This is a genomic window from Ralstonia sp. TCR112 (assembly GCF_007997035.1).
Taxonomy (GTDB): Bacteria; Pseudomonadota; Gammaproteobacteria; order Burkholderiales; family Burkholderiaceae; genus Ralstonia; species Ralstonia edaphi.
In genome coordinates this window covers 1-94,495 of record NZ_VOSS01000096.1, presented here as the reverse complement: position 1 = coordinate 94,495, position 94,495 = coordinate 1, and the positions used below count along the sequence as shown (strand labels likewise).

Sequence of the window (94,495 nt, the reverse complement as noted above, 5' to 3'; positions counted from 1 at the left end):
TTTGCTTACTTTCTTTGGCAAGACAAAGAAGCTGAGTCACCCCGGCAGGGGATGAAACAAGGGATCGACCAATAGCAAAAGTCACAAGTCAGTCCGCAACTTCCAAAGCTCCGGAAACAACACCACATCCAGCATCTTCCGCAGGTAGCCGACACCTTCGGTGCCGCCCGTGCCACGCTTGAAGCCAATCACGCGCTCCACCGTGGTCACATGCCGGAAGCGCCATTGCCGGAACGCGTCTTCCAGATCGACGAACTTCTCGGCCAGTTCGTACAGCTCCCAGTGGTGCGTCGGGTCCCGATAGACCTCGAGCCACGCCGCTTCCACCGAGGCGTTGTAAGTCACCGGCCGCGACCAGTCACGCTCGATGCAATCCGCGTCGAATGCAAAGCCGTGACGCGCCATGTAGCGCACCGCCTCGTCATACAGCGACGGCGTTTCCAGCGCAGCCTTGACCTGTTCGTAATGCTCGGTGCGATGCGCATGCGGCTTGAGCATCGCCGCGTTCTTGTTGCCGAGGATGAACTCGATCTCGCGGTACTGATACGACTGGAAGCCCGACGATTGCCCCAGGTGCGGACGCATGGCGGAATATTCCGGCGGCGTCATCGTGGCGAGCACGTTCCACGCCTGCACCAGCTGATCCATGATGCGCGACACACGCGCCAGCATCTTGAACGCAGGCGGCAGGTTGTCATTGCGCACGCAATCCCGCGCGGCGCGCAGTTCGTGCAGCATCAGCTTCATCCACAGCTCGGTGGTCTGATGCTGGACGATGAACAGCATCTCGTTGTGATCCGGCGAGCGAGGGTGTTGCGCGTTCAGGATCTGATCGAGCGCGAGGTAGTCGCCATAGCTCATCGATTTCGAAAAATCGAGCTGGGCGTCGTGCCAGCCTTCGCCCGGGGCGGCATGCATCGGGCAGCCCGATGCCGCGGGCTTGGTCGGTTCAATCGGGTTCGACATCTCAGGTCACCAGCGTACGTTCGTTGAATTGGGCCGATTGCCATGCGCCGGTTTCCAGCACATCGCGCAGAATTTCCACGGCATCCCACACATCGGCAAAGCTCGTGTAGAGCGGCGTGAAGCCGAAGCGCATGATGCGCGGCTCGCGGTAGTCGCCAATCACGCCGCGCGCAATCAGTGCCTGCACCACCGCATAGCCGTTGGGGTGTTCGTAGCTGACGTGGCTGCCGCGGATGGCGTGGTCGCGCGGCGTGACGAGCGTGAGCGGAAAGCCTGCACAGCGCGTTTCCACCAGCGTGATGAAGAGGTCGGTGAGCGCGAGCGACTTGGCACGCAGCGCAGCCATCGACGTCTGCGCGAAGATGTCGAGCCCGCATTCCACCATTGCCATCGACGTGATCGGCTGCGTGCCGCACAGGAAGCGGCCGATGCCGGCGTCGGCGTCGTAGCGCGACTCCATCGCGAACGGCCGCGCGTGGCCCCACCAGCCCGACAGCGGCTGCCAGAAGCGCTCGCGAAGCGCGGGCGCCACCCACACGAAGGCCGGCGAGCCCGGACCGCCGTTCAGGTATTTGTAGGTGCAGCCGATGGCGTAATCCGCGCCGCCAGCGTGCAGGTCGACGGGCACGGCGCCGGCCGAATGTGCCAGATCCCAGATGGCCAGCGCTCCGTGCTTGTGCGCCAGCGCCGAGACGGCGGCCATGTCGTACATGTGCCCGCTCTTGTAGTTCACGTGCGTCAGCATCGTGACGGCGACGTCGTCGCCCAGCGCGCCTTCCAGTTCTTCCGGCGAGTCAATCAGGCGCAGTTTGTAGCCGTCGCGCAGCAGGTCGGCCAGTCCTTCAGCGATGTACAGATCGGTCGGAAAGTTATGCGTTTCCGACACGATGATCTTGCGGGCGGGCGCGTCTTCACGCTGCACGCGAATCGCCGCGGCCAGCACCTTGAAGAGATTGATCGACGTGGTGTCGGTGACGACGACTTCGTCTTCGCGTGCACCAATCAGCGGGGCAAGCTTGTTGCCCAGACGGCGCGGCAGCTCGAACCAGCCAGCCTGGTTCCAGCTGCGGATCAGGCCATCGCCCCATTCGTCGGCGACGACTTCCTGCGCCCGGGCGAGCGCGGCTTTCGGACGGGCGCCCAGCGAGTTGCCGTCGAGATAAATCACGCCGTCGGGCAGCGCAAAGGCGTCGCGCAGCGGAGCGATCGGATCGGTCGCGTCGCGTTCGAGGCAGGAGTTGCGGGTGATGGTCATGTGAATGCCGGGTGAAAAAGGGTGGGTGTTCTGTCGTTTGTGTCGATCAGGGGAGGCTGCGCAGCACGGCGCGCACGGGGCTCGCATCGAGGGTGGCGAACTTGAGTGGCAGCGCGATCAATTCGTAATCGCCGGCGGGCACGTCGTCGAGCACGAGCCCTTCGAGGATGGCGAGGCCGTGTTCGCCCACGGCGTGGTGCGCGTCCATGGTCTTGGAGGTCTGCGGGTCGAGCGAGGCGGTGTCGACGCCGATGAGCTTGACGCCGTGCGCGGCCAGCAACGCGATCGTCTCGGGAGCGACGGCGGCAAAGTCGTCGTCCCATGCGGTCTGCGGCATTTGTGCGTACGTGCGCAGCAACACGCGCGGCGGTGCGTTGGTCAATGCATCGCGCACGTGTTCCGGTTCGACGCGCGCTACACCTATGCAGTGGATGACACGGCACGGGCCCAGGTAGGCGTCCAGCGAGACCTGGCCGATGGCAGCGCCGTCGGCGCGGTAGTGCAGCGGCGCATCGGCATGGGCCCCCGTGTGCGGCGAGAGCGTGATGCGCCCGACGTTGACCGGGCAGTCACCTTCGAGCTTCCACGCAATTTCCTGCGAAAACGGCGTGTCGCCCGGCCACGTCGGTGTGGCAGGCGAAAGGGCGGGGCTGATATCCCACAAAGTGCGTTCCAAGGCGGCTCCAGGGCAGAAATTCGGTGAATCCGTGCCGAAATGATAGGGAAAACCACGCGCAATGGGTTTGCATAATCGTGCGCGCTATCTAAATGAATTCGAATAAAATGCGACGTATCAAAGAAATCACGCAAAGAACAACGACAGATGCAACTCGATACCACCGATCTGCGCATTCTCCAGGTTTTGCAGGAAGACGGCCGAATCAGCAACCAGGATTTGGCCGAGCGCGTGGCGCTATCGCCGTCGGCCTGCCTGCGGCGTGTGCGGATGCTCGAGGAGGGCGGGGCCATCACGGGGTATCGGGCGCAACTGGGCCGGGCGGCGCTCGGGCTGGAGCTGGAAGCGATCGTGCAGGTGTCGATGCGCCAAGACGTGACGGGTTGGCACGAGACGTTCATGGCTGCCGTGCAGAGTTGGCCGGAGATCGTGTCCGCCTACATCATCACCGGGGATTGCAACTACATCCTGCGCGTGCAGGCGCCCAACCTTCAGCACTACTCCGAATTCATCATCGAGCGGCTGTACAAGACGCCCGGCGTGATGGATATCCGCTCGAATATCGTCCTGCGCACCATCAAGGACCGCGACGGCGGCTTGGCGCTGCTGATGGAAGCGCGTGGCGTGCGCCCGCTCGAAGGCGCGGCGACCGGCAAGCGTGCGAAAGCAAAGTAGAAAATAGCGCCGGACTTTCTGACGAGAATCAATTCCCTACAGAAAGCATGCGCGGATAGTGGCCCCATGTTGTCGACCGGAGCGGGCCATGGCCAAGAAGTTTCCGCTGCATCCTGTGCACCCCGAGCGCATCTGCTGGGGCTGCGACAAGTATTGCTCTACCGACGCCCTGGGCTGCGGCAACGGCTCGGGCCGCACGCAGCACCCCGCCGAGCTGCTCGGTGACGACTGGTATGAATTCGGGGATTGGGGGATCGACGCGGAAGCACCGCAGAAGCCCGGCGCGGCCGCGTGAGATGGCCGACTGTCAGTCGCCGATGTGCGTGAGCGACGAGAACGCACCGCGATGGAAGACCAGCGGCGCGCCATCCGCGTCGATCACGCCGCAGCGCTCGACTTCACCGACGAAGATGACGTGATCGCCCTCGTCATATCGGCTGCGGTTGTGGCACTCGAACCAGGCCAATGATTGCGCGAGGATCGGCAGGCCAGTGGGGCTCAGGCGGTAGTCGATATTGGCAAAGCGGTCGCCCTTGAGGGTGGCGAAGCGCTTGCACAGGTCCAGCTGCTCGGCGGCCAGGATATTGATGACGTAGTGCGAGCCGGCGTGGAACAGCGGAAATGAATTCGCTTGCGTGCCCAGGCTCCACAGCACCAGGGGCGGATCCAGCGACACCGAATTGAACGAGCTGGCCGTCACCCCGACGAACGCCGGTGTACCCGGCCGGCCTTCGGAGCGTGTGGTGACCACCGTCACGCCAGTGGCAAACTGGGACAGCGCGTGCCGGAAATGCGCGGCGTCGAAATCGGGCGGGGTGGCGCGGCCATGTGGGCGTCGATGTGCCGACGCCTCGCGCGCCGGAGATTCCGGGGCGCGCGCATCCATGGGAATGGCTCCGTGTTGGTCCATGAAAACTACCGAAAGTAATGCGCAATTGTAACGGACGCCTGATAGGCCGCGCCGGGGTAGGGCTTTGCGTGATTCTGCAGCCACTTGGTGGCGCCTGTGTCAGGATGGGTGTCTTCGGCCGACCAATGGCAGCCCAATCAATTGCAGGAGAATCCGAATGACTGAACAACGCGCCCTTGAAACCGCCGTCCTGGGCGGAGGCTGCTTCTGGTGCCTGGAGGCCGTCTTCCAGCAGGTGCAAGGCGTGCAGAGCGTGGTGTCCGGCTATGCCGGCGGCCATGTCGATCGCCCGAGTTACCGCGCCGTTTGCAACGGCAATACCGGTCACGCTGAAGTCGTGGCGGTGAAATTCGACCCGGCCGTGATTCCGTATCGCGAGATTCTGGACATCTTCTTCGCCATTCACGACCCGACCACCGTCGATCGCCAGGGCAACGATGTCGGCCCGCAATACCGCTCGGCCATCTTTGCGCAAACGCCCGAGCAGTTGGCGACGGCGCGCACGGCCATTGCCGAACTGGGCGCCAGCGACATTTTTGAAGCGCCCATCGTGACGGAGCTGGTGGATGCCGCTGACGGCAAGGTGACGTTCTGGCGCGCCGAGGACGAGCACCAGAACTACTTCCGCGATCACCCGGCCCAGGGCTATTGCGCGTTCGTCATCTCGCCCAAGGTGGCGAAGTTCCGCAAGCAGTTCGCGCACCGCTTGCAGGGCTAGGAGAGTGCGCTGGGGCTATGCTGCGTCCGCCGGCAGGCGCGCGGCAATGGCCTCGGCCAGCTTGATGCACGACAGCGGGGACGATCCTTCCGCCTTGTTGCTCACCAGGATCGTCACCTTGCGCCCGGCTGCCAGCGCGGCGACGGCCATGTCGGCCAGCGTCTCGCGCGAGAACGGGTCTTCATCGACGAGCTTGTTGAACGGTTTGTACGCCGCTTCGGCCTGCGCGTAGCGATAGCGGCTGTTGAGGTTCCAGCGCACCACCAGCGGGCCGCCCGCGCCTTCATCCAGCAACGCAACGGCCGCGGCTTGCCGGTCCACGGCCGGCATCCGCTCATGCAGGCCGACGCAATAACGCACGCCTGCGGCGCGCAGCATCTTGATGAAGCGCGGCGTGAGCAGCGTGGCGTCGCGCAATTCCACCGTGTAGACGGCGTCGGGATTGCGTTGCGGATCGAGTGGCGGCAACGCGGCCAGGAACGCCTCAAGCCGTTCCACAAAGCCAGCCGCATCTTCGGCCAGCGCGCCCAGTGGCGAGAGTTGAAACACCAGCGGCCCGCACCGCGTTCCCAGCCCCCGAGTCGCCGGCTCGACAAAATCGCGAATCGCAAATTCAGCATTCAGGAAGGCGGGATTGGCCATGCGGCCGCGCCCGTCCGATTCCCGAATCCACGCGTCGCATACCGCCGAGATCGCCTTGACCGCAAAGCGGAAGTCTTCCGGCACGCTGGCCGCATAGGCGACGTAGTCCGCCAGTGGGATCGGCGAATAGAAACCGCGATCGATGCTGACCGTGCGCAGCAGCGGGTGCTGGGCATACGCCGCCAGGCCTTTGCGCGCGAGCATCGAATCGGAGTACTCGCCCGCATACACGAGCCCGTCCCACCCCGGATACGACCACGACGAAGTGCCGATGCGCAGGGCGCGCGGCAACCGCTGCGCGAGTGCCGCCACATCGGGCGCAATCACGGCCGGCTGCACGCCCTGTCGGGCGGGCGAGCGTTTGGGTTTCGGAGCGGAGGTGCCGGGTTCGGCGGCCGCGTTGTCGCTTGGGGCGGGCGGCGCGCCGAACAGATCGTCGATGGGGAAACTGGCGGTCAAATGGTTACGCGTAGATATAGCGGCGCGACCACGGGATCGACGTCGCCGACTTGCCGGCCTTCTGCAGCACGGTCTGGAAGATGGAGATTTCGTCGGCGTCGAAAGCGTGTGCGCAGCCGGCCAGGTAGACGCGCCAGATGCGGTATTTCTTCTCGCCCACCATCGCGCGGATGGTATCGCCGTTGGTCTCGAAACGCTCGGCCCAGTGCTCAAGCGTGCGCGCATAGTGGCGGCGCAGGCTTTCGACGTCAAGCGCTTCCAGGCCGCCAACCTGCGCGGCGCTCAGTGCCAGCGAGATGTGCGGCAGCTCGCCTTGCGGAAAGACGTAGCGGTCGATGAAATCGCCGCCGCCCATCGAGCTTTCGCCGCCGGCCGGATCGGACGACGTAATGCCGTGGTTCATGGCGATGCCGTCGTCGGCCAGCAGGTCGTGCATGCGGCGGAAATACCCCGGCAGGTTCTTGCGACCGACGTGCTCGAACATGCCGACGCTCGTGATGCGATCGAACTTGCCGGTGAGGTCGCGGTAGTCCTGGATACGGATTTCGATCTGGTCTTGCAGGCCGGCCGCACGCACGCGTTCGGTGGCGAGGTCGTATTGGTTTTGCGACAGCGTCACGCCCAGGCAGCGCGCGCCGTACTTTTGCGCGGCGCGCAGCACCAGCGCGCCCCAGCCGCAACCGATATCGAGCAGCGTTTGCCCGGGCTGCAGGCGGATCTTCGTGAGAATGTGGTCGATCTTCTTGAGCTGCGCCTCGTCGAGCGTTTCATCGCCGTTTTCGAAGTAGGCGCAGGAGTAGACCATGTTCTGGTCCAGCCACAGCTTGTAGAAGTCGTTGGAAACGTCGTAGTGGTACTGGATCGATTCCTTGTCGCCTTCCTTGGTGTGGGCAAAGTGGCGCACCACGCGGGCCAGCGCATTGCCGCTGCTGACCGCAGCAGCAGAAGCGAGGCTGTAGCCCACGTTGATGATGTCGGCCAGCTTGCCGTCCAGGTCGATCTTCTCCTGAACGTAGGCTTCGCCGAGATTGTTGAGGGTCGGGGAAAGCAGCAGCGGCAGGGCGCTCGCTTCGCGCACGGTGAGCGTGACGCGGGGCTGCTCGAAACGGCCCAGTTCGTATTGGTCACCGTTCCATAACCGCAGGCGTACAGGAAGGTTGGCAGACTCGCGGATGTCGTGGATCCACTGCTCGAGTTTGCGGTCAATCGCCTGTTGGAAAAACATGTCGACGCCTCCCTGATCAGCAAAAGTTCGGGACGGCCATCGGATTGCGGCCCGAACGGATCACATTAGCTTACGACAAACTTTCCCATTGTGCTGTGCGGGTCTTAGGGGGCGCGTGCCGGGCCGATCCTTTGGCAGCAAGCGCCGTGCCGGCATGACGCGATGCGCAATAACGTATTGCGCATCCGCCCTCTACGGGGCGAGTCGGACGATCGTCCAGCTGCCGTCAGCCTGTTTCCGGTACTCCAGCCGGTCGTGCAGGCGCGAGGGGCGGCCTTGCCAGAATTCCAGCCGCTCGGGCAGCAGACGGTAGCCGCCCCAGTGGGGCGGGCGCGGCGGAGCGTCGCCAAAGCGCTGGCGATATTCGGCTTCGCGGGCCTCCAGCGTGGCGCGGTCGGGCACTTCGCTGCTTTGTTCCGATGCCCACGCCCCCAGGCGGGAGCCCAGCGGGCGCGAGTGGTAATAGGCGTCGCTCTCTGCGTCGCTCACTTTTTCGACGATGCCCTGGACGCGCACTTGCCGCTCCAGCCCGATCCAGTGAAACAGCAGCGCCGCGCGGGGGTTGGCGGCCAGTTCTTCGCCCTTGTGGCTGGCGTAGTTCGTGAAGAAGGTGAAGCCGCGTTCGTCCAGGTTCTTGAGCAGAACGATGCGGGCCGAGGGCTGGCCATGCAGGTCGACGGTGGCGAGCGTCATGGCGTTGACTTCGGCCACCTCTGCCTTCAGGGCCTCGTCGAACCAGCGGCGGAACTGGCGCAGGGGGTTGGCGTCGACGTCGGCGAGGTCGAGCGAAGCGCGGGCGTAATCGGTGCGGATATCGGCAATGGAGGTCATGAGCGTGGCGATGCGGCGTGCGAACGGGCCGAGTATAGACAAACACCGCCCGCCGTTATTTGCTTGCGCGCAAAGGGGGCTGGCACGGTTTGCGCTTGAGGCGGGGTGCTGGCGATCTGTCGTGCGCCGCCTATATTGGCTAGTCAAGGGCGTCAGGCTGGCGGCGCCTCCCCCCTTCCTCACAAAAATTTCAACAGGATGTCGAAATGGTCCCCCGTTCCCATTTTCCCGACACCACCGCCGGCCTGACGCGTCGCCAGTGGCTGCAGGGCGCGTTGGCGCTGGCTGCGGCCGGGCTGGCGGGCTCGCAGGTGCTGCGCGCGGTGGCCCAGGCGCCCACTGAATCGCTCGATGCATTCATGGCGTTGTCACAGGCGCTGACGGCACGGCCGGCGCTCGATCGCGGCGTCGGCACGCGGTTGCTGGCGGCACTGGGCAAATCCAGCGCCGACTTTGCCTCGCAATTGCGGCCGCTTGCGCAGGCATTGGCGGCCGGCTCGCTGTCCGACGCACAGCAGAAGACGGCGCTGCAGATTCTGGAAGCGTGGTACCTGGGTGTGGTCGACGGCAATGTCGTCACGTACGAGCAGGCGCTGATGTACGGCGTGGTCTCCGACACGCTTGTCATCCGCACGTATTGCCCGAACCAGCCCGGCTTCTGGGCCGAGCCCCCTGTCGAGAGGCAAGCCTGATGGCCGATACCCAACAAGCCGATATCGTGGTCGTGGGCTCCGGCGTGGCCGGGGCGCTGGTGGCGTACGAACTTGCGCGCGCTGGCAAGTCGGTGCTGATGCTCGAAGCCGGCCCGCGCCTGCCGCGCTGGGAGATCGTCGAGCGCTTTCGAAACCAGGCCGACAAGATGGATTTCATGGCGCCATATCCGTCGACGCCATGGGCGCCGCATCCGGAATATGGCCCGCCCAACAACTACCTCGTGCTCAAGGGCGAGCATCAGTTCAACTCGCAATACATTCGCGCGGTAGGCGGCACGACTTGGCACTGGGCCGCATCGACGTGGCGCTTTTTGCCGAATGATTTCAAGCTGCGCAGCGTGTACGGCATCGCGCGCGACTGGCCGATCCAGTATCAGGATCTTGAGCGCTATTACGGCCTGGCTGAAGAGGCCCTGGGCGTGTGGGGCCCGAACGACGAAGACCTCGGCTCGCCGCGCAGCCAGCCGTATCCCATGGCGCCGCTTCCGCTCTCGTTCAATGAGCGCACGATCAAGGATGCACTCAACGCGCACGACGCGAGCTTCCACGTGGTGACCGAGCCGGTGGCGCGCAACAGCCGCCCGTACGACGGCCGCCCGACCTGCTGCGGCAACAACAACTGCATGCCGATCTGCCCGATCGGTGCGATGTACAACGGCATCGTGCACGTGGAGAAAGCCGAGCAGGCCGGCGCGCGGCTGATCGAGAACGCCGTGGTCTTCAAGCTCGAGGTCGGCCCCAACAAGCGCATCGTGGCGGCGCGCTACAAAGACGCGAAAGGCGCCGAGCACCGCGTGGAAGGCAAGTGGTTCGTGCTGGCCGCCAACGGCATCGAAACGCCCAAGCTGATGCTGATGTCGACTAGCCAGGATTTTCCGAAGGGCGTCGGCAACAGTTCGGACATGGTCGGGCGCAACCTGATGGACCACCCGGGCACCGGCGTGAGCTTCTACGCCGACCGTAAATTGTGGCCGGGGCGCGGGCCGCAGGAAATGACCTCGCTGATCGGCTTTCGTGACGGCCCGTTCCGCGCCACGCAGGCCGGCAAGAAGCTGCACCTGTCCAACATCTCGCGCATCGAGCAGGAGACGCAGCGCATCTTCAAGGAAGGTAAGCTGATCAAGCCCGCAGAACTGGATGCGCGCATCCGGGACCAAGCCGCGCGCTATGTGCAGTTCGACAGTTTCCACGAGATCCTGCCGCTGCCGGAAAACCGCATCGTGCCGAGCGCGACGGAGGTTGACGCCATCGGCATTCCGCGCCCGGAGATCACGTACCACATCGACGACTACGTCAAACGCAGCGCCGTGCATACACGCGAGGTCTATGCGACGGCAGCGCAGGTGATGGGCGGCACCAATGTCGAATTTCACGACGACTTCGCGCCCAACAATCACATCACCGGCGCAACGATCATGGGTGCCGATCCGAAAGATTCCGTGGTCGACAAGGATTGCCGGACGTTTGACCACCCGAACCTGTTCATCAGCAGCAGTTCGACCATGCCGACGGTGGGCACCGTCAACGTGACGCTGACCATTGCGGCGCTGGCGTTGCGGATCGCCGATCAACTGAAGAAGGAGGCGTGAGATGAAAACGATCGCTTCTTTCTCGCTGCTGTTGCTGACCGGTCTGGTAGCCAATGCCTGGGCGAAGGACACCCCGGCCGACACCGCGCAGATCAAACGCGGCGAATACCTCGCCATTGCGGCGGACTGCGCGGCCTGCCACACGGCGCCCGGCGGCAAGCCGTTTGCCGGCGGCTTGCCGATGCAGATTCCGATGCTGGGCACCATTTACAGCAGCAACATCACGCCCGATGAGAAAACCGGCATCGGCAAATGGACCTACGAAGAATTCGAGCGTGCCGTGCGCAAGGGCGTGGACGACGACGGCAACAACCTGTATCCGGCCATGCCGTATCCGTCGTACGCAAAGATCAGCGATGCGGACATGCGCGATCTTTATGCGTACTTCCGCAACGGTGTGACGGCCGTTCAGAACGACCCGCCACAAAGCACGATCCGCTGGCCGTTGAACATGCGCTGGCCGCTCAAGCTGTGGAACCTCATCTTCCTCAAGAGCGAGCCGTACGTTCCGAAGGCCGACAAGTCGCCGACATGGAATCGCGGTGCGTACCTCACGCAGGGCCTGGCGCACTGCGGCACGTGCCATACACCGCGCGGTTTTGCCATGCAGGAGAAGGCGCTGGACGAGCGCGGCAGCGGCTATCTGGCGGGCTCGACGCTCGCGGGCTGGACGGCGTTCAACATCACTTCGGACCCGACGAGCGGCATCGGCGCATGGAAGCCCGAACAGCTCGTGCAATACCTGCGCACCGGCAGCGTGCCCGGCGTTGCACAGGCTGCGGGCCCGATGGGCGAAGCGGTGCAGCACAGCTTTTCGAAGATGACGATGCAGGACGTCCAGGCCATCGCCGAATATCTACGGACGGTGCCTGCCGTGAGCAACAACCTCGAGCGCGCACGGCAGGATTGGGGCAAGCCCGCCACCGATGTGACGACGCTGCGCGGCAAGCCCATCGAGACCACCATCGACGCTGCGCGCCTGTATCTCGGCAATTGCGCCACCTGTCACCAGGCCGATGGACGTGGCACGCCCGATGGTTACTATCCGCCGCTGCTGCACAACTCCACGGTTGGCACGCGGGACACGACCAATCTCGTGCAGGTCATTCTGTTTGGCATTGAGCGCAAAGCGGGCGACCGGCACATCGGCATGCCGGCATTTGGACGCGAGCTATCGAACGAACAGCTGGCTGCGCTAACGAACTACGTCACGCGCCAGTTTGGCGACCCCGCCACACCGGCGGTGACCGCGGAAGCCATCGCCAAGCGGCGCTCCGCCAAGTAGCGCCACGATGCCGGCGGCTGGTCAGCCGCCGGTGGTCAGCGGATCGCGCGACGTGGGTGCGGCGGGGCGGGCGGCAGGACGCTGGGGCGCCGCCGTCTTGCCCGCGTCGGGTTGTGTCGATTTCAGCTCGCCTTCGGGCGTGCGCCCCGGCTTCTTGCTGCGATACGTCTGGCCTGGCGGCGCGCAGTGGGGCGTTGGCGAACATCGGCAAGCAGCCTGCCGCAAGCGCTCTCCGGTGCAGGTTTGAGTTCCAGCACCGGCAGTACCGCCGCCACCGGCGCCGTCAGAGCCAGGGCCACCGCTCCGCCTGCCCGCAGCGCCACGACCGCCGGATTGACTGACACATCCGGGTGCTTGTACGTGCCCCTCACATACAGCGGCGTGCGCAGCGAAAACACGCGGAGCCCCTTCGAATCGGGATGGATGGTGAAGTCCAGCGCTTCCTGCTTGAAGCTCGTTGCGCCGGTCACATCGATGACGGCATCCTGCGTATCCACCACGAACGTGCGCGCCTGCGCCAGGCCGTTGCTCACGGCAAAGTCCCCGGCCGCGCAGTTGATCGTGACCTGCTTGTCGCCGAAGAGCTTGGTCAGGATCACGTTGCCGACGTTCAGCCCCATGGCCTCCAGGATGAACTTGCTGATGGTGCCTTGTTCCACCAGGATTTTCACCTCGCCGTTGGACGAACCGAGCAGCGCCGCCACCGAGTTGCCCGTGGCCGAGAGCCGGGCATCGCCGTTGATCTCACCCACGCTTGCGCGCACCGATTCGATCTTCGGAAACAGTTGCTTGATCTTGAAGTGTCGTGCCGCCAATGCCGCGCGGGCCTGCATCGGCGTGGCGTGTCCGTCGAGCTGGATGTTGGACGTGAGCGTGCCGCCCGCAATCCCAAAATTGAGCGGATCGAGCGTGAGCACTGCGTCCTGCAGCTTGATGTGCGTGACGAGGTGGTTGATCGGCAGTTCGGCGGTCTGGACGATGCGCTCGCCGGTGAACTTCACGTCCGCGTCGATGGCGTTCCAGCGATCGGTGCGGAAGGGCTCGACCGGCAAGACCTTGTCGGCGGGCTGGCGCACGGTTTTGCTGTCATCGGGATCGGCGCTCGGGTCGGCCCGCTTGGCCTTGCTGGCGTTGGAGTCGGCACCGATGATGGGCGCCAGGTCAGCAAACAGCAATTGATGCGAGACCAGTTCGCCCGTCAATTGCGGACGCGGCTCGCGCATCGCATAAGTGAGCGTGCCGCCCAGATCGGAGCCGCCCACCCGTCCCGTGAATTTCTCGTAGCGCCACGTCGAGCCTTGCTTGCGCAGTTCGCCGATCAGGCGGCCCCGCGTGTCAAACGGCGGCGTATCGGGCAGCACCACGCCGGTCAGCGGATACAACTGGGCCATGCTCGCGCCCGACAGGTGCAAGCGCAAATCGAGCGCCGTCAGGCTGGCGGGGTTGGTGAGCGTGCCAGCCAGGTCGATGCGAGTCTTGCCGACTGTCACATCGGCCTGCAGAGGGTAGGGCCGTTGTGCATCCTGCAGCCGCAGCACGCCGCCGGCTTTGCCGCTGCCGGCAATGGCGGCGTTGTTGTAGGTGCCCTTGACCGTCCATGCGATGCCGTAAGGCTGCTGGGGGTCCGGCGCCACCGGTGTTTGCGCTGCGGTGTCGGAAGCGGCTGCGCCCGAAGCAGCCGGCACCTTGGCGGGCTGGTCCGCGCTTTTGACGAGGGTGCCGTTGGCCGCGGTGTACAGCGCCTGATTGTCGACGGTGTCAATGGTTGCGGTCAGGTGGATGCGCTTGATGTCGTCGTCCAGCGCCAGCGAGCCCTTGCTGAATGCAATCTCCCGCAAATCCAGTTTCCAATCCGAAGGTTTGTTGTCGTCGCTCTCGCTGCCCGCCAGCTTGAATGTCCAGTTGTTGCGGTTCTGCTTGTCGCGCTCCAGCGCAATGGCGGGCGTGTCCAGTGTCACGCTCGGGATGACGATGCGATGTGCCAGCAGCGGCAGCGCCTCCAGCACAAACGTGAGCTGGCGGATGGTGGCCACGTGCGGTTGCTTGGCCCAGTCCGGATTGCCGACGGTGATGTCGTTGGCGATCAATCGCGGCCACGGCACATACGCGCGCCAGCCGGATTCGCCCTGAGGCTTCTTCCACGTGAGGATCAGATCGCCGTTGATGGCAAAGGGGCGCCCGATGGCTTGCGAGACGCGGTCATTCAGATAGGGCCTCGCGCGGTTCCAGTCGAACGTCAGCACAAAGATGACCGCCGCTGCCACGATGACGACGGGTGTGATGACCAGTCCGAGGGCGAGTTTGCCGGATGTACGCATCGTGTTTTTGTTGGTATTGGCACAAAAATGCGACCGCACGCGTTGATATATAGTTCGGCGCAACCACGATTCAATTGTGTCATGAGCCAAGTAGCAATCAGCGCGCCCGCGCACCCGCCCCTCCTCGATGACGAATACGCACGCCGGTTTGGCGGTGTCGCCCGGCTGTATGGTCCGCAGGCGCTTGAGCGCTTTGCGGCGGCGCACGTGTGCGTGATCGGCATCGGCGGTGTCGGATCGTGGGTGGCTGAGGCGGTGGCGCGCTGCGGTGTCGGCAAGTTCACGCTGATCGACCTCGATCACATTGCCGTGTCGAACACCAACCGCCAGATCCATGCGTTGGGTGACGCGTATGGCATGGCCAAGGTCGACGCCATGGCCGAGCGCATCCTCCAGATCAATCCGCGCGCCGAAATCAGCCGCATCGACGATTTCGTGACCGTCGAAAACGTCGAGGCATTGCTTGGCCACCCGTTCGACTACGTGATCGACGCCATCGACGCAGTGAAGGTGAAGACGGCGATCATCGCGTTCTGCAAACGCACCGGCAAACGCGTCGTGACATGCGGCGCTGCCGGTGGTCAGCTGGACCCGACGCGCATTCGCGTGACCGACCTCTCGCGCACGATTCAAGACCCGCTGCTGGCCAAGGTGCGCGGCAACCTGCGTCGCCAGCACGGCTTTTCGAAGAACCCGAAGTCGCGTTTCGGTATCGACGCGGTGTTCTCCGACGAGCCGCTGCGCTATCCCGAACCTGAGCAGCAGGCGTGCGCTGTCGAGTTGCCGGTCGAGTCGAGCCACGCCGGCATCGACGACCTTGCAGCGGCGGGCGACATTGCCGTGGTCAACGCGCCGCCCGCGCCACAGCCTGCGCAGGGGCCGCAGGGCTTGGCATGCGCGGGGTTTGGTTCGTCCGTATGCGTGACGGCGGTGTTCGGGATGGTGGCCGCATCAACGGCGCTGCGCGCGATCGCCGGCGTGTGACAGCGTGCTGCCTTATCGCGGGATGACCTGATCCAGCTTCTCGCGGATGGTGTCGGCGTGTACGCCCGACCATCCGTCTCGCGGCTGGCTGTTGGCAAAGACCACAAAACCAGGCATGACCGACACGCCGTATCGATCGGCGGTGTGCTGGTTTTCGTCGAAGTCCATGGTGACGAAGGTGGCGCGTCCTGCGTAGCTCGATTCCATCTGTTCAAGGCTGGCCACGGCGGACTGGCTCGGGTGGCTCCACTCCGCGGCAAAGCACACCACCACCGGGTTGCGTTGCGAGGCGTCGATCACATCGGATTGAAACGAGGCATCGTTGACGGTCTTCATGGGCGCTCCCAGGGTGGAGTGGACGCCCGCGCAACGAAGGCCTGCGGGCAGGGCCACTTCGACTCTAGCCAGCGGACCGCCGGTCCACAACCCGCGTTCAGTCGACGTGCTCGATGTTGCGCATTGGGTTGCCCGTTTGCGCCAGATACGTCGTCATCATGCGGTCCATCACGTCGACATGCTGGGCGAACCACTCAGGCAATTCCGCCACCAGGCGGCGGCCCAGCTCCATTTCCCCTGCAGCGGCGCGCTTGCGCACTTCGCGGCACAGCGCGAGCACATTGTCGTGTTCGCCGCGGTGGCAGTGGCGCGGGGGAAAATCCGATTCGTCCATCCATGCATTCTCTTCGCCGAAATGATGCTCGGTGTGGTCGATGAATGCATCGAGCGCGGGGATGAATTCGGCGTCCGAAGCATCGGCAACGGCGTTCAGCAACGCACAGAATTCGGCGTGGTTGGCGTCGGTGGCGGCGTCCCCGAGTTGGAGCGCTTCCGACCATTCGATCACGGGCATGGCGGGCTGGGAAATTGGATGGGCGAAGCGATCAGCTTAAGCGAGGCACACCGCGCCGCAGTTTGACGACGGGCAAACCTGTTAGCCGGCGTCCGGGGCGGGATGCTGCTGCAGCACTTCCACCGCCCGCGCATAGAGCGCCACCGATGGCGCGTAGCCACGCCCGATCTGGTACAGCGTGCCGCCTTGCTCGGCCAGCAGGCTGGGGAAGCCGTTGATGCCCCAACGGCGGGAGAGGCGGAAGTCTTCGCGTGTTTCGTTGCGCAGCGCATCCGTGTCGAATACGGCATCGAAGTGGTCCGCCTCGACGCCATTGGCGAGCGCAACGTCGCGCAGTACGTCGGCTTGTGTGGTGTCGCGGCCGGCGGCATAGAAGGCGTGCTGGATCGCGTGAAAGACGGTCAGCACGCGTTCATCGTCCTCGGCCCAGTGTTCGCGCGCCATGACGACGGCGCGGCAGGCGGGCTCGGTGTCGTAGACGAAGCCTTCGCGGCGCATGGCCACTTCGGGCGACTGATCGAACGGCATGCCGCTGCGCTCGGCCACGGCATGCCAGTGGTGGAGGATTTCGTCGCGCTTGTCGGCCGCCATCGGCTCGCGCTGGCCCGGCCGCAGGCCGCCGGTGATGAGCGTGACGGGCACTTGCGCGCCCAGCGTGTCGGCCAGCCGCTTGCGCAGGTCGGCCAATTGCGGGCCGAAGCCGTAGCACCAGGAACACATCGGATCGGCTACGTAGATCAGTCGCATGACTGCTCCTCAATTCAGTTTGGACGCCAGTTGCCTGCGCCAGTGCGATACCGCCTGCGGCGCGTCGCGCATCATGTCGAATACCGAGACCATCGTCTTGCGTGCAACGTCGTCACGGAACGAGCGATCGCGCTCGACGATGGCGAGCAGTTGCTCCAGCGCCGCTTCGTAATCCTGGCCCGCGATGTACTGCTGCGCCAGATCGAGCCGCGCCTGCAGGTTGTCCGGCTCCGCATCCACGAGAGCGCGAAGGGCGCCGGCATCGGGCAGCGTATCGGCGCGTTCTGTGGCGCTCAGACGCGTTTGCAGCGGAGCAAAACGTTCGTCTTGCGGCGCCTTGGGAGAGAGCAGCGCGAACTCCTGCTGCGCGGTCTGCACGTCGCCGCTGTCGAGCAGCAGGTTCACCAGCGCAAAGCGCGCGGCGTCGAAGCCGGGGTCGAAGGCCAGGGCGTTCTGGAACGCTTCGCGCGCGTGGGTGGTTTCGCCCGCCTGGCTTGCGGCCAGCCCTTCGCGATAGGCGACTTCTGCGGGTTGCGGAATCACCCGGTCGAGGAACGCGCGCAATTGTGGTTCGGGCAGGACGCAGACGAACTGGTCGACCGGCTTGCCGTCCACGAATGCCACCACGTACGGGATGCTGCGGACATGGAACTGGGCGGACAGCTCGGGGTTTTCGTCCGAGTTGATCTTGGCGAGCTTCCATTTACCGGCGTATTCGGCCTCCAGCTTTTCCAGCATCGGGCCCAATGTGCGGCATGGGCCGCACCATGGTGCCCAGAAATCGACCAATACCGGGATCTGGCGAGAGGTTTCGATCACTTCCTGCGCGAAATTCTGCGAGGTGATGTCGCTCATCGTCGGGGCTCTCCTGAGGGGGCAGATGGCGCCGGCACATCCGCCGGCGAGAGGTATCAGGCATTTTACTTGTGGGTGGGGCGGGCCGTTTCGAAGCGGTCTGCTGTCCGCCCGCCAGCTGCAAATAACGTATGTCAGAGCAACGGTTGAAAATAGAACGATCGTTCGGATACCATCCGGTAAAAACAACACACAGATTCATGGAGACATGGCATGACACGACCGCACTTCCAGTTCTGGCCCCGCCGTTTGCCGCACAACATCAGCTCGCCGCAAACGAGCCTTTGGTACAACCTGGAAGTGTCCGCCCGACGCTATCCGGACAAGGATGCCGTCATCTTCTACGGTCGGCACACGACATTCCAGGAACTGCATGACGATGCAGTCGCCGTGGCGGGCTGGCTGCAGCAGGTGGCGGGCGTGCAGAAGGGCGACCGGGTGCTGCTGTACATGCAGAACTGTCCGCAGTTCATGGCCGCGTACTACGGCATCCTGCGCGCCGACGCGGTGGTCGTGCCGGTCAACCCGATGAACCGGCCCGAAGAGTTCAAGCACTACATCACGGATGCAGGCGCTGCCACGGTCATCTGCAGCGCAGATCTGGCAGTCAACGTGACCGCGGCCAACGCCGATCTGCCGGAAGCGCAACGCACCAGGCACCTGCTGGTCACGTCGTACGCCGATGCGCTGCCGGCCACCTACGAATATCCCGAAGACGCGCCCCCCGCGTGGATCACCGCGCAGCATCCGGCGCAGCCCGGCGCGGTTGCGTGGAACGACGCACTCGCGCAGCGCCTCGTGCCGGGCCCGCACACCGCTGGACCCGACGACCTGGCCGTGATGCCATACACGTCGGGCACGACGGGTTTCCCGAAGGGCTGCATGCACCCGCACCGCACGGTGATGCACAACATCGTCGGCGGTTCGATGTGGTCGAACGGGACGAAGGAGGGCGTGAGCCTGTCGATCATCCCGTTGTTCCATGTGACCGGCATGCAGTACGGCATGAATGCGCCGATCTACATGGGTTCCACGGTCGTGATGCTGCCGCGCTGGGATCGTGAGGTGGCGGGGCGGCTGATCTCGCGCTACAAAGTCACGCATTGGACGAACATCCCGACCATGGTGATCGACTTCCTGGCGAGCCCCCAACTGGCGGAGTTCGACCTGTCGAGCCTTGCCTACATCGGCGGCGGCGGCGCCGCGATGCCCCAGGCTGTGGCCGAGCGCCTGCTGAAGGATTTCAACCTCGCGTACCAGGAAGGCTACGGCCTCTCGGAAACCATCGCGCCGACGCACAGCAATCCGGCCGATCGCGCCAAGCAGCAGTGCCTCGGCATTCCCGTGTTCAACACCGATGCGCGCATCGTCGATCCGCAGACGCTCAAGGAGTTGCCCCCGGGCGAGGTGGGCGAAATCATTGTCAGCGGCCCGCAGGTGTTCCTCGGCTACTGGGGCAAGCCTCAGGCGACTGCCGAGGTCTTCATCGAATTCGAAGGCAAGAAGTTCTTCCGCACGGGCGACCTCGGCAAGATGGACGAAGAGGGCTATTTCTTCCTCACCGACCGGCTGAAACGCATGATCAACGCGTCGGGCTTCAAGGTGTGGCCGGCCGAGGTGGAGAGCCTGCTGTACAAGCATCCCGACGTGCAGGAGGCCTGCATCATCGGCACGCGCGACGCGTATCGCGGCGAGTCGGTCAAGGCCGTGGTGGTGCTCAAGGCCCATGCCAAGGGCAAGACCACCGAAGACGACATCATCAACTGGGCGCGCGACAACATGGCGGCCTACAAGTACCCGCGCGTGGTCGAGTTTGTGGATGCGCTGCCCAAGTCCGGCACGGGCAAGGTGATGTGGCGCACGCTGCAGGAGCAGGAAAACGCAAGGAATGAAGCAGCCGAGAAACCGGCCGCTGCTTAAAGAACGCAGCAAGAGAAAGGGGCCTGAGTGGCCCCTTTTTCAATGCCCGCGCGCCTTGAAGAGCAGTGCGCCGATGCCGTGGAAACCCCGCTGACGCGCATGCCGCATCGGCGTGACGCCACCGCGGTCGGCCAGGTTCGGGTCCGCTCCGCCGTCGAGCAGCAGCTGCACGGTCTTCTCGTATTTGTCGCTGCCGTCGCCCAGGGCCACGGCTTCGATCAGCGCGGTCAGGCCCAGGTTGTTGGTGGCATCGGGCGGTACGCCGGCCTTCACGAGTTCATTGACGACTTCGACATAGCCACGGCGCGCGGCCGGGATCAGCGCCGTGTCGCCGTCAGCGTTGGTGGCGCGCAGGTTGGCGCCGTGCGAGAGCGCCAGGCGCACCGTTTCCGCATCGCCCTGGCTGGCAGCGAGCAGGAAGGCGCTGTTCTGCGTGTTGTCCTGCACGTTGACGTCGGCGCCGGCCTGGATGAGCAGGCGTGCCGCCGCACCCATGTGCGCCATGACGGCGGCGATGAGTGCCGTGCGGCCATCGGCGTCGCGCGCCTTGAGGCTGGCGCCTTCAGCCAGCAACGCCTGGATGGCCATCGTGTTGCCGGCCTGTGCGGCGAGGATCAGGTCGCGGTCACGCGTGGCAGGGTCGCTGCGGCGGACGGGGCGTGCGTCGGGCGTGCGTGCCGTGCCGGGGGCCACCTTGGCGCTGGCCGCGACATGCAGGATCGGCAGATGCTGCTCCTGCCACGCATTGGCCATGTCGCCCACAGCCAGTGCCATCCCCAGCATGACGCCGATGAGCTGGTTGAGCGCGGGATGCGGAGCGATGAGCATGGCGGGCGGGTTCAGGCGCTGAGATAGGGATCGGGCAGCGGCGCGGTGTCGGTTGCGTCCGTTGCGTCTGTTGCGTTGGTTGTGACGGAGGGGGCGTTTGCCGCGTCGGTCGCCTGAAGGCGCGACCACAGGCGGTCCAGATACGGGTCGTGCAGCCCGTTGCTGGCCAGGCCGATCAGCGTGCGCTGCAGGTATTCACGTGCCGGGCCGTACAGCCCGACCGCGTTCCGCAGGCAGCCGACCACGCGCTCGTCGGGCAGGCGGCCGGCATAGGCTTCGTGCGCTCGGTTCATGACGAAGGCGAGCGCCAGGACGCGTTTGCCGTTGATTTCGGTCGGCAGCCACCGAGGGAGGTACGCGCCGGTCAGCATTTCGCGGCGCCAGAGCACGCGGAATTCATGCTCGGCATGGTCGCGCGGTACGCGGAAGGCGACCCCACGGCAGCTGCCGCCACGGTCGAGGCCGAGTACGAGCCCCGGGTTGTCCCAGGTGCCGCGGTTGATGCGGGAGTAGAGATAGAAGCCGCGGTGATAGCCGTGCACCGTGGCGCGTGCGGCCTCGGTGTGAAAGATCATCGGGTTCCAGATGAGGGAGCCGTAGCCGAACACCCAGGCGTCCTGGCAATCGCCGGGCGCGGCCGACAACCGCGCGAGCGTCGATGCAAGCGACGCTTCCAGCGCAGCCTCGGTCAGCAACGACGACGCGACGGGCGAATCACCCAGGGCGGCGCGCAACCGGTTCTGTTCGAGATCCTCTCGGGTGACGGCCATGTCGCAAGCATAGAGCAATCGTTACGAGTGGTCACGCGGGTGGACGGCCGATGGCCCGGAAACAGGGCGTTGCGAGGCTTGGGGGGCGTCTGACTATGGCGCGGCCGCAACGGTGAAGCATGCGGAGCCGAAAAACTGGAGGCGGGGGATCGGAATTGAACCGTCTTATACGGCTTTGCAAGCCGCAGCATTGACCACTCTGCCACCCCGCCTGGGGAGGCGGCTGCGATGCGCCGGGTGACGCATCGCAAGCCGGGGCGGATTCTAGCGCAGGATCAGACTTCCAGCAGGTCGACTTCAAAAAGCAACGTTGCGTTCGGGGGGATCACGCCGCCCGCGCCGCGTGCGCCGTAGCCGAGGGCTGCCGGGATGATCAGCTTGCGCGTGCCGCCGACCTTCATGCCTTGCACGCCTTCGTCCCAGCCCTTGATGACCATGCCGCCGCCCAGGTGGAAGGCGAAGGGGTCGTTACGGTCTTTGCTGGAATCGAACTTCTTGCCGGCCTGGCCGTTTTCATAGAGCCAGCCGGTGTAGTGCACGGTGACGTACTGGCCGGCTGTGGCTTGCGCGCCGTCGCCGACGACGACATCTTCGTATTGCAAGCCGCTTGCGGTGGTTTCGATGGTCATGGTGAGCCTCGTGGAGTGGCGTGGGGGAAGACAGACTCAGGCAGCGTCTGCGGCCTTGAGCGTTTCAAGCTGGACGTGGACGTTGTCCGCGTCGTTGGCGATCCAGATGTCGCCGTCCTGGATGGTGACCTGCAGACGCATGGTGCGTTCCACCATGGCGGCCAGCGCAGCCACGGTGTCCGCCGCGACTTCGTACACCGACACGTTGGCAAAGCGCGTGATCTTGCTTTCGGTCTGCTGCCACCACACGCGGCTGGCGTTGCCGCTATATGTATAGACGGCGACCTGCTCCGCGCGGTTGCTCGCCTTGCGGATGCGCGTGTCGTCGGGGTTGCCGAGGTCGATCCACAGCTCGATGGCGTCGGTCAGATCGCGCTGCCAGAGTTCGGGCTCGTCGGGCTCCGACAGACCGCGCGTGAAAACGAGTGTTTCGCTGGCGTGGCGGGCGAAGGCGAGCACGCGCACCATCATGCGTTCGTCGTTCTCGCTCGGGTGGCGGGCAACGGTCAGCGCGTGGTTGGCGTAGTAGTGGCGATCCATGTCGGCGATCTGCAGATCGACCTTGTAGATCGTGGATTTCAGGGCCATGCGGGTGGTCGGCGGATGGGCCGTTTTTGGCAAAGCGCGCATTGTCGCACGGGCCGATGAAGCTGACGGCATCGGCCGGGCGCATTCCCAACGGCGGCTGTTTGCGGTATACGAGCGGTGCGTGCGCTAGTCGGCGCATGTTTTTCCTATCCAAACCAGGACAATCAGAACGATGCGTTGGATATTCGGAATCGTGGGGCTGTTGCTCGGGGGCCTGTCGGGGGGCGTCGTCGGGGCGTTCTTTGGGGCGTTGATCGGTCTGGGACTGGCATCGCTGATCTTGTACATGGACAAGCGGGCCAGTGCGCAGTGGGCCAGTCCGCCCGACGCGCCGGGTGCGACCGGCGCTGCGCAAAGTCATGCGCCCGCGCAGGCTGCCATGCCGCCGCAGCCGGCCACGCTGCAGGAACGGGTGGCGCAGCTTGAGCACGAGGTTTCGCTGCTGCGCCGGCAGATGGCTGAAATCAAAGGCGGAACCTTCATCGCGCCTGCCGATGTGGAGCAGGCAACCGCAGAGGTGCCACCGGCCGTGGCCGAGGCATTGCCGCCCGTGGAGGCGCCTGCGGTGTCCGTGCCCGTGTCCGCGCCTGCGCCGCAGGTTGCGGTTCCGCAGCCGATGCCTCAACCTGCTGCGCAACCCGCGCCCGTCTTGGCACCGCATGAGCCCGATTGGGTCGAGCGCGCCGTCGGCGCTGCGCGCGACTGGCTGCTGGGCGGCAACAGCGTGGTGCGGGTCGGCATCCTGATCCTGTTCTTCGGCGTGGCATTCCTGCTCAAGTACGCGGCGGACAACAGCCTGCTGCCGGTTGAATTCCGGCTGGCGGGTGTGGCGGTCGGGGCGATCGCGTTGCTGGGCATCGGCTGGCGCCTGCGCGAGAAGCGCCCGGGCTATGCGCTGGTGCTTCAGGGTGGTGGGGTCGGCGTGCTGTACCTCACGGTCTTTGCCGCGACGCGCGTGGTGCCGCTGCTCAGCCCGGGGATGGCGTTTCCGCTGCTGGTGCTGATTTGCGCGCTGGCCGCCGGGCTGGCCGTCAAGCAGAACGCGCCGGCGCTGGCTTTTACGGGCAGTGCAGGCGGCTTCCTCCCGCCGATTCTGATTTCGACGGGCCAAGGCAGCCACGTGGCGCTGTTCAGCTATTACGCGCTGCTCAACGCCGGCATCTTCGCCATTGCGTGGTTCCGGGCGTGGCGGGCGCTGAATCTGCTCGGCTTCGTCTTTACGTTTGGCATTGCCACGGCGTGGGGCGTGCTGCGCTATCAGCCGTCGTTGCTGGCGAGCACCGAGCCGTTCCTGATCGTCTTCTTCCTGATGTATGTGGGCATTGCGCTGCTGACGGCGCTGCGCCGCCATATCAGCCTCACCAACTACGTTGACGGCACGCTGGTGTTCGGCACGCCGCTGGTGGCGATGGGGTTGCAGGCGGGGCTGGTGCACCACATTCCGTTTGCGATGGCGTGGAGCGCGACCGCACTGGCCGCCTTCTATCTGGCGATTGCGGGCTGGCTGGCGCCCCGGCGCGCGAATCTCGGCCTGCTGTATGAGGCGATGTTCGCGCTGGGCGTGATCTTCATCACGCTGGCGATTCCGCTGGCTTTCGATGGACGCACGACCAGCGCGGTGTGGGCCCTGGAAGGCGCTGCCGTGGTGTGGCTTGGCGTGCGCCAGCAGCGGCGGCTCGCGCTGGCGGCGGGCCTGCTTCTGCAGCTCGCTGCGGGCGCCGCATTTGCCGTGGACGCCGTATTCGACTGGGCCCCGCAGCACAGCTGGGCCGTGCTCAACAGCCGCTATATCGGCGGGGTGTTGATTGCGCTGGCGGGCGTCTTCAGCGGCTGGCGCCTGCACGGCAAGGCGGAGGCGCGTGCGTGGCTGAAGGCGGCGCCGGTGCTCGGCATTGCTGCGTCGGTGTGGGGCTTGCTGTGGTGGCTCGGCAGCGGCAGCAACGAGATTGATCGCTGGGCCTGGCGCATCGCCACCAAGACCGTCGACCGGCCGGACATTCCGCTGTACGCCGCCTTTGCCGTGCTGACGGCGTGGGCTGCACACGGCCTGCGCCGCAAGCTCGATTGGGCACTGGCCGAGTGGCCCGCGCTGGCGTTGTCGCCGGTACTGGCGCTGATTTCACTGGCTGCGATCGAACATTGGGTGCCGTCACCGCTCGCCGGCTGGGGCGGGCTGGTGTGGATTGCCGCCGTGGTGCTCGCCTTCGTGCTGCTGCGCCGCCAGGAACGCGAGGTGAAAGACAACCTCCTCGCGCCGCTGCATACCGTGCTGTTCTGGCTGATCTGCGGCGTACTGGCCACGGAAGGCTACTGGCGCCTCGACGCCTACGTGCCTGAGGGCACGTGGAGCTTCGCCGCCTGGGCCTATGCCTACGGCGCGTTGCTTGCCCTGCTGGCAGGCGCAGGCTGGCGCATCCGCTGGCCGATCGCCCGTTTCGAGCGCGCCTACCTGCTGTGGGGCGCCGCACCACTGGCGGCCCTGCTGTGGCTGTGGAGCCTGGCGAGCGCCGCCAGCGACGGCAATGCCGCGCCGCTGTTCTACCTGCCGATTCTCAACCCGCTGGACGTGGCGCAACTGCTGGTGTTCCTTGCCATCGCGCTGTGGATGCGTCGCGTGGCTCTGCAGAAGCTCGTGCCCGAGCCGATGGTGATCGGCTACGCCGTCGGCGCGACGCTCTTTATCTGGGCCAACGCGGTGCTGCTGCGCACGCTGCACCATTGGGCGCATGTGCCATACACGCTCGACGATCTCGGTGCCTCGATGCTGGTGCAGGCGTCGCTGTCGATGTTCTGGACGGTGCTGGCGTTGGCGGTGATGGTGTTTGCCACGCGGCGTGCCAGCCGCGCGCTGTGGTTTACCGGCGGGGCATTGCTGGGCGTGACGGTGGTCAAGCTGTTCCTGTTCGACCTGTCACGCGTCACGGGTGTCGAGCGCATCGTGTCGTTTATCGGGATTGGCGTGCTGCTGTTGTTGATCGGCTATCTGTCGCCGTTGCCGCCAAAGCCCAAAACCAGCGCCCAAGCTGAAACCGGGGAGGTTCTGTGAAGAAGGTTGCTTTTGCGATGGCCGTGGCGTCGCTGTTGTCTGCACCGGCCTGGGCCGAGCGCTTTGCGTTGACCGGCACGCCCGGCGCCCCGTACTACGCCGTCACGCTCAGCGAAGACGTCTATGCCCATGCGCACGAGGCCAATCTGGCCGACCTGCGCATCCTCAATGGCGACGGCGAGCCCGTGCCGTTCACCGTCGACATCCCGCGTGATCCCGCGCCGCAGGCGCGCACGCTGCACGACGTGCACTGGTTTGCCACGCCCATCGATGATGCGCAGACGCCCGGCGCCGCCGGTGTCGTGCTCGGCACCGACGGCGTGCTGCGTGCAACCGGCGTGCAGCCATCACAGGCGTCTGTACGCGCATGGGTGGTCGACCTCAGCCAGCTTCGTGACACGGTGACCGCGCTGGTCGTGGCGCTGCCCGCTGCGGAATTCCAGAGCGGCGTGAGCGTGCAGGCGAGCGATGACTTGCAGCACTGGAGCCCGGTCGCCCAGGCCACGCTGTTCCGCCTCTCCAACCAGGGCAGCACGCTGGTGCAGGATCGCATCGAGTTCACCGGGCTGCGGGCGAAATACCTGCGCCTGACGTGGCAGGGCAAACCGCCCGCGCCGGACGCCGTCCGTGCGGAGGTGGCCGCCGGCGCGCCGGTCGCGTTGGCGGACAGCGCCATTCAGTGGCGCTCCGGCCTGACGCCGGTGCAGACGCCCACTGCCGGCGATTACCAGTTTGATACCGGCGGCGTGTTCCCGGTCGAACGCGTGAAGATCCATCTGCCGCAGGCCAACACCGTCGCGCAGGCCACGCTGTACGCGCGTGCCGATGCCCAGGCGACGTGGCGGCCCGTGACGTCTGCGCGCCTGTTCCGGCTGGCTGGGGCGGACGGGAAGGGCGAGCAGGAGAACGCGGCCATCACCGTGCCGGCCACGGGCGAGCGCTACTGGCGCCTGCAGGTCGACACGCGCAGCGGTGGCCTGGGTGCCGGCGCGCCGCAGTTGGCGATTGGCTGGCGTCCGGCCACGGTCACCTATGCGGCGCGCGGCAATGTGCCGTTCATGCTGGCGGTGGCGGAAGTGGCGCGCGGCAATCCGATCGCACGCGCGGATTTGCTGGCGGGTGCGTCGCCCGCCATTGCGCAGGCACAGATCGGCGCGATGAGCGATTCGCCTGCCGACGCGCTCACGGCGGAGCCGCCGGGTGGCCGCAAGCGGCAGTGGGTGCTGTGGGGCGCGCTGTTGGCCGCGGTGGCAGTGCTGGGCGGCATGGCCTGGCGGTTGTTCCGCGCGCCGGCCGTGCCGCCGGATGCGTCAACGTAATCCCCATCGCTCAAAGAAAACGGCGCCACCTGGGCGCCGTTTTTTTTGGGTGGGCAGAGCGTCCGCTCAGTGCACGAAGGCCGGTTGGACAAACAGCGCAACGCACAGGGCAAAGCCTGCAAACCACATCAGTGAACGCAGCGGCGCCCAGCTGGCGAGATAGCACACCGTGTACAGCACGCGCACCACGATAAATGCGATGGCCAGCAGGTTGATGCGGTCGATCACGCCGCCGCCCAGGATGGCCACCAGCACGGCCACCGCAAAGAACGGGAACGCTTCAAAGTGGTTCTGCTGTGCGGCTGCGGCACGGCCCGCGACGCCGGTTTGCTCCGCGAGCCACGCGCGCGGATTGCGATTGTCGTACCGCGGGCCTTTGGCCTTGGCGATGCCGACGCACACGATCGGCAACACTGCAGCCACCAGAACGCACCAGAGGGCGATCGGCATGGTCAGTCTCCTGGATGGGAATGGGTGTGAAGGTGCCGCACCGTAGCACAAGGTGCGTTTTCAAACACCTGAGGCGTGAGTCGATGGGTTAGTCGATTCCGTGCACGGCAATGCGCACATCACCGAGCATGACCACCTGGCCCGCGCGAATCTTGGCGGTCTTGCGCAGTTCCGGCTGGCCGTCGACCGTGACCGCTCCGTCGGCGACAACGGCCTTGCCGGCGCCGCCGCTGTCGACCACGCCCGTGAGCTTGAGCAGCTTGTGCAGCTCGATGTATTCGGTGGTCAGGGCGAAATCGATATTGGGCATGAATGGATTGCGGGGTGATTGCGAGTTTATTGAGGCGTGGCTTCCACGCTGATGTCGATATCGACGCGGTCGCCCACATCGGGCAGGAAGCGCGTCATGCCGAAGGCGCTGCGGGCAATGGCGAGGTGGAAATCACCGCCGCAGACGTGGCGCGTGCTGCCGGGCATCTTTTCGTCGCCGCAACTGAAGCGGCGTACGTCCAGCCGCACAGGCTGCGTTACGCCATGCAGCGTCAGATTGGCCTCAATGGCGACGAGCTTGCCGCCTTCCACGACAAAGCGGTCGCTGCGCAGGCGGATGACCGGAAACTTCGCAGCGTCGAGAAACTGTTCGGATTTCAGCACGCCGTCCAGCACGCGCAGGCGCGTGTTGATGGAGTCGGCGTCGACGGTGAAATCGAAGCCGCCCTGGCGGGTGCTTTCATCGAAGTTGATGGCGCCGTCGATCTTGTCGAAACGGCCGCGCATCGTGCTGCGATCGAAATGCGATGCGCCGAAGGTGACCGACGTGTGCGCCAGGTCCGGCGCGAATGAGGCGGCGAAGGCGGGAGCACAAAGCAGCCCCGCCAGCAATAGGATCCACGCACGCATGATGCCTCCGTTGTCAGAGGCCCATGGCGTGCATGGGCCCGTGCTTACTTGCCCCAGCTGTCCTTCAGGCCGACCACGCGGTTGAACACGGGCTTGCCCGGTTGCGAGTCGATGCGGTCTGCCACGAAGTAGCCATGGCGCTCGAACTGGAAGCGGTCTTCCGCCTTGGCCGTTGCGAGCGTCGGCTCCAGGTAGGCCGTGACGATCTTCTTGGAGTGCGGGTTGAGCGCATCCAGGAAGTTCTTGTCGCCCGAATCCGGCTGCGGGTCGCTGAAGAGGCGGTCGTACAGGCGCACTTCGGCTTCCAACGCATGTGCGGCGCTCACCCAATGGATGTTGCCCTTCACCTTGACGCTGTCAGCACCCGGCGTGCCACTCTTCGTGTCCGGAATGATGTTGGCGTGCACGGCGGTGATGTTGCCGGCGGCATCCTTGTCGCAACCGGTGCATTCGATCACATAGCCGTAGCGCAGGCGCACCTTGTTGCCCGGGAAGAGGCGGAAGTAGCCCTTGGGCGGCGTCTCGGTAAAGTCCTCGCGCTCGATCCACAGCTCGCGCGTGAGGGGGAATTCGCGGCGGCCGAGTTCAGGCTGCTTGGGGTGCACGGGCGCCGAGCACGGCTCGTTGAAATCGGCCGGCACGTTGTCGAGCACCAGCTTGACCGGGTCCAGCACGGCCACCGAACGCGGCGCACGCGCATCGAGGTCGTCGCGCACGGCGCCTTCCAGGATGCTCATGTCGATCCAGCTGTCGGCCTTGGACACGCCCACGCGCTCGCAGAAGAGCTGGATCGATTCCGGCGTATAGCCGCGGCGGCGGATGCCAACGAGCGTCGGCATGCGCGGGTCGTCCCAGCCGTCGACGCGCTTTTCCGTCACGAGCTGCAGCAGCTTGCGCTTGCTGGTGATGGCGTAGGTCAGGTGCAGACGTGCGAATTCGTATTGATGCGGCAGGGGGGCAGATAGCACGCCGGCGTCGCGCAGGTGGTCGAGCACCCAGTCGTACAGCGGGCGGTTGTTTTCGAACTCCAGCGTGCAGAGCGAATGCGTGATGTTCTCCAACGCATCGGAAATGCAATGCGTGAAGTCGTACATCGGGTAGATGCACCATGCGTCGCCGGTGCGATGGTGATGCGCATGGCGGATGCGGTACAGCACCGGGTCGCGCATCACGATGTTCGGCGCGGCCATGTCGATCTTGGCGCGCAGCACGTGCTCGCCGTCCTTGTACTTGCCGGCGCGCATGTCGCGGAACAGCGTGAGGTTCTCGTCGACCGAGCGGTCACGGAACGGCGACGGCGTGCCCGGCCTGGTGAAATCGCCCCGGTTGGCGGCGATCTGCTCGGCGCTCTGGCTGTCGACGTAGGCCACGCCGCGCTGGATCAGCACCTCGGCAAAGCCGTAGAGTTGCTCGAAGTAGTCGCTGGCGTAGTACAGATGTTCGCCGCTGGCATCGCTCCACGAATAGCCGAGCCAGTGCACCGCGTCGATGATGGAATCGACGTACTCGGTGTCTTCCTTGACCGGGTTCGTGTCGTCAAAACGCAGGTGGCAGCGGCCGTTGTAATCCTTGGCCATGCCGAAGTTCACCCAGATGCTCTTGGCGTGACCAATGTGCAGGTAGCCGTTGGGCTCCGGCGGAAAGCGGGTGACCACCGGCGGGATCGGCTGGCCGGTGGCGTCCTTGCGATTGGCGTAGGTGCCTTGCGTGAGGTCGCCGTCAATGATCTGGCGCAGGAAATTGGACGTGGGGGCGGCAGCGGTCGACCCGTTGGCGTTGGCGTTGTCTTGGCTCATGGGAGTGCGTGATTCGGCAATCCCGCGATTTTACCGTGCCGGGCGGTTTACGCCCCCGGACGCTATTTGCGCTGGGCCAGACCGTCGAGCGCCTGTGCGCGCAACAGCTCATTCGAGGCGGTGAAGGTCTGCTGACGCAGTTGCGCGATTTGGGCTGCCCGATCGGCCTCCGACAGGCCGGCAAAGGCGTTGATGCGATCGCGTTCACGGGTGTAGGCGTCGTAGCGGTTGCGCCAGTCGGCTTCTTCGCGGTTGCCCTGGATCAGGCGGTCGGCCACGAGGCTGTCCACGCCGCGGGCGGACAGGCGCTGGCGCATCTCGGTTTCGCTCATGCCCTGCTTGGTCCATGTTTCCATGTCGCTGGCGAGCTTGAGCGGGGCGGAGGCGTCGCGGCGCGCCTGCTGTACCGATGGCGGGAGATTGGCGTCGATGGCGGCGATCCTGGCAGCGCGCTGTTCCGGCGTGAGCGACGGGTCGGCCATCACAGCGAGGCGGTCGAGCGCGGCGGCGTCCATGGCGTCGTCATCGCCATACCAGGCTTGGGCGACGTCCGCGCCAAGGTATTGGCGGCGCAGCGCGGTACGGTCGCTCAACTGCTGGCGCAGCGTGGCGATCAACTCGGGGCGCTGCTGGACCTGTTCGAGGCTCGGCTTGTTGCGGGTGGCTGTTCCGTTCGCAGCCGCTGCCTTGCGATAGGCCAGGTAGTGCTGCAGCAGCGATTGCGCCTCCGCCAGCGCCGGCGTGATCAGCTTGGCGCGCAAATGGGCCTCGGCCATCGACACACGCTGCGCCTCGGGCAACGAGGCGGGCACGTCGAGGAAGTAGTCGAACACTGCGCGATTGGCGGCTTCGACGATGAGGTGGCCGCGCGCATCCACATGCAGGCCGTCCGGCGCCTGGGTATCGGTCAGCTCCGGTGCAGGCGCGGCCTGTGCCGAAGGTTCGGCGCCGACACTGCCGATGAAGGCGCCCTTGGCCGCCTGCGGCTGCGCCATGGGCGCGTCAGGCGCGTCCGACGCATGCCACCAGTAGACCCCGCCCGCGACCGACACCGCCACCAGCACGGCGACAACAAACGTCATGGGTTGTATCGATGGCGATTGGCGCTTCATGGTGGCGAATGCCTTGGGTGGTCGGGTGGTCGGGTGGTCGAATGGCCGGATGGTCAGAGACCGGCCGTCTTCAGTCGATTGGCCTGCGTGCGGATCACCGCGACCGGGTCGGCCGCGCCCCAGCCGATCAGGCCGAGCAGCTGGTTGACCTCATCCAGGTGATTCCATGCGTAGTCCGTCGACAAGACCTGCCCGAACTTCGCGCTGCACACGGAGACGAGCCCGTCGTTGGTTCCCGAGCCGCGCGCCTGCATGACGCCGCCGCTGAAAACGAGCACCGGATCGAACAGGTCGAGCACGTTGGTGGCGGTGGAGCGGCCCGTCCACGAATACAGCTTCTGCACGTTGCCGTTGCGCACGTCGGTGGCGCTGCCGGTGTTGCATCCGCTGGCGAGGCCCGCGCTGGGGAACGCCTTGTTGAAATCGGCCGCGCCCGACGTCGACAGGATATGCAGCGCCGCAAAACCATTCTGCGGATTGCTGTTGCCGTTGAACCAGCCGAGCACCGAGCCGAATACATCAGCGCCGAGGTTCACGAGCGCTTGAAACGGGGCCGGTGTCGACTCCACGAAATCCGCAAACTCCGAACCCTTGTGGGGTGTGCCGATGGTCGTGACGGAGGCCACGAGGTTTGGCACGACGGCCGCGGCGTAGCGCGAGGTCAGTCCGCCCTGGCTGTGCCCGATCAGATTGACCTTGGCCGCGCCCGTGGTGGCGAGCACGCTGCGGATCTGGCTGACGAGCTGTTCGCCGCGAACCGTTTCATCGTTGAAGGCCGACACGTCGGCCACGTAGACATTGGCGCCATTGGCGCGCAGGTCTTCAGGGATCTGGTACCAGTAGTCGACCACGCCGAGGAACTTGCTGGTGCCGGACAGGCCATGCACCAGCACGATCGGGTACTTCGTTGCGGCATAGGTACTGGCGGCTTGGGCGGGTGCGGCGGCACCCAAAGTGAGCATGGATGTGGCCAAGACGGCGGCCGCAGCGTGTGTGCGCAGAAAGCTGCGCGCTGATCCATACAGGGCATGGAGCAGGGAAGTCTGTGTCATTCGGTTGTCTCCTGGACATTGGATAGGTGGTCGACCTCTTTGGGCCGATCGCCCTCCGTTATCCGAAGCGCCGTGTCCGACGTCAACTGAAGTGGAGGTTTGGCTCTAATGCTGCGCTGCCGCGTGCGCAAACAAAAACCGGAGGGCGAGCCTCCGGTTGAGTAGGGTGCGATGCAGCAACGTCGCCGTTCTTGTTCCTATTCCTCTTGAAACGCTTCCTCGCGTTTTCTGTTGATGGCGGGCAGCGCCACCAGCAAGACGAGGATGCCTGCCGCAATCAGCAGCCCCAGCGACAGCGGTCGCGTCACAAACGTAGAGAAATCCCCGCGCGAGAGCAGCAGCGCGCGGCGGAAGTTCTCTTCCATCATCGGCCCGAGCACGAAGCCGAGCAGCATGGGCGCCGGTTCGCAGCGAAGCTTGACGAACATGTAGCCGATCAAGCCGAAGAGCGCCGTCTGGAAGATATCGAACGTCGTGTTCGACACCGAATACACGCCGATGCAGCAGAACACCAGAATGGCCGGATACAGGAAACGATACGGCACCTTCAGCAGGCGCACCCACACGCCGATCATCGGCAGGTTCAGCACGATCAGCATCAGGTTGCCGATCCACATCGAGGCGATGAGGCCCCAGAACAGCGCGGGGTTGCTGGTCATTACCTGCGGGCCGGGCTGGATATTGTGGATGGTCATCGCACCGACCATCAGCGCCATCACCGCGTTGGGCGGAATGCCGAGCGTGAGCAGCGGAATGAACGACGTCTGCGCCGCCGCGTTGTTGGCCGATTCGGGGCCGGCCACGCCCTCGATGGCGCCCTTGCCGAATTCGCTCGAATACTTCGAGGTCTTCTTCTCCAGCGAGTACGACGCGAACGACGCCAGCGTCGCGCCGCCGCCCGGCAGGATGCCCAGCACCGAGCCGAGCGCCGTGCCGCGCAGCACCGCCGGGATCATCCGCTTGAAGTCTTCGCGGCTGGGCCACAGGTTGCGGACGTGCTCGACGAAGGTTTCGCGGTGTTCCTTCTGTTCGAGGTTGGCGATGATCTCGGCAAAGCCGAACACGCCCATCGCCACCGACACGAAGTTCAGCCCGTCAGCCAGCTCCGGCACGTCGAACGAATACCGCGCGGTGCCCGAGTTCACATCGGTGCCGACGAGGCCGAGCAGCAGGCCCAGCACGATCATCGCAATCGCCTTGACGAGCGAGCCCGACGCCAGCACGACCGCGCCGATCAGCCCCAGCACCATCAGCGAAAAGTATTCCGCCGGCCCGAAGTTGAACGCGAATTCGGACAGCGGCGTGGCAAATGCCGCCAGCACCAGCGTGGCCACGCAGCCCGCGAAGAACGAGCCCAGGCCGGCCGTTGCCAGCGCCACGCCCGCGCGTCCGCGCCGCGCCATCTGGTAGCCGTCGATGGTGGTCACTACCGATGACGATTCGCCCGGCAGGTTGACGAGGATGGCTGTGGTGGAGCCGCCGTACTGCGCGCCGTAGTAAATGCCGGCCAGCATGATGAGCGCGGCCACCGGCGGCAGCGCGTACGTGGCCGGCAGCAGCATCGCAATCGTGGCGATGGGGCCCAGGCCCGGCAACACGCCGATCAACGTACCGAGCACGCAGCCGATGAACGCGTAGATCAGGTTCTGGATGGAAAGCGCGGTGGAGAAACCGAGCGCGAGATTGGCGAAGAGGTCCATGATGTCGTGTGCCTCTCGCTCAATTGCCGATGAAGGCCGGCCACACCGGGAACTGCAGCTTGAGCCCGTAGACGAACGCCGCGAGGCTCATCACGACCATGGCGAGGGCGGTCCCGGCGGCGCCCTTGAGGGTGAATTCGTGGCTCGCCATGCTGGAGACCAGCACGAGCACCACAATCGATAAGACGAGCCCAAGCGGTTGCAGCAACAGCCCGAACAGCACCACGGAGCCGAGAATCCACAGCAGCGTCTTGACGTCCCAGCGCGGAATGCGATCGATCACGCCTTTGCGCGACAGCGATTGCACAAGCACCACCACGCCCAGCAGTACGAGCACCACGCCCAGCCAGAACGGGAAGTAGCCCGGCCCCATGCTGCCCGCCGTACCCATGCGGTAGCTGCGCGCCAGAATGGCAAACGCCGCACCGGCCACGATGAACATGATGCCGGATGCAAAGTCCTGGTGACTGCGGATCACCGGACGACCTTGTGGATCGTTCTGCAAGTCTGGTCTCCTCGGGGTGGCGTGCCGCGCCGGGTGTGGCAGGCCGCCTGTGCCTTGTAAGGCGACCAAGTTTGCACGCTAAGCAGACCGGCTTTCAAGCACCTTGCGGAGGGGAGGGCGGGCCTTGTCATGGCCCCGCGCGGCGCCTGGGCAAACGATTCAGGGTTTGTCCCTAGGGCTGCGCTGAGAAAATTCGGGGCCGCAGAACACGATTGCCTGGCCCCCTGCAATCACATGCCGATACCGCGCGCCATCAGCACGGCCGCCAGTGGAATGAAGATGATCAGGTGCGACTCGATCATGACCCAGCGGCGCGTCTTGGCAATTTCCGACGGCGTTGGCACGAAGTCGGGCAGGGTCTTGCCTTGCTTCTTCCAGCGCAGGATGTTGATGGTCGGAACGATCGACATCAGACCCACGAGGATGAACAGGCCAACCTTGAGGTGGAATACCGGGTTGTGAACGTAGAAGGCGTAGCCCTTCGCTCCGTAGACGACGCGGAGCACGCCGGTGACAACCACCGCCACCGCAGCGGCGCCGTACACGGCGTCATAGCGCGCCAGGCGCTTGCGGATCTCGGGCGTCATGTCGGGCCGCAGTACAACGGCTTCGGCGGTGATGAAGACGATCAGCGTGAAGATCGAGATGTAATGCAGGTAAGCCAGCAACGCATCAAGCCACATGTTGACCTCGTCAGGGTAGGAAAGGGTTAGCGTAAATTGCCGGGCTCAGATCACGCCGCGCGTGCGCAGCGTTTCGATCTGCTCCGTGTTCAGGTTCAGCACGTCGCGCAGCACGGCCTCGGTGTGCTCGCCCAGCAGCGGCGGATGGCTTGCGGCCTTGGGCGGCGTGGCGCTCATCTTGACGGGGCTGCCGACCAGCTTGACGGTGCCGGCGCTCGGATGAGGAAGATCGACGCGCAGGCCGCGCGCCTGCACCTGCTCGTTGCCGAACACCTCGTCGAGCGAGTTGATCGGGCCGCACGGCACGCCGGCGGTTTCGAGCTTGTCGATCCATTCGCCTTTGCTCAGGCGCTTGACCATCTCCGCCAGGATCGGCACCAGCACGTCGCGGTTGGCCACGCGCTGCGGGTTGGTGGCAAAGCGCGGGTCGTCGGCCAGCTCGGGTATGCCGCCCGCATCCACAAAGCGCCGGAACTGGCCGTCGTTGCCGACCGCCACGATGATCCAGCCGTTTGCTGCCTGGAACGTCTGGTACGGCACGATGTTTGGATGCGCGTTGCCCCAGCGCTTGGGCGCTTGGCCGCTGGCCAGGTAGTTGGTGTTCATGTTGGCCAGCATCGCGACCTGCACGTCGAGCAGCGCCATGTCGATGTACTGGCCCTCGCCGGTGCGGTCACGGTGGGCGAGCGCGGCCAGCACGGCCACAGTGGCATACATGCCGGTCATCAAATCGGAGATGGCCACGCCGGCCTTTTGCGGGCCGCCGCCGGGCAGATCGTCGCGCTCGCCGGTCAGGCTCATGAAGCCGCCCATGCCTTGCACGATGAAGTCGTAGCCGGCTCGGGCGGCGTAAGGGCCGGTCTGGCCGAAGCCCGTGATGGAGCAATAGACGAGGTCCGGCTTGACGGCCTTGAGCGAGGCGTAGTCGAGGCCGTATTTCTTGAGCTGGCCGACCTTGTAGTTCTCGAGCACCACGTCGGCATGCGCTGCAAGCTTGCGGACGATGTCCTGGCCCTCGGGCGTGCTGATGTCGACGGTGATGGAGCGCTTGTTGCGGTTGGCAGCCAGGTAGTACGCAGCTTCGGCGGTGTCCTGGCCGGCTTCGTCCTTGAGCCAGGGCGGGCCCCAGGTGCGGGTGTCGTCGCCGGCGCCGGGGCGCTCCACCTTGATGACGTCGGCGCCAAAATCGGCGAGGTTTTGCGCGCACCAGGGGCCGGCAAGCACGCGGGTCAGGTCGAGAACACGAAGATGGCTCAGAGCGCCCATAGGTTGACAAATCGGCACGATTGGAACGGGTGCACTCTACACCACGCCCCGGCGAGGCCCCAGGCCCATGCGACCGACCGGGGAAAATGCGGCGCAGAATGGACGCGACCCGGGCGCGAACCCCGTATAATCAACGGTTTGCACTAATCCAAGGCGCTCAGGAGCGGGATGCTCCAAGGCGCAATGCTGACTCCGGCACCCCGCGACATGAAAGCCTCCGATATCCGCCAAAAATTCCTGACGTTCTTCGAGACGAAGGGCCACACCGTGGTGCGCTCCTCGCCGCTGGTGCCGGGCAACGACCCGACGCTGCTGTTCACCAACTCCGGCATGGTGCAGTTCAAGGACGTCTTCCTCGGCACCGACAAGCGCCCGTACGTGCGCGCGGCCTCCGTGCAGCGCTGCCTGCGCGCCGGCGGCAAGCACAACGACCTGGAAAACGTTGGTTACACCGCGCGTCACCACACGTTCTTCGAAATGCTCGGCAACTGGTCGTTCGGCGACTACTTCAAGCGCGACGCACTCGTGTGGGCGTGGGAGCTGCTGACGCAGGAATACAAGCTGCCGGCCGAGAAGCTTTGGGCCACCGTCTATCAGACCGATGACGAGGCCTACGACATCTGGACCAAGGTCATCGGCCTGCCGCCCGAGCGCGTCGTGCGCATCGGCGACAACAAGGGCGCGCCGTACGCCTCCGACAATTTTTGGCAGATGGCCGAAACCGGCCCGTGCGGCCCGTGCTCGGAAATCTTCTACGACCACGGCCCGGACGTGTGGGGCGGCCCCCCGGGAAGCCCGGAAGCCGACGGCGACCGCTACATCGAAATCTGGAACAACGTGTTCATGCAGTTCGATCGCCAGCTCGATCCGGCGACCGGCGAATACACGCTGACCCCGCTGCCCGCACCGTGCGTCGACACCGGCATGGGCATGGAGCGTCTGGCTGCGATCCTGCAGCACGTGCACAGCAACTACGAGATCGACCTGTTCCAGGCGCTCATCGCCGCCGCCGCGCGCGAGACCAACACCAAGGATCTGGCCAACAACTCGCTGCGCGTGATTGCCGACCACATCCGCGCATGCTCGTTCCTGATCGTCGACGGCGTGATCCCGGGCAATGAAGGCCGCGGCTACGTGCTGCGCCGGATCATCCGCCGCGCCATCCGCCACGGTTACAAGCTCGGCTGCCGCGCAGCGTTCTTCCACAAGCTCGTGGACGACCTCGTCGCGCAGATGGGCGAAGCCTATCCGGAATTGCGCGAGGCGCGCGACCGCGTGGTCGAAGTGCTGCGTACGGAAGAAGCCCGCTTCTTCGAGACCATCGAGCACGGCATGTCGATCCTCGACGCCGCGCTGGGAGAGCTGAAGACCTCCGGCGCCAAGATGCTCGACGGCGAACTGGCCTTCAAGCTGCACGACACCTACGGTTTCCCGCTGGACCTGACGCAAGACGTCTGTCGGGAGAACGACGTGATCGTCGACGAAGCCGCCTTTGATGCCGCCATGACTCGCCAGCGCGAACAGGCACGCGCCGCCGGCAAGTTCAAGATGGCCGCCGGCACGCTCGACTACACCGGCGACAAGACCACCTTCCACGGCTACGAGCAGCTCGTGCGCGAAACCGCGCGGGTGACGGCGCTGTTTGTGGATGGCGCATCGGTGCAGGAAATGCATCCGGGCCAGACCGGCGTGGTGGTGCTGGACCACACACCGTTCTATGCGGAATCGGGCGGCCAGGTTGGCGACCAGGGCACGCTGAAGGCCGCGACCGTCTGGTTTGACGTGGTCGACACGCTGAAGGTGCAGCCGGAAGTGTTCGGTCACCACGGCGAGCTGCGCACCGGCGTGCTGAAGGTTGGCGATGCCGTGGCGGCGGAAGTGGACGCAGTGCGCCGCGCGCGCACCATGCGCAACCACTCGGCAACGCACCTGATGCACAAGGCGCTGCGCGAAGTGCTGGGCAGCCACGTGCAGCAGAAGGGCTCGCTGGTCGATGCGGAAAAGACGCGCTTCGATTTCTCACACAACGCACCGATGACGCCGCTGCAGATTCGCGAAGTGGAAGCGCGCGTCAACGCAGAAATTTTTGCCAACGCTGCCACCAGCGCGCAGCTGATGGGCTTTGACGACGCGGTCAAGAATGGCGCGATGGCGCTGTTCGGCGAGAAGTACGGCGACGAAGTGCGCGTGCTGTCGATCGGTTCGTCGAAGGAACTGTGTGGCGGCACGCACGTGGCGCGCACGGGCGACATCGGCCTGTTCAAGATCGTGAGCGAGTCGGGCGTGGCAGCGGGCATCCGCCGTGTGGAAGCCATCACCGGCGACAACGTGCTGCACTACCTGCAGACGCTCGATACGCGCATCAACGAAGCGGCCGCCGCGCTGCGTGCGCAGCCGTCGGAACTGACGCAGCGCATCGTGCAGGTGCAGGACCAGGTCAAGACGCTCGAGAAGGAACTGGAGCGCCTGAAGTCGAAGCTGGCCGCAAGCCAGGGCGACGAACTCGTGAGCCAGGCCGTGGACGTGGCCGGCATCAAGGTGCTGGCTGCCAAGCTGGACGGCGCCGATGCCAAGACGCTGCGCGAGACCATGGACAAGCTCAAGGACAAGCTGCAGACCGCGGCCATCGTGCTGGGCAGCGTGAGCGACGGCAAGGTCGCGCTGATTGCCGGCGTGACGGCCGACGCCACGGCCAAGGTCAAGGCCGGCGAGCTGGTCAACTTTGTCGCCCAGCAGGTCGGCGGCAAGGGCGGCGGCCGCCCGGACATGGCACAGGCTGGCGGCACGGAGCCGGACAACCTGCCGCAGGCGCTGGCCGGTGTGGCAGCGTGGGTCCAGCAGAAGGTCTGATGTAACGCCTTCGCACCGCATGCGCTGAACGGCGCGCGTTCCCGGCAACGGGGCGCGCGCCGTTTTGCTTTGGGCGATCAGCGAGGGGGTGTGGTTTCCAGCGGGAAGATGCGCAGGCGCTTATCCGCCGCCACGCCCTCAAAGATGCCGAACGTAGTGGCCTCGGCCTGCTTCCCCGGGTCGTGGCGGACGGTGCTGGGTCGCAAGGCACCGGCGATCGGCGTGACGCGGAACCATTTGCGCAACGCATCAACGGATTTCCGTAGGGCGGTAGCCTGAATTTCAGGGCAAGGCGCGCCCCGCTGTGGGGCTTGTCTGCGCCGTAAGAACAAGCTCCGGAACGGTGCCCAGCTGGAGACAGGCGCCGCCATGGCCTATACCGGAACACGTTGCCGATTGCGTAGAGATTGTGTGCCGCCTGGCAGACAACTTGCATCGGTGGCGCGCGCTGTTCCCCACAGCGCGGGTTGATCCCATCCCTATCCCCAAAATCCGAGGAGAACCATGAGCGTCCTATCTGAGAAGGTCGACGCCCCGCCGCCGCAGCCGCCGCACCGGCTGCTCGGGCGCAAAGGCAAACGATTGGCGCGTGCCGTCGCGGTTGGTGCGTTGCTGGCGGCAGGCGTTGGCGCATCGACGCAGCCGGGTGCGCAACTTGCGCCGGAGTCGCACGCGCGCAAGGTCAAGGTGCTGATCATCAGCATGTTCGCGCCCGAGGCGCAGCCTTGGATCGACAAGCTCGGCCTCACGCAGGACGTGCCGGTGCCGGGCCTGTCCATCGACTATCCGAACGTGCATTGCAACGCCAGCGACGTCTGCCAGCTCACCACCGGCATGGGCAAGGCGAATGCCGCGTCGTCGGTGTCGGCGCTGATCTACAGCGGCAAGTTCGATCTGCAGCGCACGTACTTCCTCGTGGCGGGCATTGCGGGGATCGACCCGTCGCAGGGCACGCTCGGCAGCGCCGCGTGGGCGCGCTTCCTGGTCGACAGCGACATCGCGTGGGAGATCGACGCGCGCGAGGTGCCCGCCAGCTGGCCGAACGGTTTCATCGGCATCAACACGCAAGGCCCCGGGCAGAAGCCGCCGCTGGATTACAAGACCGAAGTCTTTCGCGTGAACGAGGCGCTGCTGCAGAAGGCGCTGGCCCTGTCCAAGGGCGCGGTGCTGGACGACAACGCCACCGCGCGGGCCTATCGCGCCAACTACCCGAGCGCACCGGCCAACCAGCCGCCCTCTGTCGTGCAATGCGACACCGCTGCCGGCAACACGTACTGGCACGGCGCCAAGCTGGGCGAGCGTGAAGCTGCGTGGGTCAAGCTGCTGACGGACGGGCAGGGCACCTACTGCACCACGCAGCAGGAAGACAACGCCACGTTCGAGGCGCTCACACGCGGTGCGAAGGCGGGTTTGCTCGACCTGCAGCGTGTGGCCGTGCTGCGCACCGCGTCCAACTTCGATCGGCCGTATCCGGGGCAGACGCCGTACGACTCGCTGGTCAACAGCAACTCGGGCGGGTTCGTGCCGTCGCTCAACAACCTGTACCTGGCGGGCGGTCCGCTGGTCAACGAGATCGTCACGCGCTGGAGCGTGTGGAAACACGGAGTGCCCTCGCCATGATCGATTCCCGACTCAAGATGCCCATGCCGCGTTTGCGTACGATCGCGAAGCTCTGCGCCGTCGGTGCCGCAGCGCTGACCTTGAACAGCTGCGCGTATGACGGAGTGAAGGTCATCGTCATCAATATGTTCCAGGGCGAAGCCCAACCCTTTATCGACCGCTACGACCTGAAGGAGAAGGTCTATATCTCCGGCCTGTCGCCCGATGCGCCGAACATGCTATGCAACTACGACGGCATCTGTCAGGTCACCACGGGCATGGGCTACGCCAATGCCGCGTCGACGATTTCCGCGTTGCTCTATCGCAGCAAGCTGGACCTCTCGCACACGTATTTTGTGATTGCCGGCATTGCGGGCATCGATCCGGGGCAGGGGACGGTAGGCTCTGCGGCGTGGGCGCGGTATGCGGTCGATTACGGCCTTTCGCACGAGATCGATGCGCGCGAGATGCCGGCCGGCTGGCCGTACGGCTACTTCGGCATTGGCACCAAGGGCCCCGGCGAGAAGCCGCCGATGGACTATCGCACGGAGGTGTTCCAGCTCAACGAGACGCTGCTGCAGAAGGCGTACACGCTGTCGAAATCGGCGACGCTGGAAGACAGCCCCGAGGCCATCGCCTTCCGCAAGAACTACGCATATGCGCCGGCCAACCAGCCGCCTGCCGTCATCCAGTGCGACGTGGCTTCCGCCGATACATGGTGGGCCGGCCGCAACCTCGGACAGCGCGCACGTGACTGGGTGAAGACGATGACCGACAACAAGGGCACCTACTGCACGACGGCGCAGGAAGACAACGCCACGCTGGAAGTGCTGACGCGCGGCGCCCGTGCCGGCAAGGTCGACTTCAGCCGCGTGGCACTGCTGCGCGCCGGGTCCGACTTCGACCGTCCGTACGACGGCCAGACCGCCTCCGACGGGCTCATCAACTACGCGCAGCAGGGCGGTTTCGTGCCGGCCACGCACAATCTCGTCAATGCGGCCAAGCCGTTGTTGGACGACATCGTGCAGCACTGGCCCCAGTGGAAGCAGGGGGTGCCGGCGAATTAACAGTTGCTGACATCACATTTCAATCTATATAATGCGAATCATTCTCATTTGATGGAAGGCCACGGGCGAATGCCGACCCGCTGACCATCGCTCCAGCCGGGCGAGCCAGCGGGTTTCCACCTGCCAGCCAACAGATCGACGCGCCGCGTGATGTTTTGCGGCGCGTTTTCTCTTCTCTCAGCGCATTGCTGCGCGTCCGGTTTCGCCAAATCCTGATCGACCCTGTTGCCTGCGATGAACCGTCATCTCACGGCCCGCGCTTTTTCCTGCGCGCTTGCCGCCATTCCTCTTGCCGTTTCCACATTGGCGCATGCCGAAGCAGGCCAGCCGGCCGCGGTTGGTGCGACGGTCGACCTCAACGAAACGACCGTCACGGCAGGCAGCCAGCGGGGCTTTGCGGCCAGCACGGCGCAGGTTGGGGCGTTCCGCGGCATGGCGTTGCGCGACATTCCTGCGACGGTGAACGTAGTTACGCGCGAGGCGCTCGACGCGCAGCAAGACACGTCGCTGTACGACGCGCTGCGCAATACGGCCGGCGTGACGCGCCAGCAGCTGTCGGGCGAAACGTTCGACAACCTCGCCATCCGCGGCGTGACGCTGGAAAACCGCACCAATTTCCGCTTCAACGGCTCGATGCCGATTCCGGCGCTCACGGCGATCCCGCTGGAAGACAAGGAACGCGTGGAGGTGCTGAAAGGCGTGTCGGCGCTGTATTACGGCTACACGACGCCGGGTGGCGTGGTGAATCTCGTGACCAAGCGGGCGGGCAACACGTCGGTCACCACGCTGGGCATGCAGTTCGACAGCAACGGCACCGCTGTCGGCACGCTCGACGTCGGCCGGCGCTTCGGTGAAGACAATCAGTACGGCATTCGCTTCAACGCCGCGGGCGGCTCGTTGCAGTCGCCTACCAGCGGCATTGACGGCACGCGCCAGCTTGCCGCCGTGGCCTTCGACTGGAAGGTCAACAGCCGCCTGAGCCTGAAGGCCGACGTGGAATATTCGCGCAAGGTCATCACCGAGCAGTCGGTGGTGACGCTGCCCGCCGCCAAAAACGGCGTCATCACCTTGCCGGCCATGCCCGACCCGAGCAAACGCATTTCGCCGGGCTGGGCCGACTTTGATGGCAACAACACCAACGCGCTGCTGCGTGCCGATTACGCGCTCGCCGATGCGTGGCTGCTGACGGTGGAGGGCGGCATCTCGGAGACGGCGCGCACGCGGGCGTTTTCCGAATTCAAGCTGACCAACGCGCTGACGGGCGCCGGCACGCTGTCCGGCCAGCGCCAGAGCGGTCGCTGGAATACAAGCCACGTGCGGGCCGACGTTTCCGGTACCGAGAAGACGGGTTGGATCACGCACGACCTGACCTTCGGCATTGCGCGTTCCGACATGCGTCAGGCGGCGGTGTACTCCGACCGCTTTTCTGGCACGCAGAATCTGTACAACCCCGTCGACCTCGGCTGGCTGCCCACCACCGGCACCGGCTTTACGGCCGAGCAGCGCGCGGTTGATACCGGCGTCTACGCGCTCGATCGCGTGACGCTATCGGAGCACTGGCAAGTCATCGCCGGCTTGCGCTACACGCGCTACACCAGCGAGCAGGCGCCCAACCGCTATGAGGCCAGCAAGACCACGCCGCTGGGTGCCGTCATCTACAAGTTCACGCCGCGCTGTCGGCGTATGCGTCGTACGCGCAGGGCTTGGAAGCCGGCGCGCGGGCACCGAACACGGCCGCCAACGCCAACGTGGCCATGCCGCCTGCGCTGTCGGAACAGAAGGAAGTAGGCGTGCGCTACGAGACGCCGGCCGGCACGCAACTCGCCGCCGCTGTGTACGACATCGACCGGGCGGCGAGCTACACCAACGACGCAAACATCTTCGTGCAGGACGCCGCGAGCGGATTCGGGGTATCGAACTGACCGCGCAGGGGCGCGTCACCAAGGACTTGTCGCTGCTGGCCTCCGCCGGCTGGACGGACGCGAAGTTCCGCGGCGTTGGCAACGGCCTCGACGGAAAAACGCCGGAAAACACGCCGCGCAGCACCGCCAGCGTTTTTGCCGAATACACGTTGCCGATGCTGCCTTCCGTCTCGTTCAACGCGGGCGCCTACTATCTCGGCCCGCGCCCCGTGAACGACGCCAACCAGGCAGAGCTGGGCGGCACGACGCTCTTTAGCGCCGGCGTGCGCTACGTGACGCGCATTTCGGGCAAGCGCGCAACGCTGCAATTCAACGTCGACAACCTGACCGACAAGCGCTACTGGGCGGGCGCCGGCAACAATCGTCTGTCGATGGGGGCGCCGCGGCTCTTCAAACTCGGCATGAAGATTGACCTGTGAGATCGGTCAGCTGAGGGCGGTGCAGTCTCGATCTCTGCTTTCCCATCAGGCTGCAACGGCCTCGCGCGCAGAGGCCTTTGCCGTCGGTTGCGGCTCGCTCAGCAGTTGCACCAGCGCCTGCAGGGCGGGGCCAGCCATGTCGCGGTGCCAGGCAAGCAGCGTGTCGACACGGCCCGGCTTGCCGAGCGAGTGGATGCTGATTTCCGGCGCATTCGTATACAGCTCGAGCACCGAGCGCGGCACCAGCGCCACGCCAATCCCGGCCGCCGCGCACGCGATGATGGCGTGGTACGAGCCAAGCTCCAGCACCCGCGACGGCACCACACTGTCTGCTGAAAACCAGTCTTCGATCAGTTGCCGATAGGCGCAGCCGGGTTCGAATGCGAGCAGGCCCGTGGTCTGCACATCCGAAGCTCGACGGATGGGCGGATGGGCGCGGTGTGCAATCAGTATCAGCTCTTCCGCAAAGGCCGGCAGCGTCGTCATGGCGGCGCGCGTGTTGTTCAGGCACGCGGTTTCGGCAACGAACGCGCAATCGACTTCAAAGTTCGACAACGCCTGAAGGGACTGGCGCGTGGTCATCGTCACCAGTTCAAGCTGCACGCGCGGCCAGCGCTGATGCAGCGTGGCGAGCAGGGCCGGCAGGCGGCTGGCCGCCGTGCTTTCCATCGAGGCAATCCGCAGGCGCCCGTGTGGCTCGCGCGGCTGCACGGCCTGGCGCGCTTCGGCGGCCAGGCGGAGGATGTCGTCGGCGTAGGTCAACAAGGTCTGCCCGGCCGGCGTCAGCACCATGCGCTTGCTTTCGCGCACAAACAGCTGCACGCCGAGCGATGCCTCGAGCTGGCGGATGCGGGTCGTCACATTCGACTGCACGCGATTCAGCTGCTGGGCCGCCCGCGTGACACCGCCTTCGCGCACGACCGTCCGGAAGATCTCGAGCGAGGACAGATCCATGATGTATCTCAAATGCTAATGGGTTTGTTCAATATAATTCATTTTTCAGGATGAGCGGCCTTGCGTACGATGAAGTGCCGATCTCCTCATCCAGGCCTTTCCATGGAGCACATCCTGTCGTCCACCTCCGCCGCGTCCGCCGCGCATTCCCAGCGGGCCACCGCCTGGCGCGTGGCAATTGCAGGCATGGTCGCGCTGTCGGTGGCAATGGGCATCGGCCGCTTCGCCTTCACGCCGATCCTGCCGATGATGCTGCACGACGGCAGCCTGACGCTGGCGCAGGGCAGCTGGCTGGCCACCGGCAATTACCTTGGTTATTTCGTGGGCGCCCTGGCCTGCATGGCGGTGCGTGGCGACGCGGCGCGGCTTATCCGCACCGGCCTGGTTGCGACGGTGCTGCTGACGGCCGGAATGGGCGTGCTGCAAGGGCAGCCTGCGTGGCTTGTGCTGCGCTTTGCGGCAGGCATGGCCAGCGCGCTCGTGTTCGTCTTTACGGCGGGCTGGTGCCTGCATCGGCTGACCGAGCTTGGGCATGCGGCGCTTGGCGGCATCATCTTCTGCGGGCCCGGCTTGGGCATCGCTATTCCGGGGCTGGCTGCCAGCGGCATGGTGGCGCTGGGTTGGCACGCCACGTCGGCATGGCTGGCGTTTGGCGTGCTCTCAGCGCTGCTCTCTGCGGCGGTGTGGTCGACCATTCGGCCGGAAGCTCATGCGCATGCTGCGCCGGCGCCGGCGGCTTCCGGCGCGGCACCCGGCCTGGATGGGCCTACCAGCGCGCTCACGATTGCCTACGGCCTGGCCGGCTTCGGTTACATCATCACCGCCACATTTCTGCCCGTGATAGCGCGCAAGGTCCTCCCGGCCGGTTCCGTCTGGCCGGATCTGTTCTGGCCGATGTTTGGCGTGGGCGTCGCCCTCGGCGCATTCCTTTCGACCCGGATCAGTTTGGCGCGCGACAACCGCTCGCTGCTCGCCACGGCATACGCAATGCAAGCGGTTGCCGTGGCGATCAGCATCGTGTGGCCCACGGTGGCGGGATTGGCGCTGTCCAGCACGCTGCTCGGCCTGCCGTTCACCGCGATCACGCTGTTCGCCATGCGCGAGGCGCGTCGGCTCTGGCCGCATGCTGCGCCCCGTCTGATGGGGCTCATGACGGCCGCGTATGGCATTGGCCAGATCGCGGGGCCGCCGCTGGCGAACCGGCTGTTTGCTGCCACGGGCGGCTTCAATGCATCGCTGGCGGTGGCGGCGGTGTCGCTGGTGGCGGGCGTGGTGATCTTCGTTGCGGTCAGGCGCGCGTCGCCCGCGCGTGCGTAAGGCGCGACATGTGAGGGCGCGCACCACGCGGTCGACGCGCCCGTTCTAGAATGCCTCCTCCATTGGAGGAGCCTCATGTCTTTTGCCTTGCGCCCCGATGCCGTTGTGCCCGGCGGCGAGATCAGCCAGGCCGAGCGCGCCGTGCGGGTCGACCTTGCGGCCGCGTACCGACTGGCCGCGCTCAACGGTTGGGACGACCTTGTCTACACCCATCTGTCGGCCACCGTGCCGGGCGAGCCCGATCACTTCCTGATCAACGCGTTCGGCCTCGCGTTCGACGAGATCACCGCATCCAACCTGGTCAAGATCAATGGCTGCGGCCAACTCGTCGGCGATTGGCCCGATGCAGCGGCGCGTCCGTCCGTCAACGTGACGGGTTTTGCGTTGCACGCTGCCGTGCATGCCGCGCGGCCCGACGCGCAGTGTGTGATCCATCTGCATAACACGGCGGGCATTGCCGTGTCCGCGCAGAAGCACGGGCTGCTGCCGCTGTCTCAGCATGCGCTGCGGTTTCACCGGCGCATCGCCTATCACGATTACGAAGGACTTGCCTTTACGCCGGAAGAGGGCGCGCGGCTGACCGCGTCGCTCGGCCATCATTTCGCCATGCTGCTGCGCAATCACGGCACACTCACCATCGGCCGGACCGTGGCCGAGGCACACGTGCTGATGGCCACGCTCATCAAGGCATGCGAGATCCAGATTCAGGCGCTTGCCGGCGGCGAGGTCGTCTCGCCCGCGCCGGAAGTGGCAGACCGCGCGGCAGAGCAGCTCGAAGATGGCGGCGCCATCGAAGGCGTGATCGAGTGGCCGGCGCTGCTGCGCAAACTGGATAAAATCGACGCTTCATATCGTGACTGACGCGACTGTCAAAGCGACCCACTAAACAGGAGACACCATGCCGACTTTCCATATCGAGATGTTCGAGGGCCGCAGCGTTGAGCAGAAGAGGAAGCTCGTCGAAGAAGTGACGCGCGTCACGTGCGAATCGCTCGGCTGCGCGCCGGCTGCCGTCGACATCATCATCACCGACATCAAGCGCGAAAACTGGGCCACCGGCGGCGTGCTGTGGTCCGAACAGAAGTAACCCGTCCTCCACTCTCATTTGCCGGTCCGCCATGCAGCCCATGCAGCATTTCGCCTCAGACAACTACGCGGGCTTCTGCCCGGAGTCGCTGAAGTATTTCCTGGAGGCCAACGGCAGCGGCCATGAGCCGGCCTATGGCGACGATTCCTGGACGCAGCGCGTGTGCGACCGCATCCGCGACCTGTTCGAGACCGACTGCGAAGTCTTCTTTGTCTTCAACGGCACGGCGGCCAATTCGCTGGCGCTGTCGTCGCTGTGCCAGTCGTATCACTCCGTGATCTGCCACGAGCTGGCGCACATCGAAACCGACGAATGCGGCGGCCCGGAGTTTTTCTCCAACGGCTCCAAGCTGCTGACCGCCAAAGGCGAAAACGGCAAGCTGACGCCGGATGCGGTCGAAGCGCTCGTCACGCGGCGCTCCGATATCCACTACCCGAAGCCGAAGGTGGTTTCGCTGACGCAGTCGACGGAAGTCGGCACCGTCTACACCGTCGACGAGGTGCGCGCGATTGCCGCGATTGCCAAGCGTCGGCAGTTGCGGGTGCACATGGACGGCGCGCGTTTTGCGAATGCGGTGGCGTCGCTGGGCGTGCATCCGTCGGAGATCACCTGGCGCGCCGGCGTGGATGTGCTGTGCTTTGGCGGCACGAAGAACGGTCTGCCGGTCGGCGAGGCCGTGGTCTTCTTCGACCGCCGCCTGGCCGAGGACTTCGCCTATCGCGTGAAGCAGGCCGGGCAGCTTGCATCGAAGATGCGCTTCATCTCGGCGCCGTGGCTGGGTCTGCTCGAGAACGATGTGTGGCTGCGCAACGCGCGTCACGGCAACGCGATGGCGCAGCTGCTGCACGCGCGCATTGCCGACGTGCCGGGCGTGCGCATCATGTTCCCGACCGAATCGAACGCCGTGTTCGCCGAGCTGCCGCTGCCCGCCATCGAGACGCTGCGCGCGCGCGGCTGGCGCTTCTACACGTTCATTGGTGCGGGCGGTTGCCGCCTGATGTGCTCGTGGGACGTGCAGCCCGAGACGGTGGAAGCCTTCGCCGCCGATATTCGCGCAGCCTGCGCGCAGGCCGTTCAATCGATCTGATTGCCATGAGCTTCGACTACCGTTTCTGTCCGCAATGCGCCACGCCGCTGGTCGAGCAGCACAACGCCGGGCGCTTGCGCATCGCGTGCCCGGCGCAGGACTGCGGCTTCGTGCACTGGAACAATCCGCTGCCCGTCCTGGCGGCGGTTGTCGAATATCGCGGGCAGATGTTCCTGGCGCGCAACGCATTGTGGCCCGAGGGCATGTTCGCGCTCGTCACGGGCTTTCTCGAACGCGACGAGACGCCCGAAGAGGGCATCGCGCGCGAGCTGAAGGAAGAGACGAACCTCGACGCACAATCGATCTCGCTGATCGGCGTGTATGAGTTCATCCGCAAGAACGAACTGATCATCGCGTACCACGTGGTGGCCGATGGCGAGATCGCGTTGTCGGAAGAGTTGGTCGAATACCGCTTGAAGCCGTTTGAGAAAGTCCGTCCGTGGACGGCCGGCACCGGCTATGCCGTCGCCGATTTCCTGACCGCGCGCGGCCTGCCGGTCAATTACATCGACATCCGTACCGGCGAACCAGCCGAGCCGCCGCCGCGCCAGTGGCAACCCACGCGGCTCGTTACAATCCCGGAATGACTGATGCGAGCGGTACTGCGCCGCTTGCCCGTACCACTGAGGAAGACATGGAGTTTCAAAAGGAAATCGACGCGCGCGGCCTGAATTGCCCGCTGCCCATCCTGCGCACGAAGAAGGCGCTTGCCGACATGCAAAGCGGCGATGTGCTCAAGATTCTTGCCACCGACCCCGGCGCTACGCGGGACTTTCAGGCATTCGCCAAGCAGACCGGCAATGAGCTGCTGGAGCACAGCGAGCAGGACAAGGTGTTCACGTTCTATATGCGCCGTCGCTGATCTGGCAGCGCGTTCAAAAAAACGGGGCGATCCGGTTTGGCTGGATCGCCCCGTTTTCATCTGGCGGCAGATATTTTTATCGACTATGTGTGGCTACTTGCGCGCTTCCATCGCCATGCGCAGCGCCAGGCTGGTCAGCACGGTGCCCATCAGGTAGCGCTGGACCGACAGCCAGCTCGGCTTGCGCGAGAGAAACGCGGCGATGCTGCCCGCCGTCGCCGCGATCATCGAATTGACCGTCACGCTCACGCAGATTTGCGTGACCCCCAGGCAGACCGACTGCACCAGCACGCTGCCGTGCGCCGGCTCGATGAACTGCGGCAACAGCGACAGATACAGCACCGCCACCTTCGGGTTGAGCAGGCTGGTCAGCAAGCCCATCGTGTAGAGCTTGCGCGGGCTGTCCATCGGCAGTTCGCGCACCTGGAACGGCGCCCGGCCGCCCGGCCGCACTGCCTGCCAGGCGAGGTACAGCAGATAGATGGCCCCGCCAAAGCGCAGCGCATCGTAGGCAAACGGCACGGCCATCAGCAAGGCGGTGATGCCGAATGCGGCGCACAGCATGTAGAAGACAAAGCCTGTGGCGATGCCCGCCAGCGACACCAGCCCCGCGTTGCGCCCTTGGCAGATCGAGCGCGAGATCAGGTAGATCATATTCGGGCCTGGCGTCAGCACCATGCCGAGCGCAACCAAGGCAAAGGTCAGCAGATTGGTGAGGGTGGGCATGGCAGATGTGCAATCGGCGGCAAAGGTGAGGAGCTTGCAGGCTAGCACCCGGTGTCGATGGCCCGACAGGTACAGAAAATCACAAAAACTGGCAATTCTGTATTGGTCCACTGACGGCTCAGGCGGCGCACGCGGCACTCGAAAATCCACTGTTACATCCTTAACGTGCTTCGTCACAGCCTGGAGCGGAGGGGCGGCATAGAGTGGAAACAAGGTCCGGCATGTCCGGACGCTTCAAGGAGCCAATCCATGCAAAAGACCAAGTTACTGATGTCGTTGATGCTGGCCGTCTCTGCGCTTGCACCGCTGGCCAGCCATGCGCAAGAGCGCGACCACCGCTGGGACCGCGACCGCCACGAAGAACGTGTCGATATGGACCGTCGAGCCGATCGCGAGATGGCTCACCGGTGGCACCGCGGTGAGCGCATTCCACCCGAATACCGTGATCGCCAATACATCATTGACGACTGGCGCGAGCATCGTCTTTCACCCCCGCCGCGCGGTTACCACTGGGTCGGTGTAGATGGCGGCTACTACCTCGTGAGGCCCGATGGCCTTGTCTTCAATGTGACGATCGGCGGCTGATAAGCGATCCGTTGCATAAAAAACCCGCGACTGCGAAAGCGTCGCGGGTTTTTCATTTTTTGGTGAGGGCGGGCTGCCTGGATGGCTCGGCTTACAGAATGCTGAACGACCGGCGACGGCGCGCCATGCGTGCGTCATCGGCGTTGTTGAAGGTATGCCGAAACCATTTCTCCCCCCATCCCCTGATCCCCATGCGCCTGCATTTCCTCCTTCCCGTCGTGCTGTTCGCGGCGTTGCCTGCTCGTGCCGAGCTTCTTATCAGCGAGTACGTCGAAGGCAGTTCGAACAACAAAGCCATCGAAATCTACAACCCGGACGGCACCGAGGCCGATCTGTCGGTCTACAAGATCGAGCAGTACAACAATGGCGCCAGCACGCCCACCGCTTCGTTTTCGCTCTCGGGCAAGCTGGCGCCCGGGGCCGTTCACGTGATGGCCCACAGCACGCTGGCAAGCGCGCTCGGCACGCGCGTCAACCAGACCACGGCGTTCTCGTTCAACGGCGACGACGCGCTCACGCTGACACGCTCCGGCGTCGTTGTCGATCGCATCGGCCAAGTCGGCTATCAGCCGCCGTCCGGCTTTTGGGGCACAGCCAGCGCTGGTACGAAGGACCACACGCTGCGCCGCAAAGGCACGGTGAAGACGGGCGACACGAACATCACGGCGGCCTTCGATCCATCCGTCCAATGGGACGCGTTCAACATCGACGACTTTTCCGATCTTGGCCTGTACAACGGGCAGGGCACGGTCACGCCGCCATCGCCGGTCGTTGCCGTGTGCGGCGCGCCGGCAACACACCTTGCGGATGTGCAGGGCGCGGGCGCGACTTCGCCGCTGGCCGGTCAGAACGTCGAGATCGAAGCGGTCGTGACCGCCGACTACAGCGGCACCAACGGTTTCAACGGCTTCTTCGTGCAACAACCGGACGCACAGCGCCGCAGGTTGCCCGGCGTGTCGGAAGGGCTGTTCGTCTATGCGCCCGGCGTTAGCGCCCGCGCTGGCGACCTCGTCCACCTCGTCGGCCAGGTCGAGGAAAAGTACGGCCAAACGCAACTGACGCTGGCCACGAATGGCATCGCAAGCTGCGCCAGCGGCCACAGCGTGACGCCCGTCGATGTGACGTTGCCCGTGGCGGATGCCAAGGCGCTGTCGGCATATGAAGGGATGCTCGTGCGCCTGCCGCAAACGCTGACGGTGAGCGAAACGTACGAGCTGGGGCGCTATGGCAGCGTCCTGCTCAGCAACGGGCGCCTGCCGCTGCCCACAAACGTGGCGCCTCCCGGGAATGGGGCGGCAGCGCAGGCGGCGGCCAATGCGCTGAACCGCATCGTGCTCGACGACGGCTCCAATCAGCAGAATCCTGGCACCGTTCGCTATCCGGCGCCGGGCTTGTCGGCCGCGAACCCCGTGCGCGCCGGCTATACGGTGAGCGGCGTGCAGGGCGCGCTGGAAATGCGCTACAACGCCTGGCGCCTGCAGCCCGTGCCGGGCGCGGCTGCACCGGCTTTCAATGCCGCCCCGAACCCGCGTGCTGGCGCACCGGCTCGCCACGCCCAGGCCGATGTGCGCGTGGCGTCGTTCAACGTGCTGAACTACTTCAACGGTGACGGCAAAGGCGCCGGCTTCGATGATCCGGCTAATCGAGGGGCCAAGACACCGGCGGAGTTCGAACGCCAGGAGGCCAAGATCGTCGCCGCCATCCGCGCCATCGACGCTGACGTGGTCGGCCTGATGGAAATCGAGAACGACGGCTACGGCAGCCTCAGCGCCATCCGCCGGCTGACGAGCCAGCTTGGTGCCGACTGGCGCTACGTCGATCCGGGCGTGCCGAAGCTCGGCAGCGATGCGATCACGGTGGCGATCCTCTACAACAGCCGCACCGTGGAACCGGTTGGCGTGCCGGCCACCCTGGCCATCGACGACAAGAACCGCCAGCCGCTGGCGCGCAGCTTCCGGCGCATCGGCGGCACGCAGAACTTCACGGTGGTCGTCAATCATCTGAAGTCGAAGGGCTGCTCCGGCGCGACCGGCAAAGATGCCGACCAGCGCGATGGCCAAAGCTGCTGGAACCCCACCCGCGTCCGCGCTGCAGGCTTGATCGCCGATTGGTTGGCGACCTCGCCGACTGGCGTGGCGGATGTCGGCAAGCTCCTGATCGGCGACCTCAATAGCTATGCCAAGGAGGACCCCATCCTGGTGTTCGCCGACAAGGGCTACGCCGACATGGTGGCGAAGTTTGTCGGCAAAGATGCGTACAGCTACGTCTATGGCGGCGAAGCCGGGTATATCGACCATGCGCTGGCCACGGCGGGCCTTGCCGAGCGTGTGCGCGCCGTGCACGAATGGCACATCAACGCCGATGAGCCGATTGCGCTGGAATATTCGTTCGCCTACAAGAGCGCCGAGCAGCAGCAGACGTTCTACGCGCCGGACGCGTACCGCTCGTCGGACCACGATCCGGTGCTGGTCGACCTCGCGCTCACTACGCAAGCCGCAGGTGGCGGCACGAATCCGGAAGGCGATGCGGCGGCGGGCGGTGCCCCAGGCAGCGCAGGGGAGGGAGGTGCCGGTGCGGTGGACCCGATCGTCGGGCTCGCGCTGGCCGCCGCTGCAGTAGCCCTGGCGCGGCGTCGCGCGTGTCGGTCTTGAGCGTCCGCGCTCTTCCTCGGGCGACGAGCGACAGCACCGTCCCGGTCGAATCGCATCCGTGCGTTCGCTGACCCTTCTACACGGCCTGAGGGCAGTTTCCGGCCATCTGGCTCGGGACTGAATTAAGCTTGTGGAATGGCAGCTCGGCAACGTCGCAAACGCGACGCGCTGATGCAATCGATTCCGATATGGCGACTGGGGATGCTGTGAATAATGTAGCGGCGATGGTGCGCGCGCTGATCCTGGGCGGTTGGCTTGGCTTGACGTCCGCGGGCAGCCACGCGGTAGCGACCTCGCTATTCACGCCGGAAGAACATGCGTGGATTGCGGCGCATCCGGTGGTGCGTACCTGTGTCAACGCGCACTGGCGTCCGTTCGAGTTTGTCGAAGGCGGCAAGGTGGTTGGCATCGTTCCGTCGTTTCTCGAGGCGGTTGCGGAGTTGAGCGGGTTGCGCTTCGAATATGTCGACGGCGCGTGCTGGAAAGGCTCCGTCGCAGCGTTGAAATCGGGCAGCATCGACATGTTGCCGGACTGGGGCAAGAACTACGACGCGGCACCCCAACGAGACGGGTTCACTGCAAGTACGCCGTACTACGTCGGCACAATCGCAATCGTCACGGCCGAGCGGGAAAACCTGTTTGCCGGCTTCCCGCAACTGGCCGGGAAGCGGGTTGCAATCAAAGGCGGTGGCGGGCTCGAACTTGCCATTCGCCACAGCGATGTACCCGTTACGTTGCTGACGTTTCAGGATGAGTCCGATGCGCTGGAGGCCGTCGCAAACGAAGAGGCGGACGCCGCCCTCGGGACCGACGCGTCTCTCCTTCCGCAATTGAATCGCCAGTTCAAGGGCCGGCTTTTTCTCTCAGGCAGCATCTGGGATCGTCCGTATGCGCTGACGATGGTCACGCGCGAGGACAACACCGTGCTCGCGTCGATTCTCGACAAGTCGCTCACCGCCATTCCGGCCTCAGAGGCCGATGCCATCCGGCACCGATGGCAGGAAACCACCGACTACGGCGCACCGTCGCTTTCGTCGATCCTCCATTACCGATGGTGGCAGGTTGCGCTGGTTGGTGGTGTTGTGCTGGCCTTCGCGATCCTGGCGTACGTGCTGTGGCGCGCGCGCGTTGCGGCCGTACGTAGTGAGCGCGACAAGGCGATGTTCCTCGCCTTCATCAGCCACGAAATCCGCACGCCGATGCACACCATCCTTGCGTCGCTGGAGCTGCTCCAGCGCTCGCAGCTGACCGGCGAACAGGCGAGCCGCGCGAATGCAGCGGTCTCGGCATCGGAAACACTCCTCGCGCTGCTCGACGATGTTCTCGAATACTCGCGCCTCGAATCGCGCAGCGTGACGCTCGCGCTGCAGCGAACCGAGATCGGGCCATGGGCCGAGCAGACGCTCGACATGGTGCGTTGGCGCTCGGAGGAGAAGAAGCTGGCGTTGTTCCTCGATCTAGCGTGCGCGCCAGATTTCAGCGTGGAAATCGACCCCATGCGCGTGCGGCAGATCGTTCTGAACCTGTTGGTGAATGCGATCAAGTTCACCGAGGCCGGCAAGGTGGTTCTGCGCGTCGACTACCTGCCCGGAAAGCGCCGGGGGACTGGCACGCTTGTGCTTGAAATCCGGGACACCGGCATGGGCATCCCCCCGGACCGCCAACGGCATATCTTCGAGCCCTACGCGCGAGTGGAAAGCCCAGGCAACCGCGGTGCCAGCGGCAGCGGGCTGGGCCTGTCGATCTGCCGCGAGTTGGTCGACCTGATGAAAGGCGTGATCACGGTCAGCAGCAGGCCCGAGATCGGCACGGTGTTCACCGTCATGTTGCCGGTGCGCGAACCTGGCGCGGAGTCGGTATCACAGCAGGCCCCCGTGGATTCGTCGCTTGGCGCGCAAGCGGCATCGCCGGCTCCGCCCATCAAACCGCTGTTGTCGGGATCGAACGATGGACCGCTAGTCCTGATCGTCGATGATCACGAGGCCGTGCAACACGCGATCCAGCATCAACTTGATGCGCTGGCTTGCCGATCAACCGTCGCAGGCACCGGCGAGGCGGCGCTCGAACAATTCGCGTCGACAGCGTTTGACATGGTGCTGCTCGACTGCAACTTGCCGGGCATCGACGGCTATACCGTCGCGCAGCGCATGCGCGAGATCGAACACCGGCGCGGGAGCGAACGCACGCCCATTGTGGCGATCTCCGCCGCGGCTGACGATGCTCATCGCACACGGTGCTTCGACAGCGGCATGGACGGCGTTCTGAGCAAGCCGCTGCGCCTTGCCGCATTACGGGAACTGCTCGAACTCTGGTGCGGCCATGGCGATTCGACTTCCAACGCAGAGCCTGCAGAAGATCATCTGCAGCCTGCGAGGGACGTGCATGCAATCTATCGGCAGACGATGAAGGCCGATCTCGAGATGCTCACCCAGGGCGTCGCAGATCGGAATATCGAGCAGGCACGTCGAGCGGCGCATCGAATTGTCGGTGCAGCTGCTGTTGTGGACGACCTGCGAACGCGCCAAGTGGCAAGCGAATTGGAGCGGCACCTTTCGCAGCCCTCCGGGGGCATCACGGCAGACGCTCATACGCTTCTGGCGGAACTCCAATCGTTGCACCCGACGGACGGCGCCACTACCTGAATTTGCCTACGGAGCGAACGTCGCTCCGATTCCGCATCCCCCCACATATGCCGTGTACGCCTTGCCTGAGGCGGCACGGAGCCTTGTGCTGCACCGATTCCCGGGTTCTGCAGCATGCGTAGCGAGCCGCCTCTTTCGTGACGAGAAAGTCTCCGCGCCCCCAGTGCCTAAAGCGTCGGCATACGAGCAGAACGCAAGAATCCCTCCGCTTTTTCAGAACAGTCTGATATGGCGCAGCCGCCACGCTTGGAATACTTGCGCCTGCCTTCTTCGATAGGCATTTGTTCTCGACCAAATCCAGCACGTTCGTGCCGCGGATTCAATCTAAGGGTAAGTCAATGAAAGCAAAACTGTTCCTGGCTGGCGTCGCCATGTCTACGCTGTCGGCCGCCGCAATGGCCCAAACGACGCCCACGTCGGTGGATGGCGTCATCAATTTCCAAGGCACGATCCTGAGCGACACCTGCAAGGTGTCTTCGCTGACGGGCGATGCAGGCACGATCAACGTGGACATGGGCACCATCGCTGCCGATGACATCGGTACGGTCGCAGCGCCCAAGCGTCTGACCAGCGGCGCTGGCGCTGCAAACATTGACGTGGTCTGCAAGACCGGCGCCAAGGTCAGCATGAAGTTCGCCGGCAAGGCGGCTGACCTGAGCGCAGACAAGAAGACGCTGCGCGTGAACAACGGCAACACTGCTGCCGGCTTCGCGCAAGGCGTCGGCATTGCTGTGTACGAAGGTACCGGCGCTGGCGCAAACGCGTTCGACCTCAGCGCCGGCGACCTGCTGGCACAGACCACGGTGCCCGCAACCGGTGGTGCCGTCAATGTGCGTTTCGCCGCAGCCTACGTGGCTGCAGACCCGACCAAGATCAAGCCGGGTATCGCGAACGCCAGCTTGCCGTTCACGCTCACTTACGAGTAAGCGTAAGACAAGCGCCAGCCACGCGGCTGGCTTCAATCGGCAGCGGTCATTACCCCGCTGCCGCCTATTTCTTCACAGGCAATTCCGGATATGAAAGCAAAACGATGCGCCGCTGGCGCGGCGTTGGCGTGCGCGTTGGCTGCGTCCGCGAGTCACGCCAACATTTCCCTCAGCACCACGCGGTTGATCTTTGACGGCAAGAACAAGGAAACCTCCGTGGTTGTCAACAACGACGGTGGCGATGCATTGATCCAAGCGTGGCTTGACCCGCTTGATGAAGGCGCGCACGGTCAACTGCCGTTTGCCATTACCCCGCCGCTGGCGAAGCTGGCAGCAAAGCAGCAGCAATTGCTGCGCGTGCTGTACGAAGGCGTGGGTATGCCGACAGATCGTGAGTCGGCCTTCTGGTTGAACGTACAAGAGGTTCCGCAGACAGCTCCCAACGACAACGTATTGCAACTGGCTGTCCGCCAGCGCATCAAGGTGTTCTATCGGCCGGCTGGTTTGACCGCAGACCCCCAGAAGGCTCCGGCCAGCCTGCAATGGCAGCTCAACCAGGATGGTGGCAAGGCGATGCTGCGTTTGAGCAACCCGAGTCTCTACCACGTGACCGTGGTGGACGCAAAGGTACACAGCGGCAGTGCAGAAGAACCAGTCATCGACGCGAAGATGGTTGCCCCCGGCGCCACGGTGGCATTGCCCGTGAAGTTGCCGGCCAACACCGCCGTACCTGAGCTGCGCTACGACGTCATCAATGACTACGGCGGCCGCCAAAGCTACCGCGTCACCTTGCACGGCAGTCAGCCGAGCACGCCGGTTTCTACCGGCAACTGATCGAGCCGGCCGCCCGCCGGTTCGATGGCGCAGCCCGCCTGGGCTGGATTAGCCCGCGCCAACCGTAGCGGAGCTTGCCTATGTGACAGCCCCCCCCGATTCACAAAGCCAGAAGCGAGCATTGCGATGTCTAGATGCCGGACTCCCAAAGCGTTCTCCAGAAAGACCCACGGAAAAGCGATCGCTGCACGCCCGAGCGCGACGCCGCTGTATCTGGCAGTGTGTCTGGCGATGATGAACAGCGCACGCGCCGCCGAAGGGGAGACGCTCGTTGCGCAGGCAGATCCAATGCTCCTTGCGTACAACACGAGCTTTTTGCACGGCCAAGGACGTCCGGCGGACCTGAGCGCCGTGCTCAGTTCTGGCAGCAGCGTTCCGCCCGGCACCTATCGGGTCGAGGTGGAGGTCAACGGCAATCTGGTTGGCCGCCGCGACATCGATTTCTACCAAGACAGCGACAAAGCCAAGCTGCGGCCGTGCCTGACCGCCAAGATGCTGCAGGATTTCGGCGTCAACCTCAGCGCCATCACACCGCCGCTGGACATCAACAGCCACGCGTGCCTTGATCTGCCGCACCTGTTGGACCAGGCTTCGGTTGATTTCGATGCTGCCCGCCTGCAGCTCAATCTCAGCATTCCGCAGGCATTTCTTTCCCGCGCGGCACGCGGCTATGTTGACCCTGCGCTGTGGGATGAAGGCGTTACCGCTGGCTACGTCAACTACCAGTTCAGCGGCAACTACGGTCACGGCCGCGTCGGCACCGACAGCAGCAGTTATTTCATCGGCCTGCAGAACGGCGTGAATATTGGCCGTTGGCGGTTGCGAAACGAGTCCACGGTCAGCGGCAGCAACAGCGGCCAGACCCGCTTCAAGAGCAACCGCACGCTCGTGCAGCGCGATGTCGATGCCATCAAGGGCCAGCTCACGCTTGGCGAGCAGTATTCCGATTCCACACTGTTTGACAGTGTGCGATTTCGCGGTGTGCAAGTCGGCTCGGATGATGCCATGCTGCCCGACAGCGAACGCGGCTACGCGCCGGTCGTGCGCGGGCTGGCAGCCACCAACGCGGTGGTCGAGGTGCGCCAGAGTGGCTATGTGCTCTATCGGGCCAATGTTCCGCCTGGCCCGTTCCAACTGACCGACATTTTCCCGTCCGGCTCCAACGGCGATCTCGAGATCACCGTCATCGAAGCCGACGGCACCAAGCGCGTCACGCATCAGGCGTTCTCAAGCCTGCCGCTGATGCTGCGAAAAGGGCGGCTCAAGTACAACTTCGCGGCAGGCAAGTACGATGGCAATCAAGGGCCGTCGCCCAATCTGGTGAGTGGCTCGCTCGTCTACGGCCTGACCGACAACAGCACGGTGGCTGGTGGTCTGCAGATCTCGAAGGACTTCCAGGCGGTGAACGTGGGCGTCGGTACCAACACGCCCATCGGCGCGCTCTCCGTTGATCTGACCCAATCCAGCAGTCGCGCGCGCGGCAAACGGGATACCGGGCAGAGTGTGCGGATTCTGTACGCCAAGACGTTCACGAGCACCAACACCAACTTCACGCTGGCTGCCTATCGCTATTCGACGTCCGGTTACCGCACCTTCAATGACCACGTCAACGACCTGAGCAACAACCAAAGCGATGGCTGGCTCAACGGCATGGGTTTCCAGTCCGGCCGGAGCCGCTCGCGCATCGACCTGACAACCAGCCAGGACCTTGGCGGCACAGACCGCCGATACGGCAGCGTCTACCTGAACGTCAGCCAGCAGACGTTCTGGAATCAGCCGGGCTCGAGCCGCAGCTTCAGTGTCGGCTACGGCAGCAACTGGAAACAGCTGAGCTATAACCTCAGCCTGAGCCAGACCAAGGACACGCGATTCAGTGGAAGCGGCAACAGCACACAGATCATGCTGACAATGTCGATTCCGCTGGGTGGCAAGCTGCGGTCAGGGCGTGCCTATACCAACATCAGCAACAGCAACAACGGCGGCACCAATGTTCAAAGCGGCCTGAGCGGCTTCGTCAACGAGAACACGTCGTATGCCATGCAAGCGGGCTACACCGGCAGCGGACGTGGTGCCACGGGCGGGGCAAGCATCACGCGCGACACCGATGTGGGCCAGCTCAACGCCAACGTGAACGTTGCGCGCGATTACCAATCGGCCAGCGTTGGCGCCACAGGTTCGGTGGTGGTGCATCGTGGTGGCGTCAACTTGAGCCGCGCTGTGGGCGATACCTTCGCGCTGATGAGGGTGGAAGGGCTCAAGGGCGTGGACGTAAAGACCGATGCTGGCACCTCGGTGGGCCGCAATGGTTACGCCGTGGTCACGTACGCGCAGCCGTATCGATTGAATGCGCTCAGCCCCGACACCCATAACCTGGGGGCGGACGTGGAACTCGAAGACACCGTCAAGCAGGTGGTGCCGCGGCGCGGCGCAATTGTGCAGGCCACGTTCAAGGGTTACAGCGGCCAGCGCGCCCAGTTTGCGCTTCAACAGGCCAATGGCACGCCGGTGCCGTTCGGGGCCAGTGTGGAGGACGCACAAACAGGCAGGCACTTAGGCATAGCAGACCCGAACGGCAACGCATTTGTGCTCCTCAATCAGGACCAGGGCACTTTGACGGTGAAGTGGAAAGACAACCAGTGTCAGGCGCCTTATGCCCTGCGCCAGGCTGAGCCTGGCCGCAACTATCAGCGGCAGACGCTGCGCTGCCGATAAGCGTTGGCAAGGCCAGCGTCTCGCCTGGCTTTCGTCATCAGTCGCCGTGTTCTGGGGTGGGCAAAAAGCGCACCGCTAAAACGCGTCGCACTTTTCCTGCCACGACGCGGCGATTCTGCATAAGTGCGGTATCAGCGCATTTGCACGGTACGCAAATCAGGCATGGGCGCCGCTCAGAGGAAAGACGTGTAAAGAGCGGACCTGCTTTCATCATTTGGAAAAAATGCCGGTAGATCGCAGGCAAAACTGGAGCGAAATATATGAAAGAAACATACGTAAACCCCATACCCACACGCCTACTCGGTGGGCTGCGATTCATGGCGATGCTTTCTTTTGGGCTCTTTACCACGGCATCAGCATACGGCGCGGTATGTTCATTTGATCCCAACAATTGGACAGCAACGATGACATATACGATACCGGCGAACTTGAACGTGCCGCGCGATGCTGCGAATGGTACGGTGATCTGGAAATCCGAGCCGAAAGGACTGCTAGGCATGCACAGTTGGTCATGCACGGCAGCCTTTAAATACGGGATGACCAATTCGGTTGGGGTCTCGGCTAGTTCTACCGCGAAAAATACGCTTCCCATCGGAGACACTGGTCTGGCATGGAGTTGGGGGTATAACGACATCCTTTATGGTCCTGAGTTGCCCGCTGGGAAAGGGTATTACTTTAACGACGTAAAAGTGGCCCTCAGCTTGATAAAGATCGGGCCAGTCAAGGCGGGTGCAAGTGTTCCGGTAGGAATTCTTGGTCATTTGAACGCGAATAATGAAATCAATATCTTCACGATCAAGACTAGCAACAAGTCCTCCGTCGCAACGCTTTCCTGCAAGACACCCGATGTCATCGTCAAGATGGGCGACCAGAACTATGTGGGAAGCTTCAAGGGTGTTGGCACATCACTGGCACCCGTGAACTTCTCAATCGCCTTGAAGGAGTGCCCCGAGGGCATCAACAAGGTGTCATATCAACTGAATCCCAACACGCCCATCGTTGATGCGACGCGTTCGGTCGTCGCTCTCGATGCGGAATCGACCGCCAAGGGTGTGGGCTTGCAGTTGCTCGATAGCCTAGGCAATCCGGTGGCGCTGAAAACTAAGCTCCAATACAGCGACTACGACAAGCTGGGCGGTAACTTCAACATTCCGTTGAAGGCGGCTTATCACCAAACTGGCTCTGAGATTGTGCCCGGTACGGCCAATAGCTCGGTCACGTTTGTGATGAGCTATGACTGACGCGGCGTGAGGCGGCTCGACCGGCTCGTCTGCCATGCATGTCTTGCAGTGAGTCGATGCGTCTAGGTTGATCCCTCGGGGGCAGGTTCCCGCGGGCGCATATGCTGAGAAGAAAAAAAACCCCAACCGAGAACGGTTGGGGTTTCGTATTTGGTGGAGCCGGCGGGAATCGAACCCGCGTCCGCAAGCCCTCCACAGAGAGTTCTACATACTTAGTTCTGTCATTTGATTTAACCGCCGCATCGCGGACGAACACGCTCTACGACGGCGATTCACTAAGTTTTCGTCTCTAGGCCCGTGACTCACCTAGAGCTTATCTGACGTAGATGACCTCGCTAGTCTTTCGACCCTAGCCCGTCAGCGAGCCAGTGCGAGGACGGCGGCCCTTAGGCTGCCAGTGCGTAACGTTCGTCGTTAGCAGTTATTGCATTCCCATTGATTAACGAGGTGACGGGTCCTCGGTATGCCCTCCACTGCTTTGCAACCCACGTCGAAACCAGGTCGGCCCCAGTAAGGAAAGGTGAATTATCCCATAGATGGGCTACTTCAGCGAGAAATCAACCCGTGTCGTTTTGCCCTTGTCCTTGATGCCGTCCGCGTTGAGCTTGGGCGCCACGACAAAGAGACGTCCAGGATCCACACGTTCGGCCAGCGCCACATGCACGGCGTTGGCACGTCGCTGGGCGAGTTCCCGCAAGTCCGCATCCGTCACTTGTACGTTGGTTTCCATCAGCTTGCGCATCTCGTCAGGGGGCAACGATTTGGCAAGCCCGATCACGTTGCGCGGTTTCGGGAACTTGGCGGCTTTGTAGGCGCGTTCAAGGTACTTGGCCTCCTCTTCCAGCTTGACGCTGGTGTCTGCCTCGGCAGCGTCGCCGGCGTCCTTGAGCTTTTGTTCGCGAATCTGGCGGTTCACGGCCTCCCGGCGCAGGCCGTCGCGGTCGAATTCCGGATCGACACGGCCGACGATGTCGACCTTCAGCGCAGGCCGGTCCTTGAGCGCCGTGGCGAGCTTGTCCAGCTTCGCCACCGATGCCTGGCTGATGTTCGAAGTGCCCGGATCGAACTCGATGTAGCCGAGTTCTTCGCCGCCGCTGCCACCAAACGCGCTGGCCAGTAACGAGAACGGCGCCGTCACGGCGCGCGCGATGAGGTTGACGAATGCACGCAGGATGACGCCGCCGATGCTGAACTGCGGGTCATCCAGCGAGCCGGACACCGGCACGCGCACATCGATCTCGCCGCGCGAATTCTTCAGCAGCGCCACTGCCAGCCGCACCGGCAGATTGGTCGCGTCCTTGCTTTCTACGCGGTCGCCGAAGGTGAGCTGGTCGATGAAGATGTGGTTGTCGGCGGTCAGCTTGCCCTGGTCCAACAGGTAGTGCAGATCCATCGTCAGCTTGCCCTTGGTGATCGGGTAGCCGGCGTACTTGGCGGAGTAGGGCGTGAGGTTGGTCAGTTCCACGCCGTCGGCCTTGGCCGTCAGGTCGACGAAGGCCGTAGGCGCGAGCGGATTGACCTTGCCGTGGATGTCTACAGGCGCTGTGCTGTCGACACTGCCGCGCAGCGTCACGTCGGCGGGTGTCTGGTTGGCGGCCGTGCTGATGGTGCCGATCGAGCCGCCGATGGCGGTCAGGTTGGCGGTGTAGTTTGGTTTGACGAAGTTGTCGGTAAAGCGAATGTTGCCGTCCTGCAGCGTGATGGCGTCAACGCGCAGGTCGGCGCCGCCGGCTTTGGGCGTGGGACCGGTGGCTGTGACGGTGACCGCCGATGCAGGAGCCGCAGTCGGGGCCGAAGCCACCACGGGCGCCGCTGCCGGAGCGGACGCTGCGGCGCCTGATGCCGATGCAGGTTCGCTCTGGGTCAGCGAGCGCCGCTCCTCGGTCGGCTGCACGCGGATGTCCTGCAGATTCAGACGCCCATTCGGATTGATGATGATCCGCGCGTAGAACGTCGACAGCGCGACCGCGCCCACCCGCACACGCGGCGTGGTGCCGTCGTAGTTGGCCTGGATACGATTGAGCGCGAGCGAGCGCCAGCGCAGGAAGTCGTCCGAACTCACGCGGTCTTGCAACCGCACGTTGCCCAGCGTCGCGTTGCCCTGGTAGTTGACCGTCAGCGCCTTGCCTTGGTTGAGTACGAGGCGTCCGTCCATCGAGAGCAGCGCGCTCGTAATCGCAGCATTCAGCGATTTGTCGAGATACGGGTCGAAACCCGCCAACGACAGGTTTTGCGAGTTCACGCGCAGGTCGGCCTTCAGCGGCTGCGGCACCACCTCGCCGCGCACATCGAGCTTGCCCTTCGTGCCCAGCCCCGCACCGATCTGCACGTTGACGGGTTTGCCGAGATCGGTGGAAGCGTTCTGTACGACCACGTTCAGCGGCTCGACACGGACCTTGACCGGACGCGAGTTCGATTGGTCTTCAAAGCCGACAGCGCTGTTGTCCAGCTTCAAGGTCTGTACGGTCACTGCCCACGGCTTTTCAGCGGGGGCATTCGACTTTGCGCTGGACTTGGCGGGCGTTGCCGACTTGCCGGCCGCTGGCTGCGGCCCATCGAGCAGCGTCAACGTGGTCGTACCGTCCTTCTTGCGCAGTGCGTCAATCTGCAGGCCGTCGGCGCGCACCTCGTTCAATGCGAGGGTGCGAGCGCTCAGGTCGAAGCTCTTTACATCCGCGCGCAGCAGCTTGGCACGCAGCGCGGTGTCCTTGCCCGAGGCCGGCGCCAGCGACAGATCGGCCAGGCTGGCGGTCAGCGGCTCGGCACGTACGTTGAATTTGTCCGGCCCGAAGTCGAGCGCCACCTTGCCGTCGGCCGACAGCGCGCCGTTCTGCAATTGCGGCGCACCGGCCTGGCGCAGATACGGGCCGATGCCAGCCAGCTTCACGCCTTCCAGCTTCAGCTCCAGCTCGCCGGTGTTCTTCTCCAGCGACGTGTTGCCTTTGACGTTCAGCGTGCCGCCCTGCGCCAGCTTGGCACCCACATCGAGCGTGGTCGGGCCGCCCAGGGTGCGCACGCCAATGTCGCCGCGAAGGTCTTCCAGCGTCAGGTCGGCAGCCGGCTGCGTGGTTGCGTCATGCCAATGGACGGTGCTGTCGGCCAGTTGCAGCTTGCTGATCACCACATCCAACGGTTTCGGCTTGGCGGTTGGTGCGGGCTCGGGTTTGGCGGGCTTCGCCTCGGCATGCGAGGGCTTGCCGCCGAGTTGCGCGAAATTGATGGCGCCATCGGCACCCCGCGTGGCGTCGACGCGCACGCCATCAAGCGTCAGCGCATCGAGGTGGAATACGTTGTCGAGCGGCCGCACGTCGGCAAGTGTTGCGCGCACCTGTTTGGCGGCCAACAGCGGCGCTTTCCTTGCGTCGACCACTTGCAGGTTGTCTAGGCCGGCAGTGCCATGCACGCGCAGCGCCGGCGCGCCGCTTTTCGGTTTCTGGAAGTCGATCGTCAGGTCGGTCGTCAGCTTGCCCTGCGGCACCGCCACCGGCAGCGGGCCCGGCACGTAGCCTAGGTAGCGGGGCAGATCCAGACCGTCGATCTTGATGTTGAGGTTCGATTCGAGCGACTCGGCAAACGGCTTTGTCTTGCCCGCGAAATGCAGCGGCGCACCGTCGATGCGGGCGGCCAGCAGCGGCTGCACGAAGATGTCCACGTCAGCGGGCAGGCTCGCCAGGAAAGGCACGCCGATCTGCAATCCGTCCAACTTGTGCTGCGCACCAAGCGGCTGGTCGGCAAAATCGATCGTGCCGTTCGTCAACTGCAGGTTGGCGAAGGCGAAGCGCGCCGGTTCGTCCGACTTGGGTTTGGGCAGGTTGTCCGGCTGCGTCAGCTTGTCGACGATGTCGGAGAAGTTGAAGCGCTGCTCGGCGGTGCGCACGATACGCACGTGCGGCGCATCGATGCTGAGTTCTTCGATGACGGGCGCGCGGCGGAAGATCGAACTCCACGACGCGTTCACATGCAGATGGCCCACGTCGACGAACGGGGTTTTGCCGTCGCGCTCGGCAATGTGGAGCTGGTCGACATCAAGCCGCAGCGTGTATGGATTGATGCCGATCTTGCCGACCGAAACCGGTCGGTCCAGCAGCTTGCTGAGCTGTGTCTGCGCCAGGTGGCGCAGCAGCGGCGGCCCACCGAATGCGCCCAGCAACCCGAACACCACCAGAAAGATCAGCACGCCGATCCCGATGCGCTTCGTGCGACGCGATGTGCCAACCTGTGCCGCGCGTTGCCAGCCGGCCGTACTGCGCACGCGATCAAGCCGCGCGCGCCAGCTGTGGGTATTCGATTGCAGGTCAGGACGCGAATCGGGGGAGGTGCTCATGCTGGTGTCGGTCCGGCCACGGCGTGGCCTACTTCGTCAGTCGGTCAACCGCCACGTCCCTGTGGGAGGCAGCGGTCCTGAAAGGTGCGGCGCCCAGGCATTTACCTGGGCATCGGGATCAAGCGCGTTGCGATTCCAGCAGCAGCGGAATCAGTTCAGCTGCGCTGGCGATCAGCGCATCGGCGCGCCATTCCACTGGCGACGGCCCATTACCACAATAGCCGTAACTGGCCGCAATGGTAGGCATGCCGGCAGCGCGGCCGGCTTCAATGTCACGCAGGTCATCGCCTACGTAGACGATCTGCCGTGCGTCGACGCCGATGGATTCGGCTGCATGCAGCAGCGGGGCGGGGTGGGGTTTTGCGTGCGGGGTGGTGTCGCCCGCAACGACACAGGCCGGCGGCACCGGAAGCGGCAACTGTGCAACCAGCGGCACCGTCAGGCGGCCCGACTTGTTGGTGACGATGCCCCAAGGAATGCCCGCGCGGCCGAGTTCGACCAGCACGTCGGCCATGCCAGGAAACAGTTGCGTACGCACGCAGATTTCCGCCTCGTAGTTGGCGAGAAACGCCAGGCGTAGCGATTCGAATTCAGCATCCCCCGGTCCAACGCCGAAGGCCACGCCGATGAGCCCTCGGGCGCCATGCGAGGCAACGGGGCGCAGCGCTTCATAGTCCACCGGCTCGAGGCCCCGGTCGGTGCGCACCTTGTTGGCCGCGGCGGCCAGATCAGGGGCCGTGTCCGCAAGCGTGCCATCCAGATCGAACAGCACCGCACCCAGCGGATCGGGAAACCGGCTCATCGTCATGCTTGGGCCGGACGGCGTGTCGCCATCAGGTAGTTGACGCTGGTGTCACGCGTGAGGGCGTAGCGGCCGCTGATCGGGTTGTATTCCAGCCCGCGCATCTCCTGCGCCTGGAGTCCGGCGCCACGGACGAACGCGCTCAGCTCTGAGGGGCGGATGAACTTGGCGTAATCATGCGTGCCGCGCGGCAGCATGTTGAGCACGTATTCCGCGCCAATGACGGCCAGCAGATACGCCTTGGCGTTTCGATGGATGGTCGAGAAAAACACGTATCCGCCCGGTTTTACCAGCGTCGCGCAAGCGCGCACAACAGAGGCCGGATCGGGCACATGTTCCAGCATCTCCATGCAAGTGACGACGTCGAAGCTCCCGGGCTCGCGAGCTGCCAATGCTTCTGCGGCGATCTCCTCGTAATCCACGGTGACGCCCGCCTCGAGGCTATGCAGGTCCGCGACACGCAATGCTTTGCGAGACAGATCGATGCCTTTGACGTTGGCCCCGGCACGCGCCATGCTCTCAGAGAGAATGCCACCGCCGCAGCCGACGTCGACGACGCGTTTGCCGGCCAGCGGCGCGATGGACTGAATCCAGTCAAGGCGCAGAGGGTTGATTTCGTGCAGAGGTTTGAACTCGCTGTTCGGGTCCCACCAGCGGTGAGCGAGTTCGCTGAATTTTTCGAGTTCGCCGGCATCGGCGTTCGCGTGTGTGGTCGTCATGTTGCGCTGCGCCAGGGCGTATCGGCTAGGTGAGGAAATGTACCAAAAACCGTGGCCCCGACCAAATCACAGCGTCCGCGAAAAGGTTTCACATTGAAACAGACGTGAACAAACGCGCATGCAATTCCTCAAACTGTCACCTTCGCTCAAAGGAGAGATCAATGAAATCCAAACAGATTCTGATGGGGCTGGGTGTTGCGGGCCTCACGGTACTCGCGGGCTGCGCGGCGCCGGGTTACGGCGGTGGCTACAACGGCGGGTATGGTCAGCAGCCTGCCTATGGTCAGCAACCCGCTTATGGTGGGCAGCCGCAGCAAACGGGCGCGCTTTATGGCCGCGTCGAATCGATCCAACCGATGCAGGCCCCCGCAAATAGCCCGGGCATTTTGGGCACCATCATCGGTGGCGTGGCCGGCGGCATTCTGGGCCACCAAGTGGGTGGCGGTACGGGCAACACCGTTGCAACCATTGGCGGGGCAGCATTGGGTGCCTATGCAGGCAATCAAGTTGAGCAGCGTGCCGGAGCCGGTGGTCAAACCGTCTACCGTATCACCGTGCGCCTCGATGATGGCCGCGTCGCGACCGTCACGCAGCGAAACCCGAACAACCTGCGCGTTGGCGATCGCGCCATGGTGGCTAACGACCAGGCGACACCTTCTTACCAATAAGACGAGCGTCATAAAAAGGGCCAGCGGATTGCCCCAAACAGAAAAAGCGATGGCGCCCCAAATGCGCCATCGCTTTTTTGTTTGCCAGTTTCCGGCGGCCCTCTGAAGGGACACCCGCCTGATGTATAGACGAAAAAAAGCCCAGCTTTCGCTGGGCTTTTTCCCGGTGTGAACCGAATTACTGAGCCTTGCGGGTGCCGACCACTTCGACGTCCACGCGGCGGTTCGGTTGCTGGCAGGCGATTTGTGCCTTGCGCGAACCCTTGCACGACTTCGGATCAACCTTCAGCTGGCGCTTGCCCTTGCCTTCCGTGTAGACACGGTTGGCTTCGATGCCCTTGCTGACCAGGTAGCCCTTGACGGCTTCAGCACGACGGACCGACAGGCGGTCGTTGTACTTGTCCGAGCCGAACGAGTCGGTGTGGCCAACGGCGATCACGACTTCCAGGTTGATGCCCTTCAGCTTCGAGACCAGGTCGTCCAGCTTGGCCTTGCCTTCCGGCTTCAGCACAGCCTTGTCGAAATCGAACAGGGTGTCAGCAGCGAACGTAACCTTCTCGCTCGACACAACCGGAGCAGCCGGAGCAGCCGGGGTAGCCGTCGGAGCAGCAGCCGGAGCCAGAGCGCCGTCGCACTGAGCGTTGGCGGTTGCCGGCGTCCAGAAGCCATTGCGCCAGCACAGTTCGTTCGTGCCGTTCTTCCAGACCCACTCGCTCGTGCCGTTACCCCAGTTGTCGTTGACGGCCTTCTTTTCGTAGGGCACCGACTGAGCGTAAGCGGACGCAGCCATGGCTACCGCAGCTGCAGCGAACGCGAGCTTGGCAAATTTTTTCATATTTCTCCTCTCAGGATGAGATCACCGCAGAAGACTGCGAGCAGATGGGACGAAAACAAGTCATACATTCTTCGGAGTATAACATTCTCGGTGTGGTGAAGGCTCCACTTCGAACAATGTCTGCCTCTTCGCTGGGGGATTGTGCCACAAGCACGCACTCCTAAAAAGCAAATATAAGCGATTCGAACGGGGCGCCATGGCCTTGTGGTGTGTACGCAACAAGGCAGGAAATGGCTCGCAAACCCTTATGGGGATTGGCTCGCCGGTTTTGGCGTCCGTCGCAGGGAACGTGCCCGGGGTTGACGATGCGTCGCTCGCGCGCTGGAGGGGCGGGGGCTTGCGGCATGGTAAAATGTTCTGTTATTCGCGCAACCGCAGCGTCCTGTAGTGCGCATCACTACGCTCACTAGGGACCTCCCACCGTTCGCCCAATGGATCAATTCGCCAAAGAGACACTCCCGGTATCGCTCGAAGAAGAAATGCGCAGCTCGTACCTCGCTTACGCTATGAGCGTGATCGTGGGCCGCGCGCTTCCAGATGTGCGGGATGGTCTCAAGCCGGTGCATCGCCGTGCCTTGTACTCGATGCACGAGCTGAACAACGACTGGAATCGCCCTTATAAGAAGTCTGCTCGTATCGTCGGGGATGTGATCGGTAAGTATCACCCCCACGGCGACACTGCTGTATACGACACCATCGTGCGGATGGCGCAGAACTTCTCGCTGCGCTACATGCTGGTCGACGGCCAAGGTAACTTCGGCTCCGTCGACGGGGACAACGCCGCGGCGATGCGTTACACCGAAATCCGCCTGTCGAAGATTGCCCACGAACTGCTGGCCGACCTCGACAAGGAGACGGTCAATTTCGAGCCGAACTACGACGGTTCCGAGACTGAACCGTCCGTTTTGCCGGCGCGCATTCCCAATTTGCTGATCAACGGTTCGTCCGGGATTGCGGTGGGGATGGCGACGAACATTCCGCCGCACAACCTGAACGAAGTCGTCGATGGCTGCTTGCACTTGCTGCGCAACCCGGAAGCGACGGTCGACGAGCTGATCGAACTGATCCCGGCGCCGGACTTCCCGACGCGGGCATCATCTACGGCATTTCGGGTGTCCGCGAGGGCTATCGCACCGGCCGCGGCCGCGTGGTGATGCGCGCCAAGACACACTTCGAAGATATCGACCGCGGTCAGCGTCAGGCGATCATCGTCGACGAGCTGCCGTATCAAGTTAACAAGCGCACGCTGCTCGAGCGTATCGCCGAGCTGGTCACCGAAAAGCGGATCGAAGGCATCTCGGACATTCGCGACGAGTCGGACAAGTCGGGCATGCGCGTCGTGATCGAACTCAAGCGCGGCGAGGTGCCGGAGGTTGTGCTCAACAACCTCTATAAGAATACGCAGCTGCAGGATACGTTCGGCATGAACATGGTCGCGCTGGTCGACGGCCAGCCGCGCCTGCTGAACCTGCGCCAGATGCTGGAGTGCTTCCTGCTGCACCGCCGCGAGGTGGTGACGCGTCGCACCGTATTTGATCTGCGCAAGGCGCGCGAGCGTGGCCACATCCTCGAAGGTCTGGCTGTGGCGCTCGCCAACATCGACGAGTTCATCGCCATCATCAAGGCTGCCCCGACCCCGCCGGTCGCAAAGGCCGAGTTGATGAGCCGCAGCTGGGATTCGGGCCTCGTGCGCGACATGCTCGTTCGCGCCGAGAGCGAAACTTCGGGCGGCGGCGCAGCGTATCGCCCGGAAGGTCTGCTGCCCGCGTTTGGTATGCAAGCCGACGGCCTCTACAAGCTGTCGGACACGCAAGCGCAAGAAATTCTGCAGATGCGCCTGCAACGCCTCACCGGGCTGGAGCAGGACAAAATCGTCCAGGAATACCGGGAAGTGATGGCGCAGATCGCCGATCTGCTGGACATTCTCGCGCGGCCCGAACGTATCACCGCCATCATCGTCGAGGAACTCACCGCGATCCGCGCTGAATTCGGCGACGAGCGTCGTTCGCAGATTGAGCACAATGCGACGGAGTTGGATACAGAAGACCTCATTACGCCGCAGGATCTTGTGGTGACGCTGTCCCACAGCGGCTATATGAAGAGTCAGCCGATTTCCGAGTACCGCGCGCAAAAGCGTGGCGGGCGCGGCAAGCAGGCGGCTGCGACGAAGGAAGACGACTGGATCGACACGCTGTTTGTCGCCAACACCCACGACTACATCCTCTGTTTCTCCAACCGCGGCCGTCTGTATTGGCTGAAGGTGTGGGAAGTGCCGCAGGGCAGCCGCAACTCGCGCGGCCGCCCCATCGTGAATATGTTCCCCCTGTCGCCGGGCGAGAAGATCAACGTGATCCTGCCGGTGAAGCAGTTCGACGAGCAGCACTTCGTGTTTATGGCGACCTCCAAGGGGACCGTCAAAAAGACTGCCCTGACGGAATTCTCGAACCCGCGCAAGGCCGGCATCATCGCGGTGGATCTGGACGAAGGCGATTTCCTGATTGGCGCGGACATTACCGATGGTCAGCACGACGTGATGCTGTTCTCGGACGCGGGCAAAGCGGTGCGCTTCGATGAGAACGACGTGCGCCCGATGGGCCGCCAGGCACGCGGTGTTCGTGGCATGAACCTGGAAGAGAACCAGCAAGTGATCGCCATGCTGGTCGCACCGGCAGAAACCGAAGGCGAAGGTGCCCAGTCGGTGGCCGGTAGTGTGCTGACCGCTACCGAAAATGGCTACGGCAAGCGCACGCCGATCTCCGAGTACACCCGACATGGTCGCGGTACGAAGGGCATGATCGCCATCCAGACCTCCGAGCGTAACGGCAAGGTGGTGGCCGCGGCGCTGGTGGCACCGGAAGACGAAATCATGCTGATCACGACGGGCGGCGTGCTGATCCGTACGCGTGTGGACGAGATCCGCGAAATGGGTCGCGCCACGCAGGGCGTCACGCTCATCTCGGTGGGTGAGGGCAACAAGCTGTCCGGGCTGCAACGTGTGATGGAGTCCGATGCTGAAGGCGCGGATGTTGTTGAAGGCGCCGATGCGGCGGATGCCGCCCCAGGTGCCGATGCACAGTCGGATGACAGCAGCGAGACATAATTAGAAACATCTTTTGCTTGCCGTTAGGCGCAGTTCTGTCATGATGCCGGACCTGTGCGCGGCAGGGGCCTGGAACTTTTGCGTCACACGCCCGGCCTAAACGCAACGCTTATCTCAAGGGAGCAACAATGCACAAGAGTCTCAAACTCAAACATCTGATCGTGGTGGCCGGTTTCGCTCCGCTGTTTGCATTCGCGCAGGCTGGCGACGCTGACAAGACGGCAGCCATCAAGGACCTGCTGACGACGATGAACGTCGACGCAGCCATCAAGGGTCAGGGTGAAGTGCTGGCCAACGGCGCAAAGCAGGAGGCCCCGCTGGTGCTGGAGCAGGCTCTGGTCGAGAACAAGACTCTGAACGACAAGCAGAAGCAAGCGGCTGTCGACAAGCTGAAGAAGAATGGCGCTGTGCAACGCATGACCGACGGCGCTGGCAAGGACTTCGACACGGAAGCCTTCCGCAAGGACGCGCTGCAAGCCCACTATGACTCGCTGGGCAAGTACTACTCGACCCAGGAAATCAAGGACCTGACCACGTTCCTGAAGACGCCGAGTGGCCAGAAGTTCATGGCTAACCAAGGCAAGGCCATGCAGGAAGTGTGGGGCAACGTGATGCAGAAGTACGGTCCGCAAGTCGGCAAGAAGATGCGCGACATGGCTGACAAGGAAGTTGCCGCTGCTGCGAAGTAATTGACCGGCATAGACAGACGATCGGGACACAATCCCCGTCGGGCTGTCAGTTGGTAGATAATGGCTGTTTGGGTTTGCGCCCAGACAGCCATTTTTCTTTTGCCCTTCGTCCTATGAACCAAGCGGATCGAGCCCTCCAAGCCAGCCAGGCGCGTGTGTACAACTTTTCGGCAGGGCCGGCAGTGCTGCCGCTCGAGGTGCTGGAGCAGGCGAAGGAGGAGATGGTCTCCTGGCACGGCAGCGGCATGAGCGTGATGGAAATGAGCCATCGCGGCCGGGAATTCGAAAGCATTCTGGCGGCAGCGTTCAGCGATTTGCGGCAGCTGCTGGCGGTGCCGGACAATTACGAAATCCTCTTCCTGCAAGGGGGCGCCATTGCCGAGAACGCTATCGTGCCGCTGAACCTGATGCGCCGGCTTTCGGCCCAGGCACCGAAGGCGGATTACGTCGTCACCGGCACGTGGTCGATCAAGTCGCAGCAGGAGGCGCGCAAGTACGGCGAGGTGAACATCGCTGCCACGAGCGAGGCCGAGCGCTTCCACAAGATCCCGGATGTATCGACCTGGAAGCTGTCGTCGGATGCGGCCTACGTGCACCTGTGCACGAACGAAACCATTGTTGGCGTTGAATATCAGGAGACGCCCGATGTCGGCCAGGCGCACGGGCGTGTGGTGGTGTCCGACGTGTCGAGCCACATCCTCTCGCGGCCGATCGACTGGAACGGCTATCAAGTGCTGTACGGCGGCGCGCAGAAAAACATCGGCCCGGCCGGATTGACCATCGCTATCGTCCGCAAGGACCTTCTGGGCCACGCGCATCCGCTGTGCCCGTCGGCATTCAACTGGCGTCTCGTGGCCGAAAACGGCTCCATGTACAACACGCCGCCCACTTACGCCATCTACATCGCCGGGCTCGTGTTCCAGTGGATCAAGCGTCAGGGCGGGGTCGAGGCGCTGGAGACGCGCAACATCATCAAGTCGAAGATGCTCTACGACTTTATCGACGCCAGCAGCTTCTACCGCAACGAAATCCATCCGACGTGCCGGTCGCGCATGAACGTGCCGTTCTTCCTCAACGACGAATCCCGCAACGAGGCCTTCCTCACGCAGGCGCGCGAGCGCGGGTTGGTGCAGCTCAAGGGCCACAAGTCCGTGGGCGGCATGCGGGCGAGCATCTACAACGCGATGCCGCTGGAAGGAGTCGAGGCGCTGGTCGACTTCATGCGTGACTTTGAAAGAGTGTCCGCGTAACGCTGATCCTCGATCACGGCAGAACATTGCGCGAAGCGCTGGCTTCGCGCGGCAATTTGCAATCCATTGCCGAACCCGATTCCTACAATGACCAGTCAGTCAGACGATACGAAGCAAAACAAGGACGCCGCATTGGCGGCGGAGCTTGCGCCGTTGCGCACGCAGATCGACGCCATCGACAACCAGCTGCTTGCCCTGCTTTCCGACCGCGCCAAGGTGGCGCAGGAAGTGGGCGAAGTGAAGAAGCGCTATTCGTCGCCGGCGTTTCGGCCGGACCGCGAACTGCAGGTCATTCGCAAGATGCAGTCGGGCAATCAAGGGCCTCTGCACGACGAGAGCATCGCCGCCATCTGGCGTGAGGTGATGTCGGCGTGCCGCGGCCTGGAACAGGCGCTGCGCATCGGTTACCTCGGCCCCGCAGGCACGTTTTCGGAGCAGGCGGTGATCGCGCATTTCGGCCACGAAATCCAGCCGATGCCGTGCCCGAGCATCGACGAGGTGTTTCGTGCGGCGGAGTCCGGCACGGTCGATTGCGGCGTGGTGCCGGTCGAAAATTCGACGGAAGGCGTGGTGTCGCGCACGCTCGATCTGTTCTTGCAGACGTCGCTGAAGATCAGCGGCGAAATTGCGCTGCGGGTGCATCACAACCTGCTGCACAAGACGGGCGACATGTCGCAGGTGAAGGTGGTGCGTGCGCATGCGCAGGCGCTGGCGCAGTGTCAACGGTGGTTGAACACGAACTATCCGAACCTGCCGCGCGAGGCCGTGTCGAGCAACGCCGAGGCTGCGCGCATGGCTGGCGAGGACGAAACGGTGGCCGCGCTGGCAAGCGTGCAGGCGGCCAACCGCTACGGGCTGCACGTGGTGCGTGCCAATGTGGAAGACGATCCGCACAACCGCACGCGCTTTGTCGTGATTGGCAATTACGAGACGGAGCCGAGCGGGCGTGATCAGACGTCGTTGATTTTGTCGGTGCCGAACGAGGCCGGTGCCGTCTACAAGTTGTTGGCGCCGTTGGCAGAGAACGGCGTGTCGATGTGCCGCTTCGAGTCGCGCCCGGCGCGCAGCGGCGCGTGGGAGTACTACTTCTACGTCGACGTGGAAGGCCATCAGCGCGACCCGCAAGTAGCGCGCGCGCTGGAAAAGCTGCGTCATGACGCGGCGTATTTCAAAGTGTTGGGGTCCTATCCCTCGGCACATTGAGGGATTCAAGGCGCTCTGCACGGGCAGAGCGTCGATAACGGAGGAGCACCCCATGTCTTTGCAGTTCGGCCCCGAGTATGTCCGCGCCATCGCCCCTTATGTGGCCGGCAAGCCGATTTCCGAGGTGGCACGCGAGTTCGGCCTGGATGCCGCGCGCATCGTCAAGCTCGCGTCCAACGAAAACCCGCTGGGCATGCCGCAGTCAGCCAAGAACGCGATGGCTGCGGCCATTGACGAACTGGCACGCTATCCGGATGCCAACGGTTTCAGCCTGAAAGCTGCGCTGCATGCCAAGTTTGGCGTGCCGGAAACGTGGATCACGCTCGGCAACGGCAGCAATGACATCCTTGAGCTGGCCGCTCGCGCGCTGGTGTCGCCGGGGCAGGCTGTGATTTACGCGCAGCATTCGTTTGCCGTGTATGCGCTGGCGGCCCAGGAAGTGGGCGCGCGCGCCATCGAGGTGCCGGCCCGCGATTACGGCCACGATCTCGACGCGATGGCCGCTGCGATCACGCCAGACACGCGCCTGATCTACATCGCCAATCCGAACAACCCGACCGGCACCTTCCTGCCGGCCGATGCGATTGCCGCGTTCCTGGCCAAGGTGCCGCCGACGGTCGTCGTCGTGCTAGACGAGGCGTACAACGAATTCCTGAACCCGGAGCAGCAGTACGACTCCGTTGCGTGGGTCCGCCAATACCCGAACCTGCTGGTGTCGCGCACGTTCTCCAAGGCGTACGGGCTGGCCGGCTTGCGTGTGGGCTACGGCATTGCGCAACCGCAGTTGACCGATCTGCTCAACCGGATTCGCCAGCCGTTCAACGTCAACAGCCTGGCGCAAGCAGCGGCGGTGGCGGCGCTCAACGACGCGGAATTCCTGCGCCAATCGGCCGAACTGAACGCTGCCGGTTACGTGCAGCTGACGGACGCGTTCGATCGTCTCGGCCTGCAGTACGTGCCGTCATCAGGCAATTTTGTCCTGGTGCGCGTGGGCGAAGACGCGGGGGCCGGTACGCGCGTGAACGTGGCATTGCTCAAGCAAGGCGTGATCGTGCGTCCGGTCGGCAACTACGGCCTGCCGCAATGGCTTCGCATCAGCATCGGCTTGCCGGAAGAGAACGCCACGTTCATCACCGCACTGGAGGCAGCGCTGGCGCAGGAACAAGCCGCCGCGTAACTTCCGCTGCGACCGCCGCAGCGCCCCGTATCAGGCATCGAGCGCCGCGCACATCGGGCTACAATGCCGCTTTGCTTTTTTCTAGCAGGGCGGTGTTGTGGCCTCTTCTTTTTCCAGTTCCCGGTTGGTGATTGTCGGCGTCGGCCTGATTGGCGGTTCGCTGGCGCTCGGGTTGCGTCGAGCCGGTGTGGTCGGGCGTGTCGTCGGCGTCGGGCGGTCCGCTGCGTCGCTTGAGACGGCGATCCGCCTGGGGGTGATCGACGAAGCCCTGCCGATGGAAGAGGCCGTGCGCGGCGCCGACATGGTGGTGTTGTGCGCGCCTGTCGCCCAGACGCTGCCGTTGCTGCTTGCGATACAACCGCATCTGGGCCCGGACACCATCGTCACGGATGCTGGCAGCACCAAGTCCGACGTCATCATGGCCGCCAAGACCGCGCTGGGCGACCAAGTCAGCCAGTTCGTGCCGGCCCATCCGATCGCCGGTCGTGAACTGAACGGCGTGGAGGCCGCGTTGGCCGATCTCTATGTCGGCAAAAAGACCGTGCTGTGCCCCCTGCAGGAGAACCGCCGCAGCGATGTCGCCCGTGTGCAGGCGATGTGGGAAGCGGCGGGTGCCTACTGCCACATCATGTCGGCCGTGCAGCACGACGCCGTGTTCGCTGCTGTCAGCCACTTGCCGCACGTGCTGTCGTACGCCCTGGTTGCGCAGATCATCAATGCCGAAGACGGTGCGCTCAAGCTCGATTTCGCAGGCGGCGGCTTCCGTGATTTCACGCGTATCGCCGCATCGTCGCCCGAAATGTGGCGTGACATCTGCCTATCGAATCGCGAAGCGCTATTGCGCGAACTCACCACCTACGAGGCGGTGATCGGCCGTATGAAAGCCATGATTGCGGAGTGCGACGGCGCAGCGCTTGAGCGCGTGTTCCGCCGGGCCAGCGAAGCGCGCCTAGCGTGGCCGCAACGGGTCGCACCCGGCAATGCCGCGGATGCGCAATCCGAATAACGTTTTGTTTTGAACTGAGTGGATTCATGGAACATCTCGACGTCGGCCCCCTGAAGACGGCGCGCGGCACCATCAAGCTGCCTGGCTCGAAGAGCATCTCCAATCGTGTGCTGCTGCTCGCCGCGCTCGCGCAGGGCGAAACCGTGGTGCGCGACCTGCTCGACTCTGACGACACGCGGGTCATGCTGGATGCGCTTGGCAAGCTCGGCGTATCGGTCGAAGCCCTGGGCGACAACGCGTACCGTGTGACCGGCACCGGCGGCCGTTTCCCGAACAAGTCGGCCGACCTCTTCATGGGCAACGCGGGCACAGCCATCCGTCCGCTGACGGCCGCGCTGGCGCTGCAAGGCGGCGAATACACGCTGCACGGCGTGCCCCGCATGCACGAACGGCCGATCGGCGACTTGGTCGATGGCCTGCGCCAAGTCGGGGCGCGCATCGACTACACGGGCAACGAAGGTTATCCGCCCCTGGCGATCCACGCCGCGCCGATCAGGATCGACGCTCCGATTCGCGTACGCGGCGATGTGTCAAGCCAGTTCCTGACGGCACTGCTGATGGCGTTGCCTCTGGTGGAGTCTGCCGGCAACGTCACGATCGAAGTGGTCGGCGAGTTGATTTCCAAGCCGTACATCGAGATCACACTGAATCTGATGGCGCGCTTCGGCGTGCAGCTCGCGCGGGACGGTTGGTCATCGTTCACCGTGCCGACGGGCGTGGCCTACAAGGCGCCGGGCGAGATCTTTGTGGAAGGCGATGCCTCGTCGGCGTCTTACTTCCTGGCTGCCGGGGCGCTCGGCGGCGGGCCGGTGCGCGTGGAGGGTGTCGGCATGTCCAGCATCCAGGGCGATGTCCGCTTTGCCGACGCGCTGAACCGCATGGGCGCCAACGTCATGGCTGGCGGCAACTGGATCGAAGTGCGCGGCGTCGAGCGCGATGACGGCAAGCTGCACGCCGTCGAGTTGGATTGCAACCACATTCCAGATGCGGCAATGACGTTGGCGGTCGCTGCGCTGTTTGCCGACGGCACGACCACGCTGACGAACATCGCGAGCTGGCGCGTCAAGGAAACCGACCGCCTGAGCGCCATGGCCACCGAACTGCGCAAGCTCGGCGCCGAGGTGGAAGAGGGCGCAGACTACATTCGCGTGACGCCTCCGTCGCAATGGACGCCGCCCGCTGGCGGCATCGACACCTACGATGATCATCGTATGGCGATGGCTTTCTCGCTGGCGGCGTTCGGCCCGGTGCTGGTGCGCATCAACGACCCGCGCTGCGTCGCCAAGACGTTCCCGGAATACTTCACGGCGTTCGGTGGCATCACCGCTTGACCCGCAATTAACTGCCAGCACCCACCATGTCCGACACTGCCGCTTCCACGCCGTACCCGGTCATCACCATCGACGGTCCGACCGCATCGGGCAAGGGCACGGTCGCCCACCAAGTCGCTGATCTGCTTGGTTTTCACCTGCTGGATAGTGGGTCGCTGTACCGGCTGGTGGCGCTTGCCAGCATGCGCGAGAACATCGACGACCATGACGTTGACAGCCTCGTGCGTATCGCTCGCGACTTGGATGTGCGTTTCAAGGCAGACCATATCTGGCTCAAGGGTGAAGATGTGAGCTTGGCTTTGCGTCATGAGTCGGTCGGCAACCAGGCGTCGGCCATCGCCGTGCATGGCGCGGTGCGTGAGGCGTTGCACGCACGTCAGCGGGCGTTCCTTGAGGCGCCCGGCCTGGTGGCTGACGGCCGCGACATGGGCACGGTGGTTTTCCCCGAAGCGGTGCTCAAGGTGTTCCTGACGGCGAGCGTGCAGGCACGCGCCGAGCGGCGCTATAAACAATTGATTGCAAAGGGTTTTTCTGCTACAGTGGAAAGTCTTTCGCAGGACTTGGAGGCGCGTGATTTGCGGGATCGTACCCGCAGTGTCGCGCCGTTGCGTCCGGCGCAAGATGCGCGGCAACTGGATTCGTCCGACATGACGGTCGATGAAGTGGTCGCGCAGGTACTGGACTGGTACCGCCAGGTGCAGGGCGCCAACAAGGCGAACTGAACCGGCTGAACTGGTTCGATCTCGGTGCCGGTGGCATGTCGCTGCCGGCGGTTGTTCAACTCGTAACCCCGCATGCGTGTCTTCGCCCATTCTGCGAAAGCAATGCGAGGCATGTTGTGCGGATGCCTATCTTTTATGTCCCAAACTAACGAATCTTTTGCCGCCCTGTTCGAAGAGTCGATCGCCAAGTCCAATATGAAGGCTGGCGAAGTGATCTCTGCGGAAGTTGTGCGTATCGACCACAACTTCGTCGTTGTGAACGCGGGCCTGAAGTCTGAAGCTTTTGTTCCGGTCGAAGAATTCCTGAACGATCAGGGCGAGCTGGAAGTGCAAGTCGGCGACTACGTTTCGGTCGCGATCGACGCACTGGAAAACGGCTACGGCGACACCATCCTGTCGCGCGACAAGGCCAAGCGTCTGGCTTCGTGGCTGAACCTTGAGAAGGCACTGGAATCCGGCGAGATCATCTCCGGTACGGTGACTGGCAAGGTCAAGGGCGGCCTGACCGTCATGGTCAACGGTATTCGTGCATTCCTGCCGGGTTCGCTCGTCGATGTGCGTCCGATCAAGGACACCACGCCGTACGAAGGCAAGACCCTCGAATTCAAGGTCATCAAGCTGGACCGCAAGCGCAACAACGTTGTGCTGTCGCGCCGTGCCGTGGTTGAAGCCACGCTGGGCGAAGAGCGTCAGAAGCTGATGGAAACGCTCAAGGAAGGCGCGATCGTCAACGGTATCGTCAAGAACATCACCGACTACGGCGCGTTCGTGGATCTGGGTGGCATCGACGGCCTGCTGCACATCACCGACCTGGCATGGCGTCGTGTGCGCCACCCGAGCGAAGTTCTGTTGGTTGGTCAGGAAATCACCGCCAAGATCCTCAAGTTCGACCAAGAGAAGAACCGCGTCTCGCTGGGCGTCAAGCAACTGGGCGAAGATCCGTGGGTCGGCATCTCGCGCCGCTACCCGCAAGGCACCCGCCTGTTCGGCAAGGTGACCAATCTGACCGACTACGGCGCGTTCGTCGAGATCGAAGCCGGCATCGAAGGCCTGGTGCACGTGTCGGAAATGGACTGGACCAACAAGAACGTTGCTCCGTCCAAGGTTGTCCAGCTGGGCGACGAAGTGGAAGTCATGGTCCTGGACATCGACGAAGACAAGCGTCGTATCAGCCTGGGCATGAAGCAGTGCAAGGCCAACCCGTGGGACGACTTCGCTCGCAACCACAAGAAGGGCGACAAGCTGGCCGGCCAGATCAAGTCGATCACCGACTTCGGCGTGTTCATCGGTCTGCCGGGCGGCATCGATGGCCTGGTGCACCTGTCGGACCTGTCGTGGCAAGAGACTGGCGAAGAAGCCGTTCGCAAGTACAAGAAGGGCGACGAAGTGGAAGCCGTTGTGCTGGCCATCGATGTCGACAAGGAACGCATCTCGCTGGGTATCAAGCAACTGTCGGGCGATCCGTTCAACAACTTCATCTCGACCAACGACAAGGGCTCGATCGTGCAGGTCACGATCAAGGCCGTTGATCCGAAGGGTGCCGTGGTGCAGCTGGCTGACGACGTGGAAGGCTACCTGCGCGCCTCGGAAATCTCGAGCGATCGCGTGGAAGATGCCCGCAACGTGCTGAAGGAAGGCGAAACGATGACCGCGATGATCGTCAACATCGATCGCAAGTCGCGCAACATCAACGTTTCCATCAAGGCGAAGGACAGCGCCGACCAACAGGAAGCGATGCAGAAGTTCTCGGCGGATACCGGCGCAGCTGGTACCACGAACCTCGGCGCGCTGCTGAAGGCCAAGCTGAACGAAACCAACCAGTAAGCATCCGCTGGGTCGACCCTAAAGAACGACGAGGACGCGCGCACGATGCCCATGACCAAGTCCGAACTCGTGGAAAAGCTGGCCGCCCGCTTTCCGCAGCTGCTGCTGCGGGACGCCGATATCGCGGTCAAGACGATCCTGGATGCGATGTCCGACGCCTTGGCGGACGGCCACCGCATCGAGATCCGCGGATTCGGCAGCTTCGGTCTGAATCGTCGTCCGCCCCGCGTCGGTCGCAATCCCAAGTCCGGTGAGAAGGTGCTGGTACCCGAAAAGCGTGTGCCACACTTCAAAGCCGGCAAGGAGTTGCGCGAACGGGTTGACCGCAGCCTCGAGCGACAAGGCGAGCCTTCTTCGGAGGGCGAGTCTGCTGTGTCGCTCGCGGCTGTAAAGGCTGCGCGACAGGTTGACAGCACCCGCCAGGCTGCCGGTTTTCCGGTAGACACCGCGGTGCCGCTGGCCATGTCGCGCTGAGGCCAGGCAGCATTTGGTAGTTTCAGGAACGCCCCGCTCGCCGGGGCGTTTTTTATTCTGGCAGTGCTTGTCTGCCGCCAAGCCTGGCGTGGCTTGCCGGCATATGAATCCGCTACAATGCGGCACAACACGGCAATCGCGCCGCATCCGGCTGCTGCACCGCCGCCCGTTTCCGAATCCGCATGAAATTTCTCGTCTGGGTCATCCGCATCCTGTTGTTTGTGCTGCTCTTCGTGCTGGCACTGCACAACACGGCGGAAGTCTCGCTCGTGCTGCCGTTGGGCGTGGTCTGGCACGCACCGTTGATCCTGATCGCCTTGGCGTTCTTTGTCGCCGGTATCTTGCTGGCCATGCTGGCGATGGCGCCGCGCGTCATGCGGCATCGCTTCACGGCAAGCCGCCTGCGTCGCCAGATCGGTCGCATGGAGAAGGCCGAAGAGGTGACCGAGGTGCCGACGCCCGTTGTTGCCGATTCTCCGTATCACGTTCCCGGCCCCAAGGTCTGACGCATGGATTTTGATCTCTGGTGGCTGTTAGCCATCCCCCTGGTGTTTGGCTTGGGCTGGGTGGCTGCGCGGCTCGACGCTCGCCAGTTGCGCACCGAACAATCGTCGCTGCCGCGCTCGTATTTCAAGGGCCTGAATTTTCTGCTCAACGAGCAGCCGGACAAGGCCATCGACGCCTTCATTGAAGTGGCGCGGCTGGACCCGGAGACCACCGAACTGCACTTTGCGCTCGGCAGCCTGTTCCGCCGGCGCGGCGAAACGGAACGCGCCATTCGCGTTCACCAAAACCTCGTCAATCGTCCCGATCTGCCGTCCAATGAACGCGATCACGCGTTGTTTGAACTTGGGCAGGATTTTCTGCGCGCGGGCCTGCTGGATCGCGCCGAGGAATCCCTGCGCATGCTGATGGAAGGCACATTTGCCGAGCCAGCCAAGCGCGTGCTGCTCGAGTTGTATGAAGTCGAGAAGGAGTGGCGCAAGGCCATTGACGCCGCCCGAGAATTGCAGAATCTGCAAGGCAAGGATTACGCCGTGCAGATCGCGCAGTTCTGCTGCGAAGTCGCGCAGGAAGCGCTGCAACGCAAGGACGTGCCGACCGCCGTCGAGTGGCTGGAGCGTGCGCTGCAGGAGAATCCCAAGAACGTGCGCGCCACCATCCAGTTGGGCGATGTGGCGCAAGGGCAGGGCGATGTTGAAGGCGCCATCAAGCGTTGGCGCAGCATCGAGCAGCAAAACACGGCGTTCTTGCCGCTGGTGGCCGAACGGCTGATGAAGGCCTACACGCAGCTAGGCCGCGCCGCCGAGGGGTTGGCCTGGCTGCGCTCCAAGATGGACGCACGCCTGGGCCCCGAACTGCTTGATACCGTCTACAAATACGAATTGGACGTACACGGCATCGATGATGCGGTGGCGCTGATGCGCGACCAGATTCGTCGTCAGCCTTCGTTGATGGCGTTGACGCGGCTGGTGGAAGCCGAAGCGACCCGTGCGTCTGAGGCCGTTGGCCATGAAGCGCCCGCGACAGTCGATGTGGCGGAGAGTGCGCTGGCTGACCCGGTCGAAGCGGGAAGCAATGCCGACATCCAGCGCGCGCAGGATCTCGGCGCGATCCGCGATCTGCTGCAAAGCCGTACCCGCAATCTGGCGCGCTATACCTGTCAGGAGTGCGGTTTCCGCGCACGTCTGTTCTATTGGCAGTGCCCCGGCTGCAACCGCTGGGAAACGTATGCTCCTCGCCGTACCGAGACGCTCGGCGGCAGTGGCGGCGCCAGCATGTAATTCAGTCCGGCGCGGTAGGTGTGTAGCGGCCGCGCTGGCGCTTTTTTAATTTTTAAGTGTTCGTATGAAAATCACCATCATCGGTAGCGGTTATGTCGGTCTGGTCACCGGCGCATGTCTGGCGGAGCTGGGCAACGATGTGTTCTGCCTCGACGTCGACCAGAAGAAGATCGACCTGCTCAACGCCGGCGGCGTGCCCATCTACGAACCGGGCCTCAAGGAGCTGATCGAGCGTAACCGCGCGGCTGGCCGCATCCAGTTTTCGACCGACGTGGCTGCCAGCGTGGCGCACGGCGATGTGCAATTCATCGCTGTTGGCACGCCGCCCGATGAAGATGGCTCGGCCGACCTGAAATACGTGCTGGCGGCTGCCCGCAACATCGCCCAGCACATGACGGGCTTCAAGGTGATCGTCGACAAATCGACGGTGCCCGTGGGAACGGGCGACAAGGTGCGCGCTGCGGTTGGCGAAGTGCTGGCAACGCGTGGCAAGTCGGACATCGGCTTCTCGGTCGTGTCGAACCCGGAGTTCCTGAAAGAAGGCGCTGCGGTGGACGACTTCATGCGTCCGGATCGCATCGTGCTGGGCACCTATGGCGACGCCGATGGCCTGCGCGCCAAGGCCATCATGCGCACGCTTTACGCGCCGTTCAACCGCAACCACGAGCGCACGTTCTACATGGACGTGCGCTCTGCCGAGTTCACCAAATACGCCGCCAATTCGATGCTGGCCACGCGCATCTCGTTCATGAACGAGATGGCCAATCTGGCCGACAAGGTGGGCGCCGACATCGAACTCGTTCGCCTGGGCATCGGCTCCGACCCGCGTATCGGCTACAGCTTCCTCTACGCCGGCACCGGCTACGGCGGTTCGTGCTTCCCCAAGGACGTGCAGGCGCTGGTGCGCACGGCGCAGGAGTACGGTCAGACGCTGCATGTGCTGGAAGCCGTTGAAGCCGTCAACGACAAGCAGAAGGAAGTGCTGGTCGGCAAGATCGAAGACCGCATGGGCGCGGACCTGACGGGCCGCACGTTCGCCATTTGGGGCCTGGCGTTCAAGCCGAACACTGATGACATGCGCGAGGCTCCGAGCCGTATCCTGATTGCCGCGCTGCTGGCCCGTGGCGCACGGGTTCAAGTGTATGACCCCGTTGCGATGGAAGAAGCTCGTCATGCGCTGGGCCTTGATCTTTCTGCTGAGCAACTGGAACGCGTGACGTTCTGCGCCGGTCAGATGGACGCGCTCAAGGATGCCGACGCGCTGGTCATCGTGACCGAGTGGAAGGCATTCCGCAGCCCGGACTTCAACGCCGTGAAGGCCCTGTTGAAGACGCCGATGGTGTTCGACGGTCGCAACCTGTTCGAGCCGCAAGCCATGCGCGAAGCGGGCTTTGAATACCAGGCCATCGGGCGTTCCACCCAATCGTAATTACCAAGAGCCACCGGCCGCTGCCGACGCCCAGACACATGACCACGCTCGCTTCCGAACAGATCCACGCCGCCCGCATTCTCGTGGTCGGCGACATGATGCTCGACCGCTACTGGTTTGGAGACGTCGACAGGATTTCGCCGGAAGCGCCGGTGCCCGTCGTGCAGATCAAGCGCCAGGACGAACGCCTTGGCGGTGCCGCCAACGTGGCGCGCAACGTGGCGGCGCTCGGCGCGCAGGCGGCCATGCTCGGTGTGATTGGCGACGATGAGCCGGGCCGGAGCATCGAAACGCTGCTCGGCGAGAGCCACGTCACCGGTCACCTGCATCGGGATCCGGCAGTCAACACGACGATCAAGCTGCGCGTGCTGGCACGTCAGCAACAATTGATTCGCGTCGATTTCGAGAACGCGCCCACGCACGAAGTGCTGATGTCGGTGCTCGACCGTTTTTCCACGCTGGTGCCGCAGCACGACGTGGTGGTGCTGTCGGACTACGGCAAGGGCGGTCTCACGCATGTCGGCAAGATGATCGAGACGTCGCGCCAGGCGGGCCGCCGCGTGCTGGTGGACCCCAAGGGCGACGATTATTCGCGCTACAGGGGCGCCACCATGATCACGCCCAACCGCGCTGAAATGCGCCAGGTGGTCGGCTCGTGGAAGTCGGAACAGGACCTCACCATCCGTGCACAGAATCTGCGCCGCGAACTGCAGCTCGAAGCGCTCCTGCTTACGCGTTCGGAAGAGGGGATGACGCTCTACACCGAACACGAAGTGCTGCATGTGTCGGCGCAGGCGCGCGAGGTGTTCGATGTTTCGGGCGCGGGCGATACCGTCATCGCGACGCTGGCCACGCTGCTGGGCGCCGGCGCAAACATCAAGGAAGCCGTGCAGTACGCGAATCGCGCCGGCGGCATCGTCGTCGGCAAGCTGGGCACGGCCGTCGTCACGCACGCAGAACTCTTCAACTGATCACCTGATCAACAGATCATGACCATCATCGTCACCGGCGCGGCCGGCTTCATCGGCGCCAACATCGTCAAGGGCCTGAACGAGCGCGGCGAGACCGACATCATCGCCGTCGACAATCTCACGCGGGCCGACAAGTTCAAGAACATCGTCGACTGCCAGATCAGCGATTACCTCGACAAGACCGATTTTGTCGAGCGCTTTGCGCGCGGCGAGTTCGGCAAGGTCCGCGCGATCTTCCATGAAGGCGCCTGCTCCGACACCATGGAGACCGATGGCCGCTACATGATGGACAACAACTACCGCTACTCGTTGGCGGTGATGCGCGCGTGTCTGGACCAGGGCGTGCAGTTCCTCTATGCGTCATCGGCGGCCACGTACGGCGCGTCGGAAACCTTCCGCGAAGAGCCCGAGTTCGAGCGGCCGCTGAACGTGTACGGCTATTCCAAGCTGCTGTTCGACCAAGTCGTGCGCCGTGTCATGCCGACCGCGCTGTCGCAGATCGTCGGCTTCCGTTACTTCAACGTCTATGGCCCGCGCGAGCAACACAAGGGGCGCATGGCGTCGGTGGCATTCCACAACTTCAACCAGTTCCGCGCTGAAGGCACCGTCAAGCTGTTCGGCGAGTACAACGGCTATCCGCAAGGCGGCCAGATGCGCGATTTCGTGTCGGTGGAAGATGTGGTGAAAGTCAACCTGTTCTTCTTCGACAATCCGGACAAGTCAGGCATCTTCAACCTCGGAACGGGCCGCGCGCAGCCGTTCAACGACATCGCCACGACAGTCGTGAACACACTGCGCGGAGCAGAAGGCAAGCCTGCGCTTTCCACCGAAGAACTGGCACAGGAAGGGCTCATCGAGTATGTGAAGTTTCCCGATGCATTGCGTGGCAAATATCAGTGCTTCACACAGGCTGATCAGTCCCGCCTGCGCGCAGCGGGCTACACGGCGCCGTTCCTGACGGTCCAGGAAGGCGTGGAGCGGTACTGCCAGTGGCTGTTGAAGCAGCCGGCCTGATTCCATAGCCGCCGCCAACAATCAGACAGCGTGTGACTTTTTGTTCGTTTCCTGCGGCGTCGCCACGGCGCTCTTTAAGATGTGTCGAAACCGCCACCCCGTGTGGCGGTTTTTTATTCCCAACACCAAGGAGAAACACATGTTGAAGAAGCTGTTGGCCACCGCGTTGATGTCGCTGTCGATGCTGTCGGCCTCGTGGGCCGCTGTAGACGTGAACACCGCAGATCACGCAGCGCTGGAGACGTTGTCCGGCATCGGCCCCAAGCGTTCCAAGTCGATCATTGAAGAGCGCACCAAGAACGGGCCGTACAAAGACGCCGCCGACTTCAAGGCGCGGGTGGCCGGCATTGGTGACAAGACGCTCACCAAGCTGGAAAACGAGGGCCTGACGTTCGGTACGCCGGCGCCTGCCCCCGTTCCGGCCAAGAAGGACGCCAAGGACGCGAAGAAGAAGTAAGCGCTTCCGGCCTTGCTGTCGATAACGCCCCGTCCGAGCGGGGCGTTTCGCCATGTGTGGGGGAGGGATTTGGGCTGCATTACAATGCTTCGATTCCCGTCCCTCACGCATCATGGCCTACCTCACCATCGAAGACACCATCGGCAACACACCGCTGGTTCAGCTCCAACGCATTCCCGGCGAAGGCAACGCGCGCCGCGGCAATGTCATCCTCGGCAAACTTGAGGGCAATAACCCGGCCGGCTCGGTTAAGGACCGCCCAGCGCTGTCCATGATCAAGCGCGCTGAAGCGCGAGGCCGCATCAAGCCGGGCGATACGCTGATCGAATCGACGTCGGGCAATACCGGCATTGCGCTGGCCATGGCTGCCGCCGTGCGCGGCTACAAGATGGTGCTGATCATGCCGGAAGACCTGTCGGTGGAGCGCCGCCAGAGCATGGCGGCTTACGGCGCAGAGATCATCCTGACGCCAGTCAAGGGCGGGATGGAATACGCTCGCGACTTGGCCGACGCGATGGAGAAGGAAGGCAAGGGCGTCATCCTCGATCAGTTTGCGAACCCCGACAACCCGCTCTCGCACTACGAGACCACCGGCCCTGAACTGTGGCGTGACACCGAAGGCCGCATCACACATTTCGTTTCGGCGATGGGCACGACGGGCACGATTACCGGCGTCTCGCGCTTCCTGAAAGAGAAGAACGCCGACATCCAGATCATCGGCGCGCAGCCGGAAGAGGGTTCACGCATCCCCGGGATCCGCAAGTGGCCCGAAGCGTACATGCCGAAGATCTACGATCCCAAGTACATCGATCGCACCGAGCCGGTGAGCCAGTCCGACGCCGAACACATGGCACGTCGCATGGCTCGCGAAGAAGGGATCTTCTGCGGAATCTCCGCGGCCGGCGCGTTGTGCGTGGCGCTGCGTGTAGCTGAGGAAGTCGAGAACGCCACGATCGTTTTCGTGGTGTGCGACCGGGGCGATCGTTACCTGTCGACGGGCGTCTTCCCTGCCTGACGGGACGCCGCATCGCCATTAAAAAAAGCGCAGCCAAAGCTGCGCTTTTTCATTTGCGCTGACGGCGCATCAACCCTGCATCGCCTGCCGCACGGCCTGGCCCAGCTCGTACACCGCGGCCGCGTAGAAGAAGCTGCGGTTGTAGCGCGTCAGGACGTAGAAGTTGCGTAGGCCGACACGGTACTCGGTCGGTTGACCAGGTGTGGGCAGATCGATCATCAGCACTTCGGTTTCCTGCTCGCGAGCGACATCGACACCGGGAGCCAGCGCCAGGCCGGCGCGTGTGAGCTTGGATAGCGTCATGCCTGGATACGGCTGGCCGTCTGCAGCGGCGGCCGCAATGCCCTGGCTGTCGGCATCGCGGGCAATGTTCCACATCACGGGGCGGTTCGGCTCCCAGCCGTGCATCTGAAGGAATCGCGCGACGCTGCCGATGGCGTCCACCGCGCTGTTGCGCAGATCGATGTGGCCGTCGCGGTCGTAATCGATGGCGTATTCGCGGATGCTGGTCGGCATGAACTGCGGAATGCCAACTGCGCCCGCATACGAACCCAGGACCGAAAACGTGTCCGTGCCCGTGTCCCGGCACCAGAGCAGGAAATCCTTCAACTGGTTGCGGAACATCGTGCTGCGGTCTTCGCGGTTGGGCGTGTCGGGGTAGTCGAAGGCCAGCGTGGACAGCGCATCCATCACGCGGAAGTTGCCCATGTCGCGGCCGTAGATGGTCTCGACGCCCAGGATGCCCACGATCACGTCGGCCGGCACGCCGAATTCGTTTTCGGCGCGCCGCAGCGTGTCGCCGTATTGCTGCCAGAAGCGTACGCCGGCGCCAATCCGGATGGGTTCGATGAAGCGGCCGCGATACGCCGTCCAGCTCCGACGCGACGGCGTGGGCGGCGGCAGGATCAGGCGCGCCACCGTGGCGGAATAAGCCGTGCCGGCAAACAGCGTATCGAGCGACGTCCGGTCAAAGTTGTACTGCGCGACGAGCATGCCGATGAAGGCCTGCGTTTGCGGATTGTTGCGATAACGATCGGGGTCGATCTCTTCTTCATGCACCGCGACGCGGCGCTTAGGCGATTTGGCGGCCTTCTTGGCAGCCAGCGAGAGTGCCGGGAAGGAGAGCGCGGAGAGCGCTGCGCCAGCCACCAGGGCGCGCAATATGGGACGACGGAAAGAAGGCGATTGGCTCATGGGCGGGCTTCAAACGGGATCGGGGCATTGTAGCGGATGCGTCTGTGGGATCGCCCGGGCGCGCGGCGTTGTCGCACAGCCGTGCTAACGTAGCGGCTGGAGCCACTGAAGCACACCGGATCACAACAACATGGCGACCGGCCTCTACACGCATCCCGAATTCCTCCGGCACGAAATGGGACCGCACCATCCCGAATGCCCGGACCGCCTGCGCGCGATCGAAGACCAGCTCATCGCCAGCCGCATCGACGACCTGCTCGTCCCGTGCGAGGCGCCGCCTGCCACCGAGGCGCAGCTGTGTCGCGTGCATCGTGCCGAATACGTGCGCGAGCTGGTGGCCAGTGTGCCGATTGCCGGCTACATGCCGATCGATCCCGACACCTCGATGAACCCGCACACCTACATGGCGGCGGTGCTGGCTGCAGGTGCCGCGGTGGACGCCACCGACAAGGTCATCGCCGGCGAACTGGAAAATGCCTTCTGCAGCGTCCGCCCGCCTGGCCACCATGCCGAGCCCGGCCGCGCGATGGGCTTCTGCTTTTTTAACAACGTGGCCGTGGCCGCGCGCCATGCGCTGGAGCATCACGGCTTGCAGCGCGTGGCGATCGTCGACTTTGACGTGCACCACGGCAATGGCACCGAAGCGGCATTTATCGACGAGCCGCGCGTGCTGATGTGCAGCATCTTCCAGCACCCGTTCTATCCGTACTCTGGCTCCGAAACGGTGGCGGCCAACATGGTCAACATCCCGTTGCCGGCGTACACCAATGGCCTGACCGTGCGCGAGGTGGTGGAAACGATCTGGTTGCCGCGCCTCGACGCGTTCCGGCCCGAGATGCTGTTCATCTCCGCAGGCTTCGATGCGCACCGCGAAGATGATCTGGGCCAGATGGGCCTGGTCGAGGCGGACTACGCCTGGATCACGCAGCAGCTCATGCAGGTGGCCCGCACGCATGCCAAGGGCCGCATCGTCAGCTGCCTGGAAGGCGGTTACAACCTCAGCGCGCTCGGCCGCAGTGTCGTGGCGCACGTCAAGGCGCTGGCGGAGCTTTAAGCGGTCCACGATGACGAATCGTCGATGTCATTTGAAAAAGTAATAAAGACATCGTTAAAGAATCGTTCCTCGCATGTAGGGCCTGCCTTACACTAGCGCCTCATTCCAACAAAAAAGAGACGGCAACGGCCTCGAAACAGGGCGGTTGCCGTTTTTGTCTGTACGCATGATCGAACTTAAGGGGATATCGCAGCACTTCCGGGGAGCGGGCGGCCATGACGTCCACGCGCTGCGCGACGTCGACCTGACCATCAATCGGGGCGAGATTTTCGGCATCATCGGGCGCAGCGGCGCGGGCAAGAGCACGCTGGTCCGTGTCATCAACCTGCTGAATCGGCCGACCGCCGGCACCGTCACCGTGGCGGGGCAGGAACTCACTGCACTGAACGCCGATGGGCTGCGCCAGGCGCGCCGCAAGATCGGCATGATCTTCCAGCACTTCAATTTGCTGTCGTCGCGCACCGTGTACGACAACGTGGCGTTGCCGCTGGAGTTGGCGGGCACATCGCGCGAACGCATCCGCGAGATCGTGCTGCCGCTGCTGGAACTGGTGGGCCTGTCCGCACACAAGGATCGCTACCCGGCACAGATTTCCGGTGGCCAGAAGCAGCGCGTCGGCATTGCGCGCGCGCTGGCGAGCCAGCCGGATGTGCTGCTCTCCGACGAGGCAACCTCCGCGCTCGACCCGGAGACGACGCGCTCGATTCTGGACCTGCTGCGCAAGATCAATCGCGAGCTTGGCTTGACCATCGTGCTGATCACGCACCAGATGGAAGTCATCAAGCAGGTGTGCGATCGCGTGGCGGTGCTCGACGCCGGCCGCGTGGTCGAGCTTGGTCGCGTCATCGACGTGTTCCTGAAGCCTGAGCACGACGTGACGCGCGCGCTCATCGGTGAGGTGATCTCGCAAGAGCTGCCGCCTTCCGTTCTGGCGCGCGTTGAAAGCCGCCTTACAGCACGGGAGCACGGGGGGCGTGACCACCTGTTCCGGCTTGCCTTTACCGGCGCAGGCGTGGACCAGCCGGTGCTGGCCCAGGCGATCCGCAACTACGGACTCGACTTCAACATCCTGCACGGCCATATCGACGAGATTCAGGGCCAGGCGTTCGGCTCGCTGGCGATCCTGGCGTCGGGCGAAACCGCAGACATCAACAACGCGATGAACTTCCTGCGCGAGCAAGGCGTGGTGGTCGAGGAGATCAATCATGTGGTCTGACCTGACCGATCTGTTTTTGCCCGCCTTCTGGGAAACGCTCGCCATGGTCGGTGTGTCAGGCGGCATTGGCGCGCTGTTCGGCGTGCCGCTGGGCGTGCTGCTGTATCTGACGACTGCCGGCGGCGTGTTGTCGGCGCCGGCGTTCAATCGCGTGGCCGGCCTCGTCGTCAATGCCGTGCGTTCGGTGCCGTTCATCATCCTGCTGGTCGCGGTGATTCCGTTCACGCGCTTGCTGGCCGGCTCGTCCATCGGCACCGCCGCGGCCATCGTGCCGCTGACGATTGCTGCGATTCCGTTTGTTGCGCGCCTGGTCGAGACTGCGCTGCGTGAAGTGGACCGTGGCCTGATCGAAGCCGCGCAGTCGATGGGCGCGACGACCGGCCAACTCGTCTACAAGGTGCTGCTGCCGGAAGCGATGCCGGGCATCCTGGCCGGTCTGACGATCACCTTCGTCAGCCTTGTCGGCTACTCGGCGATGGCCGGCACCATCGGAGGCGGCGGCCTGGGCGACCTGGGTATCCGCTACGGCTATCAGCGCTATGAATCGGACATCATGCTGGCGGTTGTCGTCATCCTGATCGTCTTTGTGCAGGCGGTGCAATCGACGGGCGATTGGCTCGTGCGCCGCCTGAGCCACCGTTAATCACTCAATCGACAGACACAACGAGGAAACACAATGAATCGCCGTCAACTGCTTCAATGGTCCGCGAGCCTTGGCGCCGCATTGGCACTGGTCGCAGGCAGCGCGCTCGCGCAAAGCAAGCCGATCAAGATCGGCGTGACCGCCGGTCCGCACGCCGAGATCATGGAAGAGGTGAAGAAGGTTGCCGAGAAGGACGGCCTGAAGCTCCAGATCGTCGAATTCAACGATTACATTCAGCCGAACGCGGCCCTGGCTGCCGGTGATCTGGACGCCAACAGCTATCAGCACCAGCCGTATCTGGACGACCAGATCGCCACGCGCGGCTACAAGTTCGTGAGCATCGGTCAGACCATCACCTTCCCGATGGGCATCTACTCCAAGAAGATCAAGTCGCTGAAGGAATTGAAGGACGGTGCGCGCTTCGGCCTGCCGAACGATCCGACCAACGGCGGCCGCGCGCTGCTGCTACTGCAATCGCAAGGCGTGATCAAGCTCAAGCCGAACGCCGGTTTCAAGGCTTCGCCGCGCGACGTGGCTGATAACCCGAAGAAGCTGAAGTTCGTCGAGCTCGACGCCGCGCAGCTGCCGCGCTCGCTGGATGATCTGGATGCCGCCGCCATCAACGGCAATTACGCTGAAAAGGCCGGCCTGGACCCGACCAAGGACGGCATCGCCATCGAAAATCCGAAGGGCCCGTATGCCAACGTGATCGCCATCCGCGTGGCCGACAAGGATCAACCCTGGGTCGCCAAGCTCGTGAAGGCGTATCATTCCGACGCCGTGAAGTCCTTCGTCAAGACGAAGTACAAAGATGCGGTGATTGTGGCTTGGTAACCACTTCGTGATCCTTCGGTGATCCGGTAGAGGGTTCTACCAAACAGATTGCCGGACGTTTGACTGGCGTCCGGCAAATTTTCGCGGTTAAAATAGCACGACCGTTCGGAAAAATTACGCGAGCGACCGGCCCCCCTTATAATGGCCGGCGTTTTGCAAAATCGTCTTATCAATTAGTGGAGTGAGCGCATGAAAGTCCTGGTCGCAGTCAAGCGCGTGATCGATTACAACGTGAAGGTTCGCGTGAAGACGGACGGCAGCGGTGTCGATCTTGCCAACGTCAAGATGAGCATGAACCCGTTCGATGAGATCGCCGTGGAAGAAGCGGTCCGCCTGAAGGAAGCGGGCGTCGCTACCGAAGTGATCGCCGTGTCGTGCGGCGTGACGCAGTGCCAGGAAACCCTGCGCACCGCCATGGCCATCGGTGCCGATCGCGGCATTCTGGTCGAAACCACTGAAGAGCTGCAGCCGCTGGCGGTCGCCAAGCTGCTCAAGGCGCTGGTCGACAAGGAACAGCCGCAGCTGATCATCCTCGGCAAGCAGGCGATTGACGACGATGCCAACCAGACCGGCCAGATGCTGGCCGCGCTGGCAGGGCTGCCGCAAGCCACGTTTGCCTCGAAGGTGCAGATTGCCGACGGCAAGGCTTCGGTGACGCGTGAAGTGGACGGCGGTCTGGAAACCCTGTCGGTCAAGCTGCCGGCCGTGGTCACCACCGACTTGCGCCTGAACGAGCCGCGCTACGTGACGCTGCCGAACATCATGAAGGCGAAGAAGAAGCAGCTCGACACGGTCAAGCCGGAAGACCTGGGCGTGGACGTTGCACCGCGCCTGAAGACGCTGAAGGTGGTCGAGCCCGCCAAGCGCAGCGCCGGCGTGATGGTGCCCGACGTGGCCACGCTGGTGTCCAAGCTCAAGACGGAAGCCAAGGTGCTGTAAACGGCGGGTTTGTAACCCTCCCGCAACGCACGCAACTTCACGCACACCGAACAGGCAGATCAAGATGACCGCACTCGT

81 protein-coding genes, 1 tRNA gene, 1 other RNA gene and 3 pseudogenes are annotated in these 94,495 nt (G+C 64.0%); 50 read left to right on the top strand and 36 right to left on the bottom strand.

Annotation, left to right across the window (positions count from 1 at the left end):
* Positions 1–81 precede the first annotated feature (81 nt).
* From kynA to kynB, 3 genes are read right to left on the bottom strand one after another with little or no spacing between them, the layout of a single operon-like run.
* Positions 82–918, bottom strand: a complete 837-nt coding sequence (gene kynA, locus FUT88_RS21580; RefSeq protein ID WP_410003893.1) for a tryptophan 2,3-dioxygenase — start codon at positions 916–918, stop codon at positions 82–84.
* Between the two features lie 49 nt (positions 919–967).
* On the bottom strand, positions 968–2,221 hold the full coding sequence (kynU, locus tag FUT88_RS21575; RefSeq protein ID WP_147218230.1) for a kynureninase: 1,254 nt from the start codon (positions 2,219–2,221) through the stop codon (positions 968–970).
* A gap of 46 nt (positions 2,222–2,267) precedes the next feature.
* A complete protein-coding gene (gene kynB, locus FUT88_RS21570; protein WP_147218227.1) occupies positions 2,268–2,897 on the bottom strand; it encodes an arylformamidase in 630 nt (209 codons plus the stop codon).
* Between the two features lie 147 nt (positions 2,898–3,044).
* Here kynB and FUT88_RS21565 point away from each other — a divergent pair, with 147 nt between their 5' ends.
* Together FUT88_RS21565 and FUT88_RS21560 are read left to right on the top strand one after the other, a co-directional pair.
* Entirely contained in the window at positions 3,045–3,572 is a 528-nt protein-coding gene (locus FUT88_RS21565) for an Lrp/AsnC family transcriptional regulator (RefSeq protein ID WP_147218225.1), read from the top strand.
* 88 nt (positions 3,573–3,660) lie between these two features.
* On the top strand, positions 3,661–3,867 hold the full coding sequence (locus tag FUT88_RS21560) for a DUF3079 domain-containing protein (protein ID WP_147218222.1): 207 nt from the start codon (positions 3,661–3,663) through the stop codon (positions 3,865–3,867).
* Between the two features lie 12 nt (positions 3,868–3,879).
* Here FUT88_RS21560 and FUT88_RS21555 read toward each other — a convergent pair whose 3' ends face one another.
* Positions 3,880–4,458, bottom strand: coding sequence for a flavin reductase family protein (locus tag FUT88_RS21555; RefSeq protein ID WP_147218219.1), 579 nt, complete (start codon positions 4,456–4,458; stop codon positions 3,880–3,882).
* Positions 4,459–4,639: 181 nt separating this feature from the next.
* Here FUT88_RS21555 and msrA point away from each other — a divergent pair, with 181 nt between their 5' ends.
* A complete protein-coding gene (gene msrA, locus FUT88_RS21550) occupies positions 4,640–5,200 on the top strand; it encodes a peptide-methionine (S)-S-oxide reductase MsrA (RefSeq protein WP_009238772.1) in 561 nt (186 codons plus the stop codon).
* A 15-nt stretch (positions 5,201–5,215) separates the two neighbouring features.
* Here the strand turns inward: msrA and FUT88_RS21545 are convergent, their stop codons facing one another.
* The 3 genes from FUT88_RS21545 to pdxH all read right to left on the bottom strand — a co-directional run bounded on the left by FUT88_RS21545 (position 5,216) and on the right by pdxH (position 8,357).
* Entirely contained in the window at positions 5,216–6,301 is a 1,086-nt protein-coding gene (locus FUT88_RS21545) for a DUF72 domain-containing protein (protein ID WP_147218217.1), read from the bottom strand.
* 4 nt (positions 6,302–6,305) lie between these two features.
* The gene (locus FUT88_RS21540) at positions 6,306–7,526 is read right to left on the bottom strand and encodes an SAM-dependent methyltransferase (protein WP_147218214.1); all 1,221 of its coding nucleotides are present in this window, start codon (positions 7,524–7,526) and stop codon (positions 6,306–6,308) included.
* 192 nt (positions 7,527–7,718) lie between these two features.
* Positions 7,719–8,357 carry a pyridoxamine 5'-phosphate oxidase gene (pdxH, locus tag FUT88_RS21535; RefSeq protein ID WP_147218244.1) on the bottom strand — a complete coding sequence of 213 codons (639 nt, stop codon included), beginning with the start codon at positions 8,355–8,357 and terminating at the stop codon, positions 7,719–7,721.
* Positions 8,358–8,563: 206 nt separating this feature from the next.
* Between pdxH and FUT88_RS21530 the strand changes: the two genes are divergently transcribed.
* From FUT88_RS21530 to FUT88_RS21520, 3 genes are read left to right on the top strand one after another with little or no spacing between them, the layout of a single operon-like run.
* Positions 8,564–9,049, top strand: a complete 486-nt coding sequence (locus FUT88_RS21530) for a sugar dehydrogenase complex small subunit (RefSeq protein WP_147218212.1) — start codon at positions 8,564–8,566, stop codon at positions 9,047–9,049.
* Positions 9,049–10,659: a GMC family oxidoreductase gene (locus FUT88_RS21525; protein ID WP_147218209.1), complete on the top strand. Its 1,611-nt coding sequence runs from the start codon at positions 9,049–9,051 to the stop codon at positions 10,657–10,659. Before FUT88_RS21530 ends, FUT88_RS21525 begins: the two co-directional genes overlap by 1 nt.
* Position 10,660: 1 nt before the next feature.
* Positions 10,661–11,944 (top strand): cytochrome c, encoded by a 1,284-nt coding sequence (locus tag FUT88_RS21520; RefSeq protein WP_147218206.1) that lies wholly within the window; start codon positions 10,661–10,663, stop codon positions 11,942–11,944.
* 21 nt (positions 11,945–11,965) lie between these two features.
* Here the strand turns inward: FUT88_RS21520 and FUT88_RS21515 are convergent.
* Positions 11,966–14,262, bottom strand: a pseudogene (locus FUT88_RS21515) (AsmA family protein).
* An 81-nt stretch (positions 14,263–14,343) separates the two neighbouring features.
* Between FUT88_RS21515 and tcdA the strand changes: the two are divergent.
* A complete protein-coding gene (gene tcdA / locus FUT88_RS21510) occupies positions 14,344–15,246 on the top strand; it encodes a tRNA cyclic N6-threonylcarbamoyladenosine(37) synthase TcdA (protein ID WP_147218203.1) in 903 nt (300 codons plus the stop codon).
* Positions 15,247–15,258: 12 nt separating this feature from the next.
* Here tcdA and FUT88_RS21505 read toward each other — a convergent pair whose 3' ends face one another.
* From FUT88_RS21505 to trxA, 4 genes are all read right to left on the bottom strand, one after another.
* Positions 15,259–15,582 carry a thioredoxin family protein gene (locus FUT88_RS21505; RefSeq protein WP_147218201.1) on the bottom strand — a complete coding sequence of 108 codons (324 nt, stop codon included), beginning with the start codon at positions 15,580–15,582 and terminating at the stop codon, positions 15,259–15,261.
* A 97-nt stretch (positions 15,583–15,679) separates the two neighbouring features.
* Positions 15,680–16,096, bottom strand: a complete 417-nt coding sequence (locus FUT88_RS21500) for a bacteriohemerythrin (protein WP_147218198.1) — start codon at positions 16,094–16,096, stop codon at positions 15,680–15,682.
* 81 nt (positions 16,097–16,177) lie between these two features.
* Positions 16,178–16,843 (bottom strand): DsbA family protein, encoded by a 666-nt coding sequence (locus tag FUT88_RS21495; protein WP_147218196.1) that lies wholly within the window; start codon positions 16,841–16,843, stop codon positions 16,178–16,180.
* Between the two features lie 9 nt (positions 16,844–16,852).
* A complete protein-coding gene (trxA, locus tag FUT88_RS21490; RefSeq protein ID WP_147218193.1) occupies positions 16,853–17,698 on the bottom strand; it encodes a thioredoxin in 846 nt (281 codons plus the stop codon).
* A gap of 213 nt (positions 17,699–17,911) precedes the next feature.
* Here trxA and FUT88_RS21485 point away from each other — a divergent pair, with 213 nt between their 5' ends.
* Positions 17,912–19,618 carry a long-chain fatty acid--CoA ligase gene (locus FUT88_RS21485; RefSeq protein ID WP_147218190.1) on the top strand — a complete coding sequence of 569 codons (1,707 nt, stop codon included), beginning with the start codon at positions 17,912–17,914 and terminating at the stop codon, positions 19,616–19,618.
* 39 nt (positions 19,619–19,657) lie between these two features.
* Here the strand turns inward: FUT88_RS21485 and FUT88_RS21480 are convergent, their stop codons facing one another.
* From FUT88_RS21480 to FUT88_RS21460, 5 genes are all read right to left on the bottom strand, one after another.
* Positions 19,658–20,446: an ankyrin repeat domain-containing protein gene (locus tag FUT88_RS21480; protein ID WP_147218187.1), complete on the bottom strand. Its 789-nt coding sequence runs from the start codon at positions 20,444–20,446 to the stop codon at positions 19,658–19,660.
* A gap of 11 nt (positions 20,447–20,457) precedes the next feature.
* Positions 20,458–21,216 (bottom strand): gamma-glutamylcyclotransferase, encoded by a 759-nt coding sequence (locus FUT88_RS21475; protein ID WP_147218184.1) that lies wholly within the window; start codon positions 21,214–21,216, stop codon positions 20,458–20,460.
* Positions 21,217–21,352: 136 nt separating this feature from the next.
* A tRNA-Cys gene (locus FUT88_RS21470) sits at positions 21,353–21,428 on the bottom strand.
* 63 nt (positions 21,429–21,491) lie between these two features.
* Positions 21,492–21,845, bottom strand: coding sequence for an FKBP-type peptidyl-prolyl cis-trans isomerase (locus FUT88_RS21465; RefSeq protein ID WP_004629425.1), 354 nt, complete (start codon positions 21,843–21,845; stop codon positions 21,492–21,494).
* A gap of 36 nt (positions 21,846–21,881) precedes the next feature.
* Positions 21,882–22,433, bottom strand: a complete 552-nt coding sequence (locus FUT88_RS21460; protein WP_147218182.1) for a YaeQ family protein — start codon at positions 22,431–22,433, stop codon at positions 21,882–21,884.
* A gap of 172 nt (positions 22,434–22,605) precedes the next feature.
* On the opposite strand from FUT88_RS21460, the gene FUT88_RS21455 reads away from it, so the two are divergent.
* Both FUT88_RS21455 and FUT88_RS21450 read left to right on the top strand, forming a co-directional pair.
* A complete protein-coding gene (locus FUT88_RS21455) occupies positions 22,606–25,479 on the top strand; it encodes a DUF2339 domain-containing protein (RefSeq protein WP_147218180.1) in 2,874 nt (957 codons plus the stop codon).
* Positions 25,476–26,798 (top strand): DUF3999 domain-containing protein, encoded by a 1,323-nt coding sequence (locus FUT88_RS21450; protein WP_147218178.1) that lies wholly within the window; start codon positions 25,476–25,478, stop codon positions 26,796–26,798. Before FUT88_RS21455 ends, FUT88_RS21450 begins: the two co-directional genes overlap by 4 nt.
* Before the next feature lie 66 nt (positions 26,799–26,864).
* Here FUT88_RS21450 and FUT88_RS21445 read toward each other — a convergent pair whose 3' ends face one another.
* The 10 genes from FUT88_RS21445 to FUT88_RS21400 form a co-directional block, all read right to left on the bottom strand.
* Positions 26,865–27,248, bottom strand: a complete 384-nt coding sequence (locus FUT88_RS21445) for an MAPEG family protein (RefSeq protein WP_147218175.1) — start codon at positions 27,246–27,248, stop codon at positions 26,865–26,867.
* 88 nt (positions 27,249–27,336) lie between these two features.
* Complete coding sequence (locus tag FUT88_RS21440; protein ID WP_102064757.1) at positions 27,337–27,558, bottom strand: RNA-binding S4 domain-containing protein; 222 nt, start codon at positions 27,556–27,558, stop codon at positions 27,337–27,339.
* 26 nt (positions 27,559–27,584) lie between these two features.
* Positions 27,585–28,148 (bottom strand): YceI family protein, encoded by a 564-nt coding sequence (locus FUT88_RS21435; protein WP_147218171.1) that lies wholly within the window; start codon positions 28,146–28,148, stop codon positions 27,585–27,587.
* 44 nt (positions 28,149–28,192) lie between these two features.
* Entirely contained in the window at positions 28,193–29,944 is a 1,752-nt protein-coding gene (locus FUT88_RS21430; protein ID WP_147218168.1) for a glutamine--tRNA ligase/YqeY domain fusion protein, read from the bottom strand.
* A 62-nt stretch (positions 29,945–30,006) separates the two neighbouring features.
* The gene (locus FUT88_RS21425; RefSeq protein ID WP_147218166.1) at positions 30,007–31,056 is read right to left on the bottom strand and encodes a lipase secretion chaperone; all 1,050 of its coding nucleotides are present in this window, start codon (positions 31,054–31,056) and stop codon (positions 30,007–30,009) included.
* A gap of 53 nt (positions 31,057–31,109) precedes the next feature.
* Positions 31,110–32,108, bottom strand: coding sequence for a lipase family alpha/beta hydrolase (locus FUT88_RS21420; protein WP_147218162.1), 999 nt, complete (start codon positions 32,106–32,108; stop codon positions 31,110–31,112).
* 197 nt (positions 32,109–32,305) lie between these two features.
* On the bottom strand, positions 32,306–33,808 hold the full coding sequence (locus tag FUT88_RS21415; RefSeq protein ID WP_027677912.1) for a tripartite tricarboxylate transporter permease: 1,503 nt from the start codon (positions 33,806–33,808) through the stop codon (positions 32,306–32,308).
* Positions 33,809–33,827: 19 nt separating this feature from the next.
* A complete protein-coding gene (locus FUT88_RS21410) occupies positions 33,828–34,250 on the bottom strand; it encodes a tripartite tricarboxylate transporter TctB family protein (RefSeq protein WP_261797246.1) in 423 nt (140 codons plus the stop codon).
* A gap of 293 nt (positions 34,251–34,543) precedes the next feature.
* Positions 34,544–34,996: a DUF2214 family protein gene (locus FUT88_RS21405; RefSeq protein ID WP_147218159.1), complete on the bottom strand. Its 453-nt coding sequence runs from the start codon at positions 34,994–34,996 to the stop codon at positions 34,544–34,546.
* Positions 34,997–35,041: 45 nt separating this feature from the next.
* Positions 35,042–36,262, bottom strand: coding sequence for a CaiB/BaiF CoA transferase family protein (locus FUT88_RS21400; RefSeq protein WP_147218156.1), 1,221 nt, complete (start codon positions 36,260–36,262; stop codon positions 35,042–35,044).
* Between the two features lie 207 nt (positions 36,263–36,469).
* On the opposite strand from FUT88_RS21400, the gene alaS reads away from it, so the two are divergent.
* The gene (alaS, locus tag FUT88_RS21395) at positions 36,470–39,112 is read left to right on the top strand and encodes an alanine--tRNA ligase (RefSeq protein ID WP_147218153.1); all 2,643 of its coding nucleotides are present in this window, start codon (positions 36,470–36,472) and stop codon (positions 39,110–39,112) included.
* A 77-nt stretch (positions 39,113–39,189) separates the two neighbouring features.
* On the opposite strand, the gene FUT88_RS26905 is transcribed toward alaS, so the two are convergent.
* The gene (locus tag FUT88_RS26905; RefSeq protein WP_261797244.1) at positions 39,190–39,318 is read right to left on the bottom strand and encodes a hypothetical protein; all 129 of its coding nucleotides are present in this window, start codon (positions 39,316–39,318) and stop codon (positions 39,190–39,192) included.
* A 298-nt stretch (positions 39,319–39,616) separates the two neighbouring features.
* On the opposite strand from FUT88_RS26905, the gene FUT88_RS21390 reads away from it, so the two are divergent.
* From FUT88_RS21390 to FUT88_RS21380, 3 genes and pseudogenes are all read left to right on the top strand, one after another.
* Positions 39,617–40,732 (top strand): purine-nucleoside phosphorylase, encoded by a 1,116-nt coding sequence (locus FUT88_RS21390; protein WP_147218150.1) that lies wholly within the window; start codon positions 39,617–39,619, stop codon positions 40,730–40,732.
* Entirely contained in the window at positions 40,729–41,778 is a 1,050-nt protein-coding gene (locus FUT88_RS21385) for a purine-nucleoside phosphorylase (protein WP_147218147.1), read from the top strand. The genes FUT88_RS21390 and FUT88_RS21385 overlap by 4 nt, the downstream gene beginning before the upstream one ends.
* A gap of 234 nt (positions 41,779–42,012) precedes the next feature.
* A pseudogene (locus FUT88_RS21380) lies at positions 42,013–44,119 on the top strand (TonB-dependent siderophore receptor).
* A 45-nt stretch (positions 44,120–44,164) separates the two neighbouring features.
* On the opposite strand, the gene FUT88_RS21375 reads toward FUT88_RS21380, so the two are convergent.
* On the bottom strand, positions 44,165–45,073 hold the full coding sequence (locus FUT88_RS21375; protein WP_147218144.1) for a LysR family transcriptional regulator: 909 nt from the start codon (positions 45,071–45,073) through the stop codon (positions 44,165–44,167).
* 102 nt (positions 45,074–45,175) lie between these two features.
* Between FUT88_RS21375 and FUT88_RS21370 the strand changes: the two genes are divergently transcribed.
* The 6 genes from FUT88_RS21370 to FUT88_RS21345 all read left to right on the top strand — a co-directional run bounded on the left by FUT88_RS21370 (position 45,176) and on the right by FUT88_RS21345 (position 49,426).
* The gene (locus FUT88_RS21370) at positions 45,176–46,390 is read left to right on the top strand and encodes a YbfB/YjiJ family MFS transporter (RefSeq protein WP_147218141.1); all 1,215 of its coding nucleotides are present in this window, start codon (positions 45,176–45,178) and stop codon (positions 46,388–46,390) included.
* A gap of 75 nt (positions 46,391–46,465) precedes the next feature.
* The gene (locus tag FUT88_RS21365; protein WP_147218139.1) at positions 46,466–47,251 is read left to right on the top strand and encodes a class II aldolase/adducin family protein; all 786 of its coding nucleotides are present in this window, start codon (positions 46,466–46,468) and stop codon (positions 47,249–47,251) included.
* Positions 47,252–47,288: 37 nt separating this feature from the next.
* Entirely contained in the window at positions 47,289–47,477 is a 189-nt protein-coding gene (locus FUT88_RS21360; RefSeq protein ID WP_147218136.1) for a 4-oxalocrotonate tautomerase, read from the top strand.
* A 40-nt stretch (positions 47,478–47,517) separates the two neighbouring features.
* The gene (locus FUT88_RS21355) at positions 47,518–48,564 is read left to right on the top strand and encodes a threonine aldolase family protein (protein WP_147218238.1); all 1,047 of its coding nucleotides are present in this window, start codon (positions 47,518–47,520) and stop codon (positions 48,562–48,564) included.
* Between the two features lie 5 nt (positions 48,565–48,569).
* A complete protein-coding gene (locus FUT88_RS21350; RefSeq protein ID WP_147218133.1) occupies positions 48,570–49,151 on the top strand; it encodes an NUDIX hydrolase in 582 nt (193 codons plus the stop codon).
* A 47-nt stretch (positions 49,152–49,198) separates the two neighbouring features.
* The gene (locus tag FUT88_RS21345; protein ID WP_024976289.1) at positions 49,199–49,426 is read left to right on the top strand and encodes a sulfurtransferase TusA family protein; all 228 of its coding nucleotides are present in this window, start codon (positions 49,199–49,201) and stop codon (positions 49,424–49,426) included.
* A 93-nt stretch (positions 49,427–49,519) separates the two neighbouring features.
* Here FUT88_RS21345 and FUT88_RS21340 read toward each other — a convergent pair whose 3' ends face one another.
* On the bottom strand, positions 49,520–50,152 hold the full coding sequence (locus FUT88_RS21340) for a LysE family translocator (RefSeq protein ID WP_027677897.1): 633 nt from the start codon (positions 50,150–50,152) through the stop codon (positions 49,520–49,522).
* Positions 50,153–50,401: 249 nt separating this feature from the next.
* Between FUT88_RS21340 and FUT88_RS21335 the strand changes: the two genes are divergently transcribed.
* The 7 genes from FUT88_RS21335 (at position 50,402) to FUT88_RS21300 (ending at position 61,743) form a co-directional block, all read left to right on the top strand.
* Positions 50,402–50,737: an RcnB family protein gene (locus FUT88_RS21335; RefSeq protein WP_027677896.1), complete on the top strand. Its 336-nt coding sequence runs from the start codon at positions 50,402–50,404 to the stop codon at positions 50,735–50,737.
* Between the two features lie 191 nt (positions 50,738–50,928).
* Complete coding sequence (locus FUT88_RS21325) at positions 50,929–53,388, top strand: ExeM/NucH family extracellular endonuclease (protein WP_147218131.1); 2,460 nt, start codon at positions 50,929–50,931, stop codon at positions 53,386–53,388.
* Between the two features lie 188 nt (positions 53,389–53,576).
* On the top strand, positions 53,577–56,030 hold the full coding sequence (locus tag FUT88_RS21320) for an ATP-binding protein (RefSeq protein ID WP_186829357.1): 2,454 nt from the start codon (positions 53,577–53,579) through the stop codon (positions 56,028–56,030).
* Between the two features lie 338 nt (positions 56,031–56,368).
* On the top strand, positions 56,369–56,956 hold the full coding sequence (locus tag FUT88_RS21315; protein WP_147218124.1) for a fimbrial protein: 588 nt from the start codon (positions 56,369–56,371) through the stop codon (positions 56,954–56,956).
* A gap of 90 nt (positions 56,957–57,046) precedes the next feature.
* Positions 57,047–57,790: a molecular chaperone gene (locus FUT88_RS21310; RefSeq protein ID WP_147218121.1), complete on the top strand. Its 744-nt coding sequence runs from the start codon at positions 57,047–57,049 to the stop codon at positions 57,788–57,790.
* 234 nt (positions 57,791–58,024) lie between these two features.
* The gene (locus FUT88_RS21305; protein WP_261797242.1) at positions 58,025–60,502 is read left to right on the top strand and encodes a fimbria/pilus outer membrane usher protein; all 2,478 of its coding nucleotides are present in this window, start codon (positions 58,025–58,027) and stop codon (positions 60,500–60,502) included.
* A 260-nt stretch (positions 60,503–60,762) separates the two neighbouring features.
* On the top strand, positions 60,763–61,743 hold the full coding sequence (locus tag FUT88_RS21300) for a fimbrial protein (RefSeq protein WP_261797241.1): 981 nt from the start codon (positions 60,763–60,765) through the stop codon (positions 61,741–61,743).
* Positions 61,744–61,894: 151 nt separating this feature from the next.
* Here the strand turns inward: FUT88_RS21300 and ssrA are convergent.
* The 4 genes from ssrA to ubiG form a co-directional block, all read right to left on the bottom strand.
* Positions 61,895–62,252: a transfer-messenger RNA gene (ssrA, locus tag FUT88_RS21295) on the bottom strand.
* 32 nt (positions 62,253–62,284) lie between these two features.
* Entirely contained in the window at positions 62,285–66,067 is a 3,783-nt protein-coding gene (locus tag FUT88_RS21290) for a DUF748 domain-containing protein (RefSeq protein WP_147218116.1), read from the bottom strand.
* Positions 66,068–66,185: 118 nt separating this feature from the next.
* On the bottom strand, positions 66,186–66,875 hold the full coding sequence (locus tag FUT88_RS21285; protein ID WP_147218114.1) for an HAD-IA family hydrolase: 690 nt from the start codon (positions 66,873–66,875) through the stop codon (positions 66,186–66,188).
* The gene (gene ubiG / locus FUT88_RS21280) at positions 66,872–67,588 is read right to left on the bottom strand and encodes a bifunctional 2-polyprenyl-6-hydroxyphenol methylase/3-demethylubiquinol 3-O-methyltransferase UbiG (protein WP_147218111.1); all 717 of its coding nucleotides are present in this window, start codon (positions 67,586–67,588) and stop codon (positions 66,872–66,874) included. Before ubiG ends, FUT88_RS21285 begins: the two co-directional genes overlap by 4 nt.
* Before the next feature lie 161 nt (positions 67,589–67,749).
* Here ubiG and FUT88_RS21275 point away from each other — a divergent pair, with 161 nt between their 5' ends.
* Positions 67,750–68,256: a glycine zipper 2TM domain-containing protein gene (locus FUT88_RS21275; RefSeq protein WP_147218109.1), complete on the top strand. Its 507-nt coding sequence runs from the start codon at positions 67,750–67,752 to the stop codon at positions 68,254–68,256.
* Positions 68,257–68,434: 178 nt separating this feature from the next.
* Here the strand turns inward: FUT88_RS21275 and ompA are convergent, their stop codons facing one another.
* Positions 68,435–69,091: an outer membrane protein OmpA gene (gene ompA, locus FUT88_RS21270; RefSeq protein ID WP_147218106.1), complete on the bottom strand. Its 657-nt coding sequence runs from the start codon at positions 69,089–69,091 to the stop codon at positions 68,435–68,437.
* Between the two features lie 431 nt (positions 69,092–69,522).
* On the opposite strand from ompA, the pseudogene gyrA reads away from it, so the two are divergent.
* From gyrA to cysM, 17 genes and pseudogenes are all read left to right on the top strand, one after another.
* Positions 69,523–72,191, top strand: a pseudogene (gene gyrA, locus FUT88_RS21265) (DNA gyrase subunit A).
* Positions 72,192–72,319: 128 nt separating this feature from the next.
* On the top strand, positions 72,320–72,880 hold the full coding sequence (locus tag FUT88_RS21260) for a DUF2059 domain-containing protein (protein WP_012761551.1): 561 nt from the start codon (positions 72,320–72,322) through the stop codon (positions 72,878–72,880).
* Between the two features lie 113 nt (positions 72,881–72,993).
* Entirely contained in the window at positions 72,994–74,130 is a 1,137-nt protein-coding gene (gene serC, locus FUT88_RS21255; RefSeq protein WP_147218103.1) for a 3-phosphoserine/phosphohydroxythreonine transaminase, read from the top strand.
* 87 nt (positions 74,131–74,217) lie between these two features.
* Positions 74,218–75,333 (top strand): prephenate dehydratase, encoded by a 1,116-nt coding sequence (gene pheA / locus FUT88_RS21250; protein WP_147218099.1) that lies wholly within the window; start codon positions 74,218–74,220, stop codon positions 75,331–75,333.
* A 52-nt stretch (positions 75,334–75,385) separates the two neighbouring features.
* Positions 75,386–76,510, top strand: coding sequence for a histidinol-phosphate transaminase (gene hisC, locus FUT88_RS21245; protein WP_147218096.1), 1,125 nt, complete (start codon positions 75,386–75,388; stop codon positions 76,508–76,510).
* 97 nt (positions 76,511–76,607) lie between these two features.
* Positions 76,608–77,516 (top strand): prephenate dehydrogenase, encoded by a 909-nt coding sequence (locus FUT88_RS21240; RefSeq protein ID WP_147218094.1) that lies wholly within the window; start codon positions 76,608–76,610, stop codon positions 77,514–77,516.
* Between the two features lie 26 nt (positions 77,517–77,542).
* Positions 77,543–78,847: a 3-phosphoshikimate 1-carboxyvinyltransferase gene (gene aroA, locus FUT88_RS21235; protein ID WP_147218091.1), complete on the top strand. Its 1,305-nt coding sequence runs from the start codon at positions 77,543–77,545 to the stop codon at positions 78,845–78,847.
* Positions 78,848–78,873: 26 nt separating this feature from the next.
* Positions 78,874–79,569 carry a (d)CMP kinase gene (gene cmk, locus FUT88_RS21230; RefSeq protein WP_147218088.1) on the top strand — a complete coding sequence of 232 codons (696 nt, stop codon included), beginning with the start codon at positions 78,874–78,876 and terminating at the stop codon, positions 79,567–79,569.
* Positions 79,570–79,704: 135 nt separating this feature from the next.
* Positions 79,705–81,393 (top strand): 30S ribosomal protein S1, encoded by a 1,689-nt coding sequence (gene rpsA / locus FUT88_RS21225; RefSeq protein WP_147218086.1) that lies wholly within the window; start codon positions 79,705–79,707, stop codon positions 81,391–81,393.
* A gap of 45 nt (positions 81,394–81,438) precedes the next feature.
* The gene (locus FUT88_RS21220) at positions 81,439–81,867 is read left to right on the top strand and encodes an integration host factor subunit beta (RefSeq protein WP_147218083.1); all 429 of its coding nucleotides are present in this window, start codon (positions 81,439–81,441) and stop codon (positions 81,865–81,867) included.
* A gap of 182 nt (positions 81,868–82,049) precedes the next feature.
* Positions 82,050–82,373, top strand: a complete 324-nt coding sequence (locus FUT88_RS21215; RefSeq protein ID WP_147218081.1) for a lipopolysaccharide assembly LapA domain-containing protein — start codon at positions 82,050–82,052, stop codon at positions 82,371–82,373.
* Between the two features lie 3 nt (positions 82,374–82,376).
* Entirely contained in the window at positions 82,377–83,651 is a 1,275-nt protein-coding gene (lapB, locus tag FUT88_RS21210; RefSeq protein ID WP_147218078.1) for a lipopolysaccharide assembly protein LapB, read from the top strand.
* A 64-nt stretch (positions 83,652–83,715) separates the two neighbouring features.
* Positions 83,716–85,080: a UDP-glucose dehydrogenase family protein gene (locus tag FUT88_RS21205; protein ID WP_147218075.1), complete on the top strand. Its 1,365-nt coding sequence runs from the start codon at positions 83,716–83,718 to the stop codon at positions 85,078–85,080.
* Between the two features lie 38 nt (positions 85,081–85,118).
* Positions 85,119–86,051, top strand: coding sequence for a D-glycero-beta-D-manno-heptose-7-phosphate kinase (rfaE1, locus tag FUT88_RS21200; protein WP_051530813.1), 933 nt, complete (start codon positions 85,119–85,121; stop codon positions 86,049–86,051).
* Positions 86,052–86,069: 18 nt separating this feature from the next.
* Positions 86,070–87,065 (top strand): ADP-glyceromanno-heptose 6-epimerase, encoded by a 996-nt coding sequence (rfaD, locus tag FUT88_RS21195; protein WP_147218072.1) that lies wholly within the window; start codon positions 86,070–86,072, stop codon positions 87,063–87,065.
* A gap of 139 nt (positions 87,066–87,204) precedes the next feature.
* Positions 87,205–87,522: a ComEA family DNA-binding protein gene (locus FUT88_RS21190; protein ID WP_147218070.1), complete on the top strand. Its 318-nt coding sequence runs from the start codon at positions 87,205–87,207 to the stop codon at positions 87,520–87,522.
* A 112-nt stretch (positions 87,523–87,634) separates the two neighbouring features.
* Positions 87,635–88,537: a cysteine synthase CysM gene (gene cysM, locus FUT88_RS21185; RefSeq protein ID WP_147218067.1), complete on the top strand. Its 903-nt coding sequence runs from the start codon at positions 87,635–87,637 to the stop codon at positions 88,535–88,537.
* A gap of 69 nt (positions 88,538–88,606) precedes the next feature.
* Here cysM and mltB read toward each other — a convergent pair whose 3' ends face one another.
* Positions 88,607–89,731 (bottom strand): lytic murein transglycosylase B, encoded by a 1,125-nt coding sequence (gene mltB / locus FUT88_RS21180; protein ID WP_147218065.1) that lies wholly within the window; start codon positions 89,729–89,731, stop codon positions 88,607–88,609.
* A 130-nt stretch (positions 89,732–89,861) separates the two neighbouring features.
* On the opposite strand from mltB, the gene FUT88_RS21175 reads away from it, so the two are divergent.
* From FUT88_RS21175 to FUT88_RS21155, 5 genes are all read left to right on the top strand, one after another.
* Complete coding sequence (locus FUT88_RS21175) at positions 89,862–90,785, top strand: histone deacetylase family protein (RefSeq protein ID WP_147218063.1); 924 nt, start codon at positions 89,862–89,864, stop codon at positions 90,783–90,785.
* Between the two features lie 166 nt (positions 90,786–90,951).
* Positions 90,952–92,001 (top strand): methionine ABC transporter ATP-binding protein, encoded by a 1,050-nt coding sequence (locus FUT88_RS21170; RefSeq protein WP_147218059.1) that lies wholly within the window; start codon positions 90,952–90,954, stop codon positions 91,999–92,001.
* Positions 91,991–92,644 (top strand): methionine ABC transporter permease, encoded by a 654-nt coding sequence (locus FUT88_RS21165; RefSeq protein WP_027677866.1) that lies wholly within the window; start codon positions 91,991–91,993, stop codon positions 92,642–92,644. The genes FUT88_RS21170 and FUT88_RS21165 overlap by 11 nt, the downstream gene beginning before the upstream one ends.
* 33 nt (positions 92,645–92,677) lie before the next feature.
* Positions 92,678–93,478, top strand: a complete 801-nt coding sequence (locus FUT88_RS21160; protein WP_147218056.1) for a MetQ/NlpA family ABC transporter substrate-binding protein — start codon at positions 92,678–92,680, stop codon at positions 93,476–93,478.
* Between the two features lie 189 nt (positions 93,479–93,667).
* Positions 93,668–94,417, top strand: coding sequence for an electron transfer flavoprotein subunit beta/FixA family protein (locus tag FUT88_RS21155; RefSeq protein ID WP_027677864.1), 750 nt, complete (start codon positions 93,668–93,670; stop codon positions 94,415–94,417).
* Positions 94,418–94,495 lie beyond the last annotated feature (78 nt).

What these genes read in the sequence shown, in the direction of transcription:
- serC (WP_147218103.1), top strand. Translation starts at nt 72,994, where the DNA reads ATGAACCAAGCGGATCGAGCCCTCCAAGCCAGCCAGGCGCGTGTGTAC.
- FUT88_RS21505 (WP_147218201.1), bottom strand. Translation starts at nt 15,582, where the DNA reads ATGAAGACCGTCAACGATGCCTCGTTTCAATCCGATGTGATCGACGCC.
- FUT88_RS21400 (WP_147218156.1), bottom strand. Translation starts at nt 36,262, where the DNA reads ATGGGCGCTCTGAGCCATCTTCGTGTTCTCGACCTGACCCGCGTGCTT.
- ompA (WP_147218106.1), bottom strand. Translation starts at nt 69,091, where the DNA reads ATGAAAAAATTTGCCAAGCTCGCGTTCGCTGCAGCTGCGGTAGCCATG.
- lapB (WP_147218078.1), top strand. Translation starts at nt 82,377, where the DNA reads ATGGATTTTGATCTCTGGTGGCTGTTAGCCATCCCCCTGGTGTTTGGC.
- FUT88_RS21480 (WP_147218187.1), bottom strand. Translation starts at nt 20,446, where the DNA reads ATGCTCATCGCTCCGCATCCCGCGCTCAACCAGCTCATCGGCGTCATG.
- FUT88_RS21190 (WP_147218070.1), top strand. Translation starts at nt 87,205, where the DNA reads ATGTTGAAGAAGCTGTTGGCCACCGCGTTGATGTCGCTGTCGATGCTG.
- rfaE1 (WP_051530813.1), top strand. Translation starts at nt 85,119, where the DNA reads ATGACCACGCTCGCTTCCGAACAGATCCACGCCGCCCGCATTCTCGTG.
- FUT88_RS21335 (WP_027677896.1), top strand. Translation starts at nt 50,402, where the DNA reads ATGCAAAAGACCAAGTTACTGATGTCGTTGATGCTGGCCGTCTCTGCG.
- cysM (WP_147218067.1), top strand. Translation starts at nt 87,635, where the DNA reads ATGGCCTACCTCACCATCGAAGACACCATCGGCAACACACCGCTGGTT.
- FUT88_RS21410 (WP_261797246.1), bottom strand. Translation starts at nt 34,250, where the DNA reads ATGTTCATCGTGGCCGGTGCGGCGTTTGCCATTCTGGCGCGCAGCTAC.
- FUT88_RS21525 (WP_147218209.1), top strand. Translation starts at nt 9,049, where the DNA reads ATGGCCGATACCCAACAAGCCGATATCGTGGTCGTGGGCTCCGGCGTG.
- FUT88_RS21360 (WP_147218136.1), top strand. Translation starts at nt 47,289, where the DNA reads ATGCCGACTTTCCATATCGAGATGTTCGAGGGCCGCAGCGTTGAGCAG.
- FUT88_RS21540 (WP_147218214.1), bottom strand. Translation starts at nt 7,526, where the DNA reads ATGTTTTTCCAACAGGCGATTGACCGCAAACTCGAGCAGTGGATCCAC.
- FUT88_RS21365 (WP_147218139.1), top strand. Translation starts at nt 46,466, where the DNA reads ATGTCTTTTGCCTTGCGCCCCGATGCCGTTGTGCCCGGCGGCGAGATC.
- FUT88_RS21315 (WP_147218124.1), top strand. Translation starts at nt 56,369, where the DNA reads ATGAAAGCAAAACTGTTCCTGGCTGGCGTCGCCATGTCTACGCTGTCG.
- FUT88_RS21485 (WP_147218190.1), top strand. Translation starts at nt 17,912, where the DNA reads ATGACACGACCGCACTTCCAGTTCTGGCCCCGCCGTTTGCCGCACAAC.
- FUT88_RS21370 (WP_147218141.1), top strand. Translation starts at nt 45,176, where the DNA reads ATGGAGCACATCCTGTCGTCCACCTCCGCCGCGTCCGCCGCGCATTCC.
- FUT88_RS21275 (WP_147218109.1), top strand. Translation starts at nt 67,750, where the DNA reads ATGAAATCCAAACAGATTCTGATGGGGCTGGGTGTTGCGGGCCTCACG.
- FUT88_RS21435 (WP_147218171.1), bottom strand. Translation starts at nt 28,148, where the DNA reads ATGCGTGCGTGGATCCTATTGCTGGCGGGGCTGCTTTGTGCTCCCGCC.
- FUT88_RS21170 (WP_147218059.1), top strand. Translation starts at nt 90,952, where the DNA reads ATGATCGAACTTAAGGGGATATCGCAGCACTTCCGGGGAGCGGGCGGC.
- FUT88_RS21520 (WP_147218206.1), top strand. Translation starts at nt 10,661, where the DNA reads ATGAAAACGATCGCTTCTTTCTCGCTGCTGTTGCTGACCGGTCTGGTA.
- FUT88_RS21430 (WP_147218168.1), bottom strand. Translation starts at nt 29,944, where the DNA reads ATGAGCCAAGACAACGCCAACGCCAACGGGTCGACCGCTGCCGCCCCC.
- FUT88_RS21160 (WP_147218056.1), top strand. Translation starts at nt 92,678, where the DNA reads ATGAATCGCCGTCAACTGCTTCAATGGTCCGCGAGCCTTGGCGCCGCA.
- FUT88_RS21350 (WP_147218133.1), top strand. Translation starts at nt 48,570, where the DNA reads ATGAGCTTCGACTACCGTTTCTGTCCGCAATGCGCCACGCCGCTGGTC.
- FUT88_RS21405 (WP_147218159.1), bottom strand. Translation starts at nt 34,996, where the DNA reads ATGTGGCTTGATGCGTTGCTGGCTTACCTGCATTACATCTCGATCTTC.
- FUT88_RS21390 (WP_147218150.1), top strand. Translation starts at nt 39,617, where the DNA reads ATGAGCGTCCTATCTGAGAAGGTCGACGCCCCGCCGCCGCAGCCGCCG.
- FUT88_RS21415 (WP_027677912.1), bottom strand. Translation starts at nt 33,808, where the DNA reads ATGGACCTCTTCGCCAATCTCGCGCTCGGTTTCTCCACCGCGCTTTCC.
- tcdA (WP_147218203.1), top strand. Translation starts at nt 14,344, where the DNA reads ATGAGCCAAGTAGCAATCAGCGCGCCCGCGCACCCGCCCCTCCTCGAT.
- FUT88_RS21310 (WP_147218121.1), top strand. Translation starts at nt 57,047, where the DNA reads ATGAAAGCAAAACGATGCGCCGCTGGCGCGGCGTTGGCGTGCGCGTTG.
- hisC (WP_147218096.1), top strand. Translation starts at nt 75,386, where the DNA reads ATGTCTTTGCAGTTCGGCCCCGAGTATGTCCGCGCCATCGCCCCTTAT.
- FUT88_RS21425 (WP_147218166.1), bottom strand. Translation starts at nt 31,056, where the DNA reads ATGAAGCGCCAATCGCCATCGATACAACCCATGACGTTTGTTGTCGCC.
- FUT88_RS21555 (WP_147218219.1), bottom strand. Translation starts at nt 4,458, where the DNA reads ATGGATGCGCGCGCCCCGGAATCTCCGGCGCGCGAGGCGTCGGCACAT.
- FUT88_RS21375 (WP_147218144.1), bottom strand. Translation starts at nt 45,073, where the DNA reads ATGGATCTGTCCTCGCTCGAGATCTTCCGGACGGTCGTGCGCGAAGGC.
- FUT88_RS21530 (WP_147218212.1), top strand. Translation starts at nt 8,564, where the DNA reads ATGGTCCCCCGTTCCCATTTTCCCGACACCACCGCCGGCCTGACGCGT.
- FUT88_RS21285 (WP_147218114.1), bottom strand. Translation starts at nt 66,875, where the DNA reads ATGACGATGAGCCGGTTTCCCGATCCGCTGGGTGCGGTGCTGTTCGAT.
- FUT88_RS21465 (WP_004629425.1), bottom strand. Translation starts at nt 21,845, where the DNA reads ATGACCATCGAAACCACCGCAAGCGGCTTGCAATACGAAGATGTCGTC.
- kynU (WP_147218230.1), bottom strand. Translation starts at nt 2,221, where the DNA reads ATGACCATCACCCGCAACTCCTGCCTCGAACGCGACGCGACCGATCCG.
- FUT88_RS21300 (WP_261797241.1), top strand. Translation starts at nt 60,763, where the DNA reads ATGAAAGAAACATACGTAAACCCCATACCCACACGCCTACTCGGTGGG.
- mltB (WP_147218065.1), bottom strand. Translation starts at nt 89,731, where the DNA reads ATGAGCCAATCGCCTTCTTTCCGTCGTCCCATATTGCGCGCCCTGGTG.
- FUT88_RS21455 (WP_147218180.1), top strand. Translation starts at nt 22,606, where the DNA reads ATGCGTTGGATATTCGGAATCGTGGGGCTGTTGCTCGGGGGCCTGTCG.
- FUT88_RS21445 (WP_147218175.1), bottom strand. Translation starts at nt 27,248, where the DNA reads ATGCCGATCGCCCTCTGGTGCGTTCTGGTGGCTGCAGTGTTGCCGATC.
- FUT88_RS21340 (WP_027677897.1), bottom strand. Translation starts at nt 50,152, where the DNA reads ATGCCCACCCTCACCAATCTGCTGACCTTTGCCTTGGTTGCGCTCGGC.
- FUT88_RS21175 (WP_147218063.1), top strand. Translation starts at nt 89,862, where the DNA reads ATGGCGACCGGCCTCTACACGCATCCCGAATTCCTCCGGCACGAAATG.
- FUT88_RS21320 (WP_186829357.1), top strand. Translation starts at nt 53,577, where the DNA reads ATGGCGACTGGGGATGCTGTGAATAATGTAGCGGCGATGGTGCGCGCG.
- FUT88_RS21345 (WP_024976289.1), top strand. Translation starts at nt 49,199, where the DNA reads ATGGAGTTTCAAAAGGAAATCGACGCGCGCGGCCTGAATTGCCCGCTG.
- pdxH (WP_147218244.1), bottom strand. Translation starts at nt 8,357, where the DNA reads ATGACCTCCATTGCCGATATCCGCACCGATTACGCCCGCGCTTCGCTC.
- cmk (WP_147218088.1), top strand. Translation starts at nt 78,874, where the DNA reads ATGTCCGACACTGCCGCTTCCACGCCGTACCCGGTCATCACCATCGAC.
- FUT88_RS21565 (WP_147218225.1), top strand. Translation starts at nt 3,045, where the DNA reads ATGCAACTCGATACCACCGATCTGCGCATTCTCCAGGTTTTGCAGGAA.
- FUT88_RS21220 (WP_147218083.1), top strand. Translation starts at nt 81,439, where the DNA reads ATGCCCATGACCAAGTCCGAACTCGTGGAAAAGCTGGCCGCCCGCTTT.
- aroA (WP_147218091.1), top strand. Translation starts at nt 77,543, where the DNA reads ATGGAACATCTCGACGTCGGCCCCCTGAAGACGGCGCGCGGCACCATC.
- FUT88_RS21215 (WP_147218081.1), top strand. Translation starts at nt 82,050, where the DNA reads ATGAAATTTCTCGTCTGGGTCATCCGCATCCTGTTGTTTGTGCTGCTC.
- FUT88_RS21325 (WP_147218131.1), top strand. Translation starts at nt 50,929, where the DNA reads ATGCGCCTGCATTTCCTCCTTCCCGTCGTGCTGTTCGCGGCGTTGCCT.
- FUT88_RS21420 (WP_147218162.1), bottom strand. Translation starts at nt 32,108, where the DNA reads ATGACACAGACTTCCCTGCTCCATGCCCTGTATGGATCAGCGCGCAGC.
- trxA (WP_147218193.1), bottom strand. Translation starts at nt 17,698, where the DNA reads ATGAGCGACATCACCTCGCAGAATTTCGCGCAGGAAGTGATCGAAACC.
- FUT88_RS21155 (WP_027677864.1), top strand. Translation starts at nt 93,668, where the DNA reads ATGAAAGTCCTGGTCGCAGTCAAGCGCGTGATCGATTACAACGTGAAG.
- pheA (WP_147218099.1), top strand. Translation starts at nt 74,218, where the DNA reads ATGACCAGTCAGTCAGACGATACGAAGCAAAACAAGGACGCCGCATTG.
- kynA (WP_410003893.1), bottom strand. Translation starts at nt 918, where the DNA reads ATGCATGCCGCCCCGGGCGAAGGCTGGCACGACGCCCAGCTCGATTTT.
- FUT88_RS21355 (WP_147218238.1), top strand. Translation starts at nt 47,518, where the DNA reads ATGCAGCATTTCGCCTCAGACAACTACGCGGGCTTCTGCCCGGAGTCG.
- rpsA (WP_147218086.1), top strand. Translation starts at nt 79,705, where the DNA reads ATGTCCCAAACTAACGAATCTTTTGCCGCCCTGTTCGAAGAGTCGATC.
- FUT88_RS21460 (WP_147218182.1), bottom strand. Translation starts at nt 22,433, where the DNA reads ATGGCCCTGAAATCCACGATCTACAAGGTCGATCTGCAGATCGCCGAC.
- FUT88_RS21290 (WP_147218116.1), bottom strand. Translation starts at nt 66,067, where the DNA reads ATGAGCACCTCCCCCGATTCGCGTCCTGACCTGCAATCGAATACCCAC.
- FUT88_RS21205 (WP_147218075.1), top strand. Translation starts at nt 83,716, where the DNA reads ATGAAAATCACCATCATCGGTAGCGGTTATGTCGGTCTGGTCACCGGC.
- FUT88_RS21440 (WP_102064757.1), bottom strand. Translation starts at nt 27,558, where the DNA reads ATGCCCAATATCGATTTCGCCCTGACCACCGAATACATCGAGCTGCAC.
- FUT88_RS21260 (WP_012761551.1), top strand. Translation starts at nt 72,320, where the DNA reads ATGCACAAGAGTCTCAAACTCAAACATCTGATCGTGGTGGCCGGTTTC.
- FUT88_RS21385 (WP_147218147.1), top strand. Translation starts at nt 40,729, where the DNA reads ATGATCGATTCCCGACTCAAGATGCCCATGCCGCGTTTGCGTACGATC.
- msrA (WP_009238772.1), top strand. Translation starts at nt 4,640, where the DNA reads ATGACTGAACAACGCGCCCTTGAAACCGCCGTCCTGGGCGGAGGCTGC.
- FUT88_RS21165 (WP_027677866.1), top strand. Translation starts at nt 91,991, where the DNA reads ATGTGGTCTGACCTGACCGATCTGTTTTTGCCCGCCTTCTGGGAAACG.
- FUT88_RS21475 (WP_147218184.1), bottom strand. Translation starts at nt 21,216, where the DNA reads ATGGCCGTCACCCGAGAGGATCTCGAACAGAACCGGTTGCGCGCCGCC.
- rfaD (WP_147218072.1), top strand. Translation starts at nt 86,070, where the DNA reads ATGACCATCATCGTCACCGGCGCGGCCGGCTTCATCGGCGCCAACATC.
- ubiG (WP_147218111.1), bottom strand. Translation starts at nt 67,588, where the DNA reads ATGACGACCACACACGCGAACGCCGATGCCGGCGAACTCGAAAAATTC.
- alaS (WP_147218153.1), top strand. Translation starts at nt 36,470, where the DNA reads ATGAAAGCCTCCGATATCCGCCAAAAATTCCTGACGTTCTTCGAGACG.
- FUT88_RS21560 (WP_147218222.1), top strand. Translation starts at nt 3,661, where the DNA reads ATGGCCAAGAAGTTTCCGCTGCATCCTGTGCACCCCGAGCGCATCTGC.
- FUT88_RS21495 (WP_147218196.1), bottom strand. Translation starts at nt 16,843, where the DNA reads ATGCGACTGATCTACGTAGCCGATCCGATGTGTTCCTGGTGCTACGGC.
- FUT88_RS21500 (WP_147218198.1), bottom strand. Translation starts at nt 16,096, where the DNA reads ATGCCCGTGATCGAATGGTCGGAAGCGCTCCAACTCGGGGACGCCGCC.
- FUT88_RS21305 (WP_261797242.1), top strand. Translation starts at nt 58,025, where the DNA reads ATGAACAGCGCACGCGCCGCCGAAGGGGAGACGCTCGTTGCGCAGGCA.